The sequence below is a fragment of the Flavobacterium limi genome, from assembly GCF_010645075.1.
GTDB classification, from domain to species: domain Bacteria; phylum Bacteroidota; class Bacteroidia; order Flavobacteriales; family Flavobacteriaceae; genus Flavobacterium; species Flavobacterium limi.
Genome location: NZ_JAADZV010000005.1, coordinates 57,672 through 173,014 on the forward strand (window position 1 = coordinate 57,672; position 115,343 = coordinate 173,014).

General features: G+C 36.2%; 104 protein-coding genes and 1 pseudogene (2 of these 105 cut by a window edge). 41 read left to right on the forward strand and 64 right to left on the reverse strand.

The window, feature by feature from the left end; genetic code table 11:
* Positions 1-1,008 carry the 3' portion of an alpha-ketoacid dehydrogenase subunit alpha/beta gene (locus GXM16_RS11655; protein ID WP_163394619.1) on the forward strand. The gene continues 969 nt to the left of window position 1, outside the view, so only the last 1,008 of its 1,977 coding nucleotides appear in the window; the start codon falls outside the window, past its left edge; it ends in the stop codon at positions 1,006-1,008.
* 48 nt (positions 1,009-1,056) lie between these two features.
* Complete coding sequence (locus GXM16_RS11660) at positions 1,057-2,799, forward strand: DUF885 domain-containing protein (RefSeq protein WP_163394620.1); 1,743 nt, start codon at positions 1,057-1,059, stop codon at positions 2,797-2,799.
* Positions 2,800-2,874: 75 nt separating this feature from the next.
* On the opposite strand, the gene GXM16_RS11665 is transcribed toward GXM16_RS11660, so the two are convergent.
* A complete protein-coding gene (locus GXM16_RS11665; RefSeq protein WP_163394621.1) occupies positions 2,875-3,276 on the reverse strand; it encodes a glyoxalase in 402 nt (133 codons plus the stop codon).
* A 252-nt stretch (positions 3,277-3,528) separates the two neighbouring features.
* Between GXM16_RS11665 and GXM16_RS11670 the strand changes: the two genes are divergently transcribed.
* Positions 3,529-3,912 carry an acyl-CoA thioesterase gene (locus GXM16_RS11670; protein ID WP_163394622.1) on the forward strand — a complete coding sequence of 128 codons (384 nt, stop codon included), beginning with the start codon at positions 3,529-3,531 and terminating at the stop codon, positions 3,910-3,912.
* Between the two features lie 91 nt (positions 3,913-4,003).
* A complete protein-coding gene (locus tag GXM16_RS11675) occupies positions 4,004-4,441 on the forward strand; it encodes a hypothetical protein (protein ID WP_167519867.1) in 438 nt (145 codons plus the stop codon).
* A 65-nt stretch (positions 4,442-4,506) separates the two neighbouring features.
* Here the strand turns inward: GXM16_RS11675 and GXM16_RS11680 are convergent, their stop codons facing one another.
* Positions 4,507-5,763 (reverse strand): mechanosensitive ion channel family protein, encoded by a 1,257-nt coding sequence (locus tag GXM16_RS11680; RefSeq protein ID WP_163394623.1) that lies wholly within the window; start codon positions 5,761-5,763, stop codon positions 4,507-4,509.
* Positions 5,756-6,043 carry a DUF3817 domain-containing protein gene (locus GXM16_RS11685; protein WP_163394624.1) on the reverse strand — a complete coding sequence of 96 codons (288 nt, stop codon included), beginning with the start codon at positions 6,041-6,043 and terminating at the stop codon, positions 5,756-5,758. The genes GXM16_RS11680 and GXM16_RS11685 overlap by 8 nt, the downstream gene beginning before the upstream one ends.
* A gap of 105 nt (positions 6,044-6,148) precedes the next feature.
* Here GXM16_RS11685 and GXM16_RS11690 point away from each other — a divergent pair, with 105 nt between their 5' ends.
* The 6 genes from GXM16_RS11690 (at position 6,149) to GXM16_RS11715 (ending at position 12,430) form a co-directional block, all read left to right on the forward strand.
* Positions 6,149-6,682, forward strand: a complete 534-nt coding sequence (locus tag GXM16_RS11690; RefSeq protein ID WP_163394625.1) for a DUF6155 family protein — start codon at positions 6,149-6,151, stop codon at positions 6,680-6,682.
* Between the two features lie 108 nt (positions 6,683-6,790).
* Positions 6,791-8,329 carry a DEAD/DEAH box helicase gene (locus GXM16_RS11695; RefSeq protein ID WP_163394626.1) on the forward strand — a complete coding sequence of 513 codons (1,539 nt, stop codon included), beginning with the start codon at positions 6,791-6,793 and terminating at the stop codon, positions 8,327-8,329.
* A 203-nt stretch (positions 8,330-8,532) separates the two neighbouring features.
* The gene (locus GXM16_RS11700; RefSeq protein WP_163394627.1) at positions 8,533-9,735 is read left to right on the forward strand and encodes a tetratricopeptide repeat protein; all 1,203 of its coding nucleotides are present in this window, start codon (positions 8,533-8,535) and stop codon (positions 9,733-9,735) included.
* Positions 9,736-9,840: 105 nt separating this feature from the next.
* A complete protein-coding gene (locus GXM16_RS11705; protein WP_163394628.1) occupies positions 9,841-10,887 on the forward strand; it encodes an o-succinylbenzoate synthase in 1,047 nt (348 codons plus the stop codon).
* A gap of 94 nt (positions 10,888-10,981) precedes the next feature.
* Positions 10,982-11,455 (forward strand): CYTH domain-containing protein, encoded by a 474-nt coding sequence (locus GXM16_RS11710; RefSeq protein ID WP_163394629.1) that lies wholly within the window; start codon positions 10,982-10,984, stop codon positions 11,453-11,455.
* Between the two features lie 6 nt (positions 11,456-11,461).
* Positions 11,462-12,430 (forward strand): YpdA family putative bacillithiol disulfide reductase, encoded by a 969-nt coding sequence (locus GXM16_RS11715; RefSeq protein WP_163394630.1) that lies wholly within the window; start codon positions 11,462-11,464, stop codon positions 12,428-12,430.
* A 105-nt stretch (positions 12,431-12,535) separates the two neighbouring features.
* Here the strand turns inward: GXM16_RS11715 and GXM16_RS11720 are convergent, their stop codons facing one another.
* Genes GXM16_RS11720 through msrA form a run of 3 tightly spaced genes read right to left on the reverse strand, consistent with a single transcriptional unit; the run spans position 12,536 to position 15,187 of the window.
* Positions 12,536-13,021, reverse strand: a complete 486-nt coding sequence (locus GXM16_RS11720; RefSeq protein WP_163394631.1) for a hypothetical protein — start codon at positions 13,019-13,021, stop codon at positions 12,536-12,538.
* Positions 13,022-13,075: 54 nt separating this feature from the next.
* Positions 13,076-14,644, reverse strand: coding sequence for a protein adenylyltransferase SelO (locus GXM16_RS11725; RefSeq protein ID WP_163394632.1), 1,569 nt, complete (start codon positions 14,642-14,644; stop codon positions 13,076-13,078).
* Between the two features lie 9 nt (positions 14,645-14,653).
* A complete protein-coding gene (gene msrA, locus GXM16_RS11730) occupies positions 14,654-15,187 on the reverse strand; it encodes a peptide-methionine (S)-S-oxide reductase MsrA (RefSeq protein WP_163394633.1) in 534 nt (177 codons plus the stop codon).
* 182 nt (positions 15,188-15,369) lie between these two features.
* On the opposite strand from msrA, the gene GXM16_RS11735 reads away from it, so the two are divergent.
* The 3 genes from GXM16_RS11735 (at position 15,370) to GXM16_RS11745 (ending at position 21,844) form a co-directional block, all read left to right on the forward strand.
* Positions 15,370-16,863 (forward strand): aminotransferase class V-fold PLP-dependent enzyme, encoded by a 1,494-nt coding sequence (locus tag GXM16_RS11735; protein ID WP_163394634.1) that lies wholly within the window; start codon positions 15,370-15,372, stop codon positions 16,861-16,863.
* A 371-nt stretch (positions 16,864-17,234) separates the two neighbouring features.
* Positions 17,235-19,010 (forward strand): 30S ribosomal protein S1, encoded by a 1,776-nt coding sequence (gene rpsA / locus GXM16_RS11740; protein WP_163394635.1) that lies wholly within the window; start codon positions 17,235-17,237, stop codon positions 19,008-19,010.
* Between the two features lie 128 nt (positions 19,011-19,138).
* Positions 19,139-21,844: a DUF7619 domain-containing protein gene (locus GXM16_RS11745; protein ID WP_163394636.1), complete on the forward strand. Its 2,706-nt coding sequence runs from the start codon at positions 19,139-19,141 to the stop codon at positions 21,842-21,844.
* Between the two features lie 66 nt (positions 21,845-21,910).
* Here GXM16_RS11745 and GXM16_RS11750 read toward each other — a convergent pair whose 3' ends face one another.
* From GXM16_RS11750 to GXM16_RS11780, 7 genes are all read right to left on the reverse strand, one after another.
* Positions 21,911-22,429 carry an ExbD/TolR family protein gene (locus GXM16_RS11750; protein WP_262892354.1) on the reverse strand — a complete coding sequence of 173 codons (519 nt, stop codon included), beginning with the start codon at positions 22,427-22,429 and terminating at the stop codon, positions 21,911-21,913.
* A 12-nt stretch (positions 22,430-22,441) separates the two neighbouring features.
* Positions 22,442-22,966: a biopolymer transporter ExbD gene (locus tag GXM16_RS11755; RefSeq protein WP_163394637.1), complete on the reverse strand. Its 525-nt coding sequence runs from the start codon at positions 22,964-22,966 to the stop codon at positions 22,442-22,444.
* A 195-nt stretch (positions 22,967-23,161) separates the two neighbouring features.
* On the reverse strand, positions 23,162-23,740 hold the full coding sequence (locus GXM16_RS11760; RefSeq protein ID WP_163394638.1) for a PhnA domain-containing protein: 579 nt from the start codon (positions 23,738-23,740) through the stop codon (positions 23,162-23,164).
* Between the two features lie 248 nt (positions 23,741-23,988).
* A complete protein-coding gene (gene coaD, locus GXM16_RS11765) occupies positions 23,989-24,453 on the reverse strand; it encodes a pantetheine-phosphate adenylyltransferase (RefSeq protein ID WP_163394639.1) in 465 nt (154 codons plus the stop codon).
* Positions 24,454-24,602: 149 nt separating this feature from the next.
* Positions 24,603-25,295, reverse strand: a complete 693-nt coding sequence (locus tag GXM16_RS11770; RefSeq protein WP_163394640.1) for a DUF421 domain-containing protein — start codon at positions 25,293-25,295, stop codon at positions 24,603-24,605.
* Positions 25,296-25,359: 64 nt separating this feature from the next.
* Positions 25,360-25,962, reverse strand: a complete 603-nt coding sequence (locus tag GXM16_RS11775; protein WP_163394641.1) for a hypothetical protein — start codon at positions 25,960-25,962, stop codon at positions 25,360-25,362.
* Between the two features lie 77 nt (positions 25,963-26,039).
* Positions 26,040-27,011 carry a D-alanine--D-alanine ligase gene (locus GXM16_RS11780; protein WP_163394642.1) on the reverse strand — a complete coding sequence of 324 codons (972 nt, stop codon included), beginning with the start codon at positions 27,009-27,011 and terminating at the stop codon, positions 26,040-26,042.
* 253 nt (positions 27,012-27,264) lie between these two features.
* Here GXM16_RS11780 and GXM16_RS11785 point away from each other — a divergent pair, with 253 nt between their 5' ends.
* The 5 genes from GXM16_RS11785 to GXM16_RS11805 all read left to right on the forward strand — a co-directional run bounded on the left by GXM16_RS11785 (position 27,265) and on the right by GXM16_RS11805 (position 31,473).
* Positions 27,265-27,888, forward strand: a complete 624-nt coding sequence (locus GXM16_RS11785) for a PASTA domain-containing protein (protein ID WP_163394643.1) — start codon at positions 27,265-27,267, stop codon at positions 27,886-27,888.
* The gene (locus tag GXM16_RS11790) at positions 27,878-28,924 is read left to right on the forward strand and encodes an RluA family pseudouridine synthase (RefSeq protein WP_163394644.1); all 1,047 of its coding nucleotides are present in this window, start codon (positions 27,878-27,880) and stop codon (positions 28,922-28,924) included. Before GXM16_RS11785 ends, GXM16_RS11790 begins: the two co-directional genes overlap by 11 nt.
* A gap of 188 nt (positions 28,925-29,112) precedes the next feature.
* Entirely contained in the window at positions 29,113-29,895 is a 783-nt protein-coding gene (locus GXM16_RS11795) for a HipA family kinase (protein ID WP_163394645.1), read from the forward strand.
* On the forward strand, positions 29,885-30,268 hold the full coding sequence (locus tag GXM16_RS11800) for a DUF3037 domain-containing protein (RefSeq protein ID WP_163394646.1): 384 nt from the start codon (positions 29,885-29,887) through the stop codon (positions 30,266-30,268). Before GXM16_RS11795 ends, GXM16_RS11800 begins: the two co-directional genes overlap by 11 nt.
* Positions 30,269-30,603: 335 nt before the next feature.
* On the forward strand, positions 30,604-31,473 hold the full coding sequence (locus tag GXM16_RS11805) for a phospholipase A (protein WP_244307518.1): 870 nt from the start codon (positions 30,604-30,606) through the stop codon (positions 31,471-31,473).
* A 295-nt stretch (positions 31,474-31,768) separates the two neighbouring features.
* Here the strand turns inward: GXM16_RS11805 and GXM16_RS11810 are convergent, their stop codons facing one another.
* A complete protein-coding gene (locus GXM16_RS11810) occupies positions 31,769-32,275 on the reverse strand; it encodes a GNAT family N-acetyltransferase (RefSeq protein WP_163394647.1) in 507 nt (168 codons plus the stop codon).
* 21 nt (positions 32,276-32,296) lie between these two features.
* Positions 32,297-32,884: a hypothetical protein gene (locus tag GXM16_RS11815; protein ID WP_163394648.1), complete on the reverse strand. Its 588-nt coding sequence runs from the start codon at positions 32,882-32,884 to the stop codon at positions 32,297-32,299.
* A gap of 121 nt (positions 32,885-33,005) precedes the next feature.
* Here GXM16_RS11815 and GXM16_RS11820 point away from each other — a divergent pair, with 121 nt between their 5' ends.
* The 3 genes from GXM16_RS11820 to GXM16_RS11830 all read left to right on the forward strand — a co-directional run bounded on the left by GXM16_RS11820 (position 33,006) and on the right by GXM16_RS11830 (position 37,759).
* Positions 33,006-33,776: a class I SAM-dependent methyltransferase gene (locus tag GXM16_RS11820; RefSeq protein WP_163394649.1), complete on the forward strand. Its 771-nt coding sequence runs from the start codon at positions 33,006-33,008 to the stop codon at positions 33,774-33,776.
* Between the two features lie 487 nt (positions 33,777-34,263).
* A complete protein-coding gene (locus tag GXM16_RS11825; RefSeq protein ID WP_163394650.1) occupies positions 34,264-35,646 on the forward strand; it encodes an MFS transporter in 1,383 nt (460 codons plus the stop codon).
* Positions 35,647-35,965: 319 nt separating this feature from the next.
* Positions 35,966-37,759, forward strand: coding sequence for an RDD family protein (locus GXM16_RS11830; RefSeq protein ID WP_163394651.1), 1,794 nt, complete (start codon positions 35,966-35,968; stop codon positions 37,757-37,759).
* 86 nt (positions 37,760-37,845) lie between these two features.
* Here GXM16_RS11830 and thrC read toward each other — a convergent pair whose 3' ends face one another.
* The 3 genes from thrC to thrA all read right to left on the reverse strand — a co-directional run bounded on the left by thrC (position 37,846) and on the right by thrA (position 42,877).
* Complete coding sequence (gene thrC / locus GXM16_RS11835; protein WP_163394652.1) at positions 37,846-39,135, reverse strand: threonine synthase; 1,290 nt, start codon at positions 39,133-39,135, stop codon at positions 37,846-37,848.
* 279 nt (positions 39,136-39,414) lie between these two features.
* A complete protein-coding gene (locus GXM16_RS11840) occupies positions 39,415-40,338 on the reverse strand; it encodes a homoserine kinase (protein ID WP_163394653.1) in 924 nt (307 codons plus the stop codon).
* Positions 40,339-40,429: 91 nt separating this feature from the next.
* Positions 40,430-42,877 carry a bifunctional aspartate kinase/homoserine dehydrogenase I gene (gene thrA, locus GXM16_RS11845; RefSeq protein WP_163394654.1) on the reverse strand — a complete coding sequence of 816 codons (2,448 nt, stop codon included), beginning with the start codon at positions 42,875-42,877 and terminating at the stop codon, positions 40,430-40,432.
* Positions 42,878-43,436: 559 nt separating this feature from the next.
* Here thrA and hutH point away from each other — a divergent pair.
* Genes hutH through GXM16_RS11860 form a run of 3 tightly spaced genes read left to right on the forward strand, consistent with a single transcriptional unit; the run spans position 43,437 to position 47,018 of the window.
* Entirely contained in the window at positions 43,437-44,951 is a 1,515-nt protein-coding gene (hutH, locus tag GXM16_RS11850) for a histidine ammonia-lyase (protein WP_163394655.1), read from the forward strand.
* A gap of 48 nt (positions 44,952-44,999) precedes the next feature.
* On the forward strand, positions 45,000-45,644 hold the full coding sequence (locus GXM16_RS11855; protein ID WP_163394656.1) for a DUF47 domain-containing protein: 645 nt from the start codon (positions 45,000-45,002) through the stop codon (positions 45,642-45,644).
* Positions 45,645-45,677: 33 nt separating this feature from the next.
* Entirely contained in the window at positions 45,678-47,018 is a 1,341-nt protein-coding gene (locus GXM16_RS11860; protein WP_163394657.1) for an inorganic phosphate transporter, read from the forward strand.
* A gap of 102 nt (positions 47,019-47,120) precedes the next feature.
* Here the strand turns inward: GXM16_RS11860 and GXM16_RS11865 are convergent, their stop codons facing one another.
* From GXM16_RS11865 to GXM16_RS11900, 8 genes are all read right to left on the reverse strand, one after another.
* Positions 47,121-47,864 (reverse strand): acyl-[acyl-carrier-protein] thioesterase, encoded by a 744-nt coding sequence (locus GXM16_RS11865; protein WP_163394658.1) that lies wholly within the window; start codon positions 47,862-47,864, stop codon positions 47,121-47,123.
* Between the two features lie 74 nt (positions 47,865-47,938).
* Positions 47,939-48,859, reverse strand: a complete 921-nt coding sequence (gene miaA, locus GXM16_RS11870; protein ID WP_163394659.1) for a tRNA (adenosine(37)-N6)-dimethylallyltransferase MiaA — start codon at positions 48,857-48,859, stop codon at positions 47,939-47,941.
* A 152-nt stretch (positions 48,860-49,011) separates the two neighbouring features.
* Positions 49,012-49,848, reverse strand: a complete 837-nt coding sequence (locus tag GXM16_RS11875) for an ion transporter (protein ID WP_163394660.1) — start codon at positions 49,846-49,848, stop codon at positions 49,012-49,014.
* A 30-nt stretch (positions 49,849-49,878) separates the two neighbouring features.
* Complete coding sequence (locus GXM16_RS11880; RefSeq protein ID WP_163394661.1) at positions 49,879-51,240, reverse strand: exonuclease domain-containing protein; 1,362 nt, start codon at positions 51,238-51,240, stop codon at positions 49,879-49,881.
* A 124-nt stretch (positions 51,241-51,364) separates the two neighbouring features.
* A complete protein-coding gene (locus tag GXM16_RS11885) occupies positions 51,365-51,658 on the reverse strand; it encodes a four helix bundle protein (protein WP_262892356.1) in 294 nt (97 codons plus the stop codon).
* A gap of 129 nt (positions 51,659-51,787) precedes the next feature.
* Complete coding sequence (locus GXM16_RS11890; protein WP_163394662.1) at positions 51,788-52,477, reverse strand: YggS family pyridoxal phosphate-dependent enzyme; 690 nt, start codon at positions 52,475-52,477, stop codon at positions 51,788-51,790.
* A gap of 11 nt (positions 52,478-52,488) precedes the next feature.
* Positions 52,489-53,382, reverse strand: coding sequence for a 3-hydroxyacyl-CoA dehydrogenase family protein (locus tag GXM16_RS11895; protein ID WP_163394663.1), 894 nt, complete (start codon positions 53,380-53,382; stop codon positions 52,489-52,491).
* 88 nt (positions 53,383-53,470) lie between these two features.
* Entirely contained in the window at positions 53,471-54,436 is a 966-nt protein-coding gene (locus GXM16_RS11900) for a Gfo/Idh/MocA family protein (RefSeq protein ID WP_163394664.1), read from the reverse strand.
* A gap of 183 nt (positions 54,437-54,619) precedes the next feature.
* Between GXM16_RS11900 and GXM16_RS11905 the strand changes: the two genes are divergently transcribed.
* Positions 54,620-55,261 carry a protein-L-isoaspartate(D-aspartate) O-methyltransferase gene (locus GXM16_RS11905; protein WP_163394665.1) on the forward strand — a complete coding sequence of 214 codons (642 nt, stop codon included), beginning with the start codon at positions 54,620-54,622 and terminating at the stop codon, positions 55,259-55,261.
* Positions 55,262-55,426: 165 nt separating this feature from the next.
* Here GXM16_RS11905 and GXM16_RS11910 read toward each other — a convergent pair whose 3' ends face one another.
* From GXM16_RS11910 to GXM16_RS11925, 4 genes are read right to left on the reverse strand one after another with little or no spacing between them, the layout of a single operon-like run.
* Positions 55,427-56,659, reverse strand: coding sequence for an ATP-binding cassette domain-containing protein (locus GXM16_RS11910; RefSeq protein ID WP_163394666.1), 1,233 nt, complete (start codon positions 56,657-56,659; stop codon positions 55,427-55,429).
* 21 nt (positions 56,660-56,680) lie between these two features.
* Positions 56,681-57,532, reverse strand: coding sequence for a sulfurtransferase (locus GXM16_RS11915; protein WP_163394667.1), 852 nt, complete (start codon positions 57,530-57,532; stop codon positions 56,681-56,683).
* Positions 57,533-57,552: 20 nt separating this feature from the next.
* A complete protein-coding gene (locus GXM16_RS11920) occupies positions 57,553-57,942 on the reverse strand; it encodes a DUF1398 domain-containing protein (RefSeq protein WP_163394668.1) in 390 nt (129 codons plus the stop codon).
* 22 nt (positions 57,943-57,964) lie between these two features.
* A complete protein-coding gene (locus GXM16_RS11925) occupies positions 57,965-58,957 on the reverse strand; it encodes an alpha/beta fold hydrolase (RefSeq protein ID WP_163394669.1) in 993 nt (330 codons plus the stop codon).
* A 229-nt stretch (positions 58,958-59,186) separates the two neighbouring features.
* Between GXM16_RS11925 and GXM16_RS11930 the strand changes: the two genes are divergently transcribed.
* Positions 59,187-62,198, forward strand: coding sequence for a LamG-like jellyroll fold domain-containing protein (locus GXM16_RS11930; RefSeq protein WP_229684344.1), 3,012 nt, complete (start codon positions 59,187-59,189; stop codon positions 62,196-62,198).
* Positions 62,199-62,271: 73 nt separating this feature from the next.
* Here the strand turns inward: GXM16_RS11930 and GXM16_RS11935 are convergent, their stop codons facing one another.
* The 4 genes from GXM16_RS11935 to GXM16_RS11950 all read right to left on the reverse strand — a co-directional run bounded on the left by GXM16_RS11935 (position 62,272) and on the right by GXM16_RS11950 (position 65,524).
* Complete coding sequence (locus tag GXM16_RS11935; protein ID WP_163394670.1) at positions 62,272-62,709, reverse strand: acyl-CoA thioesterase; 438 nt, start codon at positions 62,707-62,709, stop codon at positions 62,272-62,274.
* A 117-nt stretch (positions 62,710-62,826) separates the two neighbouring features.
* Positions 62,827-63,444, reverse strand: coding sequence for a hypothetical protein (locus GXM16_RS11940; protein ID WP_163394671.1), 618 nt, complete (start codon positions 63,442-63,444; stop codon positions 62,827-62,829).
* A gap of 63 nt (positions 63,445-63,507) precedes the next feature.
* Positions 63,508-63,975 (reverse strand): hypothetical protein, encoded by a 468-nt coding sequence (locus GXM16_RS11945; RefSeq protein WP_163394672.1) that lies wholly within the window; start codon positions 63,973-63,975, stop codon positions 63,508-63,510.
* A gap of 55 nt (positions 63,976-64,030) precedes the next feature.
* Complete coding sequence (locus GXM16_RS11950; protein WP_163394673.1) at positions 64,031-65,524, reverse strand: TlpA family protein disulfide reductase; 1,494 nt, start codon at positions 65,522-65,524, stop codon at positions 64,031-64,033.
* Between the two features lie 52 nt (positions 65,525-65,576).
* Here GXM16_RS11950 and GXM16_RS23005 point away from each other — a divergent pair, with 52 nt between their 5' ends.
* The 6 genes from GXM16_RS23005 (at position 65,577) to GXM16_RS11975 (ending at position 70,993) form a co-directional block, all read left to right on the forward strand.
* On the forward strand, positions 65,577-65,711 hold the full coding sequence (locus GXM16_RS23005; RefSeq protein ID WP_262892353.1) for a hypothetical protein: 135 nt from the start codon (positions 65,577-65,579) through the stop codon (positions 65,709-65,711).
* Positions 65,712-65,905: 194 nt separating this feature from the next.
* On the forward strand, positions 65,906-67,789 hold the full coding sequence (gene dnaK / locus GXM16_RS11955; RefSeq protein ID WP_163394674.1) for a molecular chaperone DnaK: 1,884 nt from the start codon (positions 65,906-65,908) through the stop codon (positions 67,787-67,789).
* Between the two features lie 204 nt (positions 67,790-67,993).
* Complete coding sequence (locus GXM16_RS11960) at positions 67,994-68,548, forward strand: helix-turn-helix domain-containing protein (protein WP_163394675.1); 555 nt, start codon at positions 67,994-67,996, stop codon at positions 68,546-68,548.
* On the forward strand, positions 68,545-69,795 hold the full coding sequence (locus GXM16_RS11965) for a site-specific integrase (protein ID WP_163394676.1): 1,251 nt from the start codon (positions 68,545-68,547) through the stop codon (positions 69,793-69,795). Before GXM16_RS11960 ends, GXM16_RS11965 begins: the two co-directional genes overlap by 4 nt.
* 5 nt (positions 69,796-69,800) lie before the next feature.
* Positions 69,801-70,550: a hypothetical protein gene (locus GXM16_RS11970; RefSeq protein WP_163394677.1), complete on the forward strand. Its 750-nt coding sequence runs from the start codon at positions 69,801-69,803 to the stop codon at positions 70,548-70,550.
* A gap of 107 nt (positions 70,551-70,657) precedes the next feature.
* Positions 70,658-70,993: a helix-turn-helix domain-containing protein gene (locus GXM16_RS11975; RefSeq protein ID WP_163394678.1), complete on the forward strand. Its 336-nt coding sequence runs from the start codon at positions 70,658-70,660 to the stop codon at positions 70,991-70,993.
* A gap of 105 nt (positions 70,994-71,098) precedes the next feature.
* Here the strand turns inward: GXM16_RS11975 and GXM16_RS11980 are convergent, their stop codons facing one another.
* The 12 genes from GXM16_RS11980 to GXM16_RS12035 form a co-directional block, all read right to left on the reverse strand.
* Positions 71,099-71,833 carry a metallophosphoesterase family protein gene (locus tag GXM16_RS11980; protein ID WP_163394679.1) on the reverse strand — a complete coding sequence of 245 codons (735 nt, stop codon included), beginning with the start codon at positions 71,831-71,833 and terminating at the stop codon, positions 71,099-71,101.
* Between the two features lie 23 nt (positions 71,834-71,856).
* Positions 71,857-72,927 carry an ACR3 family arsenite efflux transporter gene (gene arsB / locus GXM16_RS11985; RefSeq protein WP_163394680.1) on the reverse strand — a complete coding sequence of 357 codons (1,071 nt, stop codon included), beginning with the start codon at positions 72,925-72,927 and terminating at the stop codon, positions 71,857-71,859.
* A gap of 2 nt (positions 72,928-72,929) precedes the next feature.
* A complete protein-coding gene (locus tag GXM16_RS11990) occupies positions 72,930-73,544 on the reverse strand; it encodes an arsenate-mycothiol transferase ArsC (protein ID WP_163394880.1) in 615 nt (204 codons plus the stop codon).
* Positions 73,545-73,590: 46 nt separating this feature from the next.
* Positions 73,591-74,064: a DUF6428 family protein gene (locus GXM16_RS11995; protein ID WP_163394681.1), complete on the reverse strand. Its 474-nt coding sequence runs from the start codon at positions 74,062-74,064 to the stop codon at positions 73,591-73,593.
* Positions 74,065-74,149: 85 nt separating this feature from the next.
* Positions 74,150-74,635, reverse strand: a complete 486-nt coding sequence (locus GXM16_RS12000) for a GNAT family N-acetyltransferase (RefSeq protein WP_163394682.1) — start codon at positions 74,633-74,635, stop codon at positions 74,150-74,152.
* A gap of 10 nt (positions 74,636-74,645) precedes the next feature.
* Complete coding sequence (locus tag GXM16_RS12005) at positions 74,646-74,978, reverse strand: ArsR/SmtB family transcription factor (protein ID WP_163394683.1); 333 nt, start codon at positions 74,976-74,978, stop codon at positions 74,646-74,648.
* 197 nt (positions 74,979-75,175) lie between these two features.
* The gene (locus GXM16_RS12010; RefSeq protein WP_163394684.1) at positions 75,176-75,967 is read right to left on the reverse strand and encodes a cation diffusion facilitator family transporter; all 792 of its coding nucleotides are present in this window, start codon (positions 75,965-75,967) and stop codon (positions 75,176-75,178) included.
* A 4-nt stretch (positions 75,968-75,971) separates the two neighbouring features.
* Entirely contained in the window at positions 75,972-78,140 is a 2,169-nt protein-coding gene (locus GXM16_RS12015; RefSeq protein ID WP_163394685.1) for a TonB-dependent receptor, read from the reverse strand.
* A gap of 785 nt (positions 78,141-78,925) precedes the next feature.
* On the reverse strand, positions 78,926-80,158 hold the full coding sequence (locus GXM16_RS12020; RefSeq protein ID WP_163394686.1) for a hypothetical protein: 1,233 nt from the start codon (positions 80,156-80,158) through the stop codon (positions 78,926-78,928).
* Positions 80,155-80,595 carry a Rieske (2Fe-2S) protein gene (locus GXM16_RS12025; RefSeq protein ID WP_163394687.1) on the reverse strand — a complete coding sequence of 147 codons (441 nt, stop codon included), beginning with the start codon at positions 80,593-80,595 and terminating at the stop codon, positions 80,155-80,157. The genes GXM16_RS12020 and GXM16_RS12025 overlap by 4 nt, the downstream gene beginning before the upstream one ends.
* 2 nt (positions 80,596-80,597) lie before the next feature.
* Positions 80,598-81,803, reverse strand: a complete 1,206-nt coding sequence (locus tag GXM16_RS12030; RefSeq protein WP_163394688.1) for a di-heme oxidoredictase family protein — start codon at positions 81,801-81,803, stop codon at positions 80,598-80,600.
* Positions 81,804-82,280: 477 nt separating this feature from the next.
* Positions 82,281-83,039 (reverse strand): phosphatase PAP2 family protein, encoded by a 759-nt coding sequence (locus GXM16_RS12035; protein WP_163394689.1) that lies wholly within the window; start codon positions 83,037-83,039, stop codon positions 82,281-82,283.
* A gap of 318 nt (positions 83,040-83,357) precedes the next feature.
* Between GXM16_RS12035 and GXM16_RS12040 the strand changes: the two genes are divergently transcribed.
* The 4 genes from GXM16_RS12040 to GXM16_RS12055 all read left to right on the forward strand — a co-directional run bounded on the left by GXM16_RS12040 (position 83,358) and on the right by GXM16_RS12055 (position 85,897).
* Positions 83,358-83,543 carry a hypothetical protein gene (locus tag GXM16_RS12040; RefSeq protein WP_163394690.1) on the forward strand — a complete coding sequence of 62 codons (186 nt, stop codon included), beginning with the start codon at positions 83,358-83,360 and terminating at the stop codon, positions 83,541-83,543.
* A gap of 173 nt (positions 83,544-83,716) precedes the next feature.
* Positions 83,717-84,055 carry a hypothetical protein gene (locus GXM16_RS12045; RefSeq protein WP_163394691.1) on the forward strand — a complete coding sequence of 113 codons (339 nt, stop codon included), beginning with the start codon at positions 83,717-83,719 and terminating at the stop codon, positions 84,053-84,055.
* Between the two features lie 286 nt (positions 84,056-84,341).
* Complete coding sequence (locus GXM16_RS12050; RefSeq protein WP_163394692.1) at positions 84,342-85,013, forward strand: response regulator transcription factor; 672 nt, start codon at positions 84,342-84,344, stop codon at positions 85,011-85,013.
* Between the two features lie 203 nt (positions 85,014-85,216).
* Positions 85,217-85,897 carry a DUF1345 domain-containing protein gene (locus tag GXM16_RS12055; RefSeq protein ID WP_188726545.1) on the forward strand — a complete coding sequence of 227 codons (681 nt, stop codon included), beginning with the start codon at positions 85,217-85,219 and terminating at the stop codon, positions 85,895-85,897.
* Positions 85,898-86,413: 516 nt separating this feature from the next.
* On the opposite strand, the gene GXM16_RS12060 is transcribed toward GXM16_RS12055, so the two are convergent.
* The 7 genes from GXM16_RS12060 to GXM16_RS12090 all read right to left on the reverse strand — a co-directional run bounded on the left by GXM16_RS12060 (position 86,414) and on the right by GXM16_RS12090 (position 96,653).
* Positions 86,414-88,114 carry a heavy metal translocating P-type ATPase gene (locus GXM16_RS12060; protein ID WP_229684343.1) on the reverse strand — a complete coding sequence of 567 codons (1,701 nt, stop codon included), beginning with the start codon at positions 88,112-88,114 and terminating at the stop codon, positions 86,414-86,416.
* 351 nt (positions 88,115-88,465) lie between these two features.
* The gene (locus tag GXM16_RS12065) at positions 88,466-89,443 is read right to left on the reverse strand and encodes a bestrophin family protein (protein WP_341874176.1); all 978 of its coding nucleotides are present in this window, start codon (positions 89,441-89,443) and stop codon (positions 88,466-88,468) included.
* Positions 89,415-89,912, reverse strand: coding sequence for an MgtC/SapB family protein (locus GXM16_RS12070; RefSeq protein ID WP_341874177.1), 498 nt, complete (start codon positions 89,910-89,912; stop codon positions 89,415-89,417). Before GXM16_RS12070 ends, GXM16_RS12065 begins: the two co-directional genes overlap by 29 nt.
* A gap of 95 nt (positions 89,913-90,007) precedes the next feature.
* Positions 90,008-90,295, reverse strand: a complete 288-nt coding sequence (locus GXM16_RS12075; protein WP_163394694.1) for a heavy metal-binding domain-containing protein — start codon at positions 90,293-90,295, stop codon at positions 90,008-90,010.
* 22 nt (positions 90,296-90,317) lie between these two features.
* Positions 90,318-91,577: an efflux RND transporter periplasmic adaptor subunit gene (locus GXM16_RS12080; protein WP_163394695.1), complete on the reverse strand. Its 1,260-nt coding sequence runs from the start codon at positions 91,575-91,577 to the stop codon at positions 90,318-90,320.
* Positions 91,578-91,588: 11 nt separating this feature from the next.
* Positions 91,589-95,938, reverse strand: coding sequence for a CusA/CzcA family heavy metal efflux RND transporter (locus GXM16_RS12085; RefSeq protein ID WP_163394696.1), 4,350 nt, complete (start codon positions 95,936-95,938; stop codon positions 91,589-91,591).
* A gap of 379 nt (positions 95,939-96,317) precedes the next feature.
* Positions 96,318-96,653, reverse strand: coding sequence for a DUF6660 family protein (locus GXM16_RS12090; RefSeq protein ID WP_163394697.1), 336 nt, complete (start codon positions 96,651-96,653; stop codon positions 96,318-96,320).
* 308 nt (positions 96,654-96,961) lie between these two features.
* Here GXM16_RS12090 and GXM16_RS12095 point away from each other — a divergent pair, with 308 nt between their 5' ends.
* The 5 genes and pseudogenes from GXM16_RS12095 to GXM16_RS12115 form a co-directional block, all read left to right on the forward strand.
* On the forward strand, positions 96,962-97,648 hold the full coding sequence (locus GXM16_RS12095; RefSeq protein WP_163394698.1) for a response regulator transcription factor: 687 nt from the start codon (positions 96,962-96,964) through the stop codon (positions 97,646-97,648).
* Positions 97,641-98,909 (forward strand): sensor histidine kinase, encoded by a 1,269-nt coding sequence (locus GXM16_RS12100; protein WP_163394699.1) that lies wholly within the window; start codon positions 97,641-97,643, stop codon positions 98,907-98,909. The genes GXM16_RS12095 and GXM16_RS12100 overlap by 8 nt, the downstream gene beginning before the upstream one ends.
* A gap of 54 nt (positions 98,910-98,963) precedes the next feature.
* A complete protein-coding gene (locus GXM16_RS12105) occupies positions 98,964-100,925 on the forward strand; it encodes an LTA synthase family protein (protein ID WP_163394700.1) in 1,962 nt (653 codons plus the stop codon).
* Positions 100,926-100,929: 4 nt separating this feature from the next.
* Positions 100,930-101,808: a diacylglycerol/lipid kinase family protein gene (locus tag GXM16_RS12110; protein ID WP_163394701.1), complete on the forward strand. Its 879-nt coding sequence runs from the start codon at positions 100,930-100,932 to the stop codon at positions 101,806-101,808.
* Positions 101,809-101,896: 88 nt separating this feature from the next.
* Positions 101,897-102,463, forward strand: a pseudogene (locus GXM16_RS12115) (HAD-IC family P-type ATPase); the annotation flags it as partial.
* Positions 102,464-102,662: 199 nt separating this feature from the next.
* On the opposite strand, the gene GXM16_RS12120 reads toward GXM16_RS12115, so the two are convergent.
* The 11 genes from GXM16_RS12120 to GXM16_RS12170 all read right to left on the reverse strand — a co-directional run.
* Positions 102,663-103,277: a DUF305 domain-containing protein gene (locus tag GXM16_RS12120; RefSeq protein WP_163394702.1), complete on the reverse strand. Its 615-nt coding sequence runs from the start codon at positions 103,275-103,277 to the stop codon at positions 102,663-102,665.
* Between the two features lie 17 nt (positions 103,278-103,294).
* A complete protein-coding gene (locus GXM16_RS23090; RefSeq protein ID WP_163394703.1) occupies positions 103,295-103,633 on the reverse strand; it encodes a four-helix bundle copper-binding protein in 339 nt (112 codons plus the stop codon).
* 18 nt (positions 103,634-103,651) lie between these two features.
* Positions 103,652-104,233 carry a DUF305 domain-containing protein gene (locus GXM16_RS12130; RefSeq protein ID WP_163394704.1) on the reverse strand — a complete coding sequence of 194 codons (582 nt, stop codon included), beginning with the start codon at positions 104,231-104,233 and terminating at the stop codon, positions 103,652-103,654.
* A gap of 312 nt (positions 104,234-104,545) precedes the next feature.
* Positions 104,546-107,161 carry a multicopper oxidase domain-containing protein gene (locus tag GXM16_RS12135; RefSeq protein WP_163394705.1) on the reverse strand — a complete coding sequence of 872 codons (2,616 nt, stop codon included), beginning with the start codon at positions 107,159-107,161 and terminating at the stop codon, positions 104,546-104,548.
* A 27-nt stretch (positions 107,162-107,188) separates the two neighbouring features.
* Positions 107,189-107,677 (reverse strand): DUF305 domain-containing protein, encoded by a 489-nt coding sequence (locus GXM16_RS12140; RefSeq protein WP_229684341.1) that lies wholly within the window; start codon positions 107,675-107,677, stop codon positions 107,189-107,191.
* 147 nt (positions 107,678-107,824) lie between these two features.
* Positions 107,825-108,697 carry a DUF2911 domain-containing protein gene (locus GXM16_RS12145; protein WP_163394707.1) on the reverse strand — a complete coding sequence of 291 codons (873 nt, stop codon included), beginning with the start codon at positions 108,695-108,697 and terminating at the stop codon, positions 107,825-107,827.
* A gap of 11 nt (positions 108,698-108,708) precedes the next feature.
* A complete protein-coding gene (locus tag GXM16_RS12150) occupies positions 108,709-109,953 on the reverse strand; it encodes a hypothetical protein (protein WP_163394708.1) in 1,245 nt (414 codons plus the stop codon).
* Between the two features lie 26 nt (positions 109,954-109,979).
* The gene (locus GXM16_RS12155; RefSeq protein ID WP_163394709.1) at positions 109,980-112,517 is read right to left on the reverse strand and encodes a heavy metal translocating P-type ATPase; all 2,538 of its coding nucleotides are present in this window, start codon (positions 112,515-112,517) and stop codon (positions 109,980-109,982) included.
* A 177-nt stretch (positions 112,518-112,694) separates the two neighbouring features.
* Complete coding sequence (locus tag GXM16_RS12160) at positions 112,695-113,234, reverse strand: DUF3347 domain-containing protein (protein ID WP_163394710.1); 540 nt, start codon at positions 113,232-113,234, stop codon at positions 112,695-112,697.
* Between the two features lie 18 nt (positions 113,235-113,252).
* On the reverse strand, positions 113,253-114,470 hold the full coding sequence (locus tag GXM16_RS12165) for an efflux RND transporter periplasmic adaptor subunit (RefSeq protein WP_163394711.1): 1,218 nt from the start codon (positions 114,468-114,470) through the stop codon (positions 113,253-113,255).
* Positions 114,471-114,473: 3 nt separating this feature from the next.
* A protein-coding gene (locus tag GXM16_RS12170) for a heavy metal-binding domain-containing protein (RefSeq protein WP_163394712.1) crosses the window boundary here: on the reverse strand, positions 114,474-115,343 show its 3' portion. 471 nt of this gene lie beyond the right edge of the window; only the last 870 of its 1,341 coding nucleotides appear in the window; its start codon lies beyond the right edge, outside the window — the gene reads right to left on this strand; its stop codon occupies positions 114,474-114,476.

Below are 115,343 nucleotides of genomic sequence, written 5' to 3' on the forward strand. Positions count from 1 at the left end.
TATAAGCCTTATCAATATCATGAATTCAGTCATTCATCAGAATCTCAAAATATTCGTTTTATTGATGCTATTAGGAAAAGTTTAGAACAATCTATGAAGAAGCATGATAACCTTGTTATTATGGGGCAGGATATTGCAGAATATGGCGGAGCTTTTAAAATAACAGATGGTTTTGTTGAGTTTTTCGGAAAAGCCCGCGTTCGAAATACTCCAATCTGTGAAAGTGCAGTGGTTTCAACCGGAATGGGATTGTCAATTAACGGCTATAAAGCGATTGTTGAAATGCAGTTTGCCGATTTTGTTTCAACCGGTTTTAATCCGATTGTGAATTTATTAGCCAAATCACATTACCGCTGGGGTGAAAAAGCCGATGTCGTAATACGTATGCCTTGCGGTGGCGGAACTCAGGCAGGACCTTTTCATTCGCAGACAAATGAAGCCTGGTTTACCAAAACCCCGGGATTAAAAGTGGTTTACCCGGCCTTTCCTTATGATGCGAAAGGATTATTAAATACCTCAATAAATGATCCGAATCCGGTTTTATTTTTTGAACATAAACTGTTGTACAGAAGCGTTTACCAGGATGTTCCAAATGATTATTATACCATCCCGTTAGGAAAAGCAGCTCTCATAAAAGAAGGAAAAAAGATAACGATTATTGCTTTTGGAGCTACGGTTCACTGGGCTTTAGAAACTTTGGAAAAGAATCCTGAAATAGAAGCAGATTTGATTGATTTAAGAACTTTGCAGCCTTTGGATACCGAAACTATTTTTGCATCGGTTAAAAAAACAGGAAAAGTAATTATTTATCAGGAAGATACTTTGTTCGGTGGAATTGCAAGCGATATTTCGGCTTTAATTATGGAGCAATGTTTTGAATATCTGGACGGTCCTGTAAAAAGAGTTGCGAGTTTAGATTCTCCGATTCCGTTTACAAAAGCTTTGGAAGATCAGTTTTTACCAAAGAACCGATTTGAAAATGAGCTTATGGATCTACTGGCCTATTAACAAAAAAGGCATTTTAAATTATTTAAACTTTCATTTAAAATTTTGAATATGAAAAAAAGATTCGTTTTAGTCATTACGTTTTCTATTCTTTTTTCCTGCAATAAGAGTAATAAATCCAATGATAATAATGCTTTGGATGAAAAATTCAATAAATACAAGGATGGTTTTGTTATCGCTTTATGGGAAATTAATCCGGGTTGGGCTTCATCAGTCGGTTATCACAAATTAGATAGCATTTTGGTGATTCCGGATGCTGCTGCAGATAAAAAACAACTCGATTTTGCTAATGCACAGTTAGATTCTTTAAAACAATATGATATTGAAGATTTATCGGATAATAATAAAACGGATTATCACATGATAAAAAATCAGTTGCAATCAACTATTTTCAATGTTAAAGAATTGAAATCATCACAATGGGATCCATCCGGGTATAATGTTTGTGGGGCTTTCGCTGAAATTTTAAATGGTAATTACGACAGTTTAGAAATTCGTTTGCATGCTTTTAATGCTAAAATGAATAATATTCCGGCATATTATGAGACGGCTAAAAAGAATATCAAAAATCCTACTGTAGAACATACTGAATTAGCGATTGGTCAAAACTTAGGTGGTTCGTCTGTTTTTGATGCTGATTTAAATACTGCTTTGGAAAAAAGTAAATTGACTTCTGCGGAGAAAAAACAAATTCAGGACAAAGCAAAAGTTTCTGTAAAAGCAATTAACGATTATGCGAACTGGCTGAAAAATCTGTCAAACAAAACACCCCGTTCTTTTAGATTAGGAGCTGATTTATATGCTAAAAAATTCAATTTTGATATTCAGTCCGGTTATTCAACTGATGAAATTTATAAAATTGCTCTTGATCATAAAAAAGACCTTCATGATAAAATGTTTGCTCTCGCCAATAAACTTTGGGCAAAATACAAAGGAAATACTCCTAAACCGACAGATAAACTGGATGTAATCAAACAGGTAATTGATCAGATTTCGTTAAAACACACTACTCCGGAGAAATTTCAGTCTGAAATCGAAAAACAAATTCCTGAACTGACAGCTTACGTAAAGAAGAAAGATTTATTATACATAGATCCGTCAAAACCTTTGGTTGTTCGTAAAGAACCTGCTTATATGGCGGGAGTTGCCGGCGCTTCTATATCTGCTCCCGGACCTTACGATAAAAATGCAAATACATATTATAATGTAGGAAGCATGTCTGGCTGGACGGCTGAAAATTCAGAAAGTTACTTACGAGAATACAATGATTACATTTTGCAGATTTTAAATATTCATGAAGCCATTCCCGGACATTATACGCAATTGGTTTACAGTAACCAGTCCCCAAGTATAATCAAATCTATTTTTGGAAATGGCGCCATGGTTGAAGGCTGGGCCGTTTATGCAGAAAAGATGATGCTGGAAAGCGGTTATAAAAACTCTGATGAAATGTGGCTGATGTATTATAAATGGAATTTAAGAGCAACCTGCAATACGATTTTAGATATTAGTGTTCACACAAAAAATATGTCTAAAGAGGCTGCTTTGGATTTGCTTATCAAAGAAGCTTTTCAGCAGCAGGCAGAAGCAGAAGGAAAATGGAAGCGCGTAACGTTGTCACAAGTTCAATTATGTTCTTATTTTACAGGATATACAGAAATTTATAATTTGAGGGAAGAGTTTAAAAAGAAAGAAGGACAGAATTTTGACCTAAAAAAATTCCATGAGAAATTCTTAAGCTTTGGAAGTGCCCCAGTTAAATATATTAGGGAGTTAATGCTTACTAAAGATTAAAAAATAATAAAAAAAAAGCACATTAATTTTTTTTAATGTGCTTTTTTTATTGCCATAAATAAGGTCAATTATATTCTATTTCGATTCCAATTCAAACAACTGCACCTGACTTTTCAATCGGTCAATCAATAAATTCATCATGCGTTTATTTAAGTCGGAAGAATTTTTAATATAAGTTTCATATTCTTCAACGGTAAAAAGTGCCATCACAATTCCTTTTAATGAATTTCTGAATTTAATATCTTTTTGAATGGAGTTTTCAATAGTCTGCAGTTTCTTTTCGACTGTATAAGAATAAAAATCAGCTTTGTTTTTATTCACATAATTGATAAAAACAGCGATGAATAAATCATTCTGAAGTTTTAAAATGGGTCTAATGGTTTGATTTTGAAACAACTCGTCTGCTGATGACTGAGCGCTTACGGTTCCTAAAGTTTCGCCTCTGAATTCTTTTAAAAAAGTGTCTCTGTCGCTCATGGTTTTTATTTAAAGTTATAAAAATATCTTCTATAAAAATATTTTCCCCGGATTTAGTTACTGACAAATTCTGCAAAAAATAAGTTCATAAATTAAAACATTTCGTTGAGTTTAATTTTTGGAGTTATAAAAATGATTTTTGAAATAATTCAGCAGCAAATTTTCGAATTATTGAAATCGTAAGGATTAATAAAAAAACATAATTCGATTATGAGAGTAAAAAACTATTTTTACCCTTATAAAATAAAAAATATGAGATTCCATACCAGAAAATGGGTTAAGCCCCAGGATTTAAATCCGAACGGAACTTTATTTGGCGGACAGCTTTTAGCCTGGATTGATGAAGAGCTGGCTTTGTATTCGATTGTACAATTAGAAAATCCGAAAGTAGTAACCAAACATATGTCTGAAATCAATTTTAAAAGTTCTGCCAGACAAGGTGATATCGTAGAAATTGGGATTGATGTAGTGAAATTCGGAACAACTTCTCTGGTACTTAAATGCGCTGTAAGAAACATGATGACCCGCGAAATTATTATTACTATTGATCATACAACAATGGTTAATTTAGGTGAAGACGGAAAACCAAAACCACACGGTAAAACTAAGATTGAATTTGTGAAAGACCGTTTGTAAAATAAACTTTCACCATATAAGTGATATAAGTAAATGTAACGGAAATTTACATGAAGATATATCAATTATAAGGTAAAAAAACTTTTAAAACATGCTGAAAAAAAAAAATGCGATTGTTTCTTTGTCGCTTGCTTTTTTAATATCCTGCAATTCCAAAGAAGAAAAGGATAAATACAATCATGTTGTCTACAGGGCTGTAAACAATAAAGACACAGCGATTATAGCACTTAATATAAGTGATAAACGTTTTTATGGGCGGTATGAAATAGCATATTATAAAATCGGTAAAGATTCAGGTGATGTTAGGGGAGATTTGAGAGGAGACACTTTAAGAGGCGACTTTCATTATATTTCAAACGGCGGGGGCTGGAAAAGAATCCCGATTGCTTTATTGAAAAAAGATAACAAATTGCTTTTAGGAAACGGAGTAACAGGAACGTATATGAGTCTTCCGTGTTTTCTACCCGGAACTCTTAATTACAAAGACCCGAAGTTTATTTTTGAAGAAGTAAAATCCATTGAAAAATAAATAGCCATATAAGTAACATAAGTAAAACTTAAATGAACTTATATCACTTATATGGTTTGAAAAGTTTAATCCAAAGGGCTTTTATTTGAAGGTAATTCGAATATTTGTAAATCAAAATAAATTACCGAGGCCATAATGTGGTCAAAAATATCCGCCATTATATACTCATAATTCGCCCAGCGTTTATCACTTGAAAAAGCATAAATTTCCAAAGGAACGCCATACTCTGTAGATTGCAGCTGACGGCAAACCATATGCATGTCTTTGTTTAACCCCGGATGGTTGACCAGATATTGAATAATGTATTTTCTAAATAATCCAAGGTTAGTCATATTCCTGCCATTTAAAGAAAAAGTTTTATCGATACCGCGCAAATCATTGTATTTGTCAATTTCAGCTTGTCTGGATTCAATATATGAACTGATTAATTGGATCTTTTTCATTTGTTCCAGATCTTCATTGTTCAGAAAACGAATACTGCTGCTTTTGATTAAAATATGTCTTTTGATGCGTCTTCCTTCAGATTTTTGCATTCCTCTCCAGTTCTGAAATGAATCCGAACTCAAAGAGTACGTTGGAATAGTAGTGATGGTATTGTCAAAGTTCCGGACTTTTACAGTTGTCAGATTGATTTCGATTACATCACCATCGGCTCCAAATTTATCCATGGTAATCCAGTCACCAATACGAACCATATCATTAATGGCTACCTGAACACTCGAAACAAATCCTAAGATTGTATCTCTGAATATAAGGATAATGATAGCCGAAAGTGTTCCTAGAATAGTCAGCAATTCACCTCTTTTCATACCAAACAATGTTGATACTATAAGTGCGATACCAAAAATCCAAAGCACAATCATAATAACCTGAACAAAGCTGTCTATAGGTTTGTCGCTGTATTCAGGTTTGCTTTTTAAATAATCACGCAAGGCATTAAAAATGGTTCTGATAATCCATAAACTAATCAGAACAATATAAACGCCGACTATTTTTCCGAACATCAGTTCCCAATATTCATATCTGTCCAAAATAACGGGAACAGCTTTGTAAATAAAGAAAAACGGGATTAAATAGGCGGTGTATTTTGTTGTTTTATTGTGAATTAAATAATCGTCAAACTTGGTTTTGGTACGCTGTGCAAAAATGGCTGTCAACGTTACCAAAACAAACTTGGCTACATAATAAATAGCATAAGCCAAGGCCAGCATGATGGCAATATTAAAGATCAGACTGATGTAGGACGCAAAGTTGCGGCTCATTCCCCAATCTCTAAAAAGTGGATATAAAAAGTTGAATATTTTATCCAAAAGCTTATGCATTATTTTTCAGATACTTTCTTTCAACATAAAATGTTCCAAATGGTATAAGTGAGGCAAGAAGAATGATTCCGAAGGTTTTTAAATCCCAGTTTTGAGATTTTTTTAATAAAGCAGCCAGTACAATGTAAGCTATAAAGAGTAGTCCGTGTCCCATTCCAAACGGCTGTAATAGAGTGTGGTAAAGTTCAGGATTATTAGTTTTGATAAAAAGCATATTTGCGAACAATACTAAATATGAGATTCCTTCTAAAATAGCTGTAACTTTAAAAATCTTGAGCATGTGTTTCTTTTTTTTAATTTATAAACCGCAAAATTAAGTATTATCCCCCATTATTAGAGTATGTATAATAAAAGTAATTTACTTTTGTAATCCTAAACTTTGAGTATGAGCAAGCGTGATTTAAAAAAATATTTAGCAGAACTGGATAAAGAACAGCTCGAAGAACAGATTATTGAGCTGTATGAGAAATTTAGTGCTGTAAAGGTCTTTTATGACTTTGTTTTTAATCCAAAAGAAGACAAGCTTTTGCAGGAAAGCAAAACTAAAATTTCTCATGAATATTTTCCTGTAAAAAAGCCGGGGGCTAAATGGCGTCCAAAAGCAAAAATGCGCCGTTCTGTAGCTCAAAAAATCATTAAGCATTTTATTCTTTTGGGAGTTGACCCATTTGTAATTGCAGATATTATGCTCTATAATATTGAAATAGCCCAAACATATTCATCCGGAAACTTCATAAAACAGGAATTGTTTTATAAAAGCATTCTCAATTCTTTTGAGCAGGCTGTAAATTTTGTGATTTCTAATGGCGTTTTAAGCGAATTTAAAGCAAGAATTATTGCAATTCAACAAGAAACTATTCAGCAAAAATGGAAAAACAAATATGAATTTGAAGCTATTTTAGACAAAATAGACGTATAAATGCGTTTCTTATAAAAAAATCTTATTTAAAAAAAACATTTATTTTAGGTTAAAATAAGATGAAAAACTGTTTTTTAGGTGTATTTTTGCAAAAATCCAAAAATCACAATGTCCCATAACACTTTAGAAATAGAAAGAGAAGAGAAAAAAGAACTTTACGCATACCAAAAAGGCGATATTGATGCCATTTTTGACCGTTTAGACAATGCTCCTGCTCAACATCATTTATTATATCAATTACCTACGGGTGGTGGAAAAACAGTGATTTTTTCCGAAATAGTTCGTCGTTATTTAGCCAATAATGATAAAAAAGTAGTGGTTCTTACACACCGTATCGAACTTTGTAAGCAGACTTCAAAAATGCTGAAGGGCTTTGGTGTTTCCAATAAAATCATTAACAGTAAGGTAAAGGAACTGCCGGATCAAAACGATTATTCATGTTTTGTGGCAATGGTTGAGACTTTAAAAAACCGTATTAACGATGAGAAATTACATCTTGATAATATTGGTTTGGTAATTATCGATGAGGCGCATTACAATTCATTTAGAAAACTATTAAACTCATTCAAAAAAGCTTTTATTCTTGGAGTAACCGCAACGCCTTTGAGTTCGAATATAAAATTACCGATGCACCAGAGTTATGATGAACTTATTGTGGGTGATACCATTAGTTCATTAATTGACAAAGGATTCCTTGCAAGGGCTACAACATATAGTTATGATGTTGGTTTGACTTCTTTAAAGGTAGGTATCAACGGAGATTATACTGTAAAATCTTCTGATGATTTATATACCAATACCATGATGCAGGAAAAATTACTGCATGCGTACACTGAGCGTTCTTTAGGTAAAAAGACTTTAATTTTTAATAACGGTATTCATACTTCATTATACGTATATGATACCTTTAGAGAAGCAGGTTACGACATCAGGCATCTTGATAATACAAGCAGTTCAGAAGAACGCAAAGAGATTTTGGCATGGTTCAAAAAAACTCCGGATGCTATTTTGACTTCTGTAGGAATCTTAACTACAGGATTTGATGAGCCTACTGTTGAAACAATTATTTTAAACAGAGCCACAAAGTCATTAACATTGTATTACCAGATGATTGGGCGCGGATCCCGAAAGTTGCCTGGTAAGGATGAATTTACAGTTATTGATTTAGGTAACAATGCAGCCCGTTTTGGTTTATGGAGCGAGCCGGTAAACTGGCAGCACATCTTTAAATCTCCTGAATTTTATTTGGAGAACTTACGTGATGATACTGAAATCGAAATGTTTTTCAAATACAGCATGCCACCTGAATTGCGTGCCAAATTCAGTAAAACTGCTGATGTTACGTTTGATGTTGATGAAGAACACAAACTCGCGATTAAGCAAAATTTGCGTTCCAAAATTGTATTAGATAAATCGTTAGACCAGCATGCTGCAATGTGTGTCGACAATACAGAAACACTGCAGGAAGCAAAAGCATTAGCAAAGGAGCTTGATGATGATATTGAATGTCGTATCAAGCGTTATGCAAAATGCCTGAGTCAGTGTAGTAAAAACTACCGTGAATGGCTGGTTGATGATTATAAGAAAAACATGACCCTGTTAATTGGTAAAAAGTATCGTGAAAAAATCATGAACGAGCCTGATTGATAAATGTTACTTTCAGGCTGTTTTTCAGGCTAAAATAAATTCAGGCTTTTTATTAGAGATTTAACATTTAAACTGAAATTAATTTTGGCATTGAAATTGTTTTTTAGAAGCTATTTCCTGCTGTACACTGTATCTTTTGTGGCGAACCCCGCCACAAAAGGATGCCGTTTCCATCAGGGCTAAAACATATTAAATCATAAAAGATGAATTTGAAGAAGATTTTAGTTTTGTTTTTAATTAGTTCTTTTTATAATGTTACCGCCCAAAAAGATGGATATTGGGATAAAGAGCGCGCGACTACAAAGGAAATAATAGTATCTGCTGGCGACAGGATAACTGTAAAAACAGAAGATTTACCTGTCGGAACCACCGAAGTAGTTTACCGGGTGACGCTTCTTGATGAAAATCAGCAAATGACAAACAGTCTTGTTTCGGTACTAAAAGCAATTCCGGATCCTTACGGGATAGGACAGGGATCGGCAGGAGCAGTATTACTGATGTCGAAAATTTCAGGTGATGACAAATGCACTTATGCACTTTTTACTTCAGATTCAAATGCTAAAAAATATATTGATAACGGAAAAGTCAGCGATGCCTGTCATGCCCAGACAGAACCTGTAAGTAAAGATGCCAAACGTTTATCACTTGATAAATCTTCCTGCCTTAATTCAAATACTACTACAATCTGGTTTGGCTTCGAAAGCAAAAACTGGTTACTGAAACAAAAAATAGTGTTAGAAGTAGTGCCGTGGGTTGATACGAAATTAAACCGTGGCTGGAATGTCGATAATAAGAATGAAATCGTCAGTTTGTGCAAAACTTCTACAATGGCACAAAAAATGGCAAATTCAGATGATTTTTGTGTTTGTATTTTAGATAAAATCATGAAACAATACCGTTATGGTGAATTCCAAAAATTGCTGGCGATAGAAAAAACAAAGGTTTATAAAGATTTTGGAAATACCTGTTATAATGATGCCTCTATTTCTAAAAACGTTTACAATGATTTGCGTACTCAGGCAAATACTTTAATTAGACTTCAAAAATATAACGAAGCAATTCCGAAGCTAAATACAATTATAGCAGCAGGAAAAGCTACAGCTTTTGATTACAGTTCTATTGGATATAGTTATATTTTGACCAAACAATATGCAAAAGCCATTAAGTTTTTAAAAGAAGGCGAAAAACTGGACGATACCGAATTATTAGTAAAATTAAATTTGGCTCATGCATATTTAGTTAGCGATGATTACGGTCAGGCAAAAGCAATTTATAAAAAATACCAGTCTCAAAACGTTACTGATAGTCTAAGCTGGATAGAAAAAACAAAACAGGATTTTGCTCTTTTCAAAAAAGCAGGCCTTCCTTCATCCGACTTCGATCGCATTTTGAAGCTTTATAATTAAAATATTTTCAATATATAAGTGATTATAGGTTTATTTAAATTTGCCCGCAAAGCTGACTTAAATTTTCTTATAATCACTTTATTGTTTAAAAAACATACACACTATATGAAAGCTACTTACCACAAATACATGCTCGAATTTAAGCGTCCTTCGGGAACGTCAAGAGGTATTATGACCGAAAAAGAAACCTGGTTTATTGTACTGGAAGAAAACGGTAAAAAAGGAATAGGAGAGTGTGGTATTTTAAGAGGACTGAGCGCTGATGACAGAGAAGATTATGAAGAGAAATTAAATTGGGTTTGCCAGAATATTCATTTAGGAGAAACTGTTCTTTGGGAAAAATTACTTGAATTTCCTTCTATTCAATTCGGTATTGAGATGGCTTTTTTGTCTCTGAAAAATGAAAATCCATATGTGTTATTTCCTTCAGATTTTACCAATAATTCTAAATCAATTGTTATAAATGGTTTAGTCTGGATGGGAGAAGAAGCTTTTATGAAAGAACAAATTGAGGAAAAACTTGAACAGGGATTTACGTGTATAAAACTCAAGATTGGGGCAATAGATTTTCAAAAAGAACTCGATTTATTACGCTTTATCCGTACTCATTTTACTGCTGAACAAATAGAAATAAGGGTAGATGCGAATGGTGCTTTTTCTTCAAATGAAGCTTTAGATAAATTAAATCAATTGTCTGGTTTTGAATTGCATAGTATAGAACAACCTATTAAAAAAAACAATACTGACAGTATGGCAGAGTTGTGCAAAAACACTCCTTTTCCTATTGCTTTGGATGAAGAGCTGATTGGAGTATTTTCATTTGAAGAAAAAGAAGCACTTTTGCAAAAAATCAAACCACAATACATTATTTTGAAGCCAAGTTTTGTAGGCGGCTTCAGAGGAACTCATGAGTGGATTGCGCTCGCTGAAAAATACAATATCGGCTGGTGGATTACCTCGGCACTGGAAAGCAACATTGGTTTAAATGCAATTGCGCAATGGACATTTCTGCAAAATTCTGATATGCCTCAGGGATTAGGTACCGGAGCGCTTTATACTAATAACATTGATTGCCCGCTGGAAGTTTTAAACGGACAATTGTGGTACAGTAAAACTAAAAACTGGGATTCCGCTTTTTTTGAAAAGGCCTGATAAAATCACTTTTTTGTCTTCTCAAAATCCGAATAAACGAATTCAGTTTAGCGCTAAATTAAGTAACTTGCATAAAATTTAATTAGCAGAACTAATGGTTGAGATTGAAAGAAAGTTTCTTGTGAAATCTGACGAATTCAAAGCACAGGCTTTCGTCCAAAATAAAATAGCGCAGGGGTATTTAAGCTCACTTCCTGAAAGAACAGTGCGTATTCGTATCAAAGGTGAAAAAGGATTCATTACAATAAAAGGAATTGGCCATCATGGCGGAATGAGGCGTTTTGAATGGGAGAATGAAATTCCGCTGGACGAAGCACAGGAATTGCTTAAATTATGTGAAAAGGGGAAGATTGAAAAAACACGTTTTGAGATAAAATCAGGTAATCATGTGTTTGAAGTCGATGAATTTTATGGAGAAAATGAAGGCTTGGTAATGGCAGAAATCGAACTGGAATCTGAAACGGAATCTTTTGAAAAACCGGACTGGCTAGGAGATGAAGTTACAAATGATAAGCGCTACTACAATGCTTATTTGAGCAAAAATCCTTTTAAAGACTGGGAAAAATAACAATTTATGACACATTCATACGATCTGATTATTGTGGGAGGAGGTCCAATTGGGCTTGCCTGCGCAATTGAAGCTCAAAAGAAAAACCTGAATTATCTGATTATCGAAAAAGGGGCAATTGTGAACAGTATTTTCAATTATCCTTTGTATATGACCTTTTTTTCAACGGCGGAAAGACTCGAAATAGGTAATATTCCATTTAATTGTCTGGCTCCCAAGCCGGGTCGTCAGGAAGCTTTGGAATACTACAGAAATATTCATCGTTATTTTAATTTCAATATGAATCTGTTTGAAAATGTAAATCAGGTTCAAAAACTTGAAAATTCACTTTTCAAAGTAATAACCGATAAAAGTATTTACGAAGCTAAAAATGTAATTATAGCAACAGGTTTCTATGATATTCCGATTGAAATGAATGTAAAAGGTGAAGAGCTGCCAAAAGTTCGCCATTATTACAAAGAAGCTCACGAATATGCTTTTAGAGATGTTTTAGTTGTTGGAGCGAATAACTCATCAGTAGATGCAGCTTTGGAATGTTGGAGAAAAGGAGCAAATGTAACGATGGTAATTCGTAAAACCGAAATCAATAACCGGGTAAAATATTGGGTAAAACCGGATATTGAAAACAGAATCGCCGAAGAAAGCATAAAAGCTTATTTTGAATCGAATATTACTGAAATTCGGGAGAATGAAGTAGAAATAGAAACTCCGGAAGGCAAAATAACAATCAAAAATGATTTTGTCCTGGCGCTAACGGGCTACAAACCTGATTTGTCTTTCCTTGAAAAAATGGGGATTGATTTGTCAGATGATGAATTAAAAATTCCAACTTATAATGCTGAAACGATGGAAACGAATGTGGAAGGATTGTTTTTAGCAGGAGTAGTTTGTGGAGGTATGCAGACACACAAATGGTTTATTGAAAACTCACGTATTCATGCTAATATGATTATGGATTATATTACTTTGAAATAGAATTGTAATTACGATTGTCACATCGAGCGGAGTCGAGAACATTTTGTTGTTAAAGCATCTCGACTCCGCTCGATGTTATATTAAAGGTTTTTAAATAGGTGTGTTTTATTTATTTGTTTTTTCTATTTCGAATATTTCAATGAATTTTTGTTCCAAGTTTTTCTTTTTCCTTTTTATGTCCCATCTCGAAAATAATATTATAAATACTATAAATGAATTAAAAATTATACTTATTTCATTTGGTATGTTTTTTAAATTAAAAAAGAAAAAGCAATTAAAACCAATCAGAGCTACAAAAGGAAAGTATTTTATCCAAATAAGCCCAATTCTACTTATAGGTTCAATAATATAATTTAGTTTTAGTTTGTGGTCAATGTTTTGATATTTGCCTTTGAGGATATAAAATCCTGAAGTGAAATTATAATTTATTGTGAGTCGAAAAGTTGAATCATCAAAATTTCCATAAAAATTTTTTGAACTTAGAAAAAAAATCGAAAATACTCCTAGAGATAATTGTGTATCAGGTCTGCCAATTTTTGTATTATCTTTTAATCTATTTCTAAATTCAGTGATATTAAGTTTTGACTTCATTAAAATTGCTTTACATTCTTTTAATTCTCTATTTCTGTGATGATATTGACTCAATTATGAACTACAAGAAAGCATAGAACAGCCCACTTTTGAACGTGCCCAATCCGGTCTTTTGGCAAACCATTTTTCAGATTCAGGCTGTTCGTCGTAAGGTTTTTTTAATAGTTCATATAATTCAATTACCAAAGAATAATCCTCCTTGTCTGCCGCATCAATAGCCAATTGCGCCATATAGTTTCGCAATACATATTTTGGATTAACTGAATTTTGAAGTTTAATTCTTTCTTCATCAGACGTATTTTCCTGATTCAGTCGCTCTAAATAATCGGTAAACCATAATAACCAGTTGTCTTTAATCGTGTCTTTGATTTCTTCAGGTTTGTAAAAAGCATCTTCAATAGCTTGTAATGCTTTTTCTGCCGAATCGCTTTTTCTAATTTTGTTCAGATTGCGATAGAAAATAGTCATATCGGTTTCTGATAATTGCAGATTTGATTCTAAATAGGTTATAAATTCAGCATCATTTTCCGCCGAAGTACATAATCCTAGTTTGGATAAAATCATTTTTGTGTAATCTGAATTGAAATCAGTAATGAATGATTCTAATATTTTCTCTAAAGGCTCCGCTTCATTGATTAAAGGATAAAGCGAATTAGCTAATTGAAACAAATTCCATTGTGCAACCTGAGGCTGGTTTCCAAAACGATATCTTCTGTTTTGACTGTCGGTTGTATTTGGAGTCCAGTTTGGATCATAATTTTCCAGCCAGCCATAAGGTCCATAATCAATCGTGATTCCGTGTACCGACATATTATCGGTATTCATAACGCCATGAACAAAGCCTACACGCTGCCAGTGCAGAATCATTTCACGTGTTTTGTCGGCTACAGTTTTAAAAAACTGTAAATATTTTTCTTTTGGTTCGCCTTTGATTTCAGGAAAATAATGTTTGATATTATATTCAACAAACTGTTTCAGGTTTTTAAGTTCGTTTCGGGCAGTCAGCATTTCAAAACTTCCAAAACGGATAAAAGAAGGAGCGACGCGGCATACAATAGCTCCTTTTTCGTAAGCAGGGTTTCCATTATATAAAATATCCCGAAGCACCTGATCACCTGACAATATTAATGAAAGAGATCGTGTAGTGGGAACGCCCAGATAATACATAGCTTCTGCACACAAATATTCACGTATTGAAGAACGTAAAACCGCTAATCCATCAGCAGTTCTGGAATAAGGCGTTTTACCGGCACCCTTTAATTGTAAAGTAAAATATTGATTATTATGTTCAACTTCCGTTAAATTAATCGCACGGCCATCACCTAATTGCCCAGCCCAGTTGCCAAATTGATGTCCGGCGTAGCACATGGCGTAAGGTTTTGTTTCCGGCAGGATTTCTTTTCCCGAAAAAACATTTACAAATTCTTCTGACTTAATTTCATCTGCTGAAATTCCAACTAATTCAGCGACTTCTTTGGAGGCATGAATTAATTTCGGATCAGACGGTGTTGTTGGTTTTACGTAAGAGAAAAGCGTATTAAGAACCTGACGGGTTTCATTAGTTTCGTTAGGATCTGCAGGTAATTCGGTTGTAAAACGATTATGTATTTTTAAGTGTTTCATTTTTAATTTTCAGTCTTTTAATTTATCAGCATACATTTTTTTCAATTTATATACTTTCGGATCAATCACCATTCGGCAATAACCGGCTTCGGAATTGTCATTGTAATAATTCTGATGTTCTTGTTCGGCTTCGTAAAATATCTGAAATGGTTTTAGCTGTGTTACGATTGGATCCGGAAATACAGATTTGAGTTCGTTAAAAACCTCTTCAGCAATTGTTTTTTGTGTTTCATCATGATACAAAATGATTGAGCGGTATTGTGTTCCGCTGTCAGCACCCTGGCGGTTTAGAGTTGTCGGATCATGGCTTGTCATGAAAATGGTAATTAAGTCATGATATGAAATTATGTCAGGATTAAAAACAACCTGAATTACTTCTGCGTGTCCTGTACGGCCTGTACATACTTCCCTGTAGGCCGGATTTTTAATTTGTCCGTCAGAATACCCGGATTTCACGGTTTCGATTCCGTTTAAACGCTGAATTACAGCTTCTACACACCAAAAACAGCCACCGCCAAAGGTTGCTACTGATAGATTTTTCATTTGATATTATTTTAGTTTACCGATTTCCCCTATTAGTTATGTAGGATATTGTGATAAATTGTTTGTAAAAAGACTATTTGATTAAAGATAATAAAAAGTAATTTTAAAATTTAAGTTTCTAATTGATAATTCTGCAATTTTATTTAAAAATAATATATTTGCCGTCAAACAGAAGTGCATCTATGAATAGCAAAAATAATACCACGGGTTTAGAAGCTTATTTTAATGATTTTAGGCAGAATATTGTTGGAATTGATCAGGAGTTTGATTCTCCTTATGGCAAAAAGAAAATCATTTATACAGACTGGACAGCAAGTGGAAGACTGTATCGCCCAATCGAAGAAAAGCTTTTAAATGAATTTGGTCCTTTTGTTGCTAATACCCATACTGAAACCACAGTTTCGGGTACTGCCATGACCAAAGCGTATCATCATGCCCGTCATATTATTAAGCGTCATACAAATGCTAATTCTGATGATGTTTTAATTACAGATGGAACCGGAATGACAGGTGTAATTAATAAATTTCAGCGAATTTTAGGTTTGAAAATACCTGAAAATCTAAAAGCTTTTACCACTATTCCGACTGAGAAAAAACCGGTCGTTTTTATTTCACATATGGAACATCATTCCAATCAGACTTCCTGGCTCGAAACGATTGCAGATGTTGAAATTATTCCGTGTTCTGAAACGGAAAAAGGGCTTTTTAGTCTGGATAATTTAAAAGAGTTATTAGAGAAATATAAAGACAGAACGATAAAAATTGCTTCAATAACAGCTTGTTCAAACGTAACAGGCTTGAAAACACCTTATCATGAAATTGCAAAAGTAATGCATCAGCATAATGGGGTTTGTTTTGTTGATTTTGCCTGTTCAGGACCTTATGTGCAAATCGATATGCATCCCGAAGATCCGGAAGCGTATCTGGATGCGATTTTCTTTTCACCACATAAATTTTTAGGAGGTCCCGGAACGTCTGGAGTATTGATTTTTAATAAAAAGTTATACAACAACATGATTCCGGATTGTCCGGGTGGAGGAACTGTTAGCTGGACAAATCCGTGGGGGGAACATAAATACATTGATAATATCGAAGACCGCGAAGATGGCGGAACTCCGGGGTTTTTACAAGTTATCAAAACCGCTCTTGCCATTGAGCTGAAAGAAGAAATGGGTATTGAAAATATCCTGCAGCGGGAGCATGAAATTGTAGAATATGTTTTTAGAGAACTGAATCCGGTTTCGAATATTAAAATCCTGGCGGGACATCATCAGGAAAGGTTAGGAGTGATTTCGTTTTTTATAGAAGATCTGCATTTTAACTTAGGAGTAAAACTGCTGAATGACAGATTTGGAATCCAAACTCGTGGCGGCTGCAGCTGTGCGGGAACATACGGGCATTTTTTACTGCATGTAGATCAGGAAACTTCAAATAAATTGGTAAGTGAAATTACGATTGGCGATTTGATTAAAAAACCGGGATGGATCAGAATGTCTATTCATCCTACGACTACAAATGAAGAAATTGCTTTTGTTTGTGAGAGTATAAAAGATTTGGCTGAAAGCCATGAAAGCTGGAAACTGGATTATGAGTATGATAAGAATACTAATGAGTTTATTCATAAAAAGGCTAATTCGTTTGAGGATGAGTTGGTGGCTGGGTGGTTTAATTCTTAAATTCTGAAAATAAAAAAGTATTAGAACCCGACAAATTTTGAAAGTTTGCCGGGTTTGCTGTTCTTATGAATGATAAACTTCTAATCTAGCCCCGATAGAGCGGTTATCCTTTTATGGCAGGGTTTGCCATAAAAGATAAGAGCGAAAGCGGGACTTTTGGTCTTGAAAACACGAAAAAGGCCTGCTTCTAAGCAAATAACTGATAATCATGTGTGTTTTTGTTGGCTATTACAAATAAATGTATTAATTTTGCAGACCTTTTGGCAAAGAAGAGTTTCCATTAGGTATCAACCATTTATGTAAAACAACTTCTGTTTTTTCTACTGCTTTATGAAACTCGAGGAAAACAGAATACAAATTTTTTTATCAGCATGTCTGAACAATTAAAATCACAAGAAGAGTTTTTAGCAAATTTTAACTGGCATAACTTCCAAGAAGGAATCGACGCAGTAGATGAGAAAAACTTACAAGAGTTTGAAGAACTAGTATCAAAAACTTTCATCGCTACAGATCAGGAAGAAGTAGTTGAAGGTGTTGTTGTTAGAATTACAGATAGAGACGTTATCGTTGATATCAATGCTAAATCTGAAGGTGTTATTTCTTTAAACGAATTCCGTTACAACCCAAACTTAAAAGTAGGTGACAAAGTAGAAGTATTAATCGACATCCGTGAGGACAAAACAGGTCAGTTAGTATTATCTCACAGAAAAGCACGTACTATCAAATCTTGGGATAGAGTTATTGCGGCTAATGAAACTGGAGAAATCGTTAACGGTTTTGTTAAATGCAGAACTAAAGGAGGTATGATCGTTGACGTATTCGGTATCGAGGCGTTCTTACCAGGATCTCAAATTGACGTTAAGCCAATTAGAGACTACGATGTATATGTAAACAAAATGATGGAATTCAAAGTGGTAAAAATCAACCACGAATTCAAAAACGTTGTTGTATCTCACAAAGCTCTTATCGAGGCTGATATTGAAGTACAGAAAAAAGAGATCATCGGTCAATTACAAAAGGGACAAGTATTAGAAGGTGTTGTTAAAAACATTACTTCTTATGGTGTGTTCATTGACTTAGGTGGTGTTGACGGATTAATTCACATTACTGACCTTTCTTGGAGCAGAATCAACCACCCAAGTGAAGTTCTTGAATTAGACCAAAAATTAAACGTTGTAATCCTTGATTTCGATGATGAGAAAACAAGAATTCAATTAGGATTGAAACAATTAAACGCTCACCCATGGGATGCTTTAGATGCTAATTTAACAATTGGTGATAAAGTAAAAGGTAAAGTAGTTGTAATCGCTGATTACGGTGCATTTATCGAAGTTGCAGAAGGTGTTGAAGGTTTAATCCACGTTTCTGAAATGTCATGGTCAACTCACTTACGTTCTGCTCAGGACTTCGTGAAAGTTGGAGATGTTGTTGAGGCTGTTATCTTAACTCTTGACAGAGATGATCGTAAGATGTCATTAGGTATCAAACAATTGACTCAGGATCCATGGACTGACATTACTGCTAAATACCCAGTAGGTTCTAAACATACAGGTATCGTTAGAAACTTTACAAACTTTGGTATTTTCGTAGAATTAGAAGAAGGAATTGATGGATTAATTTACATTTCTGACCTTTCCTGGACTAAGAAAATTAAACACCCATCTGAGTTTGTAAACGTTGGTGAAAAACTTGATGTTGTTGTATTAGAATTAGATGTTGAAGGACGTAAATTATCTTTAGGTCACAAACAAACTACTGCTAATCCTTGGGATCAATACGAAGATTCTTTCGCTGTAGGAACTATCCACAACGGTGAGATTTCTGAAATCGTTGACAAAGGAGCTACTGTAGAATTCGGAGATGATATCGTTGCTTTCATTCCAACTCGTCACCTTGAAAAAGAAGACGGAAAGAAATTGAAAAAAGGTGATTCAGCTGATTTCAAAGTAATTGAATTCAATAAAGAATTCAAAAGAGTAGTTGCTTCTCACACTGCTATCTTCAGAGAAGAAGAAGAGAAAAACGTGAAAGCTGCTGCTGAAACTACTGCATCTGCATCTACAAACGCACCAGCTGCGACTTTAGGTGACAACAATGATGTATTAGCTGCTTTAAAAGCTAAAATGGAAAAAACTGAGAAAAAATAATTCTTAGATTTTTTATAAATAGAAAGTCCCACAGGAATGTGGGACTTTTTTTGTTTCATAATTTTTTTTTAACAAATAAAGTTGTGTTATAGTTATGAAAAGTTACTTTTGTATGAAAATTTATATATATGAAGAAAATCTACTTTTTATTCCTTTTACTATGTTTTGGAAATGCTGTAACAGGTCAAAAAATAACTTTTGGAAGTGCTACTTTTAAAAAACGTCTCCTTGCAACTAATGTAGAAAATGGTTTTGCAAAAGATAAAAATGGTAATAATATTAAAATCGACAGTAACGGGGATAAAGAAGTTGATGCTTCTGAAGCACTTGAAGTTTATTATTTAGATGTTAGCAGTGTCATGGGCAATACTGATCCTGAGATGTATAATATAATTGGGATTGAATATTTTACAAATTTAAGAACCTTAAAATATCGTTCAAATAGAGTATCTGGAGCAGATTTAAGACCTTTAATTCATTTAGAAGATTTAGATTGTAGTTATAATTCAGATTTTCCAATAGGTATTAATCTTGAAGGACTTGATCTAAAAAGACTTGATGCATCGGGTACTGGTTTGATGAAACCTTATTTAACAGGAGAAGGAAATGTTGGACTTTCACAGTTTCCTAACTTAGAAACTTTAATTTGTAATGGTACTACTATAAAATCTATGAATTTCTCAGGTTTGAAAAAACTTAAAACTTTAAATATTAGTCATAATATGTTGGAAACCATAAATTTGACTGATTTAATTAGTTTAGAAAAATTAGATTGTGTTAGTAATGTATTGATTGAATTAGATTTATCAGCTTGTAAAAAACTAATTAGTGTAGATGCTTCGCAAAACAAAATCTCTAATTTAACAATAAAAGATATGCCCAAATTAGAGAATATTGTTATGTATGAAAACAAGCTTCTTAAGGAAGCAAATCTGGAAAATATCCCTTATTTGAAAAATCTGACTATAAATAATTGTATTTTAAATGGGTTAAAACTTTCAGGCCTTGGTGCATTACAATCCTTAAATTGCAGTAATAATAAATTATTAAATTTAGATTTAAAAAAATGCTCAGGTTTAAAAAATGTAAGTTGTAATTTAAATTCTTTATTAACTTCTCTGGATGTTTCGGGATCAGAAAATTTAGAGACATTAAATTGTTCAAATACTTCATTATCAGCTTTAGATTTAAAAAAGAACCTGCATTTAGAGATTCTAACCGCTTCTACAACTAAAGTTGAATTTTTAGATTTGTCGCCATTGAAAAAATTACTTGATGTAAGCTTGACAGGTAATAATTCATTGCTTTATTTGTTGCTGAAAAATGGAAGAACATACAAAAATTATTTTTTAAGTGCACCAAAACTAAAGTATTTATGTGTAGATGAGGAGAATATTAATTATTACAAAGGGGTATTAGCCCAAAGTGGGATTAACAATTGCGAAATAAATACCTATTGCAATTTTTTTCCAGGTAATGCGTATTATGTTATTAGTGGAGTAAATAAATATGATTTTGATAATAAAGGATGCAAAGCAAACAATTCAATATTTCCGAATTTAAAATATACAATTACCAATGGAGTTAATTCGGGCATTTTTTATTCTGCAAATAATTCTTCGTATGCAATTCCAGTTGAGGCAGGCGTGATTTCTATTAGTCCATTTGTAGAAAATCCTAATTACTTTACAGTTTCGCCAGCATCTGTAACTGTAAATTTCCCAACTCAGGCAAGTCCTTATACACAAGATTTTTGTATTTCATCCAATGAAAATCAGCCAGATTTAGAAGTCGTTTTAATTCCTACAGAAGCCGCACGTCCGGGTTTTGATGTGAAATATAAATTAGTATATAGAAACAAAGGAAATATTACACAGTCAGGTAGTGTTAATTTAACTTTTAATGATGTTGTTTTACATTTAAAAACTTCAAATCCTGTATTAGATAATCAAACAGGCAATACTTTTTCATGGAATTTTTCAAATTTAGAGCCATTTGAAACTAAAGAAATAACTTTAACTTTTAAATTAAATAGACCGACAGATATTCCTGCTGTTAATAATGGTGACATATTGAAATATAAATCGACTATTACTTCGCAATATACAGACAAATCGCCCCTTGATAATACTTTTGACTTAAATCAAACCGTTGTAGGTTCTTACGATCCAAATGATAAAACCTGCTTAGAAGGTTCTGTTATCACCCCAAATTTAATTGGTGAATATGTACATTACATGATCCGTTTTGAAAATACAGGAACGTATGCGGCTCAAAATATCGTAGTAAAAGATATGATAGATTTATCAAAATTTGATATTTCGACTTTAATCCCGACCAGTTCAAGTCATTCTTTTGTAACTAAAATTTCAGAAGGCAATAAAGTAGAATTTATATTCGAAAATATCAATCTTCCGTTTGATGATGCTAATAATGATGGGTATGTTGCTTTTAAAATCAAAACAAAACCAACATTAAAAGTTGGAGATTCGTTTACAAACGAGGCTAATATTTATTTTGATTATAATTTCCCGATACTTACCAATAAAGCCACGTCAAAATTCCAAAATACTTTAGCGAATCCTGATTTTGAGTTTTCGAATTATTTTACGCTATATCCAAATCCTGCGAACAATGTTTTAAATATTAATAATAAGCAGGCTATTGAAATAGAATCACTGGCAATTTATGATATTTTAGGGCAATTGGTTATTGCTGTTCCAAATGCAAAATCAATTTCTACTATTGATGTTTCAAAACTTAGAACTGGTACTTACTTTTTAAAGGTAAAATCAGATAAAGGAAGTTCAGGTGTGAAGTTTATTAAAAACTAAATATCATTAAAATAGAAAGTCCCGCATTGCTGTGGGACTTTTTATTTTATTGTTGTTCGTAATCTATTATTTAGAAGCCAGTAATTTAGTTTCTTCAGGAGTATAATAATCTACAATTGCATAAGAATTGATTCCTGTAATGTTCATTTCGTCAAGTATATCTATCAGATTACCATAGTTGGATTTTTTGCTTGGTTTAATGATTACTATTATACCTTTTCTGTAATCACCTGTATATTCCTGAACTTGTTGATTTTTATCTAATAAATCTTTTCGAATTTCCTGACCATATTTTATTTTTTTCGGTACATCATCAGGAAATTCCAATAAGCCTGAGTAAGTTATAATTTTATCATTGTCACCAAGTAATATAGTAGTAACACGATGATAATTGATACAGCAAATAATATCATGCCGCCCCTCACCATAACATTTGTCTGGTAAACCTAAATCCATCATTTTAGGTTTTCTCAATTCACCTGCCACCATAAAAAATATAATCAGTAAAAAAGAAATACTGACCATTGCGGTTAAATCGACTCTTGTGTTTCGTTTTCTGCTTCTGACTTTTTTATTGATTTCCAAAGCTTTGAAAATTTAGTTAGCTGCTAATAGTTTTGATTCTTCAGAAGAGAAATCATTTACAATAACGTAAGTGTCAATTTTTGAAATTGCCATTTCATCTAAAATATCGACCAAATTTTTAAAGTTACATTTTTTACTTGGTTTTATTATTACAATTGCTCCTTTGTCGGTATTTCCTGTATATTTCTGAACGTTCTTTTTCTTGTTTAAGAGCACCTTACGAATACCCTTAGCTCCATATTCAACCTTTTTAGGTAATTTGTCTGAATATCCAAGTAATCCTGAATAGGTAATAATCTTATTATTATCATCAAGCAAAACTGTCATAACACGATAATCTATACCGGCACCACAGTTAATAACCCCATCCCAGATAGGATCTTTATCTGGTAGACCTAAAGCCATAATTTTTGGTTTAGCTAATTCAATCGTTACCATAAAAAATATAATCAGCAAAAAAGAAATACTGACCATGGCGGTTAAATCGACTCTTGTATTTAGTTTTCTGCTTCTGACTTTTTCAGGTAAGTTTTTCATAGCGGCATATTTATTTTTAAAGTTAACGATAAAATAAATATAAAATGCTATATGTTTTAAAAATTAAGAAAAAAGAAGAATATTTCTTAATAGATTTTTTGGAGTTTTAGAAAAGTACTAAAAATTTTGGCTACAGAAAAGAAAGCCACCGTTTTTTAGCCTGTAAAATCTAAAAAACGGTGGCCCCTTAAAAACTTATATTTTCTTAACGTATTGCGTAATAATAACAATTTGCTGACCATCAACCTTTCCTTCAATATATTCAGCGTTTTCATGGTCCAGACGGATATTACGAACAGCAGTTCCTTGTTTGGCAACCATGCTTGATCCTTTTACTTTTAAGTTTTTGATCAAAACTACCGAATCTCCGTGCTGTAAAACAACGCCATTGCTATCACGGTGAACCAGTTTGTTTTCATCATCTTCGCCTTCACCAGTAGCTTGTGCCCATGCAAGCGTATCTTCGTCTAAATACATCATATCTAGTAATTCCTGAGGCCAGCCGGCAGCACTCATACGGCTCAACATTCTCCATGCAACTACCTGCACAGCAACGTTTTCATTCCACATGCTGTCGTTCAGGCATCTCCAGTGATTTAAATCTACATTGTCCGGGTTTTCAATTTGGTCAATGCAGGTAGGGCAGGCCAGAATGCTTTCATCAAGACCACCTTTTTGAGTGGGTAAAACGGTATATACTTTTAGGTTTTCTTCAGCGCCGCAAAGTTCACATTTAGATCCGCTGCGTTTATTTAATTCTCTTTCGATACTCATGGTTTGGTGATTATTTGAGGAGGCGAAATTAGTTTTAATTTGATTCGCTTACAAATTTATATTTGGGTTTATAAATCCTGAAAATTGAAAATGCTTTTATTTGTTTTTTGAAGCAGAAATTCCATTATTTCAAGACCACTTGTCCCGCTATCCGCTTATATCTTTTACTGGCTAAAGGAGCCAGAAAAAGGATACCGCTTCTATTGGGGCTAAATTAGAAATTTTGACTTTCATAAGGTATTGAGATGCTATAAATCTTTCTTCACCCTCACTGCATCCGGAACCAGCATTTCATATTCACCTCCGTGACGTAATACATCACGAACAATACTCGAACTGATAAATGAAGTACCTGCTGCAGTTAGTAAAAACACAGTTTCAATTTTAGAAAGCTTTCTGTTGGTATGTGCGATGGCTTTTTCGAATTCAAAATCGGCAGGATTGCGTAAACCTCTTAGAATAAAATTGGCTTTTAGTTTTTTTGCCAGATCTATCGTTAAACCTTCGTAAGTAATAACGGAAACTTTGGGTTCGTCTTTGAAAGTTTCTTCAATAAAACGCTTTCTTTCTTCCAGTGAAAACATGTATTTTTTTTCAGCATTGACACCAATGGCAATTACGATTTCATCAAAAAGCGGAACTCCTCTTTTGATAATATCTTCATGTCCAAGTGTAATCGGGTCAAATGATCCCGGAAATATGGCTTTTCGCATTTTTTTTAAGTTTCTAAGGTTTGTAAATTCAAAATTACTAATGAACTAAGCTTTTACCATTTTTTATTATTTTATTTTGAAATTAAAATTGACATTGCAATTGCCATTGATTTTTGAAATTGACATTGTCATTGATTTTTAAAATTGAATCAGGTTATCCTTTTTGTATTTATTGACTCAACCCATTCGTCTTTCTGACAAACCTTGCATTTTGCAGTTCCTGCTTTTTGCTTTTCGGTATGGCCACAGAAGCTGCAGGAATAGGTTCCGTCAGTTGGAATAATTTTACTTTTTTCAATAAACAGAGCAGGTAGAATCGGCAATCCGTATCCGACTTCTTCATCTGGATAGTAAAAAACGCTTACTTCACCACTCGGTTCAATAAAAGCATGTTTCACCTGACCTAAGTGCTCGATAGATTTTACACGAAGCTCTGAGAAAAATTCATCCTGTGCTAAAGTTTCCTTTTTAAATGATGATAAAGAAAATTTTCCGTCCTGAATTAGGCATTCGGTTTTGCCTTCAATAAATTCTTCAAATTTTTTGCTTTTTCCGGTCAGCCAGGTGACAGTCCGGTACAAAATCATAATAACGGCAAAAACGATAATAGCTGGTACAATCCCTACATCTTCATAAAACATAGGATCTCCGGCGGCAGATCCCAGTGCAATGATTATTACAGTTTCGAAAATCGATAATTGTTTTACACCTCTTTTTCCTGCCAGTTTTAAAGTAAGAAGTAAAATAATAAACATTACCGTAGAACGGAAAATTACTTCCAGAAGAAAAACTTCCGGTAATTCGTTAAATAACAATCTGTCCCATTCAAATATTTCTTTCATTTTTTTAGAGTTGCTAAGATTATGAGGAACTAAGTTACTGAGTTTTTATTGGATATTTGAACTATTATTTTCTACTTATTTTTATTATTTCATCTTCCTGATAAAGTTTTAAAAGATCTTTCCTGGAATAATGAACTTTTTGATTTGAAAAATTTTCGGATTTATCCAAATCATCAACTTCGTATGGCATATAGGCGTCAAAATCGTTATGGGTAGTATAGACACTGTCTCTGGTTACTTTGTCAATTCTCATGTTCGAATAATAACCGTTTGAAAACTTTAAATTATAAACATCTCCCTCAATTGGATTTTTTATAAGAATACCGGTTTCATCCTTTTCTTCAAAATAATTACTGATTGAAAAAATAATAAATCCAGCTAAAATAATTGAACCTAAAAACATCCAGGGTGTAGCATCTAATTTTTTATTTCTTAGTTTTAGTTGAATACTTTCAGATAAATCTTCGTAATCAAAATTTTCATCGCAATGATTGCAATTAATAAAAACCGTCTTACCAACCGGAAACAAAGGAACTAAAGTAAGATGGGTATATCTTCTGTAAATGCTAAAATGCAATGTGTTTTCTTCGTTACATTTTGGACATTTTTCATTTAAAATTATTCCGTTTTTTATGTTTGAATCACGGGTTCCAACTAAAACCATCATAGATTAATGTGTGCATTATATTAAAAAAATAAGGTGCTGAAATCTTAGAATTTCAGCACCTTAGTATCTTTAGTTATTTATGCTAAAGCCAGCTCAATAGCATTTGTAAATAAATCTTCAAGAGTTATTCCGGCTGCTTTGGCTTGTTGCGGAATCAGACTTTCTGTGGTTAATCCCGGGATGGTGTTCATTTCGAGCATGTGCGGTTCGTTGTTTACGATAATGAATTCGCTTCTTGAGAATCCTTTCATTTTCAATACTTCGTAAGCACGTTTGGCTGTTTCGCCAATTTTATGTGTCAGTTCGTCTGAAATTCTCGCAGGTGTAATTTCCTGTGATTTTCCTTCATATTTGGCTTCATAATCGAAGAAATCATTGTCTGATACAATTTCGGTGATCGGTAAAACGATGATTTCGCCTTTGTAATTGATAACACCAACAGAAACTTCTGTTCCGTCAAGGAAACTTTCGATGATGATTTCGTTGTCTTCTTTGTAGGCTACTTCAATAGCGATTGGTAATTCGGCTTCGGTTTTTACTTTTGAGATTCCGAAACTTGAACCGGCTTTGTTTGGTTTTACGAAACATGGCAACCCTACTTTTTTAACGATTTCGGCAGTATTAATTTCGTCTCCTTTGTTCAGGTAATAAGAAATCGCAGTTTTGATTCCGTATGGTTTTAAAACTGATAACAAATCACGTTTGTTGAAGGTTACGGCAGCCTGATAATAATCGCATGAAGTCTGCGGGATTCCCAGTAATTCAAAATACGCCTGCATCAGTCCATCTTCGCCCGGTGATCCGTGAATGGCATTGAAAACACAGTCAAATTTGATTTTCTCACCGTTTACGGTTACAGAAAAATCGTTTCTGTCAATCGGGAATTCAGCATCATTTTCGTCAACGTAAACCCATTTTTCTTTGAAAATATGAATTCGGAATCCGTTGTATTTTGTTTTGTCAAGGTATTGTTTTACTACGTTTCCGCTGATTAGAGAGATTTTATATTCGCTTGAATATCCGCCCATGATGATGGCTATGTTTTTCATTTTGTGTTGGTTATGTGTTTAATCGTTATTTGTTAATCGGAATTTTATTTTGAAAGCGAGTGCCCTAGCCCCGATAGAGCCGGTATCTCCCGATTTAGAAAAACAAGGCTTTTTAGCCGTAGTTTTTGTTAAACGGGAATATAGGCGAAAGCGGGAAAAAGCTCCTAATTATTCGCTTTACTGTTTTAAACAAAATTATCATTTTTTTTGAAACGAAATAGCTTTATCTTTGCGTTCATCTAAAAATAAATTTATGAGTTTACGTAAGTATTTAACGAGCCGTGTGTTTTTTTTACAAGTGTTGGGTGCAGCTGCTATTATTGCTGTTATAGGCTATTTGTTTATGCACTGGCTGACGTTTACAACAGATCACGGACACGAAATTGCGGTTCCGGATTTATCGAAACTGACTGAAGAACAGGTAGAAGAAAAACTGGATGAACTGGATTTGGATTATGTGCTTTTGGATAGTGTTGATTACAGAAGCGAATATCCTAAATTTAGTGTGGTAGAGCAGGATCCGCTGCCGGGAACAAAGGTAAAAGTTGGAAGAAAAATATATATTAAAATTAATGCATCAGGATTTTCGTCTGTTCGAATTCCGGATTTAATTGAAAAAACGTATCGTGAAGCGGTTCCAACGCTGAAAGCTTTAGGACTTCAGGAAGGAACGATTACCTATATTCCGAATCTTGGAAAAGACATGGTTTTGGAGATGCGTTACAAAGGAAGAAACCTGAAGGTAGGTGACCGTGTGCTGAAAGCGTCTAAAATCGACCTGGTTTTAGGAGACGGAAAAGCAAGTTATGTAGATGAAAGTGAGGCTGTAGACAGTACTGCTGCGCCAATTGAAGAAACCCCGGCTGATGAACAATAATAGTGAAGAAAATTTAGATCTGGAAGACGAGTTATTCGAACATTACAGATTTGAAGTCCCAAAAGGTCAGGCATTTTTGCGTATTGACAAATATTTGATGTATTTGATTCCGAACGCCACACGAAATAAAATTCAGAATGCGGCAACTAACGGAAACATTTTTGTGAATGATATTCCGGTTAAGTCAAATTACAAAGTAAAACCTTTTGATGTGATTACAGTAATGTTGTCGCATCCGCCATTTGAGAACAGAGTAGATCCGGAAGATATTCCACTGGATATCGTTTATGAAGATGAGGCGCTTTTACTGATCAATAAACCACCCGGATTGGTAGTGCATCCGGGACATGGTAATTATACCGGAACTTTGGTGAATGCCCTGGCTTTTCATTTTGAAAATCTGCCAATGAACAGCAGCGAACGTCCAGGTTTGGTTCACAGAATCGATAAGGATACGTCCGGACTTTTGATCATAGCCAAAACGGAAGCTGCAATGACGCATTTAGCAAAACAATTTGAGGCTAAAACCACAGAGCGTGAGTATGTCGCTCTTGTCTGGGGAAATGTCACTGCAGACAGCGGTACCATCGAAGGAAATCTTGCAAGACACTTAAAAGACCGTATGCAAATGGCTGTTTTTGCGGATCCTGAAATCGGGAAACCTGCTATTACGCATTATAAAGTTCTGGAACGTTTTGGTTATGTGACTTTGATTTCATGCAGACTGGAAACAGGAAGGACACACCAGATTCGGGCACATATGAAACATATTGGTCATCCGTTGTTTAATGATGAACGTTACGGAGGTCATTTGATTTTAAAAGGAACGACTTTTACTAAATACAAACAGTTTATTGAAAATTGTTTTAAAGCTTTGCCACGTCAGGCACTGCATGCTAAAACACTTGGTTTTGTGCATCCGAATTCGGGTGAAATGATGCGTTTTGATACCGAATTGCCTCAGGATTTCCAGGACTGTATTGAAAAATGGCGTAATTATTCGAAATCACATCATGTTGAGGATGAAGAGAATTAATTAGATAATGTGGCAATTTGTCAATTAGATAATTCTACTAAATATTTTTAAAGCTCCTGATGGAGCTTTTCTTTTTATAATTGTGGGAATTTTGAAATTCAAAAATTAGCGAAGTATAAAAATCTAATTTCCTAAATGAGTAAGTTTGTAAGATAGTAAAGACTGCTTATGAAATATATTTTACCTGTATGAAAAACAATTTCGATCTTAGAACGGTAAATGTTACGCGTTATATCACGCCTTTGCGCGAGGGAGGATCTTTACCCGCTTTGGCAGAAGCCGATGACGATTTTAAATATGTCCTGAAATTTAGAGGTGCCGGACACGGCGTAAAAGCTTTGATTGCCGAATTGGTAGGCGGACAGATTGCAAAAGCCCTAAAATTACAACTTCCGGAATTGGTTTTCGCTAATCTCGATGAAGCTTTTGGCCGTACGGAAGCCGATGAGGAAATTCAGGATTTACTACAGGGAAGTCAGGGACTCAATTTGGCGCTTCATTTTTTATCAGGCGCTATTACGTTTGATCCCGTTGTAACAACCGTTGACGATAAACAAGCTTCGCAGATTGTCTGGCTGGACGCTTATATTACCAATGTTGACCGAACTTTTAAAAACACCAATATGCTGATCTGGCATAAGGAATTATGGCTGATTGATCACGGTGCGTGTTTATATTTTCACCATTCCTGGAACAACTGGGAGGAGCATGCCAAAAGTCCGTTTGCTTTGATTAAAGATCACGTTTTACTGCCTCAGGCTTCATTGTTGAAAGAAGTCGATGCTGAGTTTAGATCGATTTTGACTCCTGAAATATTAGAAGAAATTGTCAATACGATTCCGCTGGAATGGCTGCAATGGGAAGATACAGATGAAACCCCTGAAGCCTTGCGAAACGTGTATTTGAAGTTTTTACAGACCCGATTAAACCATTCCGAAATTTTCGTAAATCAGGCTCAAAATGCAAGATAATCACTTATATGAGTACGCCGTAATTCGTGTGGTGCCAAGGGTAGAGCGCGAAGAATTTCTGAATATCGGAATCATTTTGTTTTGCAAAAAAGCCAAATTTATAAAAGTATTGTCGCATATCGATGATGCCAAAATACAAGCCCTTTCCAATGATTTTGATATCGAGCAGCTGCATTGCAATATAACCGCACTCAAGAAAATTGCAAGTGGCGACAAAGATGGCGGGCCAATCGGAGAAATGGATATCCCTTCCCGTTTTCGATGGCTAACAGCGATTAGGAGTTCTGCCATTCAGACTTCAAGACCTCATCCGGGTTTGTGCGCGGATTTGGAAGAGACAATTCAGAGGTTGTTTGAAGAACTTGTCTTGTAACCTTTTTTTACCATATAAGTTATATAAGATAATTTAAGTTTTGTTTTAATGAATCTCGCAAAGACCAGAAGGCTCAAAGTTTTTTGTTTCACGCCGATTCTGCAGATTATAAACAGATAATCTTGCGTGCATCTGCTTAAATCTTTTTAAATCTGCGTGAAAACTTTGCGAATCTCTGTATTGCCTTTAGTGCATCTCTGTGGTACTACACTTAAGCTTTTCTTTAAAATAGCAGAAGTGTTTTATCGTCTTAAAACCGCACATTTTTCATAATTTATTTATTTGGGTTAATTCTTGTTTTTTTGAGTTAATATTTTGTGTTGAAATACTATAACTTGTATCAAAACAATAATCCAAATTTAGATTACAGAATGCGCTCAAAATACCTATTGATTTTTATTATTTTATTTTCTATTACAGTAAATTCTCAAATTTTAGAACCTATTATAGAATCTAAAAAAGATTTCCGGGCTGCAGATTCACTGTTGAAAGAACCTAGTTTTTCGGTTCACAGGGATAATTATTTTTTGACAGGAATACCAATCAATAAGCATGTCACCAGTGATAATGCAGATGTTAAATATCAGGTGAGTTTTAAGCTGAGATTGAATTCAGAGCCATTATGGGGAGGTTTTTTTCCGTATTTGATGTACACCCAAAAAGCTTTTTGGGATATTTATGCAAGTTCTAAGCCATTTGAAGAAATTAATTTTAATCCGGGTGTAGCTATTGTTCGTCCGTTTTATTTAAAAGGAGGAAGACTTACCTATGGGGCAATATCACTAGAGCATGAATCAAATGGCAGGGATTCCATTTATTCACGAACCTGGAACATGCTGGCTTTCTCTTTAAAATCACAGATTTCACCACGCTGGATAGTGGGTTTGAGAGGATGGTTTCCTCTTGTGGATAAGGACGATAATCCCGGACTAACCAAATACGTAGGTTATGGCGAAGCGAGTGCCACTTATCAGATACAACCCGGACGATGGAGTGCAGATATTCTTTTCAGAAAGGGAAGCGGCCTTATTAATTATGGGTCTTTGCAGACACAGTTAAACTGGAGGCCATACAAAAACGAAAATTATTATCTCACGCTTCAATGGTTTGTAGGCTACACAGAAAGTTTAATATACTATCAGGAGCATAGAAGCATGATACGTTTGGGATTTACAATTAAACCTGAGAATATGGGGATTTTCTAAGGTTAAAAGCCATTTTTTTTATAAAAGGATATTTTCTAAATTGACTTTGCGTCTTCGCGACTTTGCGAGATTGAAAGAAAATGTTACGAATCTCTGTATAACCCGTAACGAATTGAAAATAGCTATTTAAGGATTAAAAAAAAATTTCACGCAGATTCTAAAGATTTGAGCAGATTTAAAAATGATAATCTGCGTATATCTGCTTAAATCTTTTTAAAATCTGCGTGAAAGACTTTGCGAAGTAAAAAAACTTAGTGAATCTCTGCGTAACACTTTGCGAATCTTCGGCAAAACTCTAAAGTTTCTTCTCCAAATAAATAAACTCCAAAGGCTCATCAGAAACCGTAACATGAATACCACTCTCAGGAAAAGCCTCACGCTCGCCTGTATCCACATAACCATGACGTTTATACCACGCAATAAGTTCCTCACGAACCGAAATAACCGTCATAATTATACTAGACAATCCCAAAGCTTTCGCCTGATTTTCTGCTTCAGCCAACAGCTTTTTCCCGATGCCCCTGTTTTGAAGTTCAGGCGAAACCGTCAGCATTCCGAGATACAATTGATTTCCTTTTTCAACTAATAAAACCGAACCAGTAATTTCCTCATTTTCAGTAAATTTAAGAATCGTGTTTTTTGGATCCATAAAGATTTCGGTCATTTCTTGTTCGTCGGTTCTTTTACCTTCGAGTAAATGCGCTTCGGTTGTCCAGCCTTTTTTGGAGGATTCTCCTCTGTAAGCGGAGTTGATTAATTTTGCTAATGCGGGAATATCCTCTAAAGTTGCTTTTGTAATCATGTGTTGTAACTTTAATCCAAATTAATATTTTGGAGTATTCTGTTTTACCTTTTGAATTAATTCATTTTCTTTTTCAATCATTTTTACAAAAGGGTCATTTTTAGGCAAATGTTCTTTTTGATATTTTTCAATAAGAGGAAGAGTTAATACGATTTTCAGTGTATTATGATAATCGTATATACTGTTTCGCTTTTGGTTAATAGTTTTTATTAAGACTTTCAAATCAGTTTTTTCAGAAACATATTTTTCTTCACTTTTTTTAATCAGATTTAGAATCTTTTGCTTCATTATACTATCAGTAATTAAATCTGCCTGATTTCTTGCAGAAAGGTAGTAATCATTTGATTTCTGATCATAGCCATAGTAGCTATTTAAAGTATCTTGAGGATTAAATTCATTTAATTCACTTTCTAAAGCTTTTAATTTGGGAGATTTATTCACAAGCTCTGAATACAAATCATTTACTAAATCATTAGGAGATCGAAATCTTCCAAAATCAATACTTTTTCCCTGTAATGCTTTTGGTTCTTCATTACTTCTGTTAACGGTTTCATTTTCCTTACAGGATGTCAAAAGTATTAATGATAATAACGCGCAAATTCGGATCATAGTTCTATTGTTTGTTTGAGTGAAAACGAAGCTACAAAAAAAGTGTTCATTTCTTATTTAAAATTGTACGGAAATATCTGAAAAAATATTGAAATTTGTATAAAACCCAAATCAGTAAAGTATGAGCAGAAAACACTTATTCGAATTTGAAGATCAGCAATGGCTTCCGGAGTTTATTAGAAATTACATGACTGACTTTCTACAGTTTCTTTCTAATAAAACTGCGATGTACAAAGGCATAGTTCCGATAATCGAAAAAGGACTAAAACAAAGTCAGACCAATCAGATTATTGATCTCGCCTCTGGCGGCGGCGGCGGACTCATCTGGCTCAACACCGAATTGAGGAAACACAATCCCGATTTAAAAATCCTGCTCACGGATTATTTTCCCAATATTCCCGCATTCGAACACACACAAAAACAAGCCGATAATTTCGATTTTGTAAAAACTCAGGTTGATGCCAGAAATGTTCCTGAAAACTTAAAAGGACTTCGAACGCAATTTTTGTCCTTTCATCATTTTAAACCCAAAGACGCACAGCAGATTCTGCAGAATGCGATTGACAGCAACAGTTCAATCGCCATTTTTGAAGGGCAGGAAAGAAGTTTTCAGAGTATTATGGCAATGATTTTTTCTCCGTTTAGCGTTTTGGTGACAGCACCGTTTATAAGACCATTTCATATTGGTCGAATCATTTTTACTTATCTGATTCCGATTGTGCCGCTTTTAATAGTATGGGATGGCGTAGTTTCTTCTTTACGAACGTATTCTGTTGAAGAAATGGACGAATTGGTTTCTAAATTAGATAATAAAGAAAATTTCAATTGGGAAGTTGGAAGGGTAAAATCCGGACCGACTAAAATTTTGTATTTATTAGGAACGAGGAAATAAAATTTACAATTACGTCTTAAGGGTAATCTCTGCAAGCATTTTCGCCATCAAAATCCTCAATCTTTTTCGACTTCGAACGGAGATTGTTTCTCCAATTCACTTAGTTGGCGTTCTCCTTCTCCTTTGTCGGGATAGCAATAGTCAGTGTAGGTCTGTAATTCACCTAAAACTTCTTGAAAGCCATTTTATATTACTTTACGTAAAGGCTGCTGAATTCAATTCAGGTTTTTGTACACATGAGCGTGATTCCGCGCTGACAGGGAGAATTTAATTTAAATTTTTTTATTACGTACTTGCGCGGTTAATTTGTTGAGAATAGAAATGAAGTACTTAAGTATAAATACTTATTTTTTTTCAAAAAACTGCGTTTTGGCAGTTTTTATTCCAAGTTAAGCTTTTAATTTTGCTGTACAAATAAGTAAAATACTTAGACGTAAGTTGGATACTTATAAAAATAAACAGTACTAAACGATTAAATTTTTTTGATATGAGTTCAATTTCAACAAATCAACCGCTTTCAAGTTTAAATATTTTTAGTGGCAAGGGAGTTCAGATGCGTACCTTCCATATTACATGGTTAACATTTTTCTTTTGCTTTTTTGCATGGTTTGGTATGGCATCACTTATGCCAATCGCCAAAGAGCAATTGCACCTGACAAAAGACCAATTGGGTAACATTCAGATTGCGTCGGTATCGGCAACCATTATCGCCAGATTATTAATAGGCCGATTGGTTGATAAATTTGGGCCAAGAATTATTTATACCTGGTTATTAGTGATTTGCTCCGTACCGGTCTTACTGATTGGTATTTCACAATCGTATGAAAGTTTCCTGTTTTTTAGATTGGCTATCGGAGTTATTGGTGCTTCTTTTGTAATCACACAGTTTCATACTTCAGTAATGTTTGCCCCATCCATTAAAGGAACTGCCAATGCTACAGCAGGAGGATTTGGTAATGCAGGTGCCGGTCTGGCTAATATTACCATGCCTCTTATTGCAGCCGGATTTGTGGGATTAGGAGTGTGTACTAAGGAAGACAGCTGGAGATATGCCATGATTGTTCCCGGAGTACTATTATTGGTTTTTGCTTTTTTATATTTACGATTTACCAAAGATTTGCCAAATGGTAACTATAAAGAACTTGGAATAGAAACAGCCAATAAAGAAAACACCTTTATGCTGGCTGTAAAAGACTACCGTACCTGGGTTTTGACCATTGCTTATGCAGCTTGTTTTGGTGTTGAGATCACTATTGATAATTTTGCTCCGATTTATTTTACAGATACTTTTGGTGCCAGTTTGAAAACGGCAGGAATCTGCGCAGGTATTTTTGGATTAATCAATCTTTTTGCAAGACCATTAGGCGGAATCGTTGCCGACAAAGTAGGTAAGAGATATGGTTTTTCCGGAAAAAATTTATTGCTTGCCTTACTGCTTCTTATAGAAGGTGTAGGTGTTATCTTCTTTGGTATGACAAATCAATTAGGGCTTGCTATCTTTTTAATGTTCTTGTTTGGAATGAGTTTAAAAATGGCAAATGGAGCAACTTATAGTCTTGTGCCTTTCGTGAATCCAAAAGCGGTAGGCAGTGTTGCCGGAATTGTAGGAGCAGGCGGAAATATAGGAGCGATGCTGATTGCTTTTCTGTTCAAAGCTAAAGCGGTTAAATTTACGAAAGACGTGATTGACGAAAGCGGCGTATCACAAACCAAGGATTTGATTGATTACACAAGTGCTTTTTATGTATTGGGAATCATTATTTTGGTAACAGGATTTGTAGTTTTGGCTATAAAACTTTTAGTTAAAGATAAAGAAGAAGAGAAATTACCTGCAGCTGTGAATTTAGCGTACCAAACAATAAAATCTTAAATTTACAAAAACGAAATAGTATCTGTTTTTTGTTTAAAAAGAAAGGCTTTCCGGATAAAGAGAGCCTTTCTTTTTTGGAATATTTTGTAGTAAGTTCAATTAGATTACTTTGCGTCACGAGCGGGATGCTTGCGCCAGCCTTGGGAATTTTGTATTTAAAGTTTGTCTTTCTTTGTGTTCACGAGCGGGACGCTCGTGCTAGCCTTTGGGAAAATGTCTTTGATTTTGGAACAAATTTATTAAATCATACAAATCAGATAAGGCTCTTTATAGATTGTTTATTTAGGCAATTTTAGTTAGTTTTATAAAAAACTTCCTTATGAAAAAAGCAATTGCAATTATTTCAGTCATATTATCTTTTTTGGGATTGATGAGTGTTTTTCTGTATTCATTCGAATACCGTGAATTAATACCATTTTTTTCTGTTCTTCCGTTTAGTAAATCGGAATTATTAAGAGAATATTTTCATGATTTTGGAATCGTAGACTTGTTTTTTTACGTGATTTTTATAGTTGGTATAATTGTTTATTTAGTTTCAAAATATAAGGAAACAAGGCTTTTACGATTTATATATTCAGTGATTTTAATTTCAAAATTTGTATTTGTTCCTATTTGGATTTACAACTTTTATCTTTCTGCTAAATTAAGAACATTACATCCTGAGTTAGATACCAATTTTAGTTGGATTTATTCGATTCTATATTATATATTTCATATTTTGATAATTGTTATTTCTTTTAGAATTATTAAATATTTAAATTCCCAGCGAGAGTTGGATTTTTCTGAAAAAGTTTATGGAGAACATATTTCAAAAGTATATACTGTTGCAACAAAAGGACAACGATTTTTTAATTATTTGATTGATAGTTTTGTATGGTTAATTATTTATTCATCAATATTTAGTGTTGTCAAAAATTTGGTATATATGTATTCACAAATAGATAGTGCTGCATTTAATAATACTTCAATAGAACATCGATTTGAAAGTGATTCATCTAAAGATTTTATTGTTTTTTTGTATTTGTTATCATTCCGATTTGTTTATTATTTATTTTTTGAATTAGTTTTTAAAGCAAGTCCAGCGAAGTTTTTAACCGAGACAAAAGTGATGGATTATGAAGGGAAACCAACTAATTTTAAAGGGATTTTTCTAAGAAATTTTTGCCGTAATATTCCTCTTAATCCTATTACCTTTTTGTTTGGTTATAATTTACATGATAACTGGTCAGCTACTGAGGTATTTCAGGAGAAAAGAATTGGAGTTTCGGGAAATAAATATCTACGCTGTCTTTTTACAATAATAGGTGTCTTGGTTGTACTATGTTTAGGACAAACTTTTTATAGCAAGCATCAAAAAGAAAGCTATCAACGGCAAGTTTATGAGCAAAAAATAATACATAATAAGCTCGCTGTTTCAAATCTTGTAATTGGGGATATTATAATAATTCATCATTATGGTTCTAACGATTATGGACAGTATATATTAAAAGTTATTAAAATAATAGGAGATAAGATATATTTTAATAAGATTGATTCTAATGATTATAATTATCCAGATGACGAATCAATTATTAGAAATAAAGAAAAGTACTTTTTCAATGAATTGGACAGTTTTTCGGTAAATAAAAAAGATTTATCGAAAGCAATAATTTCAGCAGAAGAATGGTTGAAAATTGAAAATCATGAAGTTAATAATCCTGATGGATTCGGTTTTAAATTATTAAAAGATAATAAAAATTATTTTATATTAAATGTAATTGCATTAGGGAAACCTATCCTTAAAATTGAAAAAGGAGTATCATCAGAGCTGAATTACAAAGTTACGGAATTGAATCTTAGAATTAGTAATTTAGGAATTTCATCAAAATTAATTGCAGTAAAAAGTAATCAGGATGATGTTTCGTGGACTGTTGATAACACAATAATTCCAGTACAAATCCCTGTTTTTAGAGGCAATTATTCGAATGATTCCGTATTGAATTTAAAAGGAAAAGGGGATAATATTAAGAATTCCGATTTTACTATTTCGGTGCAAGATTCTTTAGGGAAAAAATATAAGTATCAAATATTATCTAATAATGGTGATTCCGATGTTATTATTAAGCCATTATGATTTTTGTAATTTAAATTAAATAAAAAAACCGCAGCACAAATTATAAAATCTGTGAATCTGCGGTTTAATTTTTAAATGGATTTATTTTACACCAAGAAATTCTTCAACTCCTCATAACTAGAAATCTTCACACTCACTTTCTCCTCATTAATAACACTCTCAATCTGTGTTGGAATCGGAAGCGTAATTCCTAATGCAGGTTCAACCACATCAAGGAATTTAATTGGATGCGCCGTTTCTAAGAAAATACCAATGGCGTTAGGATATTTTTCAAGTTCTTTTTTCAAACCTAAATAACCAACAGCACCGTGTGGTTCTGCGATATAGCCGTCTGTGTTATAAATTTTCTTTAGAGCTTCAAGAGTTTGTTCATCAGTATAGCTATAAGAAGAGAAGTCTTTTTCGAAAGCTTTTAAGTCATTATTGTACAATTCCTGAATCCTGATAAAGTTACTTGGGTTTCCAACGTCCATGGCGTTAGAAATTGTTGCTTTAGAAGGTTTCGGGTCGTAATTTCCGTTTTCTAAGAATCTTGGCACCGTGTCGTTTACGTTGGTAGAAGCTACGAAATGTTCAATTGGCAAACCTAATTTTTTTGCCATAATTCCTGCACAGATATTCCCGAAATTTCCGCTTGGGCAGGAGAAAACCAATGGTTTGTTTTGGCTCTTTAACGCTTTGTAAGCAAAGAAGAAATAAAACATCTGTGGTAACCAGCGCGCAATATTAATAGAATTCGCCGAAGTCAGGTTTTTATGCGCTAAAGTTTCGTCTAAAAATGCTTTTTTCACCATATCCTGACAATCGTCAAAAACACCGTCAACTTCCAAAGCCTTGATATTCTGTCCTAAAGTCGTCAATTGTTTTTCCTGAATATCGCTCACTTTTCCGGATGGGTATAAAATCACAACATCTACACCATCAACACCAAGGAATCCGCTCGCCACAGCTCCGCCTGTATCTCCCGAAGTTGCTACTAAAACAGTGTTTTTAGAATCTTTTTTGTCTTTATTGAAATAACCCAGACAACGTGACATAAATCGTGCTCCAACGTCTTTAAACGCCATTGTAGGTCCGTGGAATAACTCTAATGAATAGATTCCGTCTTCAACTTTCACTACCGGAAAATCAAAAACAAGTGTTTCAGCAATGATTTCTTTTAGTTTTGCTTCTGGTATTTCGTCGCCTACGAATTGTTTAATCGCTTCAAAAGCAATTTCTTCGTGGCTTAAACTTTCGATTGTATCAAAAAAAGAAGGATCTAAAGGCGTGATGTTCTCAGGGAAATATAATCCTTTGTCACTCGCTAATCCTTGTATTACCGCTTCCTGAAACGAAACTTTTGGGGCATTATGGTTTAAACTGTAGTATTTCATTTTATTTTAGATTTTTGAAAATGCAAATTCCAATATTTTGAAAATGCAAATTCCAACAATTATATTCGGTTTTCTTGTCATTTCGACGGAGGAGAAATCACACCAGAAACTCGACAACAGTAGGTTGCTCTCCCTCAGTGATTTCTCCTTACGTCGAAATGACAAACTGTGTGTATTTACGTTGTGTCTTTACTTTTCGGGGCTTCGACTTCGCTCAGCCTGACAAACTTTGTCTTAATTCTTCGTACTTAATACATTTTACAATTCACATTTCACATTTTACAAAATCCTAACTCCATCCGGATTAATCTTCGAAACGTGAATTTCATACGGCAAATTCATTTTTTCGTAAACCTCGCTCATGGCTTTTGCGATTTGGTCTGCAGTGTTTTTTCCTCGGCTTAAAGCGAAAATAGATGGGCCAGAACCTGAAATTCCCGAACCTAAAGCACCATTTTCATAAGCCGTTTGTTTGATTAGATCAAATCCCGGAATCAAAACGCTTCTTAATGGTTCCACGATTTCATCATGAAGTGAACGTCCGATCAATTCGTAATCTTTGGTATATAATCCTGCGACTAATCCGCCTACATTTCCCCATTGCATAATGGCGCTTTTTAGGGAAACGGTTTGTTTCAATACCGAACGAGCGTCAGAAGTTTTCAATTCGATCTGCGGATGAACCACCGTTGCGAATAATTCTTCCGGACTGTCGATTCTGATGATATCAAGCGGTGCGTAGCTTCTTACCAAAGTAAATCCGCCTAAAAGGGCAGGAGCAACGTTGTCAGCGTGCGCGTTTCCGCTGGCTAATTTCTCACCCTGCATCGCAAACTGAACCAAATCTTTTCTGGAATAGGGTTTGCCAAGCAATTCATTGATTCCGAAAACCGCTCCGGCAGAACTGGCAGCACTGCTTCCGATTCCGCTTCCGGCTTTGATGTTTTTATAAATTTCAATTTCGAAACCAAAATCCAGTTCGTCTAAAGTTGCTAACATTGCCAATGCTGCCACACCCGAAACATTTTTTTCTGTTTCCAAAGGCAGATCAGCCCCCACAATTTTAGTAATCCGAACGCCTTTCTGATCTGATTTTCGAACGATCATTTCGTCACCCGCATTGTCTAAGCAAAGTCCAAGCACGTCAAATCCGCACGAAAGATTCGCAATTGTAGCCGGGCAAAAAAGTTTAATCTGAGTCATAAAGTTTTAAAGTCTTAAAGTCGAAAGTCTTGTTGAATGTCATAAAAGTCTTTTTCTTTCCGACTTTATGACATTCGACTTTCAGACTAAATTATACGTTTCCAATTCTAATAACATCCGCAAAAATTCCAGAAGCCGTAACAGCTGCACCGGCTCCGGCACCTTTGATCAATAAAGGCTGATCTACGTAACGATCGGTGTAGAACAAAACGATATTGTCTTTTCCTTCCAGATTATAAAAAGGATGATCTTTTGGAATGAATTGCAACCCTACGCTTGCTTTTCCGTTTTCGAATTGTGCTACATATTTCAATCTTGAATCTTTCGCTAAAGCTTCTTCGTAAATTCCGTTAAAATGAGCAGCATGTTTGATTAACGAAGCAAAAAAGTCTTCATTATTGGTTGTCGCTAAACATTCGGCAGGTAAAAACGATTCGTTGGCGATGGCGTCAATATCCATTTCGTAACCGCTTTCGCGAATTAAGATTAAGATTTTACGGGCAACGTCGATTCCGCTTAAATCAATTTTTGGATCCGGTTCTGTGAATCCCTGAACTCCGGCTTCTTTTACCACATCGTGAAAAGAATTGTTTTTATCGAAATTGTTGAAAATGAAATTCAGACTTCCGGATAAAACCGCCTGAATTTTATGCACTTTATCGCCTGAAGCAATTAGATTTTTCACCGTATCGATAATTGGCAATCCCGCACCTACATTCGTTTCAAATAAAAACGGAGCGTTGTACTGGCGAGATAAGCTTTTTAGTTTTTTATAATTGTTATAAGCAGAAGAACACGCAATTTTGTTGCAGGTTACAACAGCAATACTTTCTTTTAAGAATTTCTCATACATTTCAGAAACGCTTGCATTTGCTGTAATGTCTACAAAAATGCTGTTACGCAGGTTCAATTCTCTTGCTCTTGCGATGAATTCTGTTGCAATAGCAGGTTCGCCTTTGTCTAAAGTCGACTGCCAGTCTTTAAGGGAAATTCCATCTTCGTCAAAAATCATTTTTCTGGAGTTTGACAAAGCAATCACGCGAACATTGATTTTTAAAACATCTTTTAAGAATTTCTTCTGGCTGTGAATCTGCTCGATGAATTTCTCACCTACATTTCCAACACCCATTACAAATAAATTCAGCTGTTTGGTGTTTTCCTCAAAGAAGTTTTCGTGTAAAGTATTCAGTGCTTTTTTGACATCTCTTTCGTTGATTACAGCAGAGATATTTCTTTCTGAAGCTCCCTGTGCAATGGCACGGATATTCACATTGTTTTTTCCTAAAGTACTAAACATTCTTCCGCTCAGCCCCTGATGGTTTTTCATGTTTTCACCTACCAAAGCTATAATGCAAAGGTCTTTTTCTACGATACACGGATCGATTTTATTTTGTAAAATCTCAACGTCAAACGCTTTGTTGATCGCTTCTTCTGCATTATCAGCATCCGAATTCAGGATTCCGATACAAATAGAATGCTCAGAAGACGCCTGAGTGATGAAAATAACATTGATTTTTTCGTGAGACAATACTTCAAACAAACGTTTTGATGAACCAGAAACCCCAATCATTCCCGGGCCTTCAAGTGTTAGTAATGAAATATGTTCGATATGGCTGATTCCTTTTACAGGAGTTGTCTGTTCTGAAATTTTGTTTGAAATCAAAGTACCTTCCGCTTCCGGCTCAAAAGTATTTTTGATAAGAATTGGAATGTTTTTTCTCAAAACCGGCTGGATAGTTGGCGGATACAACACTTTTGCACCAAAATGCGATAATTCCATTGCTTCCTGATACGAAATAGTCGCAATTGGCTGAGCCTGTTTTACAATTTTTGGATTAGCAGTAAACATTCCGTTTACGTCAGTCCAGATTTCCAGCTGTTCTGCATCAAGTGCTCCTGCGATAATAGCAGCCGTATAATCAGAACCTCCACGGCCTAAAGTAGAAGTGATTCCGTCAAGGGTCTGGGCAATGAATCCTGGTAAAATAGTAATTTTTGAATCATTTTCTGTGAAATATTCCTGAATCAAAACATTTGAAATTTCAAAATTCACAACCGCTTTACCAAAATCAGCATTTGTTTTAATCAATTCGCGGCTGTCTTTATAAACAGCATTTTTATCAATTTGCTGATATGCCTGCGCAATGATGAAAGAAGAAAGCAATTCGCCGAAACTCAAAACAGTATCAGCCGTTCTTGGTGATAATTCCCCCAATAAAAAGCATCCGTCCAATAAGGTTTCCAGATGGTTGATGATTCTTTTGATATGGCTTAACAAACTGCTTTGCTCGCTAACCGGAATTAATTCTTTTAACGTGTCAAGGTGTTTTTTCTCGATTTCAGCAACGACTTCACGGAAACTTTCGTCATTTTCAGCTGCTTTTGCTGCTGCTAACTGAAGCATATCGGTTACTTTGCTTAGGGCAGAAACCACAACAACCAGTTTGCCATCTTTAGCTTTTTGATTAACAATTTCGAGAACGAGTTTTATATTTTGCGCATTGGCTACAGAAGTTCCGCCAAATTTTAATACTTTCATTTTGATGTTTTTTTCTTTTATGCAAATATTTTTATGTATCCAAAGTCTTTCTTCTTTCAGAAAAAAGTATAGATAAACAGGATTATATGTGAAAATGTATACCCCTAAGGGGTTGTAGTTGTTGTAGTAGAAATAATGGTAGCAGCAATTGCAACTTCTGATAGAGTTGTCATTGTAGAGTGATATTTTACGCTGTTACTTTTCATTTTTGATTTTTCAAAAGTACAGTTTTTTGTAAAAGTTAAAAAGTTAAAATGCCTTTTTGCGAATATTTTAATAATTCAGATGATATAAAATCAATATTGAGTATTTGTTAAAATTAGATATGTTAAGTTGTGGTTTTGATATATTTCAATTGGTTTTAAAGGGTTGTTTACTTTATAGCTGAATTTGTTTTTAATTGGAAAATAAGCCCCAAATCATTATTGTTGGTCTCAATTTATTATTATGAAATAAATAATTTTCAAAAAATGCTTCTCTTTAAATTTTAATTATTGTGATAAAAAATTGCTTTTTAATGTTGATTTGTTGAATTTTGATGTTTTAATTTGAAATCACCATGAGGGAAATCCATTATATTAGTACTGAAACCATAACTTTAGAGACTTTACAGGAAATTTTAAGTCACGACAAGGCATTAGAATTGTCTGAAGAAGCAAAAGTAAATGTTCAGAAGTGCAGGGATTATCTGGATAAAAAAATGGCTTCACATCCTGAGCCTATTTATGGTATCAATACAGGTTTTGGATCGCTTTACAGTGTAAAAATTTCAGATGAAAACTTATCTAAACTTCAGGAAAATCTAGTGAAGTCCCATGCCTGCGGAACTGGCGACGAAGTTCCTGCCGAAATTGTAAAATTGATGCTGCTTCTTAAAATTCAGTCTTTAAGTTACGGACATTCGGGAATACAGTTACCGACATTAAACCGTCTGGTTGATTTTTATAATAATGATATTCTTCCTGTAATATTTACTCAGGGTTCGCTTGGAGCTTCAGGGGATTTAGCGCCTTTGGCACATTTATCTTTGCCATTATTAGGAGAAGGCGAAGTGTATCTTGAAGGAGAAAGAAAAGATGCTGCAGAAGTTTTAAAGCATTTTAACTGGGAACCAATTGTTTTGCAGTCAAAAGAAGGACTGGCATTGCTGAACGGAACACAGTTTATGGGCGCTTACGGTGTTCATATTTTGATGAAAGCTTACAAATATTCGTATCTGGCAGATTTGATTGGAACCATTTCATTGGAAGCTTTTGATGGCAGAATTGAACCTTTTAACGAATTGATACATTTTATACGTCCTCACAAAGGTCAGATTATAACGGCTCAAAGAATTAATGAGTTTCTGGAAGGAAGTGAAATCATTACGCAGCAAAAAAAACATGTTCAGGATCCGTATTCTTTCCGCTGTATGCCTCAGGTTCATGGTGCTTCAAAAGATGCGATTGATTATGTTAGAAAGGTATTCAAGACCGAAATCAATTCGGTTACCGATAATCCTAATATATTTATCGAATCCGATCACATTATTTCAGGAGGGAATTTCCATGGACAGCCATTGGCTTTAGCGTTGGATTTTATGGCAATTGCACTCGCCGAATTAGGAAGTATTTCTGAAAGGAGAACGTATCAGTTAATTTCAGGATTGCGAAATCTTCCGGCGTTTTTGGTTGATAATCCGGGACTAAATTCAGGATTTATGATTCCGCAATATACAGCTGCCAGTATTGCCAGTCAGAACAAACAACTGGCAACACCGTCAAGTGTAGATAGCATTGTTTCGAGTAACGGGCAGGAAGATCACGTAAGTATGGGGGCAAACGGAGCAACAAAAGCCTTGAAGGTTATGGATAACTTAGAGCGTATCCTGGCAATCGAATTATTAAATGCTTCACAGGCAATTGCATACAGAGAGCCTTTAAAATCAAGTGATTTCATCGAAATGTTTTTGAGTAGTTACAGAGAAATTGTGCCTTTGGTCAAAGAAGACAGAATTTTACATTATGATATTGAGAAGACTATTTTGTTTCTCAATAGTTTCCAAATTGAAAACGATTTGTTAACAATGGCTTAACATTGTAAAATATTATTGAAGTAATTTTGCACTATCAAAAATATAAAAATGTCAATAAACAGTATTTTCCAATTTTTAGTGCCGAAAGACAAGAAATTCTTTCCACTTTTTGAAGAAGCTTCAAGCAATTTAATTGAATTAGCTTCTAACTTACACGAAGCTGTAAATCTTCCATTAAAAGAAAGAGAAGTTCTTTTTCAGAAAATTGATGAATTAGAGCAAAAAGGAGAAGACATTACACGTCAAACCAATCTGGAGCTGAGCAGAAACTTTATCACTCCTTTTGACAGAGAAGATATTCATACCTTGATTACTTCAATTGATAACGTTGCCGATTACCTGCACGGAGCATCAAGCAGAATGAAATTGTATCAGGTTGATAAGATTACAAAATCAATCAGAAAAATGACCGAGATCAATCTTGAGGCCTGTCAAAACATTGACAGTGCAGTAAAAGAATTGAGAAATTTAAAGAATTTCAAAGTTATCAAAGATGCCTGTACCAGAATCAACAAACTGGAAAACAAATCTGATAACGTTTATAACAAAGCAGTTTTTGAAATTTTTGAAAACGAAACAGACGCTAAAAATATTATTAAATATAAAGAGGTGTTGTCTGTTTTAGAATCAGCAACTGACAAATGTAAGAGTGTTGCCAACATACTGGAATCTATTTCTGTAAAACATTCTTAATTCAATTTATTTCAATTCTGAAGTTATAATTTTATGACTATACTTATAATTATTATAGTATTAGCTTTAATTTTTGATTACATCAATGGTTTTCATGATGCGGCAAATGCTATAGCTACTGTTGTTGCTACAAAGGTACTGACACCTTTTCAGGCTGTAGTCTGGGCAGCATTTTTTAACTTTCTGGCTTATTGGGTTTTCGGATTTGGTGTTGCAGATACTGTTGCTAAAACTGCAGATACTATGCAAATAGATTTGGTGGTAATTTTAGCTGGAGTAATAGCTGCAATCTGTTGGAATTTACTGACCTGGTGGTTAGGAATCCCTTCTAGTTCTTCACACACATTAATTGGAGGTTTTGCCGGTGCTGCTGTGGCACATGCCATTGCGGTTCATGGTTTTTCTGGTTATGTTGGCGAAGATGGGACCACACATTACTGGTACGAAATTGTAAGCTGGTACAAAGCTGGTAAAGATGGAGGAATGCCCTCTGGGGTCATTATTATTATTGCTTTTATAGTACTGGCACCGTTAGTAGGGGCTTTGGCATCATACTTAATTTCTATTTGGCTTTTAAATGCTTCAAGAAAAAATATCTGGCCAAAAATATTTACAGTTCTTTTAATGATTGCAACTATTTGGTTTGTTTATACGCAAATGGTTCCTTATGAGGAAATTATAAAAGACGGACATAAGCCTCGTTTTGAATCTTCTGTTTTTTGGAGTGTTGCTTTTGAACCGCATAATATTAAATGGCTTTTAGTAGCGTTTATAGTATTGACTGTGAGTGCTTTTTGTTTGATATTTAGTAGTCTGAATCTTCATCAGGCAGATGGAGCATTAAAGAAAATGCAGTTATTGTCTTCTGCAGCTTTCAGTTTAGGTCACGGAGGAAATGATTCCCAAAAAGTAATGGGAATAATTGCAGCGGCAGTTGTAGTTTATATTAATACAAATCCTGGTGTTCATATGGATCCTTGGCTGGATGTTGCTCTTCCTTCAGAAGATGGTGCTTTTAGAATGCCGCCCTGGATTCCTCTGGCATGTTATTCTGCAATTGCTGCGGGAACTTTGAGCGGAGGATGGAAAATTGTAAAAACAATGGGTTCCAAAATCACAAAAGTAAGTTCGTTTGAAGGTGTTGCTGCCGAAACTGCAGGTGCTTTGACGCTTTATTTTACAGAGCATTTAAAAATTCCGGTAAGTACAACGCATACCATTACAGGATCTATCATCGGGGTTGGATTAACGAAACGTGTATCTGCTGTTAGATGGGGGGTAACCGTAAGTTTGATCTGGGCTTGGGTATTGACGATTCCTATTTCAGCTTTATTAGCAGGATTGGTTTACTTTGTATTGAGTGTATTTATCTAAGTGTGAAATGGTTTTTGTGAAATGTGAGTTGTAAATATCACATTGATATATCATAATAAAAAGCTGGTTTCTTAATTTGAAACCAGCTTTTTTTTGTTTTTTCTATTGTTTCCAGTTTAACTGCAATGCAAAACAGGTTTTTTCTCCTTTTGTAATGCTGAATCTGGAGTTTTCTTTATCATCGTTTTCGTGAATTTCAACCGTGTCTTTTAAAGACAGTTCTTTCATGAAATTCATTTCAAAACTTTGTACTTGTTGTTTCAGGATTTTTTTAGGTTCAACATGATCTAAACACCATTCGAGGTATTTGACATTATTAACGTGATTGACAATATCCAGATCCGATAAATAGACGGTTTTTTCAAACACAAATTCTTTTTCGTGGTTGATGTTTATTTTTGAAAAACCTTCTGTTGTGGCTCTTTTATCCGGAAATAGCTCAAAATGTTCAAACGGTAAGGCCAAAGCTTCAGGACGGCGTAATTGGGTGTTAAAAACAGCCCAATATGTTTCTGATCCTACTATTTTTTTTCCGTTGACATGCATTTCCAAAGCACGTACTGAGCGTGAATTTTCCAGACTGTTGATCCAGGTAGTTACCGTTACAATATCTCCTGATTTTGGCAAAGCGTCGACTTCTACACGCATTCGGCTTAAAACCCATGCCTGGTGAAATTCCTGCATATCATAAAAGCTGATACCGCCAATTTCAGAATGTGCTGCAGCTGTCAATTGTAAAATATTACAGAGATCTGTATATTTTAGGTAACCGCTAGGGGTACATTGTGTAAAATTGATTTCCCAGTCTTTGCTTAGAATGGATGTGAAGTTTGGTGATATTGGCATTTTGATTAAGACTTCTTAGATTGTTAGAATTTTAGATTTTTTGAAAATAGAATAAAGAGTAAAGAAGAAAGATTTTATTTTACAATTTTGTCAATATAGTTTATGATTTCTTTTCTATCTTTTGCGTAATCAAACCATTTGGTGTTTTCGTTTCGTTTGAACCATGTTAATTGCCTTTTCGAAAAACGTCTGGTATTTTTTTTGATTTCCTCTATAGCGAAAGGCACAGTGAATTCTCCATCAAAATAACTGAATAATTCTCTATAACCAACCGTTTGAAGCGCATTTAACGCTTTATTAGGATATAAGGCTTTGGCTTCTTCCAACAGACCTTCGTTTATCATAATATCGACTCTCTGGTTGATTCGGTTGTAAATTACTTCCCTGTCGGCTTCTAAACCAATTAAAATCGGTGTGAAGTTTCGGTTGTTTTTCTTCTGGTTTAAAAAGGATGAATAGGGCTTTCCTGTTCCGATGCAAACTTCTGTAAAGCGCATCATTCTCTGTGGATTTTGCAACGTCTGCGGATTTTCTAAAGTGATTTTCTGAAAGTATTCAGGGTCTAAAGTTTGTAATTGCTCCTGTAAATATTCGATTCCGAGTTTTTCGTAATTTGAATTCACTTCTATACGTACTTTGGGGTCAATTTCAGGAAACTCATCGAAGCCTTTTAAAACGGCATCAACATACAATCCGGAACCACCAATCAGAATTACAAAGTCATTATTTTGAAATAATTCTTCGATTTTTGCCAAAGCTTCTTTTTCGTAATCGCCAACGGTGTAATTTTCAAAAATGGATTTATTCTGGATGAAATGGTGTGTTGCAGCTGCGAGTTCTTTCTGACTCGGAACAGCTGTGCCAATGGTCATTTCTTTAAAAAACTGACGGCTGTCACACGATATTATTTCGCATTTGAAATGTTGTGCCAAAGCAATACTGAGGGCTGTTTTGCCAATAGCTGTTGGTCCGACGATGGTAATTAAGTATTTCATATTTTTTAGCCCGGATGGAAATGAAAACCCCGGACTTATATTTGTTAGTTTTTGTGGCATAAAAAAGCGACTTTAGAAGCTGCTTTTATGACTTAAAAAAACAACAAAGATAAGGAGGAGTTGTAATGTACAGCCGGAATAGCTTCTAAAAATTAATGATGTAATTCACTTCCGCATTCGTGACAGAATTTAGCATTGTCAAAATGAAGCTGTGAACCGCATATCTGACAGGAGTTTTTTGTGCTGACAGTATTACCTCTAAGGCTTTTCTTAGCAAATTCGGCTGTTACGATTCCGGTTGGAACTGCAATAATGCCGTAACCCAAAATCATGACCAGTGCGGCAATAAACTGTCCTAAAGGAGTTTGCGGGGAAATATCTCCGTAACCAACCGTTGTGAGCGTTACAATTGTCCAGTAAATTCCCATTGGGATGCTTGTAAATCCGGACTCTTTGCCTTCGACGAGATACATTACAGAGCCAATGATTACAGTACTAATAAGTACAAAATAGATAAAAACCAGGATTTTTTCTTTACTGGCATCAATAGCTTCTTTTAGCTGAAATGATTGATGAGAAATCTGTGGCAGCTGAAGAATTTTGAATAATCGAAGGAAACGCAATGCCCTTACAATGGATAAAATGCTGGCTCCCGGAAAAAATATCGATAAATACATGGGTAAAACGGCTAATAAGTCGATAATACCGTAGAAACTGAAAATGTATCTCACTGGTTTTTGGATGGAAATAATTCTTAAGACATATTCAATGGTGAAAAAGATGGTGATTACCCATTCGCAGATCCATAGCTGGTAATGATATTTAGAACTGATGCCCTGAACGGTGTCGAGCATTATTAATAAAACGCTCAGTAAAATCAGGCCTAAAAGAACCAAATCGAACATTCGCCCTAGCATGGTATTGGTGCCGTAAAGAACGATTTTGACTTTCTCCCTGAAGATTTCGTATTGTGATTTTTTCTTTTTCATATCCTTAAAGATAATGAAAGTTTTGTTTTACTAAAAATGAAGAATTTTTAAAGACTTGCTTTTTCGGATGTATTGCTGAATAATGTTTTTTACGTCGCGATTGTGCTGCATAGGAATCAGGATTTTTTTCAGGATTTCGATATTGGTAATCTGATAGTTTAAGTCATAATAAGCATATCCTTTGTAGATTCCGTTTTCGATTAAAATAGCGCTTCTTTCGTTTACGTTTCGGCCTCTGTCGAGCAGAATCATACTTTTATTTTCGAAACTGTTTTCAGATATAAACTGCTGTACTCTTAAATTGTAAATTTCAGGAGTGATTTCGCCAATGCAGGCGCCATCACATTCCTTAATTTTATATTGAAAACATTCTTTTTTGGACTGATATAAACCGGTTAGTTTCTGGCATAAATGATACTTTGCCGTGAATTTGAAAAGCGCATTTTTGCCTTCCTGCAAAGAAACAAATGACGTAATTTCTTTTTTGCGTCCATCAGCTTTTCCGAGGTTTACATTCAGATAACCGTTTGAATCTTTTTCCACATAAATGGCGAATGGAAAAACACTCTTTTTTTGTGAGCGGTTATATCTCGGGCGGTTTATTTTTACTTCCTGACTTTCTTTTAGTAAAGCAATTAATTCGCTTCCTGTTTCTTCATAGGTGATGGTAAAAACTTCTGCCTGTATTCTTTTGCTTTTGGTCGTAATTCCGGTAAAATGCTGATTGACCCTTTTTCGGATATTTTGGCTTTTGCCAATGTAAATTAAATTCCCACCTTCGTTATGAATATAATAAACACCGGTTTTTGAAGGCATTTGATTGACAAGGTCCTGAAGTTTTGGCGAAATTCCTTTTTCGATTTCGAATTTTACAAAATCTTTGACGATGGTTTTTTCAAGATCTTTTTCGAGTAATATTTTGAATAGTTTAGTTGTAGCGATAGCATCTCCGCTTGCGCGATGTCTGTCGGCTATTGGAATCCCGAGGGAACGGACTAATTTTCCTAAGCTGTATGAAGGCTGTTCCGGAATTAATTTTTGAGCCAATTCAACGGTACACAATGTTTTAGATTCGAAATTATAGCCCAAACGTCTGAATTCGGTACGCAGGATTCTATAGTCAAATGAAGCATTGTGTGCTACAATAATACAATCTGAAGTGATTTCGATAATTCGTTTGGCAACTTCATAAAACTTAGGAGCAGAGCTTAGCATAGCATTATTGATTCCGGTTAATTTAGCCACAAAAGGCTGAATCGGAATTTCAGGATTGACAAGACTTATGAATTGGTCCACTACTTCATGGCCATCAAATTTATAGATGGCGATTTCGGTAATTCCTTCTTCGTTGAATTGTCCTCCGGTGGTTTCTATGTCTAATATTGCGTACATGTTCAAATTCAAAAATCAATGTCAATGGCAAAAAATCAATTTCAAAAATCAAACTCAATATCAAAAATCAATGTTTTAAAATTGAAATTTAGGTATTGTGATTGTCATTGTAATTACCATTGAATCACTTTTTGTTTATTATCATTTTTGATGATATTGCTATTAATTGTTCTACTTCTGTCAGGAGCAATTTTCTTTTTTCTTCGTCTCCCTCTTTTATGTAATCCAGAATTTTTAATGAATTTCTGGATTCTTTCAATTCCTTTACTACAAGAGAAAGCTTAAATATAAAATCTCTATCACTTATTGTTCCCTGGGCTTCACCAAAATTTAAAGAAGCACTTCCAGATGACCGGATTAATTGGTTTTTATAATATTCATTTTCAAAAATCCTTTCTAATTGTCTTGTAAAGAAAATACATTCTCATGCAAAACGAATCAGCCGATCATCAAAATTGAATATTTTCTCCATTTATAGTTTAAATTTTAAAATTGCCATTGATTTTTGCCATTGCCATTGTCATTGATTTTTGATATTGCTATTGAATCATCGTCCTCCAAAAATACTGCTTCCAATTCTAACCATGGTGCTGCCGCATTCAATGGCAAGCTGATAATCGCCGGACATTCCCATTGAAATCGTAGAAAAATGTGCTGCTGTAGAAATACATGGTTGTGTATCCCGGCATTGTGCATCTTTGTTTTGGAGCGAATCAAAAATAGATTTCAAATGCAGAAACTCTTTTTTAATCTGCTTTTCGTTTTCTGTAAAAGTTGCCATTCCCATCAATCCTAAGATACGAATGTTTTTCATCTCTTTAAATTCGGAAGATGATAATAACTGAGTCAGCTCTTTTTCATCCAGGCCAAATTTTGTTTCTTCTTCGGCAATGTATATCTGAAGCAGGCAATCAATAACGCGATTGTTCTTTAAAGCCTGTTTGTTGATTTCCTGTAATAATTTCAAACTGTCAACACCATGAATCAAATTCACAAACGGTGCCATAAATTTCACCTTATTCGACTGAACATGACCAATCATGTGCCATTGAATGTCCTTTGGCATTTGCTCATATTTATCGGCCATTTCCTGAATTTTATTTTCTCCAAAAATACGCTGACCGGCTTCGTAAGCCTGCATCAGATCTGAAACCGGTTTTGTTTTTGAAACAGCAACTAATGTTACGTGTTCAGGCAAACTTTCTTTGATTGTATTTAGATTTGATGCTATTGACATTGTTAACTTTTTTATGCTGAAAGAAATTGTTTAGAAATTTTATCAGCCTTTTTACTTTCGCTATAATCATAAAAACCTTCTCCGGATTTTACACCTAGTTTTCCAGCTCTAACCATATTAACCAATAACGGGCAAGGAGCATATTTAGGATTTTTAAAGCCTTCGTACATTACATTCAGAATCGCAAGACAAACATCAAGCCCAATGAAATCAGCTAATTGAAGTGGACCCATTGGGTGTCCCATTCCTAATTTCATTACCGTATCGATTTCGTAAACTCCCGCAACTTTGTTATATAACGTTTCAATTGCTTCGTTTAGCATAGGCATCAAAATTCTGTTGGCCACAAAACCAGGATAATCGTTTACTTCAACTGGTGTTTTGCCTAGTTTTTCAGATAGGTTCATTATTATTTTGGTGACTTCATCGCTGGTATTGTATCCGCGAATGATTTCGACCAATTTCATAATCGGAACCGGATTCATAAAATGCATTCCGATAACGCGTTCGGGATGTGCGACTACAGCTCCAATTTGTGTAATTGAAATAGAAGATGTATTCGTTGCTAAGATTGTATTGTGTGAGCAGGATTCGTTTAATTGTTTGAAGATATTCAGCTTTAGTTCAACGTTTTCAGTTGCAGCTTCTACTACTAAATCTACTCCTACAACCCCGTCTTTAATATCAGTATAGGTAATGATATTGGTGATTGTTCTTGCAACTTCTTCCTGCGTAATTGTTCCTTTAGCCAGCATTCTGTCAAGGTTTGAGGCAATTGTTGCCATTCCTTTGTCCAATGATTTTTCAGAAACATCAATCAGTTTTACAATAAAACCGCTTTGCGCAAAAGTATGGGCAATTCCGTTTCCCATTGTTCCTGCACCAATTACAGCTATAGTTTTCATTTAATTTAGTATTTATATTTTAAAAGTTAAGGTTTAAAGTTACTTTTCAGTAAGCTTTAAACCTTAAAAATACGATTAATATTTTGTCTTATTTTTTAAAACAGTCAATTATTTGGTATGCTACACGTAAAGCGTCAGTTGCCTGTTCTAATGTTACAACCGGAGTTGTATTATTATTGATGGCATCAGCAAATGAATTTAATTCGTCTAAAATAGCGTTGTTCTGTTCTACCTCCGGATTGGTAAAATAGATTTGTTTTTTTACGCCTTCAGCATTTTGCAGTATCATATCAAAATCTCCGGGAACTTCAGGAGCATCTTTCATACGGACGACTTCACATTTTTTCTCTAAGAAGTCAACCGAAATGTAGGCATCTTTTTGGAAAAAACGAGTTTTACGCATGTTTTTCATCGAAATTCGGCTTGCAGTTAAATTTGCTACGCATCCATTTTCAAATTCGATTCGGGCATTGGCAATATCTGGTGTTTCGCTGATTACTGAAACACCGCTTGCATTGATATTTTTTACTTTTGAATTTACAACGCTTAAAATCGCATCAATATCATGAATCATTAAATCAAGAACCACAGGAACATCAGTACCGCGAGGATTAAACTCTGCCAGACGATGTGTTTCTATAAACATTGGATTTTCGATCATGTTTTTGGTAGCGATAAAAGCAGGATTAAAACGTTCTACATGACCGACCTGACCTTTTACATTGTACTCTTTTGCCAAAGCAATTATTTCTTCGGCCTCTTCAACAGTGTTGGCAATTGGTTTTTCTATGAAGATGTGTTTTCCTGATTTGATGGCTACTTTCGCGCATTTGTAGTGCGAAAGGGTTGGGGTTACAATATCGATTACATCCACAGCGTGGATTAATTTTGCAATTGTGTTGAAGTTTTTATAGCCGAACTCTTTTGAAATCCTTTCGGCATTTTCCTGATTTTCGTCGTAAAATCCAACTAATTCGTATTTGTCAGATTGTTGTAATAAGCGTAAATGTATTTTACCTAAGTGCCCGGCACCTAAAACTCCTACTTTTAACATTTGAATGTATTTTAAACAAAAATAGAATTTATTTGTCGAAAGTGAAAATGAATTTAGCTAATTATGAGTAATGGCTTTCGACTTTTGACTTTTGACCTTCAACTTTATTAATTTAATAATTAAAAATCAATATTTGATTTACTGTTTTGTTTCTTATTTTTGCGAAAATAAAACCTACCCATTTTGAAAGATACTGCCAAACATCAAGGACTTCGTAATCAGTTAGTAAGCACTTTAGAACAAAAAGGTATTACTGATAAAGCAGTTTTAGATGCGATAAAAAAAATCCCGAGACACCTTTTTTTAAATTCGAGTTTTGAAGATTACGCTTATCAGGACAAGGCTTTTCCTATAGGAGCAGGACAGACTATTTCGCAGCCTTATACAGTTGCTTTTCAATCACAGTTATTGGAAGTTAAAAAAGATCATAAAATTCTTGAAATTGGAACGGGTTCGGGCTATCAAACCGCAGTTTTGTTTATGCTTGGTGCAAAAGTGTACAGTGTTGAAAGGCAGAAAGAGTTGTTTAAAACGACTTCTAATTTATTTCCAAAATTAAACATCAGGCCTAAACATCTTTCGTTTGGTGATGGGTATAAAGGACTTCCGAATTATGCTCCGTTCGACAGCATTATTGTTACGGCTGGTGCTCCTTTTATTCCACAGCCCTTAATGGCACAGTTAAAAATAGGAGGAAGGCTTGTTATTCCGCTAGGGGAAGATGTTCAGATTATGACTTTATTAATCCGAAAAAACGAAACTCAATTTGAAAAACATGAGTTTGGAGAGTTTCGGTTTGTTCCTTTACTCGAAGATAAAAACTAAAAAATGCCCCATAAATAATTTAATATTTATGGGGCATTAATGATTTTAAGAGCTGGATTCTAATCAGAACAGTTGTCAGGCTGAGAGGAGTTGAAGCCCTTTTACCTGAACAAGCCTTCGACTCCGCTCAGGATGACATTTCTTTTCAATAGTAAGAAAAAAATGTTATTTAATTTTACCAATCGACCCCGTTTCTGAAGGAATAAGTTCAAAAATTGATGTAGGTGCAAGACCTTGTTCGATTCTGTGTGAAACATACAAAATCGAAACATTCGTTTCCTGCTTGATTGTATTGATCAGCTGAATTACCAAATCGACATTCTCATCGTCCAGACCTTCAACAGGTTCATCCAAAATCAATAAAGGCGGATGTTTTAAAACCGCACGAACAATCAGCGCGACCCTTTGCTGACCGATTGAAAGGTCGATAAAACGTTTTTTGCGTAATGAAGTCATTTCAATTACTTCCAGCCATTGCGAAACAATCTGTTTTTGTAAAGTTGTGGGTTCAATATATAATCCGATAGAATCGAAAAAACCGGATAAAATCATTTCTTCAAGCGTATGGCTTTTCTGAAACAGGTCCATCATAGCGGTAGTGTAAATTCCGATTTGTTTTTTAATTTCCCAGACACTTTCGCCGCTTCCTTTTTTTCTTCCGAATAAAAATAGATCCTGACCGTATCCTTTTGGGTTATCGCCTGTAATTAAGGACAAAATAGTGCTTTTTCCAGAACCGTTTGGACCAATTAACTGCCAGAATTCGCCTTGTTTGATTGTCCATGAAATGTTATTCAGAATTTTTCGGTCTTCATAACTTACCGAAACATCATTCATTCTTATTAATTCACTTTCGTTAAAAATAACCGGTTCATGAGCCTTTGGAATTGCAGCCGTATTCAAGGTTTTAAAATGACTTACCTCTTTTGAAATAGGGTATAATGTAAAAGTATTATCCTTAATTAGAACTTTATTCAAAACAAAATCCATTAAATCAACTGTTCGGTTTACAAGCTGGATAATAGATATTGTATCTGTAAGTTTTTCTAAAGAAAGAGCCAAAGCCAGACGCGAAGCCTGATCTAAATGATCGAAAGGATTATCGAAAATGATAAAATCCGGATTTTGGCTGATACAGTATTTTAAGAACTCTTTTTTGCGTTCGCCTGAAGAAAAAGTCCGCAATTGCCTGTGGGATTCCGGAGAAGCTTCAACAGATTCGTATTGATATTCTCTTTCAATAAATTTTTCAATTGAAATATCAGAGAATAAAATTCCTTTTTGGTTGTTAAAAACGGCTAATTCTTCTTTTGCTTCGCCGGAAAGCAGGTTGTCTATGAACTTTTTTTTATTGACCTGATTGGTTAAAAGAATGTCCCAATGTTGTTTTTGATGCATTATGTATTTCTTGAAAGGATATTATTGTCTAGTGTTCATTGGTAAATTATTTCGGGACCATTCGCTCCAGGAACCTATATAAAGTTGTGGAATTTCAATACCAGCATAATCCATTGCTAATAGAGTGTGGCAGGCAGTAACACCGGAACCGCAATGAACGATTACATTCTCCGGTTTTATGGTTCCTAAAATATCAGCATATTTTTGCGCGAGTTTTTCAGCAGAAAGATAAAACCCGTTTTCGTCTAAATTTTCACTAAACGGAACATTAATAGTCCCGGGAATATGTCCTGCAATTAAATCAAGCGGCTCTGTAAGACCGTCAAAACGATTTTTGTCTCTTACATCAATGACGATATTTTCAGGGTTTTTGCGGGCTTTATCTACCTCTTTAATGTTCGCTAAAAGAAGCTGCCAGTCTGAAACCGGATATTTTTCAGTTTTATCAAAATTTTCTGTTCCGGAACTTAAAGGGAAACCTTCATGAATTGCTGCCTGATAGCCTCCATTTAAAACCTGTACTTTTTCGTGGCCAACAGCTTTTAGCATCCACCAAAATCTGGAAGCAGCATTCGAGCCGTTTTTATCATCATAAACAATAACATGATTTTGTGATGTAATGCCAAGTTTAGACAGAACTTCTGAAAATTTTTCTAAAGAAGGCAAAGGGTGTCTTCCTCCGTTTGCAGGATTGCAGTCCGCGGTAGCTAAATCACGGTTTAAATCTACATAACGGGCACCTTGTAAATGTACTTTTTTATAATTTTCCTCCATATTGAGCCCGGCTCTCGCATCAACCAAAATAATATTACCTGAATTTTGTAATTCAAGTAATTCTTCGGGATTAATTATTGGAGACCAGTTTTGCGACATGTCAATTTGTTGTGAAATGATTAACCCGGAATTTTTTCGATCAAAATTTCGTTGCCTGATTTGTCAAAATACGTACAGGTCATTTCCATAATATCAACACGCCATTTCGCAATCCCGCATTGTCCCGAATGATTGCAAAAAGTAATGTAATCCGTCTGTCCATCCTGATGTGCTACTAAAAATTCTATAAAACGCTCTTTGTTTGCAACGTCTTCAACTTTTATTTCAGGATATTTCTCTTCTGAAATAACAGAATAATTATTTACACCATAATATTCAACATGACCATCATTTACAAAGGTATCGTAACCTTTTACACCCAAAATAATTAAATCCTGTATATAATTTGGAAAATCGGCACCGCTTTTTACTTTGGCATGCGCTTCTTTTATTTGTTCGATTGTAAACATAAAATAGGGTTTAAGGTTAATTTTATTGCTTCAAAAATACGATTAATGGTTTTATAAATTGATCAAAAGATTCAATATGCGGCAAATGTCCGGTATTTGGAATTTCTACAAGTTTAGAATTCGGAATTGCTTTTTGCGTTTTTTTGCCCAATCCGGCATAATTTCCCAATGTTTTTTTTACTTCTTCAGAAACTAATTGTTTTCCTAAAGCCGTTTTATCACGGGTTCCTATGATTAGAAGTGTCGGGCTTTTAATATTTTTAAATTCATACAAAACCGGCTGGGTAAATATCATATCGTACATCAAAGCCGAATTCCATGCAACAATTTTATAATAGGGATCAGTAGTCCATCCCGCACCAAGTTCAGCCCATTTTTGGAAATCTGCATTCCATTTCCCGTCATAATAATTCGTTATTTGGTATTTTTTGATGGCTTCGTAGTTTTGTTTTAGTTCGCTTTCGTACCACCAATCCACAGGTTTGTATGGCACGACTAATTTCCAGTCTTCCAATCCAATTGGGTTTTCAAGTATTAATTTCTCAGCAGTTTCAGGATACATCAGGGTAAATCTTGTCGCTAACATTCCGCCCATAGAATGTCCTAAAACAGCTGTTTTTTCAATTCCCAAATCCGTTAACAGTTTTTTGGTATTCTCAGCAAACTGCTGAAATGTATATTGAAAGTTATCCGGTTTTGATGATTTTCCAAAACCAATCTGATCCGGTACAATGACCCTGAAACCTTCTTTTAAGAGAGCTTTAACTGTAGTTTCCCAATAGGCTCCATTAAAGTTTTTACCATGAAACAAGACGATATTTTTATTATTATAATTATCCGGTTTGATATCCATATACGCCATTTTTAAAAGCTGGCGCTGAATGTTTATTTCGAAAAACTTAACCGGAAAAGGATATTCGTAGTTGGTTAAATTAATATCGAGGGCTTTTATTTTTTCCTGCTGCGAGAAGCAAAGAAAAGGGAGCAGAAGTATAATTAGTTTTATTTTTTTCATTTCAGAATGGTGTTGGTTTGCTATACTCATAAAATTAAAGCTTACCATTTTAAAAGCAAAACATAAAATCTTAAAGTTATCAGAAAATTAATTGTAAGAAAGGTTTTTCTTTTTAAACGAAAATGTGATAAGTAGTGAGCAGTTAAGCAGTATACAGGATGGAACAGGACAGACTCTCAGTAGCTTCTAACTAAATTAGGTATAACTATTTAACCAATTTTAACCAATTATGAAAAAAATTACTTTAACGTTTAAGCGTGTGCTTAAAGTTTTTATGGTCTGCGGATTAATTACCACCGTCACTGATTTAAAAGCTCAGACGCTGGCATTTCCTGAAGCTACAGGTTTTGGACGATTTACAACAGGAGCAAGGGGTGTTGCTAATCCGCAAATTTATTTAGTAACCAATTTAAATGATAGCGGACCGGGTTCATTTCGTGATGCAGTAAGTCAGGAAGGAAGGTTTGTTATATTCAAAGTAGGCGGAATCGTTAATTTACAATCACAAATTGTTGTAGCAGCTAATACTACCATTGCCGGACAGACAGCACCGGGCGAAGGAATTGTGTTTTTAGGGCCAAGAGTTACATTTACAGGTTCTAATAATACCATTGCCAGATATCTTCGAATTCGTTATGGCGGGACTGCTCAAAATCAGGATGCATCAGGACTGGCTAACGGTGCTAATATGATTTTTGATCATATGACTTTTACCTGGGGTACAGATGAAGTGTTTTCGATTAACTCTGATGGTAAAGGGGTTAGTCCTGATAATATTACAATTCAGAATTGTATTATTGGTCAGGCGCTACACCGCCATAATCACTCTGCAGGAGGTTTAATTCAGCCTCCGGCCGGTGGGAAAGTAAGTTTGATAGGTAATTTATACATCTGTAATAAAACCCGTAACAATAAAATTAAAGGGATCAATGAGTTCGTAAACAATGTTGTTTACAATTGGGGTAATTACGGAAATACGTACGGTCACACCGAATCAGGAGAAGCTTACATTATGGGAGGTGATTCTGCCGGAAGTTCTGATGTAAATATCATCAATAATTATTTTATAGGAGGTCCAAATACGGGTAGTTCAACAACTACGCCTTTTAACAGAGGAAATGCTAATTTCAATTTGTACGGTTCAGGGAACTATTTTGATAATAATAAAAACGGTATTTTGGACGGTAACCTGGTTCCTGCAGATTTAACAGGATATCCTACAGGTGACGCAGCAACTATTCTGTCAACGCCTTATGATTATCCAATGAAAAACACAGCATTGTCTGCTGAGGATGCTTATAACAAAATTATATCAAGTGTGGGAGCTTCATACCCAAGACGCGATCAGGTAGAAAATTTAATGATTTCAGATTTGATGTCCAAAGGAACAACAGCAACTTATGTATATGTTCAAAGTGATTTAACAAGTAAATTTGGTTTTATCAACGGAGGAGCAGGGCATGTTTACGGTGCTCCGGCTCCTTTGGATACTGATAATGACGGTATGCCTGATACATGGGAAGATGCTAACGGATTAGATAAAAATACGGCTGATGCATTGGCAGTAAGCACAACAAATGCACCTTATCTGAATATTGAAGTGTATATTAACGGGTTGACAAATACAACACCTTCAGATTTTGTTATTCCACCATCTAATGTGAATTTTACCAATGTAGCTTCTACTGAGGTTCCGCCATCAAGTTCATTGACCATTAACTGGATTGATGGAGCTACCAATGAAGTTAATTATATTGTAGAGCGCTCAGAGAATGGTACTGATTATAATGTAATTGCTACTCTTGGAGCAAATGTTACAAGTTATAACGATTCAGGTTTGCTTCCAAATACGCAATATTATTATCGTATTAAAGCAAAAAACAGCACAGAATCATCGGTATATGAAACAGCATCAGTAACTACACCGCCAATTCCGTCAGCTCCTGTTAAAGCATCTGCACCAAATCCGGGAACAGGACTTGCTAATATTCAGCTTTCAGGTGGCAACTTAACGTTGAAATGGAGTGGCAGCACAAACACAACAACTTATGCTGTGTATTTTGGTACAGATCCTTTAAACTTAACTAAGCAGGCAGATCTTGCTTATGTTGCCGCTCCATCTTATCAGCTTACAGGATTAAGTCCGGCAATAACTTATTATTGGAGAATTGATGCTTCTAATGCTAAAGGAACAATAGCCGGCGATGTATGGAATTTCCGTGCCCTGACACCAGAACTTGTGGGCCATTGGCCGTTTAAGGAATCTGCCGGAGACGGTCAGCAGATTGAGGATGTTTCAGGTTATGCAAATAATGGACAATTGGATGCAGCTTATGATAATGCTTCAGTCAGAGTAGCAGGAAAAACTGATAAAGCGATAGATTTTGCAACTTTATTACCTAACAAGCTGATGGTAAGTATTCCAAATGATGATCAGATATTGTTTGATAAAAATTCATTTACGGTTTCATTCTGGATGAAAGCAGATGCCAGTTTAATTCCTGCCGGTTCAACATTGAGTTCTTATATTTTGTGTAAAGGCTCGATGACAAAAAATACAACGACAGGGGCAACAGGAAGAAGATTTAATTTAGAAGTTAAAAGCAATCAATTGCGATTTGCTATAGATGATGATAAGAACAAAACAGAAATTAATACAGGAACAAATTCAGCACCTAACTATTTTAATGGAAGCTGGGTCAATGTGGTTATCATGAGAGACCTTTCCACTTCAAAATTGAGGATATATACCAATGGTGTTCTTACTAAGGAGGGAGCTGACGGAACAGGAACATCGGTGGGGATTGGCGAGCCAACTGATTTAGTAATCGGCAACATTGGAGCACTTGAACTGTTTGCTAACACTACTCCGGCACCTTATAAAGGATTGTTTGATGAACTTAAAATGTTTAATTACGCCTTAACAGCATCAGAAATAACACAGTTGTACAATCAGGCATTATTAAGTAATGATAAGTTTACCCAAAATAAAGTTAGCGGTACTGTTTATCCTAATCCGGCTAAAGAACAGATTTTTATCAGTATTCCAAATTATAACGGATCTTATGTTACAGCAACTTTAAGCGATGTTACCGGGAAAATTATTCTTAAAGAAAAAGTTTCATCTGATGGTAATGGCGTCTTTAATTTAAACATTGCAAATAAAAAAGTATCAGGGCTTTATATCTTAAATGTTTCCGGAGAAAATTTAAACAGCAATTATAAAATTGTAACAGAGTAAAAACAAATATTCATCATAAAAAAAACCGTTACAGTATTGTAACGGTTTTTTAATTTTTAAAAAATCCAGTTATTTATAACCCGACAAAATCATCACTTTTTGGAAAAATGCTCAATGCCTCGACAGCAATTTCAGGTGTTGGAGAAGCCAGTTTTCGAAGTTTGGTATCCATCCATGCGCCATCAACAGTAATGGTAGCACAAAGTGTATCGTCTTCTCTGCGGAATTCGTGAATGATAGACCAACGCGAAGCATCTGCTTTCATTTTGGATGTTTTTGTATGAATGAAAATCTTATCAGAAAGTTTTAATTCTTTTCTAAAAACACATTCTTCCCTAAATAAAACCGGTCCAAAACTCTGTTCCTGCATTACTCTTAAAGTCAAACCAAGTTCATTGAGGATTTCGATACGATGCTGCGCACCAAAATCGTAATAAGCACTGTGACGGACATGAAAATTGGGATCAAGATCTGACCAGCGGAAAGATATTTCTTTTATAAATGAAGCCATTTTTGTTTATAGTTTTAAATAATTTTAAAAATCGAAATTACGAATAAAAATAAAGGCTCGTGCAGATTTTTGGAAAGTAAGTTTAATTGTGTATTCATAAATCAGTTTCTGGTTTTATTACTTTCCAATCAGTACATTATATTCTGCTGGGGTTTTTACACCCTGAAAATGATTTGTTAATCCAAAAAAGATTAATAATGTCAAACAAAATCCGAAAACTATAATGATTTTTGATTGCTGAGCCGGAGTCAGATTCAAAACCGTATGTTTCATTTTTTTGTTGTGAATGCCTGCAATATGAACAAAGAAGGAAACGATCGCAAGTCCGTAATAAGGTATAAAAAACAAACTGAGCGGAAATGTATTTAACCCGGCTACTCCAAAATAAAAATTAGTATCCAGATGTAAATAAAACCGACCACTTAAAACCGCGCTTACATGAATAATTAAAAAAATCGCGAGGTAAATTCCTGTCCAGATGTGCAGTTTATCGAAAGCTGAAATTGCTGTTTTTCTGCTCGTTTTCAAAAGTTTCAATCCGGAAATAATTTGCACAAAAACAGCTGCTAATAAAATAGTTTCAATGAAGAAATTACGATAAAAAATTCGCAAGGTGTTCATTATTGAAATATGTGTTTCGGCACCGAAAATACTGCAGATATGGTTGAACAAATGGAGGATTATAAAAATTGTAATTGTTAATCCTGAAATATAATGGATTTTCTTAGTTGTCATGCTTTCGTCTAAAATAGAATCTTTTTTCTTTTTCTAACAGTATTAAAGATTTTTATACTCAGTTTATAAACTTTCCTGATTGTCCCATTCGTATTCTATTTTATTCAGTTTTAAATAATATGGAATTAATAATGCAAGTTCCAGCCTAATATCAAAATTAGAATTTTCAGAGATAAATGGAATGGCAAACATCGCAGTTATGCAAATTACAATCCCTAAAATAGCATCTATTTTGGCTATTGTTATGGCATTATTTTTTTCAAACCAAAGAGAATAAGCCGTAAACGCTTTGTATATCATAATTGTAATGATAAAGACTCCTGTGGCCGAATAGGCTGTGTTGCTTGTAAAACCGTAGATTGATAAATTAACATTTTCAGTAAAAGCGCTTCCAATGATAGTACCGGCTCCACAAACTCCTAGAATCATAAAAATCCAGCAGAAAGTTTTAATCCACCATGGTAAAAGTTTTCTTCTGATAATTAATGGTTTATCGAACTCGTCAAATTGATTTTCTAGTGATTGATTCATGATTTTGTTTTTGACGAATATACTATTTTAACACATATGTACAGTGCTATTTTTATTACGGATTAGCTTCATTAAGTTGTTTTTCTAAATTCTCAATTTCAGAAGGACCACTAAGTCTTTTTTTAATAATAGCTCCATTTTCATCAGTCAGAAAATGCCACGGAATTCCCATGGATTGATTCCCGTATAATGTTCTTAAATCTGCATCTAATTTTTCATTGGCTCTGATATGATATCCTTCTAAATTGTAAAACTGGGCCATTTCTTTCCATTGTTTGTCCCTGTTTTCTTTGTCGATAGAAATATAAACCATCGTAATGCCTTTTGATTTTAGGAGTTCATATAATTTGGTATTGTGTTTAAATTCTTCTTTGCACGGGCCACACCAGGTTGCCCATATATCAACGTAATATTGTTTTCCATTCAGGTCTTTCATAACATCTTTAACCAAATTAGCAGAGTCAGTTTTGTCTATGAATTTAATTTTTTCGTTTAAAGGCTCTTCTTTCTTTTTATGGAAAGCAATAATCGGTATAATTACAGGTTCCAGAAAATGAGTGTAAGAACTGTTAGGATATTCTTTTTTAAATTGTTCAAAGAGCGTAATCAATTCTTTTTCGTAGTTTTTATTGATGGATTCATAATACAGGTAAGCTGCATAATAATATTCTAATTGCAGACCAGCTAAGTGTTTTTTGGCATTGTTGATATTATGAGTATGAATCAGTCCTTGTTTATGATACTCTGAGATTGCTGTCGAAGTAGTTCCTTCGATAATTAATTCCTGATAGCGCAGATAATTTTCTGTGTAATAATAAAACCATGGAGAAGTTAATAAGTCAGGGCTATTAACGGGATTGGACTGGAAAATTTCTTTCCACAGTTCTTTATATTGTTCCGGTGAAAGTGTGTTTTTATTTTGTGCCGATAGTAAAAAGTTTATAAAGGCAAGGCTTCCCTGTGCACCTTTGTAAAAATAATTACGGTCTGACTGAACCAGATTATAAAAGTTTTTAGAAATGTTTTTGTCTTTTAATAATTTTTGAAATTCAGCAATTTCCGTTTCTTTTTTCTGTTCTAATTTTTGTTTTATTTGAGAAACAACGCTGTCTTTCATTAAGGTTTTAGTTTCTATTTCAAAGTGTCCGCCCACAATCATATTTCTGTTTGGAATTTGATTGTATAAGGCCTGACCTTCCCGGTTTTTAGATTCAACTTTGAATTTACCTTCTTTTGCTTCTGTATTGATAGCTACTTTATACGTCATTCCAGGTTCTGCAATTATGACTCCATAGGAATGAAAGTTGGTCAATAAATCTATAAAGCAGGTTTTGTCTGAAGAAATTTTTATTTGAAAGTTTCCGGCAGCATCTGTTTGTGCTGAATTTGTAAATCCAAAATAATCAATCCCGTTTATGGGTAAAGTATATTCGATTGTTTCCGGAATTTTCCCGGTGATTGTTCCGGAAATGATTATTTCGCTTTTTTTTCCCTGGCAGACTGCAAAAAAGGGAAGGAGTATTATCAAAATGAATTGAGATAGTCTCATGATTTTTGGTTTAGTAAATGATGTTTGATTATTTCAAATATATAGTATTTATATGGTTAACAGAAAGCATGATGAAAAAAATATTGTTTTTAATTTGAAAGTTTTGTTTTTGAAAATGAGTGTTTTAGCCCTGATAGAAGCGGCATCCTTTTATGGCGGGGTTCGCCATAAAAGATACAGCGGATAGCAGGAATTAGCTCCTGATAATGACATTTATAGTTATTATGCCATTGCTGTCAGGTGTGAAAAATGTCATGTTGGCAGACTTTTTTTAGCATACCAATACCAAACTGACAATTTATATTGGTTTTTTATCTTGGCACAAAGATTGACTTATGCCACATGAGTTTAAAATTAAATCAAAAATTAAATATATAAAAAATGGGTAAAATAATCGGAATTGACTTAGGTACGACGAACTCTTGTGTTTCTGTAATGGAAGGTAACGAAGCAGTTGTTATCCCTAACGCAGAAGGAAAAAGAACTACTCCTTCTATCATCGCTTTTGTTGAAGGTGGAGAAATTAAAGTAGGGGATCCTGCAAAAAGACAAGCAGTAACGAATCCTACAAAAACGATTGCTTCTATTAAACGTTTTATGGGACATACTTTTGCTGAAACAGCTGAAGAAGCAAAAAGAGTTCCTTACAGTGTTGTAAAAGGTGACAACAATACGCCACGTGTGGATATTGACGGTCGTTTATACACTGCTCAGGAGTTGTCTGCAATGACACTTCAAAAAATGAAAAAAACTGCTGAAGACTATTTAGGTCAAACAGTAACTGAGGCAGTTATTACAGTTCCTGCTTACTTTAACGATGCTCAGCGTCAGGCTACAAAAGAAGCTGGTGAAATCGCTGGTCTTAAAGTTATGCGTATCATCAACGAGCCAACTGCTGCTGCACTTGCTTACGGATTAGATAAAAAAGGAAATGATCAAAAAATTGCTGTTTACGATTTAGGTGGAGGTACTTTTGATATCTCTGTTCTTGAATTAGGAGACGGTGTATTCGAAGTATTGTCTACAAATGGTGATACTCACTTAGGTGGTGATGATTTTGACCAGGTTATTATTGACTGGTTAGCTGACGAATTCAAATCTGAAGAAGGTATTGACTTACGTTTAGATCCAATGTCATTACAGCGTTTGAAAGAAGCTGCTGAGAAAGCTAAGATTGAATTATCTTCTTCTGCTGAAACTGAAATCAACTTACCTTACGTAACGGCTACTGCTTCAGGACCAAAACACTTAGTGAAAAAATTATCAAGAGCTAAATTTGAGCAATTATCTGATACTTTAGTAAAACGTTCTATGGAACCAGTTGCTAAAGCATTAAAAGATGCAGGTTTATCTACATCTGATATCGACGAAGTAATCCTTGTTGGAGGTTCTACCCGTATGCCAAGAATCGCTGACGAAGTGGAGAAATTCTTCGGTAAAAAAGCATCTAAAGGTGTTAACCCTGATGAGGTTGTTGCTATTGGAGCTGCTATTCAAGGTGGAGTTTTATCCGGAGATGTAAAAGATGTATTGTTACTTGACGTAACACCTCTTTCTTTAGGTATCGAAACTATGGGTGGTGTATTGACTAAATTAATCGAGTCTAACACAACTATCCCAACTAAAAAATCTCAGGTATTCTCTACTGCTGCTGATTCTCAACCATCTGTTGAAATCCACGTATTACAAGGAGAAAGAGCAATGGCTGCTGATAACAAAACTATCGGTCGTTTCCACTTAGATGGTATTCCACCTGCACCAAGAGGAGTTCCTCAAATCGAAGTAACTTTCGATATTGATGCTAACGGTATCATCAAAGTTTCTGCAACTGACAAAGGAACTGGAAAATCTCACGATATCCGTATCGAAGCTTCTTCTGGATTAACAGCTGAAGAAATCGAAAAAATGAAAAAAGACGCTGAAGCTAACGCTGATGCTGACAGAATTGCAAAAGAAAGAGCTGAGAAATTGAACGAAGCTGATAGTACTATCTTCCAAACTGAATCTCAATTGAAAGAGTTAGGAGATAAATTAACAGACGATCAAAAAACAGCGATCGAATATGCTTTAACAGAATTGAGAATGGCTCACCAATCTCAAGACCTTGATGCTATCCAAAAAGGATTAGACAATGTAAATGCAGCCTGGAAAACAGCTACAGAAGCAATGTACGCTCAAGGTGGTGAAGGACAGCAAGCTGCTCCACAACAAGAGCAGTCTTCTGGAGACAATGTTGAAGACGTTGAATTCGAAGAAGTCAAATAATTACTGATTAACATCAGTTAATAATAAGTATTAAACCGCTGTAAACGAAATGTTTACAGCGGTTTTTCTTTTTTATTCTTTTTTGTTTCTGCTGTTTTTTAATCATTTTTTGTCATATATTTGTACCATATTTGTACCGGCACTTAAAAGGCGATAATGTGGCACTTATGTATACTTATGGCACTTAAATTGGGGATAAAGGCGATGAAAAGAATAAATAAACAATGTCTTGTCTGTGGGGAAGTGTTTCTGCCCAAGACCGTAACTTCTGTCTACTGCTCACAAAAATGCAGTAAAAAAGCATACAAGCAGAAGATGAAGCAGCTTAAAAATGAAGCAGAAATCAAAGCGGTGATAGAGAAAATACCGCAGGACAGGGCCTTTCTTTCCGTCTCTGAGGCTGGCATGCTTTTTGGCATTGCCAAAAGAACCCTCTATAGGCTTGTCGGCCAGGGAAAAGTTCCGTCAGTTAATCTTGGAACCCGCCTTGTAAGGATAGACCGCAGCGTCATGGAAGGGATGTTCGGCCCTGAGCGCAGCCTGCCGCAGGCTGAGAGTATACCGAAGAAAAAATTATACAGCCTTGAAAAAGAAGACTGCTATTCCATCGGTGAAATAGCTCAGAGATTTCAGATATCAGAAGGTTCTGTCTACAGCCATATTAGGAAATATTCAATCCCAACCAGACAGATCGGAAAGCATGTATATGCCCCCAAAACGGAAATTGATAATTTGTATAACGGAAATGATTTTATATGAAGCAATTAGCAAAAACCAAGGTGACTGTGCGTCTTCGAAAGGCAGAAGACCGAAAGGAATGGTATGTTTACATAGAAAGCTATCCTGTAGAGGTTTCCGGAAAGAAAGCGCCCCAGAGAATCCGTGAATATTTAAACAGATCCGTAACAACAGTGGAGTGGGACAAGAAAAGAACTGCCCGCACAGATGCAGAGGGTATAAAATCCTATAAACCCAGACGCAGCGATAACGGAATAATAATCTGCAGCAGCGAAAGCGACCGTGAGATAATGCTATATGCGGACGCAGTGCGTAATATCCGGCAGAAAGAATACGATAAAACAGATCTGTACAGTGATGCTGAGAACCTATTGGTTGAACATAAAGAAAAAGCAAAAGAGGATTTTATTAAATACATTGCTGCGGTGGCGGCTAAAAGGCACGCCCGAGGTTCAAAATCCATTCAGATCACTTGGGAGCGCACCAAAGAATTTTTAAAAAGCTATTCATCTGGCAGCCTAATGTTTTCCCAAATTGACAGCAGAATGGCGGAAGATTTTAAACTTTTTTTATTATCAGCTCCGCGCGGAGGAGGTAAAAAAGGAATCCTTTCCCGCAACACTGCGGGAACGTATTTTTCGATATTTAAAGCCGCTTTGAAACAGGCTTTTATTGATGGATATTTAACCGTTGATTTATCTTCAAAAATAAAAGGCATCCCTGAGCAGGAGTCAAGACGTGAATATCTCACTATTGAAGAATTGAATGCATTGGCCCAAACGCCCTGCGAAAAAGACGTCCTTAAAAGAGCGGCGCTTTTCTCAGTGCTTACAGGTTTGAGGCATTCCGACATTCAGAAGCTCCGCTGGAAAGAGATAAGTCTGGAAGACGGCAGAGCCAAACTGCATTTTACGCAGAAAAAGACAAAGGGTGTCGAATACATGCCTATTTCTGAGCAGGCTTTAGATCTCTGCGGAGAACCGAGGCTTCCCGGACAGCTTGTCTTTGAGGATCTGCCCGACCCGTCGTGGATTTCACGCCCTCTGAAAAAATGGATTGAATCTGCAGGCATTAAAAAAAATATTACCTTCCACTGCTTCCGCCATACATTTGCAACACTACAGCTATCAAGCGGCACAGACATTTATACGGTCAGTAAAATGCTAGGGCATACCAATGTAAAAACTACTGAAATCTATGCCAAAGTAATAGATGAGAAGAAAAACAGTGCTTCGCAGGCAATACAATTGGAATCTTTAAAGAAATAAGCGCAATGAAAATTAAATACTTTGAATATATCACAGTTTACCTGTCTGTTTTTCTAGTCTGTGTCTTTGTGGGCATAATCGGGAGACTGGTGCTGCTGGAAAAAGGTGCGGATGAATATACGGCCGGCGTTTTCTTTTGGATCAGCACTGGATTTGGTGTTTTAATGTTTGCAATTCTAAGTTTATTTCTAAACGATTTGGCTGAGAGATTACTGAATCGTTTTTTGAGGGCAAAAAAAAATGAATCTCCTGAAAGCGGCATTCCAGGTGAAGACCTTGAAAAAATAGAAGAGGTGCGGCAGGATGTTTTAATTAAAACCGAATTATCTGCGAATAAAAATGCAGCCAGAGATATTGAACAGATAAGGGAGGAGCGGCAAAATGCAGTCAAAAATCAAAAACAGGCCAGAATTGATGCTGCCATCCGTTATTCACAGCAGGAGTTCGCGCTTTATGCGTCGGATGATGATCTGAAACAATTAGGCAAGAATATAATCATATATGCTGAAGAAATAAATTTCGAGAAGATTAGACCGGTAAAAGTAAAGGATCTGTCCAATCTCGATCTGTATCATTTCGGCTGGAATATCTGGAATTGTTTTAAAGTCAGCAGACAGGACAGAGCCGCACAGTTTTTAAAACTGACTTTTGCTGACGCTTTAAAAGATGTTGAAGTCAAGAGTATTAAAACGCATTTGAAAGATGATGAACAGAAAGGGCTTATAAAGATAATAGAAGATTTTACAGATTTTTAATTGCCAATACTCATAAAGCACTGTGTTTTTCAAGTGTTTTTGTTGTGAAGAAGGACACAGCAGAAACACTTTTTTCATTTGCACCATAACTATTAAAAACGATGGCTATGGATATAAATGAAATCTCTTTTGAAAACCTGCCCAAAGCAGTAGCACACTTAGTGAAAGAAATTGCCGAGATTAAACTTATGATTCAGAATGTGCAGGTATTTGAGTCTAAAGAAAAAAGTATTCCTATTGGAATTGAAGAAGCCAGCCGGTTAATAGGGAAAGCAAAGCCTACAATTTACGCTCTTGTAAGGCAAAGAAAAATTCCGTGCTATAAATATGGTAAAAAGCTGTACTTTTTTGAAGAAGAACTTTTAGAATGGATCTCTAAAGGGAAAAAGAAAACAATTCAGGAAATCGAATCAGAAGCATTGAAATATAATCATAATAAGTAGATGGATAATTTCCTGCAAGAATACAAGGGGCCTAGGTTCGAATCCTTCTGGAATCACTTAAACTGATTTTTATAAAATTTTCAATTGAATATTTACTTTACTTAATTAATATGCTTTCCTTAGCATTTGCGCTAAATCATTAGGAAGGATACTCTCTTCTATAGCTTGTGCAGCTTTTTCAATATCATAGTCCACTCTTACGAATTCTACCCCTATACCTTCTTTTTTACAAAACTTGCTGCTTTGGCTAATCGTTATCACAGCATAGCAGCATTTTGGATTTCCGTCTTTAGGTTTCCCTACTGATCCGGCATTAATGGCATGGAAATAATTTCCTTTTTTAGTCGGATTTTCTAAAACTCTGTGATATGGCTTGTGGGAGTGTCCGCAGATAAGAATATCCGCATTGCAATCAAGAAAAATATCCGTGAAATCTTTTTCTATTTTATCTTCAAGCAAATATTCCTTATTGCTATATGGACTACCGTGTACCATTAAGATCCTGATTAATTTATCAGCTGTTTGGAATTCCAATTTAATATGGGCAGGAAGAGAAGAAAGGTATTTAATCTGCTCTTTACCCACAATTTGATAGGCATAACTCTCAGAGTCGTTAGAACCTTCATTATGTATTTGTACAGCTTTAACATCATGATTTCCTGCCAGGGTAGGAATATGTCTTTTACGAATTTCGTTTATCACGGCGTTAGGACATACATTGTAGCCTACCAAATCTCCCAAGCAGTAAACAGCATCAATATTCTGCTGTTCAATACTTTTTAAGGTTTGTTCCAGTGCTGGGAAATTAGCATGTATATCCGACAGTATTGCAATTCTCATTTTCAGGAAATTAGTATAGAAAACTATACTGTTTTTAAATAATACGTCTTTCTGAACCAGAACGCAACATTAACCAGTGCTATAAGCGCCGGTACTTCTACCAAAGGCCCTATAACTCCTGCAAATGCCTGACCGCTGTTTATGCCAAACACACCAATTGCCACTGCAATTGCAAGTTCGAAATTGTTTCCTGTGGCCGTAAAAGCTATTGCCGTTGCTTTTGAATAGTCAGCACCAAAATATTTTCCAACAAAAAAGCTAATCAGAAACATGATGGTAAAGTATATTACAAGTGGAACTGCAATACGAACAACATCCATAGGGATCTGAACAATTAGTTCGCCTTTAAGGCTGAACATCACTATAATGGTAAAAAGCAGTGATATAAGTGTAATGGGAGAAATAAAAGGTACATATTTAGTTTCAAACCATTCTGAACCTTTTAGTGCAATAAGCGTGTAACGGCTTATGATTCCAAGTGCAAAAGGAATTCCCAAATATATCCCTACACTCTCGGCGATCTGCCCGATACTGATGTTAACTTCAAATCCGTTGTAACCAAAGTAGGGAGGAAGAACAGTTATGAAGATATAAGCATACACGCTGTAAAGTAATACCTGAAAAATACTGTTAAGTGCAATAAGGCCCGCAGCATATTCCCTGTTCCCATCTGCCAGGTCATTCCAAACTACAACCATGGCAATACAACGTGCCAAACCAATCAAAATGACACCGATCATATATTCTGGATAGTCGCTTAAAAAAAGCAGGGCCAGTAAAAACATTAAAATTGGACCGACAATCCAGTTCAGGAATAGGGAAGCACCAAGAATTTTAGTGTTTCTAAAAACCTGCCCCATCTGTTCGTATTTCACTTTTGCCAAAGGCGGATACATCATCAGAATCAGCCCAATTGCCAAAGGGATATTGGTTGTCCCGCTGGAAAAAGAGTTGATAAAATTTCCGCTGGAAGGAATGAAATATCCTATCGCAACCCCAAGGGCCATTGCAAGGAAAATCCAAAGGGTTAAAAATCTATCAAGGAAACCTAATTGTTTGCGTCCCTCGGCAGGCGCACAGTTATTTGCTGACATTTTTATTGTTTGATTTGTGAGAATGCATAAAACATTTCAGTTCCAATTTGAAGGCTTCGCTCCAGATATATTTCTTTTTGCTGCGGTGTGCCGTCTGATACCTTTGGATCTTCAAAGGTTATTGGAATACGTTTTTCGGCGCCGGCAATAAAAGGACAGCCACCATCTGCCTGTGAGCAGGTCATGATCGCGACAAATTCACTTTCAGGATTGAAATCATCATCATAAGTTTTAGAAAAACCGATAACGGGAAGTTCATTAGCCCCAAATTTTATGGAATAAACAGGGTTTTGCCCTTCTGAAATAGTTTTTATTTTAAACCCGGAATTTTGCAGGGTTTCGGCCACCTTTGGGAATAGGGCAGTAGCTTCAGTGCCTCCCGAATAACAGGAAACATTCTGTACACTAAAATGTGTAGCAGCAGTCTGCGCCCAAATCTGAGACAAATGGCTTCTTCTGGAATTATGTGTACAGATCATATTAAGCCGAATCGGCAGTTTGCTGTCAACTTTATTTTGAATATAATCCACTAATGGCTGCAGGATAGTTTTACGCTCCTCTGAAATCTGGTTAAAATCAAATGAACTAATGGTGTTTTTTATTTCAGTAAATAACATAGTTTTTGTCTGGTATGATAGTAAATTTTTAATAGTTATTTTGAAATTAACAACAGCCTGAGCCGGGAGCACATGAATTTGTACTTTCGCCATTGAGCTGTGATAATTTTACTTTCGATTTATCTGAAGGGATTCCGCACTGGTCCTGAGCCAGACAGGCAGTTTGTTTATTTAATAACACAAAATTTTTGCCATTAAAATCAAGATCATACTTACCAATTGTAGTATCCTGATATTCAACTTCAATTTCATGATCTTCAATACCCAGAACCTTTTCTGAAAGTTCGATAATATGAACCAGTTTTTGTGGTTTTAGCCTATGCTCATAATCATTGGCATCCCAAAGCTGAAAATTTACAACTGTTTCTTTTCTTACTGTTCCGCCACAGTCGATGAAGTTTTTTGTGATCAGGCCCACTTCTGTTACATGGAAATATTCCGGAACAAAATTTCCGTTTGGCAATTCAAAATTTACAGCCTCTACGGTTTTTAATACCTCTTTAATTTGTGAAAGTTTCATAATGTATGTTTTTAAAGTTTATAATTTTATTTGAAAGAAATAACTATGATTAAATTAATCTCTTTTGATGCACTTCTAATACTATTTATTTGATCAGTGCACTTCTTCTTTCTAGAAGAACGGTGTCTCTCCAAAGGCCATTTTGCTTCCCAATTTTTTCGCGGACACCTAAAATCCTGAATCCGGCTTTTTCATGAATACGCAGGCTAGCAATGTTTTCCGGAAATATACCGGCCTGAAGTGTCCATATACCTTCAGCTTCGCTTAAATGAACAAGCTCATTTAAAAGCGCAAGACCAATTCCTTTGCCGGAATGCTCCGGGTCAACATAAACACTTACTTCTGCTACGCCCGCATAAACGCACCGTGAGGAAATAGGTGTAAGGGCTGCCCAGCCTATGATCTGGTCATTACTTTGGGCAACAATCCTGCAGGAAGCGAGATGCGATTCATTCCATTCTTCCCATGAAGGGGCGCTTGTCTGAAAAGTAGCGTTTCCGGTTTTAATGCCTTTCTCGTAAATTACTTGAACCTGCGGCCAATCTGTATCCAATAGTTTTCTGATTTCCATAGTACTTAATTTAGCAACACTCGTTTCTCTTTTTTTCTAAATGAGCACTAATGTGTTCAAAAAATCCTTTTATTTTTTCCAGTCCAGGCTCATTAATACAGTAACAAATAGAGTTGCCATCAATGCTGCCTTTTATGAGACCCGCATTTTTAAGTTCCTTAAGATGCTGCGATACTGTAGGCTGTGATAGCGGTAGTTCGTTAACTATATCTCCGCAGATACAGGTATCTACTTTTAGCAGGTATTCCATAATTGCAATTCGGGCAGGATGCCCTAATGCTTTAGCCAAAATCGCAAGCTGGTTTTGATTGTCTGTAAAATGATCTGTTTTTGTAGCTCCCATTGCTTTATGTTTATATTGCAATATTACGATATAAAATTTATTATAAAAAGATTTTTACTATTTTTTTAGATAATTAAATAGATAAGCCTTTAAACATCAATGTTTAAAGGCCTATGAAACTTTTGTGGCAGGAGCCAGGCGGAACTATTTAAGTTTATAAAAGCAGCAAACAGCTTAATATCGTCTGGCAAATAGTATTATTTCAGTTTTAATATTTTAAAAGCGCCTCTGCCTACTATCGCAAAAACACAAATGCCAATTAACAGGTCAGGTATCATGGAGTTGGTATAGTGAACCAAAATACCGGCAATTACTACCCCGATATTAATGATAACATCGTTGGAAGTAAAAATCATGCTTGCTTCCATATGTGCCTCCTTGCTTTTTGATTTTTGGAGTAAATAAAGGCAAAGTGAATTACCCAACAGCGCAAACACGGAGACTATGATCATGGTTTGGAAATTTGGGATATTTTCCTGATGTAGATATCTTCGAATCACTTCAATAAGGCCTAAAATCGCCAAAACAATTTGAAAGTATCCACTTATCTGTGCAACGCTCACTTTCCTTGACACGGTGCTTCCAACTGCTAATAGTGCCAAACCATAAACGATGCTATCAGCCAGCATATCCAGGCTATCGGCCACTAATCCCATAGAATTGGAAATAAATCCGGTGATAATTTCTATAAGAAAGAATGAGAGATTTATAATCAAAACCTGCCATAACAATTTTCTTTGCCCGGAATCATCTGTTGGAGTTAAAATATCCAGTGTTTCTTCAGAGGTCAATAAAGTGCTGTCAAAATTAAGACTGTCAATAGCACTAGTGATACTATTGGCGTCATCTGAATGATAAATGCTTAATTTTCTGTTTGGAATATCAAAATCCAGACGTTCTATTTGATTTATACTGCTAAGCTTCATTCTGATAAGCTGCTCTTCACTAGGGCAATCCATCTTTTTAATGTTATAGGTGCTTTTTTTCATAACACTATAGCTTAATTTTTAAACCAGCATTTATTACAAATCCATCAAGGGGGGCATAAATATCCTTAAAGACAGGATTTGAAATTGGGCCGGTATAAATACTTCCAAATTTCGTTTGTCTGGTGTCGGTAAAGTTTTCAAAATTAGCAAAAACAGAAAAATTCTCCCATAATTTTTCGACCATAAAACCAAAAATCCAGTATTCTCTTCCAGTTGTCCCATCATTTAATTTTTGAGGACTGTAATAATAAGCCTCCAAACCAGCTTTCCATTTATCTTCTACTTCATACATCAAAACATTGTTCAATCGATGTTTGGCTGTTAAAGGATTTTCAGATTTAATACCATTGTCATCTATCGATGCATCAGTATAGGTATACCCTAGAAATAGCTTGAAATCTTTATAGCCTAATTTTAGATTTGTTTCAGTGCCCTTCGTATCTAAATAACCATCTACATTTACAAACTGATAAATATTGTCAGGAAGCGAAGTTAGGATCAGGGGATTATCTACATTGGTATAAAAGAATAACTGATTGATCGACAAAGATATATCTTCAGTAATATTAGTTTTGTAATTTACATCAAAATTAACGCCATAGCTTTTTTCAAGTTTGTTAAAATCACTATTGATTGGCAATACATTCTGGTACTGAATACGCTCGCTTTCCTCGGTAAATATAGTCGGTGTTTTATAACCCAATCCACCGCCAAGTCTTGAGGTAAGTTTAGGAGTGATTTTAAACAAAGCGGAAATTCTTGGCAATAGTGAAAACCCGTAATCAATAACATAATCACCTCTAAGACCGGTTTCAATATCCAGCCATTCCTTCGCTTTTAAGGTATTTTGAACAAAAGCCCCATATGTTATCTGATTATAATCTCTTAAAGGAAAAGCAGTAGTACTATTTTCTGTAAATTTATCAGTATATAAATTGGCTCCCGCAGCCCATTCGGATTTTTCGCCATTAAACGAATAGGTAATTTCAGAAAAAGTACTATTCTGAAGACCGTCAAAAGTATAATCAGGAATCGTGATGACACGGCTAAAATTATTAAAACTATTTTTGAATGTCAGTAATTCCTTTTCACTTAACCTATGTGTAAGTGTAAATTGAGTGCTGATACGCTTTGTTTTATTTTTTTCAAAATAACTGTCTGGGAAATTGCTCTGGTCTTTTATGTAATCTATGTTTCCGCCAATACGATTTTCGAAAACGGTATTTATGCCAAAATTAAGCTTAGTATTTTCATTAAAATAAACAAATAATTTCGGGTTGAAATTAAAGCGCTCAAACTTTGGAATAGCCGTAAGCTGGATATCGGCAGGATCATAAGGTGCATTTCGATCATGTGAGGCAAAAACGGTCAATCCAATTTTACTAAATCGCTGTGAATAAAACCCATTGACATTCAAACCAAGGGCAGAAGTTCCATTTAATAAAAATCGAAGTTCTCTTTCCTCGGTCGGTGTTTTGGAAATTAGGTTAACCAAACCTGCAATTGCGCCACCCCCATAAAGTGTAGAGGCGGATCCTTTGATTATCTCTACCTGCTTTAAGTCCAATGGAGGTGTCTGAAGTAATCCCAGGCCACTTGAAGCTCCGGAATAAACAGGGAAACCATCTTTTAATATTTGTGTATATCTTCCGTCTAATCCCTGAATTCTGATAGAGGAGTTTCCGGAAGTTGCGGAGGTCTGCTGGGTTTGGATACCGGTACTTTCATTAAGCATCATTCTGATATCCCCGGGTTTCATATTGGCTTTTTCCTCAAGTTCCTCTCCGGCAATAAGTTCAACGCGGGTTGGAATATTGCTTATAGTTCGTGTACCCCTGGTAGAAGTGACTATAATTTCATCCATCTCTTCAGCCTCGCTCTCTAATGAAATTTCTAAGAATTCATTTTTAAAGGGTACTGTAACCGGTACAATTTGCGATTTATAACCTTCCATGGAAAATGAAACATTATAAACTCCTTGCTGCAGATTTTCAAAAATAACCAGTCCTTCCGCGTTTGAAACAGATGATAGATTAGTTTGCCCAATACTGGCAGTTACACCGGGCATTGCCTCACTTGTTTCAGCATTTTTAAGGAGGAATTTAACTGTATTTTGTGCATGCGCTGTGCCAATAGTTACTATTGCCAAAGTCAATATAATATATTTAAACATTTATTATTTCTTAATATTAATACATAAATAGATTCATTATCTAGAATCATGAAGTTAGAACTATTTAAAATATTAAGATATTTTAGGCGGCTGCCAAATTTTGCAAGTGAATGAGGAATCAACAAACTTATTGTAAAAGATAGGCTGAGGTATCTCATTTGTTATAAATTCAAGCTTTTCAGAAATTTTGATTATAGAAGTATGTGTAATTGTAAAACCTGTACAGCTTCCACAGGAATAAAAAGGAGAACAGCTTCCGTTGCAGTTGTTTCCACAATTATGCGACTCATTTTTGCAATTTTTCTCTGTATCACATTTTGAATGCTTAGAGAATGCGGAACAGGGTACTGTTGAAAGAATCAGTACAATTATTGATAAGAATGTTAGAAAGAATTTCACATCCCAAATTTAGATATATTTTGACAATTATTTAAACTTATTAATAATTTCTTGTGTGAAGCTTCATTGATTTCAAATAATTATTTTAAGCAGATTGGTCATTAGACATCATACATCTGTAAAATTTAGCCCCAATCTCTCGAAAGGGGCTTGTGGATGATTTGAAGTCAATTTTTAGAATTTTAAAAATTATTGAACTATAATGAAGTTTTAATATTGTGAAAAAAAGGAAAGAAATCCCATTATGCCGGTAAGTACTATCACACATTTCCAGCAGTTTAGCCTGTTATTCATATTGAATTATTTTAGTGTTAAGATTGAATCTAAGACAATTTTCATGCCACGTTTAATGTATAGGCTATCTAAATGCAGGAGTACTTAAAATATTAGAAATAGGTTGAAATCCCTAAATTAAAGCCATCAGTAACAGACGGAGGATTGGAAAAAATATCCCTTTGTTTTAAATAACGGTAGTTCAGACGAATTACTGTTTGAGAACTGGGCCTAAAACTAATAGCAGGCATAATGCTCCATAGGTCTTCCCCAATATTGGTACCTGTCTCTTTGAATTTCCCAACATTCCAGTCCACGTACTCCAATCTGCAGGCGACATTTAGGGTTGCTTTTTCCCATCCCAGAATTGATCTTCTCAGGATTGGCTGGACAATATCTATGAAGCCTCCTTTTTGTTTATTGCCGAACTGCTGGGAATAGGTTTCAGGAACATCAACATAAATCCAGGCAAATTCTGTAGTGATAAAGGTTTTTATTTTTGGAAGCGTAGTGTTAAAATCCAAAGCAAATACGGCGACGTGTCTTTTTTTGTCAATTATAATTCCGTCATCCTGAAATTTGTTATATATCCCACCCATATATGAAATTCCCAGTTCACCAATTTTGTTATTTCTAAGGGCTATTTTTCCTGTAAATAAAGGTTCACCGCTATTTATTTCTTCAAATCGTTCAGGGTTATTTTTCGCAGCGGGCAGAAAAGTTTTATTTTCTGTGTTCTCAATTATAGAGTTGTCAAAACTGCCCGACAAATAAGCTTCATACCCAAACATCCAGTTTTTTGTATATTTTTTTCCAAAAAGCCCTGCACCGGCATTGCTAAATGTAGCGGGCAGCATTTGAGTTGAAGAAATTGGACGATCGGTAAATTCCCATTTGGGTCCGTCATGATTTTGATTGAAAGAGCCTATTGGGTTTAGAATTATTCCGGCCCTCAGGTTAATCAAAGGGTCAAATTCAATATCTACCGATGCAAATTCAATTGCAATTTCTTTTCCTCCGTCTTCAAATTCAATTTCGCTTAAAAACTTCACTCTTTTACTAATAGCTGATGACATGAATATGGAGAGCCTTCGCGCCTGAAATTGATGGCCTTCCGATACTCCGTCTGTAGTCAGTTTTTGCCAGTTCATTTCAAGGTAACCGCCTATGGATATTGGGGTCTTGCTGATGTTTAATGCTGGTCTGTTGTAAAGAGCATCCATATTCAGGATGTTTTGCACAGTATCTTTAGGCAGCCTTTTTAACAGCGTGGGGTCAATTTGTGCACAGCAATTTGCATAAGAGAAAAAAGCGATCGCCAGAAATGAAAGTAGTTTTAATCTCATTTTAAAGATATTTTTAGCATGTTGTTTTCTATTGCCACTGGAAACCTTCTAAGGTCTTCATTGGCGGGACCGTTTTCTAAAATTCCGCGGCTACTGAATTCACTTCCGTGCGCCGGGCACTGCAGCTTATCTCCAAAAACCTGTAATTCCGCGCCCTGATGGGTACATAACATAAACATGGCGCAATAATCATTTGCATTAAAGCGATACACACAAATTGGCGCTTTTAATATTTCATTTTGGATGATTATGTATTTTTTAAATGCTGTTTCTGTTCCTTTTTTTAAAATAAAATCAGAAACAGGAACTAAAAGATCCGTGTCTTTAATTTCCCTTGAAAGAATTTGTGAAGAAGTACAGCTTTGTAATAAAGTAGCCCCGGCTACTGCTGCCAAACATCCAAAACCACATGTTTTTAAAAATTGTTTTCTATCCATTATTATAATGATTTTATAAATTTCAGTAAAGCTTCTTTATCTTCTTTAGAAAGTTTTTCAAATGCATTTCTGCTTTGTTGGGCCTCGCCGCCATGTAATGTTATGGCTTGTTCAATAGTTTTTGCACGACCGTCATGCATCAAAAATAAGGTTCCTCCTTGTGAATTTTCTGAAAGACCTATCCCCCAAAGCGCAGCAGTTCTCCATTCATAGGTTTTGGCACTTCCCTCGGTATAGCCATCATCTAATGCACTTCCCATATCATGTAGAAGCAAATCAGTATATGGGGCAAAAGTTTTATAAGAAAGTGCATTTATGGGAGAATAACTTGTTGTAAGGTTACTTTTATGACAAGCCACACAATTAATTTGAGTAAATATATTTTTACCGCGAATAACATCGGCATCATTTTGATTTCGTTGAATTGGAGCTTTTAAGGTGCTTAAGTAAAAAATAACATCATTGACTTTAGCAGTTGAGATTTCAGGGTTAATTTCTAAATTAGAATAATGATCAATTGGATTAAATACAGATGTAATTCCGATATCCTGATTGTAGGCATTAACGGTTTGATGCAATAAATCAAAAGCAGATGCTTTTTTGCCATATCGTCCAATATGTTTGCTGTTTTGGGATACTGCATTGGAAGTTGGAATTGAATAACCAGGAATAATAATCCAGTTTACAGTACCTGAGATACCATCACCATTACTATCGTCGGGATCGGCCATTTGGATTAGATCAGCATCGGAAACATATTGTAAAAAGCCCAGGCCTGTAAATGCTGGCGGTGTAAATTTAGAGAATGTTGCCCCGGCTGGGATTTGTTCGGGCAAGTAACCTGGTAAAGCTCTGTTTTGAAGTTGTGGGCCTCCTTGATTTAAAAATTGATTTCCTGCCTGATCAATTTGTCCAAAACGGGTAAGTGTTGTAAATAAATGCCCTTTTCCGTCTCCCACGTGGCAATTGATGCAGCTCGTCCCAACAAATGTTGGTCCCAGACCTGTTTCTCTGGTAAAAACTTCATTTACTGCTGCATCACCTCTTAGGAATTGTGCAGATTCAGAATTCGACAAACCGTCAACCGGACCGTCCAGTAGTTCATTATCGGCTGGTATTTCAACATAACTTGTATCACATGACAATAGTGTAAAACAATAGAGCAGCAGCAAGAAAGGTAGTCTTAAAAAAATATTTAAATGATACATGATTTTATTTTTAGACAAATCTAAATATTTTTTTAAATACTTCTTAATTTTTTATTTTGTTTTTTAGTGCAAAACGTTACAGATATACTTTAAAATTAGATCACGTGGCAAAATTATTGATCCAGCAAACAGTTTTATGCAATAGGCCTCTATGTAAGGCCCTATTTTCTACATCAGATATGTATCATTTCCATTACATGAAAGTGATTTTTGTTATGGTTCTGCATTTACAATTGCGATGGAATTCAGGTACTGAGCTATTCCTGCAAATAGTATTGCACAGAAGATCAGCTCAATTTTAAATGAATACTATATTTAAAGGGTTTATTTACAAGCGTAGGTAAGAAAAGGTGCATTCATAATCAGTGATTTATTTAATGGTATATATCCGGAAATTTTAAACTTCCAGAGAAATAACAGCTATCCGCATCCATAGTGCTACTAATTTTATCAGGTATAAATTCGTATTGGTATATGTTAAAATGATTTTACAAATGTGATTCTAAACTGTCTTCCGTCGTACGATGGGACCAGAAAAGAAGTAGGATCGCCTTCTTTGTTTCCAAATATTTTTCTGGTCATATAGGGATTGAGCCAATATGCTGCTTTGGTACTTAATATTCCAATTCCGGTTCCAGCTGCTACATCGGTAAGCCAGTGCCTGTTGTTGTACATTCTAAATAATCCTGTTCCTGTAGCAATGGCATAGCCAGCCACTCCATACCATACGGATTGATCTTTATATTCCTGATAAAGGAACTCAGCTCCTGCAAAAGCTATAGCGGCGTGACCAGAAGGAAAAGAATTATTAGTGGTTCCATCCGGACGTTCAATATTGGTTATGGATTTTAATGCCATAACACTTCCTATAGTAAAAATAGTGGAAGTGGCTAAAATCACCGATCGGTCTCTGATATTATTTTTTCCTTTCACACCAAATGCATTAAGCGCATAAACTGAAACAGCGGGAACGTACCGTGAAAAATCGTCAAGGGTTACTTTTTTGTCTATGTTTTCTGTAATTTTATTGCGAATCTGAAAATTAAAACTTTTAATCTGTCCGCTATCAATTCCCCAGAATCCATATCCTACCAGTACACCTGGAATTATAAGCTGTTTATAATTGAATTGTATATTTTTAACCGAATCTGTAAAAATGCTGTCTCTTGCTTTGAATCCTTGGGCGAAGGCTGTAAAAGATATTAGCAAAAGCAATGAAATGATACTTCTTCTCATATATAAATTATTGAAATATATTTTAGATATAAAGCGATCCAGTTAGATCAGCAAAATGCTTTATTTTGAGACTCTTAAATAAAGATATTAATTTTTCTCCAGGCAGAATTTTTTCTACAATCTGAAATCTTGTACAACCACCAAAGGTTGAAAATTAATCAGGTATAAATTCTTAATATTTTGTTATTCATTTAATCTTAAGTAAATCCTAAGAATTCACCTGAGTGATTAAAGTAATTTAGTATAAACATATCGCTGAGCAATCATTAAGATTGCTCAAAACAGGTTATTAAGATTATTAATTAAAAATTATTTATTATGAGCACAAAGGAAAAAGAGGGACATGACCACCCTGAACACGACAAGCATAAGGAGCATCATACACATCCTGAGCACCACGAAGGGGAAGCAGGAAAAAATCATCCTGAGCATCATGATGAGCAGGAGCATCACACAGAGAAAGAGCACCATCTAGAAGGTGAACACCACAAAAAAAACAAATAATCCCAAAGATGTTTTAACGCTCCCTTAGTCTATTGATAAGGGGGCGTTTTTTATTGTTATAGCGGTTTTATTATCAATAAAAACACTTTTTCAATCGCTATGCTCTCTGGAAAAATTGGTATTAAATAATATTTACTTTTCAATCTGTCTGTTTTTTTTGTAGATTTACACTGATGAGCTGTCAAAGATCCATTTTTGTAATTTTACTGGCAATACGTCTACTGACATTGCTGTTGATTCCATGTGGGGATATGGAGCTTCCCTCTACTGTTGAGAAGGATAGTATTTCTCTTCAAAAAAGCAGCGATAATCATGACCACAAAGCTGTTTGCTGCTCGTTTTGCCAGTGTGCAAGCTGTAAAGGAGCTGTTGCTCTTACTGAGGTAAATCAACTTTCTTTTTATTTTACTTTTCAGTTTAAGACAGGTACTTCCAGGCTGTACGAATCCTTTCCTTCCCATTATCTTAGTTGCATATGGCAGCCTCCCCAGATAGGTTACGCCCAAGCATAGCCAAAATTTCCTTTCATTTTTTCGCAGGTGCCTCAGAAGGCATTTGTCAAATTTCAGTATGGTTTAAATGCTGCAATCCATATTGACCTAAGGCAGGGGAAATTTTATTTTCTGCATTGCGTCTGTAAGTATTATATCAGTAATTAAAATGAATTTCTAATTAAAAAGGCTGGGCTTAGTTTTAGATCTGCAGACTAATTGCATATGCATTGAGACTGCCTTTCGAAATAAATCTTACAATTTAGGATTGTAATCAAATCTCTAACCATTAATTACCTAGTTGAAAATGAATATTCTTATAATTGATGACCAGCCAAAAAGTGTAGATTTCCTGCGCCTTGGGCTGGAGGACGAGGGACACTTTGTCCATACTGCCGAAGATGGACAGGAGGGAGTCCTGCGGGCAACAACACGAAACTATGACCTTATACTGGTAAGCTGGATACTGCCATCAGCATCAGGCATGGAAGTATGCCAGGCGATAAGAGTGTATGATATCCATACTCCTATAATTTTTCTCACAGTTAAGGATTACCTCGAAGATACCATTATAGGGTTGGAGTGCGGTGCTAACGATTACATAAAAAAGCCATTTGGTCGAGCCGAGCTGCTATCAAGGATCATGGTGTATGAAAAAAAAGGACAGAACAAGTCAGAACGTGAATATAGACTCTCGGATATTATTATAAAAATGAGCAGTTACAAAGTATTTAAAGCCGACAGGGAGGTGGTGCTGACCCGCAAAGAATTTCTTCTGCTGGCTTACCTGGTGCGGCATAAAGGAGAGGTCTGTTCACGAGTGGATATTATACGGGAAGTCTGGGGAATAGATTATGAATATGACGCAAGTATCATCGATGTTTTTATGAGTAACATACGAAAAAAACTCCGTATCAATGCCGATGATAAAAGACTGCGAACCATAAGGGGTATTGGCTTTATGGCAGACGAAATCTGAAAAGCCCACATCTGAATTCTAATCATGACGATTTACAGAATATAGTCATAAACAGAATCAGATGTAGCTATTAACCGTATGATATAGTACTGTTTCTTTTAAGTCAGTAAATTTAACATGATGCAGTGGTAGAAATTTTTGGCTTTAAAAAGCGATCACGCAAAGTATTTCAACGTAAATTATAAATTATAAAATAGTAAGTTTTGAAGTTAAGAAAGAACTGGATTACCAAAATTGACAGCCACATAAGGCTGTATATTGCAATAGGCACTGGAATTGGCACTTTTTTTATTTTGGGAGATCTTCAAAAAGCCTCTATTCACTGGATGGCCTCCTGGCTGGCGTTCTCAGGGATGTTTCTTTTTTTATCCTGGATGTCCATTTTTACATGTCATCCCAAAGAGCTTCACAAAATAGCTGAAAAGCAGGATTCGGGAAGATCACTAATTATGATTTTAATCTTACTGGCCTCGCTGATCAGCATGATTGGCATAGTTTTATTTTACAAAACTTCAGAAGAAATGAAAGGCGCAGAACTCACTACCCATATTTTATTGACAATCTTCTCAGCCATATTTGCGTGGTGGCTGGTACATACCACCTTTACTTTTAAATATGCTCATCTATACTATGCCGTTGGGAAGCAGAAAGAAGGCAGACAGGTATACGGAGGTCTTGATTTTCCTGATGAAAATACTCCTGACTATCTGGATTTTTGTTATTTTTCATTTGTGCTTGGAACTACCTTTCAGGTATCAGATGTTAATATTACAGCCCGGCACATACGAAGGATAGCGCTGCTGCATGGACTGCTTTCTTTCTTCTTTAATACCATTATTTTGGCTCTTAGCATTAACATAATTGCTGGACTGATTCAAAAATAACTTCGGCCTAGATCTAAAAGGCATAACGCAAATCACAAAAGCCTGATAAGGAGGTATGCTGCCTAATAAAGCATTTCAGCTGATCCTCCGGTATCACCTGGAGCACAGGATCTTTTCGAGCTGCTGTGCAGCTAAACGCAGCGGCTTAACAAACAGTTTAACTCATCAGCTGGGAGAAACTGCCCTGCCGGGTATGTCTTTATTTACCTATGATCCTCTTTTTAATTGAAATGAAATAAGCAATCTTATGTGAATTAAAGCGAGTATAGAAAAGCTTTAAATATTTCAATATTCCAACTGGAAAAGGATGTCGCAGCCGGTATACATTTTTTATGCCAATAAAATCTGGAATTTTTCTATCGGCTGTAGTATGAAATACAAAAAAAAAACAAGGGAGCGATCGAATGACGATTGCTCCCTTGTTCTATAATATAGATGCTACTTCTATAGATATAATGATAACTTTCCGGCACTTTAATTATGCAAAATATTGGTTTTGTGCTGCCGGTGCTATTGTTACATTTTTAATCTCTGGATCCTTACAGCGTTTAAGATAGCTAAAAGGGATACCCCGACATCAGCGATTACCGCTTCCCAAAGTGTGGCCACACCTCCGGCTCCCAATGCCAGAACTATTACCTTCACGACCATTGCAAGGATTATATTCTGCCATACGATTTTCTTTGTCAGTTTTCCAATTTTTATGGCTGTAACAATTTTAGAAGGCTGATCATTTTGTATCACGATATCCGCTGTTTCAATTGTAGCGTCGCTGCCAAGTCCTCCCATAGCGATACCTGCATCTGCCAGCGCTACGACAGGTGCATCATTGACACCGTCGCCGACAAAGGCAATTTTCTTACCGTCGTTTTTCAGTGCCGTTACTTTTTCCACTTTTCCTTCCGGGAGTAAATCCCCGTAAGCGTTGTCGATTCCCAGACTTTTGGAAACTTCATCCACAACGGTCTGCTTGTCTCCCGAGAGCATCACAGTTTTTATTTTTAAATCATGCAGATCTTTGATCGCTTTTGGCGCATCCTCTTTTATTTTATCAGCAATTGTAATGTGTCCCTTATATTGTTTGTCAATAGCAAGAACTACAATAGTATATACTATAGTATCAACTTCAGCTGGATATTCGATGTTGAATTTTTTCATCAGCTTGGTATTTCCTGCAAGAACTTCTTTTCCGTCGATAATTCCTTTAAGACCATGTCCGGAAATTTCCTCTACATTGGAAATTGCAATGCTCTTAATACTGTCCTTACCTGCATGTTCGACCACTGCAAGCCCGATCGGATGGGTGGACTGGCTTTCAATAGCCGCAGCATATTTAAGGAGTTCCTCCTTTTCTATATCTTTTGAATTGATTTCCTGTACTTTAAAAATGCCTTCGGTCAGTGTTCCGGTTTTGTCCATTACCACTACATTGATTTCAGTCATTACATCAAGAAAATTCGATCCTTTAAATAAAATACCATTTCGGGAGGCAAGTCCTATTCCGCCAAAATAACCCAGAGGGATTGAAACCACAAGGGCACAAGGACAGCTGATCACAAGAAATACCAAAGCCCTGTAGAACCATACATTAAACTCGTAAGGGTCTACAAAGAAGTAAGGAGCGAAGCAGACTGCAACAGCCAGGGCAAAAACAATAGGGGTGTATATTTTTGCAAATCTGCTTATAAAGAGCTGTGTCTGTGATTTACGGGAGGTGGCATCCTGAACCATCTCAAGAATCTTACTGAGCTTGCTGTCCTGAAAAAGCGAAGTTACTTTTATTTCGGCAACCGTATTTAGATTAATCATTCCGGCATAAATCTGTTCTCCCTTGTTTTTTGTATCGGGCTTGCTTTCTCCTGTCAGGGCTGCTGTATTGAAGGACGCTTTTTCAGAAATCAGTTCACCATCCAAGGCTACTTTCTCTCCAGGCTTTATTTGGATGATTTCACCGGGTTTTACTTCTTTCGGGTCTACAACTACAAAGCCGCCGTCCCTCTGCACCGCGACCTGATCGGGTCTAATGTCTAAAAGTGCCTTAATGCTTCTTTTCGCACGGTTGACAGCTGCGTCCTGAAACCATTCCCCTATTGAATAAAATGCCATCACGGCAACACCTTCACTGTAGGAACCAATGGCAAAGGCGCCAATTGTGGCAACGCTCATTAGGAAAAATTCATTAAAGAAGTCAAATCTTATGGCCTTTCTGTAAGCCATGTATAAGACATTGTATCCGGCAAGGAGATAGGCTGCCGTAAATATTATAAGGTCAGCTGGAAACGGCGGTACAAATTTAAAACCAAATTCAAGCACCAGCATGATCACAAGTATGACTATGGCTAGCAGAAGCTGCCAGTGACTTTTCCATCCCGAATCAGTATCTTCAGCCCCGTGGTCGTGTCCGTCACTGTCCGAGTGCTGCTCTTCTTGCTGGACAGTTGTTACTTTGTTGTTTTCTTCTAGATCTCCAACAGGAGTTCTATTTGGAGTATCCGTATTTTGGGTGTTTTCACTCATAATGTAGTTTTTTAAGGCGGTATTGGAAAATACCGCAAGGTTATTATATAACTAGTTAATGTAATAGTAAGAGTCTGTTTGAATCGCCGGTATGACTGTATCGCTGCAAATTTCCTTTATGTTGTTTTCTATAACAGTGCAGAGTGCAGTCATGGGTATATCGGTGGGACTGTTCTCAAAAGGGTCCTGCATAATGATGGCGGTTTTTTCCACTGCTATAAACGTAGAGGATATAACAATGGTCAAAACAATTTCAATTGCCGGAAAACTGTCTTCAAGTCCAAAGGGAAGGATAGAGGTAAGAAGATAAATCAGAAAGTGGATCAGTAAGCTGTAGGATTTTGGAAATACGGTGTTTTTAATTCTTTCGCATTTTCCCATAGCGTCGTTCAGCCGGGCAATAGTAGTATCGATCTGCACCTGTTTATTGTCATTTAGTCCGAATTTTTTTGTTACAAGTGCCAGCTGATCCGCATGTCTGTTCAAAAGCTCTGCGGGAACATTATTTGCCTTTATATAGTGCTGCTCAAGATAAGATCCGACCCGCTTGGAGAATGGAATCTTTCTCAGGCTTTCCGATAGAGCAAAACACCAGATAACCTGTCTCTGGGCAAATTCTTTTAATTCAGAATCTGAATCAGGCAGGAACTGTTTGGTCTGCCTGATTAATGTTCTGGAATCATTGACAATTTCTCCCCACACTTTTCTTGCCTCCCACCAGCGGTCATAGGACTGTGCGGTACGAAAAGCAAGAAGCAATCCTACTATTGTCCCCATTATACTGGTAATGGGAAGAGGTATTGCAATTTCACGCAATATGGTATTATGGTCAAGGGTACCGATTACCAAAGCATAGGTTATGATAGCTGCGATATCAACCCAGATCGATTTAATGAAAAACACTATGGAACTTTTGTTGTTTTTAACTAGCATGGTAGTCGCTTTTAGGGTTTTTATAAAATTAATTATTAGGAAAGCCAGATCACTAATCCCCAATAATTTATAGTTCCTTATGACTTGAATGGTCATATTTTATCTTTTTTTTCCACCTGATATACCATTTCTGGTGATGTAGGGAAAGTAAAAAATACAATGCACCAGCACTTGCCACGGCAATTATATACATGTTCAGACCAACGGCTACCCCGACGGCCGATGTGCACCAGATTGTAGCAGCAGTTGTAAGGCCATGTGAAGATTCCCCGTGATTGTTTCGGTAAATAATGCCTGCCCCAAGAAAACCTACTCCTGTTATAATATTGGCTATTACCCTTGATGCAGCACCTGGGTCTGCTGCGAGATGAACTGTAATGGAGGTAAACAGTGTTGCACCTATAGATACAGCTGCGTATGTCCGTACCCCGGCATCATGGCCGTGTCGTTCCCTGTCCAAGCCTATGAAGAATCCTAAAATTAAGGAAACCAGCAGTTTTAGAAGTATAAACAGCTCTGTATTAATATCCATATCTATGTAAATTACGAATTTATTGCCAAACATGGCTTTTTTAATCTTTAAAACCAGGCCATTATATGCCGTACCTGGTGTCTTAGATTTATTCCAGCACTGGTTCATCAATTTTAGGTCCCTAAAACCTAATGCTCATGACCTTGATGGTTTTTTGGATCATGCTTATGTCCCTGATGGTTTTCCTGGTTCACTTTGATAAGTTTCATTTGGCATACCGGACATTTCCCTTTCGTTTTATATACTTTTCCTTTTTCACAATTCGTTGGGCATTCATAAGCCAGTGTGTGCAGGTCTGAATCCTTATGCTCATGTTTTTGGTCATCGTGGGCAGAAATTTTTCGGTCATTGTTCCTGCAGGATAAAGCTGTTAATGCGCTTAGTATCAAAATAATAAATATAATTTTGGTTTTCATAATGAAGGTCTTTATGATCTTATTAGTGGTCATGACCTCCGCCGCCTTCACTTTTTAATAAATGACTTTGGATATAATACGCGCCTTTGGTCACTATTTTGGAGCCGGCATCGATTTTCTGAAGAAGGGTAGCTTGTATGAATCCCAGTTGTGAGGTTCCTGTTTTTACTTCAATACGCTGGAAATGATAGGTTTTGCCTTCATTCTCTTCGTGTTTGTCTCCATCGTCGTGAGCGTGCCCCTGCTTTTCATCGTGGGCTTCTTCTTCTTTATGACCCTCTTCCAGAACAAATATAAATTCGCGGCCGTCAGCTTTAACTATAGCTTCCACAGGAAGAGCGCTCACAGATTTTATGCCGATGTCGATAAGGGCATTGATATACATTCCAGGAATTAACTGTTGCTTGTCATTGATGATATCCGCGTGCACGGCAACTGATTTGGTCTCATTTTCAAATGATTTGCCCACACTGAAAATTTTTCCTTTAATTTCCGTATTATCCTGATTGGTCAAAATAAACCGTACATCTTGGCCCGGTTTTACCTTGCGAAGGTCTTTTTCGTAAACCAGCAGATCGACATGCAATTTTGAATTATCTACAATGCCAAGCAGTGGTTTTCCGGCTTCAACGTTGCTCCCCAATTTGATATTAATTTCAGTTATAAATCCTGCAATAGGCGCCTTTACGGCTACAGTGGAGGTTGCAGGACCATTTGGGTTAATATTTAACGTTGATAGCTGCTTTTGAAGAGAATTGAATCTTGCCTTTTCAGTTTCATAATTGGATTTTGTCTGCTGGAATACTTTTTTAGAGTTAACTTCCTCAGCGCTCAGAATTTTTTGTCTTTCAAATTCAAGTTTAAGGTACTCTAAATTGCTTTTGGAGGTAAGGTAAGCTTCCTGCATTTTAGAGAATTCAGGACTTTCGATAGTGGCAACGACTTGTCCTTTATTCACATGCTGGCCCTCGATAACAGAAATGCTTTTGACGATTCCTGTAGTAAACACTGATACATCTGCCTGATTCTGTGGAGGCAGTTTTGTATAACCATTAGCGTTGATAACATCGCTTAAGTTTTTCTGGGAAAAGCCACCAAGCTCTATTTGTGAACCTTTAAACTGAGCTTCATTGAGTTCCACTTCCTTGATTCCGGCCAGCTTTTCTTCGGTTTTATCTGCTTCTTTTGGAATTTCCGCATCATCCTTGCCAAGTATGAAATAAAGAATTATTGCAATTACTACAGCAGCTGCTATTGAATATATTATGTTTGATTTTCTCATTATAACTTAAATTATTGATTTATTAAATATTGAATTGCAATCACTGTCTGATTGTATTTGCTGATAGCATCATTATAGTTTAATTGTATCGTTGAGGCTGTTTCAATACTTTGAACATATTCTACATAGGAAATATCACCGTTTTGATATCCCTTTGTTGCATTTCGAATTATTGAATTAGCATTTTCAATTGCAGTATTCTGATAAAAGTCAATCAGCGACTGATACGTCTGCAATTGTTTGGCTAATTGTTCAAATTGAGTTTTTACCTGAGCATAAAGATACTCCGAATTCTTTTTTTCTACCTCTATGGTAGTTTTGGCTGCTTTTGCTTTGGCAGCGCCGCTTCCGGCAAAAACAGGTAGGGAAACTCCCACTGAGAAACCTTGGAACTGCAATGAATTGTCTGCTATGGCAGTGCTGTAAGGGTCCTGGCTTCCACTAATGGATTGTATGAAATATCCGGCTGAAAAATCGGGAAGCAATACTGACTTTTGAACTTTATAATTGGCTTGTGCGACTCTTACCTGATTCTCCGAAAGCTGAAGTCCGGGATTTTGTTTCACAAGGGTAGTGTCTGCCGAAATAGCAAAAGGTATGGGAACAAAAGTGGTATCGGAGACTGTAAAATCACCGTCAAGGTTCATCAGCGTTTTTAAATTGGAGATTTCAACCTGCAGCTGTGTGCTGTTTTCCTTTATACGCTGCTCGAGTTCCTGCTGCTTGGCAATGGCAATAGATTTTTCAAGCGAGTTAGTTTCCCCGGTCTGGAATTTCAGAGCTGCGGATTTTACGAACTTCTGCAGAATCACATTCTGCTTTTCAAGAATACGGTTTTGCTTTTGAAAATACAGCATGGTGTTCCAGGATTGGCGAATGCTGTATTTTACTTCCTGTTTGGTGATGCCCAATCTTGTCTGGCTTGCCTTGCTGTATTCGGTCAGCAATCTTTTGCGGGCAGCAATTTGAAAAGGGCTTATGCCTTGGGTTATTGTAATATTTTTGTCGTTTGCCTGTGAGTTAATTTTTCCAAAAGTTCCCAGGAACTCGGTTTTTGGAAGATCCCACGCGGACCCCAGCAATTGCGATTGTGCTTGTGTATCTAGCTGGGACGCCTGTATGCTTTTGTTGTTTTTCAAACCCAGGTCAAGGGCTGTACCTAAAGTAATAGGCTGTACAGGTCCCTGTGCATTTGCTGCTATAGAAAACAAACCTACAACTGCAATAGTAAGGGCAGTTTTTCCAGGACCTTTGATCTTACCTATGCCTTTTTCAAAGTACAGATAAAGGATCGGCAGTACGATCAATGTAAGCAATGTTGCAGTGAGAAGTCCGCCAATAACAACAGTCGCAAGTGGTTTCTGAACTTCTGCCCCGGCATTGGTGCTAATGGCCATTGGAAGGAATCCCAGTGACGCTACTGCCGCTGTCATAATCACAGGACGCAGTCTGACTTTGGTTCCCTCTCTAATTCTATCATGTATATCCTGCATTCCTTCTGCTTTTAATTGGTTAAAATATCCTATAAGTACAATACCGTTAAGTACTGCTACACCGAATAGCGCTATAAATCCTACACCGGCAGATATACTAAAGGGCATATCGCGGATCCATAGGGCAAAAATGCCACCAATAGCCGATAAGGGAATGGCTGTAAAAATTAGCAGGGACTGCTTAATAGAATTGAAGGTAAAGTAAAGCAAAATTAAAATTAGTCCCAGAGCGATCGGAACTGCTATGGAAAGACGCTTGCTTGCATCGATAAGGTTCTCAAAAGACCCTCCGTAGGTAGTGTAATAGCCGTCCGGCAGTTTTAATTTAGTATCCAGTTTGGCCTGAATTTCCTTTACAATACTTTCCACATCACCTCCGCGCACATTAAAACCGACAACAATTCTTCTCTTGCCGTTTTCACGTGAGATCTGCATTGGACCATCTTCATAATTTACATCGGCAATCTGCTCTAAGGGAATCTGGCTTCCAGAAGGCAGTGTAATAAATAGCGTTCTTAAGTTTTCAATATCCTTGCGGCTTTCATTGTCGAGTCTCACAACCATGTCAAAACGCTTTTCGCCTTCATAGACAACACCTGCAGCTTCACCTGCGAATCCCATGCGAACAACCCTATTGAGGTCGCCTATTTTTAAGCCATAAAGGGCTAATTTATCTTTATTATAACGGATTGTAATTTGTGGCAGACCTGCAACACGTTCTGCTTTTGCATCTGCAACACCTTTCACGCCTTTTATAAGCTGTACAACTTCTTCACCTTTGCTTACCAGCATATCGATATCTTCACCAAATATTTTAATGGCAACATCGCTTCTTACTCCGGTCATCAGCTCATTGAAACGCATTTGAATCGGTTGCGAAAACTCGGTTGAAGCGCCTGGAATCTCCTCAAGGGCCTCTTCCATTTTTTCCATTAGTTCCTCTTTGGTTTCAGCAGAAGTCCATTCACTCTTATCTTTAAGGGTAATGATCATATCACCCGCTTCAATCGGCATAGGATCTGTTGGTATCTCGGCACTACCGATCTTGGTAACGATCATTTTGATTTCAGGAAATTTAGCCTTTAGTATTTTTTCTGCCTTTGTGGTCGCTTCTATTTCCTGTGTAAGTGAACTTCCTGATGCTATAATAAGATGTGTTGCGATGTCTCCTTCATCAAGTTGTGGTATAAATTCACCTCCCAGTGAATTAAAAACAAACAGGGCAACTACAAAAAGAGCCAGCGCAACGCCTATAACGGCTGCTTTTACTTTCAGGGCTTTTTCCAACAAAGGGCTGTAGAAGCGGTAAATGGAATCGATTATTTTGTCACTGATGTTTTTCTTATGTCCGGTTTCTTTTTTAAGAGCAAGGGCAGACATCATCGGAACATAGGTCAGTGAGAGTATGAAAGCACCCAATATCGCAAAAGAAACGGTTTGGGCCATTGGTCCAAACATTTTTCCCTCAATTCCTACAAGGGCAAGAATTGGCAGATAAACAATAAGAATTATGATTTCTCCAAAGGCGGCGCTGCTTCTGATTTTAGAAGAGGCCTGATACACTTCTTCGTTCATTTCTGCTGTATTGAGCTTGCCTTTATTGCTGACCTGAAGTCGATGTATAATAGCTTCTACGATGATAACCGCACCATCTACAATAAGACCAAAATCTATAGCTCCAAGGCTCATCAGGTTACCGCTAACACCAAATAGTTTCATCATCGTGATGGCAAATAACAATGCCAGAGGAATAACAGAAGCTACTACAAGTCCGGCCCTCCAGTTGCCAAGCAATAGCACAAGAATGAATATTACAATAAGGGCGCCTTCAATCAGATTTTTTTCAACAGTTGAAATGGCTTTATTAACCAGAACAGTTCTGTCCATGAACGGCTCAATTTCTACGCCTTCAGGGAGTGATTTTTTGATCTGTTCCATTTTTTCTTTTACGATCTTTACGATCTCACCGCTGTTTTCACCCTTAAGCATCATTACCATCCCTGAAACCTCTTCGCCTTTGCCATCCTTGGTAACAGCTCCGTAACGAATTCCTGCCCCAATTTGCACCTTTGCTACATCGCGGATAAGGATAGGGATTCCATTTTGGTTTTTGACTACGATTTTATTAATGTCATCGATATTATTAACCATACCAATACCTCTGATGAAGTAGGCGTAAGGCTTTTTATCGATATAAGCACCGCCGGTATTTTCGTTGTTGTTCTCCAGTGCATCGAAAATTTCCGTTATGGTGGTATTCATGCTTTTGAGCTTATCCGGCTGAACAGCTATTTCGTACTGTTTAAGTATACCGCCCAGCGTGTTTACCTCGGCAACTCCTTTTGTTCCGATAAGCTGGGGCTTGATAATCCAATCCTGAATTGTTTTTAATTCCGTAGCATTGAATTTGTTTTCATACCCTTTTTTGGGGAATACCACATATTGGTAAATTTCTCCCAACCCAGTACTAAGGGGAGCCATTTCGGGAACTCCTACGCCTTTTGGTATTGTGTTTTCTGCTTCTTTTATTCTTTCGGCAATTTGGGCGCGTGCCCAGTAGATATCAACGTTTTCCTCAAAAACCACTGTTACGACACTCAGTCCGAAACGGCTGATTGAACGAAGTTCAACCATCCTGGGAATTGATTTTACAGACTGTTCTATAGGATAGGTGATGAATTGTTCTACCTCCTGAGTGGCAAGTGTAGGGGAGCTGGTGATAATCTGCACCTGATTGTTGGTTATGTCCGGTAAGGCGTCGATAGGGAGCGTGTAAAGCGAATAGCTTCCTACAGCTATAAGTACCAAGGTGAATAATCCAATAATAAACTTATTATTGATACTAAAATGAATTATTTTATCTAACATTATCTTATTGTAAATTAAATGTATAAAAGCGGTTTTGATGATCTCTCCCTGTTTGATCTGCATTATTGATGGCATGCCAAATGAGGGGCACTGCTAAAAAAAATGGAAATGGAGGTGACTGCGATCTAAGTACAGTATACTGATCAATTTGCCTGTTCTTCTAAGGACGGTGTACAGTGAAAAAGTGATAAATTCTTGCACCGACTCCCAATAGCAGTAATAGGCAAATCAGAACTGTGATAATTGTTCGCAGAACAGCATAGGGTTTTTTAGGCTGTACAGCCTTTTTTTTTGATTTTATCATTTTGGCATAATTAATTGATACTATTATGAGACGACAATACAACACAATTGTGAAGCTGCCTGGGTCGCTATAATATTATGAATTGATCTGAGGGGGCTGCCAAATGCTTCCAGTGAAGCTTGATATTAAAGTAGATTGGTATTGTGATACCTTAGGAGAAATTTCCTGAATGGTAACGGGGAAATCAAAGGAAACAGTATTCACATTATTGACCACCTGAATTCCACAGCAGGCGCAGCTGCAAAAAGGGGAACATAAGTCTCTTTCTCCTTTGTGTGAATTACTGTCATTATGATGGGATTGTGATATCTCGGCAGCTTTTAATACAGCACTATACGCTTCGGTATCAGCGCAGGTAATCCCTGAGAGGCTTAGCAGATAGATAGTTAGTATAAAGCTTAGTATTTTCACGCAATAAAAGTAAATAATTATTTTTAACCTTCCAATAAAATTATGGAAAATTTATATTTCATGCTTTACAATATCGTATAGTGCAGTATTCAGAAGCCATACTATTATCTTTTTCAATAGTGCTGTTTTACAGTATGTTAGTTTGATATCTTACAATAGCATATGTACGCTTATTTATGTCGGGACATGCTATATTTAAGGTATTGGTATTTTTTACGTAGATAAATACAAATAATATTTGCAAGTATATCTTATCTTTGCGGTAATGAGCTGTAATGTAGGATTTTTTAAAGCAGCTTAGTGATAGTATGAAAATTTTATTAGTCGAGGATGAGCACTTTTTGTCCGAAAGCATCAAAGATTATCTCTCGGGCAATGGAATTTTGTGCCAATGCGTAGACAAAGTAGCCTCTGCACTTGAAAAAATTGCGGACTATCAGTACGATTGTGTTGTGCTTGATCTGGGGCTTCCTGATGGCAACGGGTTAGAGCTTCTTTTGACACTCAGAGAACAGAATAGAAATGAGGGCGTGATTATTATTACCGCTAACGGTATCACACTTGAAAATAAGATCGAAGGATTTAACAGCGGAGCCGATGACTATCTTACCAAACCTTTTGAACTGGCAGAATTAATGGTTCGTATCAAAGCGCTGGTACGCAGAAAGCAGTTTAACGGCAATAACATTGTCCTTTACAATGAAATCGCCATAGACATGCTTGCCAGAACAGTTAAAGTTGGAAACATCTTTATAGACATTACCAAAACGGAAATAGATTTGCTGCTTTATCTGGTTGCCAATGAAAATAAGGTACTCTCCAAGAGTACGATCGCTGAGCATATTTCAGGCGACATGGCAGATATGCTGGATAACCATCATTTCGTATATGCCCATATAAAAAACCTAAAGAAGAAGCTTGTTGATGCAGGTTATGATGATTACATCAAGACCATGTATGGGATGGGCTATAAATGGACGATGAAAAATGAGTAAAAAGCTGCTGGCCAAGACCCTTAAATACTATATGGTATTTTCAATTACAATGCTAATTATTGCGGGCATCGCTTTTTACTTTTTCGGGACTTTGCTGTATGTCAATAATGCAGACCGCGAACTTTTAATTCTCAAAAAAGAATTTGTCAGTCTTTCTCTCCCTGCGCTCAAGCCAGATAAAATTGCTGCCTGGAATGAATTTAACCGTGATCTTAAGATTAGGGACAACGATAAGCAGCTTGCCGGGGATATTTTTTTTTACCACAGTTATTACAACTGCCTGAGCGAAACATACGAACGCTACAGGGTGTTGCATTCTCCTGTAAGTATCCAAGGTAAAAATTATATTTTTTCAGCCAAGATCAATCTGATTAAAGATGAAGCTTTGATAATAGGAATAGTCCGTCTCTTTGCTATTATCGGCTTTTTGCTGCTGACGGGTTTATTTCTGATCACCAGATTTCTCTCGATCCGTTTATGGAAGCCCTTTTACACCACACTCCAGCAAATGGAGCGTTTCGAAATTGATAAAGTAATCAAGCCTGAACTCCCCAATGTGGATATAGAAGAATTCGAAAGGCTTAATGCGGCAATTTCCAGGCTGATGGACAAAAATACAAGTATCTATGCAAGTCAAAGTGAATTTATTGAAAATGCTTCACACGAACTCCAGACCCCTCTTGCCATATTTAAGGGAATGCTTCAGACACTGCAGCAGCGTGATGATATAACCAAGGGTCAGTTTGAAATTCTGGAAAATATAAATGTAGCGGCTTGCAGGCTCGGTAAAATCAATAAGAACCTTTTGCTTCTTTCAAGGCTTGAGAGCAGGCAGTTCGATATAACCCAAGGTATGACAGTCAATGCTGTTGTGGAACACCAGCTGCCTTTTTTTACAGAACAGGCCCAGGCCAGAAACCTGGTGATACGATATACTTCCCAGGCAGTCCTATATGTTTCAGCCAATGGCGTTTTGCTTGAAATTGTAATCAACAATCTCTTTAACAATGCTATTAGGCATAATAATAGGGAGGGGGAAATCAATATAGTAGTCAAAGAAGACTCATTGTGCTTCAGTAATTCAAGTGGATCAGGACCACTGGATGAGGTGCGTCTTTTTAATCGTTTTACCAAAGCGAGCACCAGCTCTCAGGGAAGCGGACTAGGCCTGGCTATCATCAGCAGGATCGCTACCCTTAATGGATGGAGGTTCTCCTACAGATTCGAAGAAAAACAGCATTTTTTCCGCGTGGATTTCTAATCTTCTAAATATCTTCTAAATTGATACTGAAGTTTGTTGAAAATTTCAGTATCTATGTTTACAAGTTTCAAATCCGCAGGCAGGTTTGACCTGTTGCTTCATTTTACGCTTTGGTTTATTCTCAGTTCTCTGTTGCTTCGTATTGTTTTTATTCTCCTTCAATTTCAAGAGGTATCCATCGGATTCTCTGACTTGCTTCAAACACTGCTTACAGGACTGTTCTATGATTTGGGGACGGTAAGTTTTATTATTCTGCCTGCATCTTTTTATTATCTGATTATGCCCTCCCGATGGGTGGGAAGTTTAGCTGACACGACAATCATACTTTTTTTTACTGCACTTTCTATATTCATTCTGGTGCTTACCTTTTTTGCAGAGATTATATTCTGGGACGAGTTCAAATCTAAATTCAATTTTATAGCCGTGGATTACCTGATTTATACACATGAGGTAGTGGCCAATATCCAGGAATCTTATCCGCTGCCCATATTAATTGGAAGCATGCTTTTGATCACAGGACTTTTTATTTTTATTTTCTTCAAAAGGGGTGCCGTCATAAATACGCTTTTGGTCACTGCTTCAACGTTATCCCGTCTTGTTGTGTTTTTATTAGTACTTTCAATATCTGTAACATATACCTGTTTTGTCCGCAATGACATGGCTGAATGGTCTGCCAACCGCTATAATTCTGAGATTTCCAAGTCAGGGATTTATTCTTTTTTTGCTGCCTTTCGTAATAACCAGATGGAATTTAAGCAATTTTACAGCTCCATTGATGACGATAAGGCATTTGCTCTGGTAAGAAGCAGGCTTCAGGGAAGCGGAAATACCGGTGGAAAAACCCTGCGCACTGTCCGCCGTAAAATTATTGACAGTTGCGGGCTGCAAGAACAGCGAAAGAATGTTGTTTTTATACTGGTAGAGAGTTTTAGCGCAGGATTTATGAAAGAATTCGGCAATAAGGAAAACATTACACCTTTTTTGGACAGTCTGGCCCAGCAAAGTATTTTTTTCAGTGATATGTACGCTACTGGAACGCGCACGGTAAGGGGAATGGAGGCTGTTACGCTCTGTATCCCTCCAACACCGGGCCAGAGCATTGTTAAACGGCCGGAAAACAGTGACCTTTTTACTATTGGATCAGTATTCAGAAAAAAGAAATACGCTACAGATTTCTTTTATGGAGGGGACGGATACTTTGATAATATGAATGCCTTTTTTGGAGGGAACGGCTTTACCATTTATGACCGTGGCCGGGGAAGTGTGCTGAGTGATAAGATTAAAACAGTCAGAAACAACATTCAGGACAAAGAAGTAACCTTTGAAAATGCATGGGGCATATGTGATGGCGATATCTATGCCAAGATGCTTACAACGGCTGATTCGCATTACAGTAAAAAAGAGCTTTTTTTTAATTTTGTCATGACCACTTCCAATCACAGGCCCTATACCTATCCTGATAATGCCATTGATATACCTTCTGGAACAGGGAGAAACGGGGCGGTGAAATACACCGATTATGCATTGGGTGAATTTTTCCGAAAGGCCAAGGAGAAACTATGGTTCAAAAACACCGTTTTTGTAGTGATCGCTGACCATTGTGCAAGCAGTGCGGGTAAGGATGAAATTGATATAGCCAACTATCATATTCCGGCGTTTATTGTCAATATGCCTCACGATCAAAACCGAAAAGTGCTGAAACAGTGCTCACAGATTGATTTTTTTCCCACTTTTTTTTCCCTTATGCATTGGAGTTACAACTCCAATTTTTTTGGGAATGATATATTAAATTCCAATTATGAACAGCGTGCCCTTGTGGGTACCTACAGAAAACTGACCTTAATGAAGAAAAACAGGGTAATGATCCTCTCTGACCAGAAAAAGCAGTCTGCTTATTTATGGAATAAGAAAGACAACAGCCTTTCGCCAGTAGCTATTGACCCAAATATGCTGGAAGAAACTATTGCCTGGTACCAGACCGCGGATTATCTATTTACCAATAAATTATTACATTAAAATCATGGCTTCACACTATATTCATTTTATCGTCAATCCAATTTCGGGCGGCGGTACCCATAATATAAATGCTCAGATGATCAGAAATTTTTTCCCCAGCTATGTTGTGGTAGTCGAATATACTCAGTATAAGGGGCACGCCATGGCTCTGGCCACCGCAGCTATGGAAAATGACCCGTACTGTATTGTGGCCTGCGGCGGAGACGGCACAGTAAATGAGGTTGCCTCGTGTCTGGTGAAATCTAAAATCATTCTGGGGATTATCCCGGTGGGTTCAGGCAACGGACTGGCTTCGCACCTGAAGATTCCCAAGCAGATTGATAGGGCTATGGACATTATTTCCAAAGGCAGGACCATACGAATTGATGCAGGAAAGGCCAATAATTATTATTTTTTCAGCAATATGGGTATTGCCATTGACGGTATGATTATAAAAAAATATGAAAAGGCAAAAAGAAAAAAGCTGATGGCTTATGCATGGGCATCTTTTGTTGCTGCCTTTGAATACCGTACCGCAGAAACTCTCTTGAATATCAACGGGCAGAACATGTGGATCGAACCAATGCTACTGTTCATTTCCAATTCCAATGAAATGGGCTACGGTATGAGCCTTACTCCTAGGGCCAGTCTTACCGATGGAAAACTGGATATTTTTATGGTTCCAAAAATTAATTTTTTTGAAAAACTGCAGCTTGCTTTCAGCATTCTTAAAGGAACTACAGAAAGTTTTAAGAAAGCTAGAATGATAAAATGTGATACAATGAATATTGTTGTGCCAAAGAAAATATTCATTGATGCGCAGATTGACGGTGAATACCACTACTTGAAAACCAATAAGGTTTATGTAACTATACTAAAAGAGAGTCTTAGTGTTGCATTCTAATAAAGTTCCGGTCCCATAATTTACGTTATATAAATATTATTCTCTTTGGCAGCAATTTTTTTGAAAATGCGATTTGGATTGGCGGGGTTTTGCAGGTTATCTAACCATTGCCGATACAATAAAAGAAGATGCGCAGTTGACTGTTTACAAACTAAAATCCATTGGAGTTAAGACAACAATGCTGAGCGGCGATAAAACAAATGTTGTTCAATTTGTAGCCGATAAGCTTGGGATTGCGAGTGCTTTTGGAGATTTATTGCCGGAAGACAAAGTAAATAAGGAAAACGAAATCAAGGACAGGAATGAAACAGTTGCTTTTGTCGGTGACGGGGTCAATGATGCGCCGGTTGTGGCTTTGAGTACTGTCTGAATAGCGATGGGAGGCTTGGGAAGTGATGCCACAATTGAAACAGCCGATGTAGTGATCCAGGATGACAGGCCAAGCAAAATTTCGATGGCAATTAACATAGGCAAACAGACCCAAAAAATCGTGTGGCAAAATATTACATTGGCTTTCGTTGTTAAGGGAATTGTTCTGATTTTGGGAGCAGCCGGTCTTGCAACAATGTGGGAAGCTGTCTTTGCAGATGTCGGGGTTGCATTATTGGCAATTTTAAATGCGCTCAGAATTACTAAGCATTATACTATGCAATAAATAAACTGATAGAGTCCATTGTTTCGTGCAAATGTGATTTTTGTAAGTTAGCCTTTCAGAAGTTTACTTATAATTATGAATTTCTGCTATTTTTACTTCTTTATGACCTAAAGTATTAATATAATGCTAATTCGAAAATTCACCAAAGATACACAGGTTTTATCCCTCAAAGATATTCTGAAAAGTAAGTTCTTTTTGCTTATCTGCGATTTTCAATGAGCCACTGAGCCAACTCGATGATTTCCTTTGTTTGGAGGTCAACCATCATTTTTGCCATTGTGTTTAATTCCACATTGCTACCGTGATGTATGTATGCCGAAGCATTATCCAGAGCAGCCTGATGATGAACTATCATCATTGTAGCAAAATCGTTGTCAATATCCCCTGTAATTAATTGGGTATCGGCATCAGTACCCATCTTTTTCATCGACATCATCAACTCGGTGGAAAAATTTGCATCGGTGTTATCTAATATCAGACCTGAAAGAATGGATTGCAGCTGCTGTATCTCCTTTTGCTGCGCATCAATAATAGTTTTTGCTTTGGCTTTCATTTCTGTATTGGTGCCTTCCTGCAGCTCAAGGTTTGCCATATCAATTGCTCCCTGATGGTGCATGATCATCATCGTGGCAAAATCGATATCCGGATCGTCTTTCATTGTCATGCCATCCATTTCTGTCATCATGGTGTGCATTTTTTGCATCATTTTATTGCTGTCATGAGACTGCAGCTGGATCGCCTTGTTATCGTCATCATTGGAGCATGAACAAAGCCCAACAATGGTCATTGCCAGCAGTACAATAGTCTTTTTCATAATATTATATATTTAAATTAATTCATCATTGCCAAACAAGCTTCAGCGCATTTTCTGCACGCTACAGCGCATTTACGGCAATGTTCCATACCCATCTCTGCATGTTTATCGCACTCATTAGCACATTGATTGCATGCATCGGCACACAGTCTGCATAGTTCTGCACTTCGGATACTTCCCAGGCTCATAATAGAGGCGGCTGCACGGCAAAATGCTGCACATTCTAAATCAGTTTGGATGCATTTCGCTAAATGGTTTACATCCTTTTCTTTTAAACATTCTGTTGCACAGTGGTCGCAAGCTATGGCACAATCGAGGCATTCCTCGATACACTGTTGGTATACTTGGTGTGACATAATATTCTGATCTTAAAATTATTGATTTGCTGACAGCCATTTTTCCAGGTCTTCTATTTCCTTTTTCTGGTCAGCTATCATTTTCATTGTCATCGTTTTAAACTCTGCGCTTTTTGAATACTGAAGAATGTGTTCACCCATCTTTATCCCATCCTTATGATGCTTGATCATCATTGTTGCAAAATCCTTATCCACTGTACCTGTAGCTTCTGGTAGTCGCATCATTTCCTGCATGTTGTCCATAATAGCCTTGCCTAATCCGTTATCGGTTTTCGAAGGGTCGTAATTACTTGTCTGGCCATTGAATTTTGAAATCATTTTGTCAAGACTCGTTATTTCCTTTTGCTGGGCCTCTTTCATTTTGCCGGCCATCGCTTTTAGCTTTTCATCAGTTCCAGAATTGAGCTCTGCAGTTGCCATATCGATAGCTCCTTTATGATGCTCTTTCATGTTCATGGCCAAGTCGTAATCTATATTTCCTTTTTTTTGCATCTGGTGCATCCTGTCCATCATGCTCTTCATTGCCTCCATTATTGTGTTATTTGCTACGCCTGCACTTGCACTTTCAACTGAAGTGTCGTTAGAATCGGATGCCGGCATTTCAGTTTTAGTTGTTTGGGTAGCTGTTTCTTTTTTGCATCCTGCCAATGAAAAAAGGATGACAAATGCGATTATTGCATATTTTTTCATAATTGTTATTTATAAGTTAATATTATTGTAATTTTTTATGACAATGTACAAGTATATTAGACTTTTTAGTTACAAAATTTCCATTTGGATTTTCAAAATTTTAAGAACTAGATGAACCCTCATGCTAATAGTAACTGCCACACCCCATAATGGCTGGACAGCGGACTGTCATATCATTGTAAGGCTGCACCTGAATTAAAAATTTTAACGGCCAGCCAAAATTTAGTAATTGAGAATAAATCCGGCACCAAAGCCCATATCGCTATCGTAATGAGAGGAAAGGGAACCCCATCGGGTTATTATATAGCGTAGACCGGCCATATATTCCTTGTCTGTATTCCACATCAAATTCATTCTAAGCCTCTTAGAGACCGGGATGTCCTTGCGTTCAAACTGTAATCTGACTTTACCATCCGTGAAAACTTCGGCTTGTGCTACTATTAACATAGGAAGGGTATAGTTGACCCCTAGACTCGCCACTGCACGTTTATCTTTAGTATTTTTTTGTCCAAAGAGATTTCTTTCCTGTTCATCTTCTCCCATTTTTCTATATCTCCAGTCAAATCCTATAAATGGCATTAGCCATTGCATTTTTCCAATATAGCGTCCAATATGTGTTTCAGTTTCATAGCCATGCATATCATTGTAGCCTAATCTCCATTCGGTCCCTATACTCCAGCGTGTCCCCTGATACATTGCTTCGCCATCGTTTCCATTAGTAGCAAAATCGTTTTCAGCCATGAAATGGAATTCTCTATCATCAGCAAACAATTTTCGCTGAGCCAGTTTAGGGTCTGGTATTTCTGGATTTGGAGGTGAATCTTCATAAGAAAAAATTCTGCCCATACCAGCCATCATATGGTAGAGAATGTGACAGTGGAAAAACCAGTCGCCACCATCTTCGCTTGCGGCGAATTCAATAATATCTGTTTCCATTGGCATGATGTCGATGATGTTTTTCAATGGCGCAAAATCACCTTGCCCATTGATTACCCTGAAATCATGTCCATGCAAATGCATTGGATGCCGCATCATTGAATTATTATGCAGAATAATACGTAAAATTTCTCCCTTCTTGATCAGGATTTTATCAGCTTCGGAAACAACTTTGTTATCCAGGCTCCACACATAGCGGTTCATATTTCCCGTAAGCTCGAATTTGAGTTCCCTTACGGGCGCATCTTTTGACAATGCCGTGCTTGTAGGAGATTTTAGCATCGCATAATTTAATGTCACAATATCGGCAAGGGCATTGGCATTGTACTTATTTTCCATATTGTGCATGTCATGCATTTTATCAGGGGCATCCAATTTGGTTTCTTCTTTGTCCATATCCATTGGCATATCATTACTTCCTTTTGTTTGTGGGCCTGTAATTTCAGGATACATTACCGAGTTCATATCCATCTGATTCAGCGACATCTTCATCCCCATATCATTTAGGTCTCCATTCATTTTCATCATATCGTTCATCATTTGCATCCCTTCAAAGTATTTCAGTTTGGGTAAAGGGGAGGTGAGCTGTCTGATGCCATTTCCAATGTATAGTGATGCTGATTTTGTCCGGTCTTCCGGTGTGGCTAAAAACTCATAAGAGGTGTTTTCCGCCGGAATGGTTAAAACAAGGTCATAAGTTTCGGAAACTGCGATAAGCAAACGATCTACCTCAACCGGCTCAACATCATTGCCATCACTGGCCACTACTGTAATTTTGCCTCCGGCATACGTAAGCCAAAAATTACTGGATGCACCGCCATTAGAGACGCGTAATCTTACCTTATCACCGGTTTTGAACTGCGAAAGCTGGCTTTCGTTTTTCCCATTAATTAAAAATTTCTCATAATAGACATCGCTTACATCCATAGCGTTCATACGCTTCCACTCATTGCGGACCTTGGTTTTTAAATAGCCTTGTTTTATAGCTTCGCCATAACTTTGGGTCGTGCCTTTTTTTATCGCAAACCAATCCGAGGCATTATGGAGCATTCTATGAACGTTCTCCGGGTTGATATCGGTCCATTCGCTCAGCACAATCGGAATTGTGGGAAGATTGTCTATTCCCTGGCGAAAATTCGGATCGGAGTTTCGTTTGTTCATCACAAAAGATCCATACATTCCTATTTGTTCCTGCAATCCCGAGTGGCTATGATACCAATGGGTCCCATGCTGCCTGATGGGAAAAGAATATTTGTAGGTACTGTGCGCTTTTATAGGCATTTGGGTAAGGTTAGGCACTCCATCTTCTTTATTGGGTAGAAACAAACCATGCCAGTGTAATGAGGTTTCTTCGTCAAGTTCATTATGGACATAAATTTCTGCGGTATCACCTTCTGTAAAGGTTAATGTAGGCATTGGTATCTGGCCATTTACCGCTATTGCTCTTTTTGATTTCCCTGAAAAATTTACCACCGTATCGCGAACATATAAATCGTACCTTACAACTTTAGGTGGCTCATCATTTACCATCATTTTTTTTACTGGGGGATCTACTGTTTTCTTTTCCATGTTTGTCATATCATGCGCCTGGTGCATATCGATGTTATCCGCAGAGGAAGATTTAGCCTTTTTAGGCATTTCCTCTTTAACAGGAGTTGCAGCTTTAGGTTTTGCACCTGCCTTCGGCTTAGTGGTTTTAGACTTTTCTTTCACTAATGCCATGCCGCACTTTGGGCATTTTCCCGGTTTGGATTCATGGATATCGGGATGCATGGGACAAGTATAGGTAGTGGGATTCGACTCTTCTTTGACAGGCTTTTTATCTATTGCCATTTTCATATCCTGCGCCTGAATTAGGACAGGAAGCATAATAAATACGAGTATTGTCAGTATATTTTTCATATTGCTTTTTTAAAGAATAGTGTTCTATTATTTTTTTTTCATCTCTTTCAACTTTGCTTTCATTTGAGCAATTTCAGTTTGTTGTGCTTTTATAATGTCTTGGGCAAGTTGACTTATTTCCGGATCGTGAAGGGAAGCCTCTTTAGCCATTAGTATTGCTGCTGCATGATGTGGTATCATCGATTTTAAAAATTGTTTATCTCCAACAGCTGCTTGCTCTCTTATGCAGGAAAAAAAAATGATTGCGGCAAGGCTGCCTGTGGTAAGCAATACTATGTTCCATTTTTTATTCATGTACATACTATCCATTACTGTAATCTCAATAATCAGCATTGGCATAGTCATTAGTCCTGCCATGTAAAATTGGTTTACATTGGGAATGACATTAGCAAAAATATCGACCATCGAATACATTAGTATGTACATAGAAATAAATGATAATACTATCATAATGGCTAATTTTTTGTACATTTTGGAGTCTATCTCTTTTGAATGCTGCTGTGTTACGTGTTCCATTTTCATATTTTTAGCTTTAAAAGTTATTTATATTAATCGATTTCCCAAACCACAAGTCTAATGTTACTTTAACACAGCATTACCTTAAATGGCCGGGATTTTTTCCGTGATTGTATTTTTCAATGTGGTATTGTAATAACTTATTATTTATTTGCTTTTAAGTAATAATTGTAACTCTTCAATCTGGTTTTTTAATTTTTCTGTAACCTTCATTTTTTTTTGTTCTGCAATCACAAGAGCTTTTTTTGCAGCTTCAACAGCACCCCGGTAGTCCTTGAGTCCTATCGATAGTTTTTGTCTTAAGCTGGGGTAATAAAAATTTTGCGGATCTAAGTTTTCGGCTTCACGCAGCCAGGCTATGGCCTGATTACTATCTCGATTAGTAGAGGAATAATAATTTGCAGCCTGAAACAATAAATTAGCATCTTGGCTTTTCTCTTTGATGATATATTTGTCAATTAGGGTTAAAATTTCTCTGTCTGCTTTGCTTTTTATTGGTATTTTAACCATGGTATTTTCCCATTCTATTTTAAGGAAACCTTCCCCTTTATTATTGATGTCGTTTAATTCCATGGTAAAAGTTTCGTAGAAATTAGTCGTTTGTTCTGTGGGAACGCTAAAGCGCATAACGTCTTTTTTCTCATCATAACCAGTTTCACCATGTAAAGTGACATCACTATTTATAATGATAGTCCACTCATTTTCTGAGGGAATTGAAAAGATAGAGTAGGTACCAGTTTTTAAAACACTATTTCCAAAGGTGATATCCTCATTAGTACTGATGGTCGTACAGTCACTGGCACCTGTTCGCCAGAGTTTGCCAAAGGGCACCAATTCGCCAAATATTTTTCGTCCTCTTGCCAAGGGTCTGCTATAGGCTATTTTTATTGTTGAGCTTCCAATTTCTTGTTGAAACGAGGCTGAAGGGCTTGCAGGAGTAAGCTTAATTTGAACTTTTTCCTGTGCAGAAATTGATAACGATTGTATAATAATGAAGCTCAGTAGAATTATTTTTTTCATAATTTTTAATTTTAAATTGATTTTGATATTTTTTCCATAATAGAATGGTCGGTTCCAAACTTGCAAATCGCATCACAATTATCTCTTAGTTCAGAAAACAGGATATATTTTATATTCATTTTCGAGTTTTTTATAACGGGCCTATTTAGCTGAAGCACTACATCCTTTTCCCTGTTATTGGGAATAATAATATAAAAAACTTCCTGTCCGATTGAAATACTAAAGTATAGGTCAGACAAACGCAGTATGCCCGAATAGATACTAGTGCTCTTTTCTACTTCAAAGGCACCTACAATTTTGTTTGTGCCTTTTTCCAACCAGAGCACATCAATTAGCTTGATGGTATTTTGAGTGTCCTTGTCGGTAGGCAAATCAGGGAATTTTAGCATTGATATAAATGAGAAATTTTGTCCATTAAATGATTTGTTTTTATCATTGCTTGCCGGGGTAACATCGAAACCGAGAGAAATACCTATTTTTAGCAGATGGTATTGCATCTCACTATGCAGATTTTGCTCCAGTTTTTCTTCGAGTATTTCTTTTTGACGCTTGTGTACGTTTTTTTCGAATCTTGAGCGTTCTGCCTCGCTTAAATATTCATCGTTACCGATTAGCATTTTCTGAGTTCCAATTTCAAAACACAATCCTGCAATGGCACCCAAATCATTTGACAGCTGAGATTTATGCAAAGTGTTGGTTTCCATCAAGGTTTCTCTTATTTTAAGATATTCTGTCCAGCTTCCCAATTTTTTTTTGTCTTTAAAAAGAAAATTAAAACCATTGAGAATAGCAGTGTTGAATGGCGGGAACCAGGTTGGGTGTATGAAATATAAAATACTGGCAACCGCAGGTCCTAATCCTTTAATTTTTAATTCATCGAGTTTTATGATTTCTTTTACAACCTGTTCTTCAGACTTGGCATTGATACAATTTTCAAGGAATTGACCGAAAGCCAATTTATTGTTTTGATTTTCATAGATATCGGGAATGCGCAATTTGGGTTTCCAATAAAACGGATGGGAAACCCCTGCAAAGACTTGTTTTTGTTCAGCAATGCAACTCAGAACAAATTCTAAGCTGCTTTCTTTAAAATCATTAGGAAAGGTTTTCTTTTTAATATCCTCAATGACTTGTAAAACACCGCGTCTTATAGTCCGAAATGCCTTTAACCGCTGGTTGTTATCTATAAACCAGGTATTGTAGACACTTTCGTTATCGTTTTTATACTGCAGGATAATTTGTCCTAGATTGGTCATTTGTTTTTATAATAAATTATTATTCTTTAGAGTTTTAAGCTTCTCAATCGCAATGCATTGACAATAACAGATACCGAGCTAAAACTCATTGCCAGGGCAGCAATCATAGGAGAAAGTAATATTCCGAAAAACGGATATAAAACTCCCGCAGCAACTGGTACACCTAAGACATTATATATAAAAGCAAAGAATAGGTTTTGCTTGATATTGCTCATTACAGCGTGGCTCAGATTTTTTGCCTTTACAATTCCTTGCAAATCTCCTTTTACCAAAGTAATCTTGGCGCTTTCTATCGCAACATCTGTTCCTGTTCCCATCGCAATGCCAATGTCCGATTGTGCCAAAGCTGGCGCATCGTTTATACCATCTCCTGCCATAGCAACAACTTTTCCTTCAGCTTGTAATTTCTCTATTACTTTCAATTTGTCTTCCGGTAAACAACCTGCTTGGAAAGAGGATAAATGTAACTCCTCGGCAACCGCTTTGGCAGTATTTACATTATCTCCCGTAAGCATAATTACTTCAACTCCCTGACGCATTAATTCTTTTATAGCAGCAGCACTGGTTTGTTTTATAGCATCGGTTATCGTTACAAATCCCACTACGTTCTTATCTACAGCGATATAAGAAACTGTTTTTCCTAATTTTTGTTCGGCAATAATTTTCTCTTCGATTGTGGAAGAAATAGCTGCGCTTATTTGCTCCATTAATTTTTTATTCCCTAATGCGATCTTTTTATCAATAGCAGTTCCAATAACTCCCTTTCCTGCAATATTTTCAAAATCATCGACTTTCGTTAAAGAGACATTTTTAGCTTTTGCAAATTTTACTACTGCTTGCGCCAAAGGATGTTCGCTATACTGATTTAAGGACGCAATGTATTGCAGCAGTTCATCTTCTGAATATTGTAGTGCAACAATTTTTTCTACAGAAGGTTTCCCTTCTGTAATTGTCCCTGTTTTATCAGTAATCAGAACATTTACTTTGTCCATTTTTTCTAAAGCTTCTGCATTTTTTATCAGAATTCCCGATTGAGCGCCTTTTCCAACTCCTACCATCACAGACATGGGTGTTGCCAATCCTAAAGCACAAGGACAGGCAATAATTAATACCGCAATGGCATTTATGAACCCATAGACCAATGCCGGTTCGGGACCAAATTTTGCCCAAATGAAAAAGGTAACAATGGAAATTACAACAACAATTGGTACAAAATATTTAGCAATGCTATCGGCTAGTTTTTGAATTGGTGCTCTGGAGCGACTTGCATTGTTAACCATTTGTATAATTTGCGAAAGCAAGGTTTCCGAACCAACTTTTTCGGCAATCATTATAAATGATTTGTTTCCGTTTATAGTTCCTGAAGACACCATATCGCCTATTTTTTTATCGACAGGAATTGGTTCACCGCTAATCATCGATTCGTCTATTGTACTTTCACCATCGGTTATTTTCCCATCCACAGGAATTTTATCTCCGGGTTTTACCCGTAATAAATCACTTTTTTTTATATCATGGATTGAGATTACTTTATCACCGCCATCAATTACCAAAGTAGCTTCGGTAGGAGCCAATTTTAATAATTCCTTTATAGCACCACTGGTTTGACTGTGCGCCCTGGCTTCAAGCAATTGTCCTAACAAAACCAAAGTCAGGATAACTGTTGTGGCCTCGAAGTATAATAGTACTGTTCCGTGTTCGGTCTTAAATTCACTTGGAAAAATGTCTGGAAAAAACATTCCAACTAAACTAAATAAAAATGCCACTCCTGTACCAATTCCGATAAGGGTAAACATGTTTAAATTCCATGTGATTATTGATTTCCATGCTCGCACAAAAAATACCCAGCAGGCATAAAAGACAACAGGAAGTGATAAAATAAGCTGTACCCAATTCCATTTAGCCGCATCCATTAGTTGAAGTAGAGGATTGTTGTGTGCCATTTCTATCATGGCAATGGCGAAAATAGGAACTGTAAATACAACCGCTATTTTCATTTTCTTAACCAAGCCCTTATAAATCCTTTGGTCTTCGTTTTGGTTTGGTTCCATTGGTACCAGATCCATTCCGCAAATTGGGCATGAACCCGGCGCATTGGTTATAACTTCCGGATGCATTGGGCATGTGTATTGCTGAATCTGAGCAGCAGCTGGTTCTTGTACCAAATGCATTCCGCATACGGGACAATCTCCGGGTTTATCATACATTTTATCGCCTTCACAATGCATCGGGCAGTAGTATTTTCCACCCGCATCATTATGAGGCACAGCTGCCTTTTTATGATCGTGTTTGTGGTTATGATCGTCAACTGTACTACAGCATGATTTTTCAGCTTTTTTTTCGTTAGAATCAGTAGTGCGAGTCATTTCAATGGTGTACTTTCCAACCGCAGTCAATGCTTCTTGCAGCTGCTCAGTTGCGATATGCTTTTCCATTGTAATGGTTGCCAATGGAGGATCTAAGGTGACATTTGCCTTTATTCCCTCTACCGCATTTAATGTTTTTTCTACTTTGGTACGACATCCATCGCAAGTCATTCCTGATATTGTATAGGTGTGTGTCATGAGGTTGTTTTTTTTACAGTTTAGATGTGTTATTTGCTTTATATATAGAAAGTTAGCTTTTTTTTTAGTAAACCAGTAATTTTAATTAACTTAAAATGACTTGTTGTTCATCAGCTGTTACAGCTTATTGTTTAACACTGAAAATAATTACAAAAAGTAATTAAAGTTAGATTCTAATTATTTTATAATTTCTTTCACCTCACCACACTTGAGCATCTTTGCTCCAAAATAAGGATTACGCACTTCTTTGGTAGAACTAATCCATAGAGCCCCTTTATTGTCAAAAGCCATTGGACAATTTTCCACGTACAGCTCAGCCTCGGCCATTCCTGCTTTTTTTAGCAAGCCAACCATTTCATTACTCAGTTTAGAATAAGCAGCTCGCTGCTTTTCAATATCAGGAGCTGAAACGATTGCAGCAGCTCTTGCTGCAAGATTGCTGTTGTAGCTGATTTCCCGTGCCCCCACTTCAATAGCATTGGCCGCCAATTTTGCTTCCGTGACATTATCTTTGGTAAGGGCTACTGTTAAATGGGCATACTGGCTGTATATTGCATTTAAAATATCATCATTTATCCTGATTACCTTATCCTTTGGAATTGGGGCAGAAGTTTCACTATTCTGAGGATTCTCTTGCTTTTTGTTTTCATTATTACCGCAGGCAATAAGTAAGGAGATTGATAGTATTGGGATTCCATTTTTGATTATTTTTTTCATAGTCTGTTGTGAGATTGATCATTGTATTTTCATTCCTGACATTGGGTTTTTCCCTTTCTTTAATATAAATTCACTGTACAGCAGATAGGCGCCAGACGCAACAACTATGTCCCCTTTTTCAAGGCCATTGGTAATTTCGACCTCATCGAAGGTTTCCGAACCAATAGTCACCATTCTGGGCTGATATTTGCCTTTTCCAATTTCAATCCAGACATGTGTACCGTTACCGTCTCTTATGACAGCGTCCACAGGTATGGTCAATTTCATTTTCTGTTCTGATAAAGGCAGTAAAACAATTACCTGCTGACCTGCCTGCCATTGATTGTTTGGATTGGTTATAGTACCACGCAGCTGTATGATCTGCTTGCTTGTCTGCAGGGCAGGGTTTATAAAATCTACGGTCATTGTCTGGGGCTGGTCTTCATAACCCGTGACGATAACTTTTACTTTTTGGCCGGTTTTAATTTTACCGGCATCCGCAGGATAGACATCAGCTTCCACCCACAAACGATTGTAATCTTCAAGCTTCATAATAGATCCTCCTTCTGTTACATATTGGCCTTCTGTTATGGAAAGTTCAGCAACTGTCCCTGAATTTGGGGCATAATAAACAACATATGGTGATGCTTTTTGCTTTTTTATTAGTTCGGCAAGCTGGGCTTCTGACTGCCCATACAACAGTAGTTTTTGTTTTGCGGCATTTTTTATTTGGGCAAAGCGTTTATCCTCGGCAAAGCTTGCGGCCTGCGCTGTGGCAAGAAGATACTCCTGCTGCAGGGCTGAAAGCTGCTCTGAATATATTCTGTATAAGGCCTGGCCTTTAGCAATGCGAACACCAGTTTCTTTTACATACAATTCTTCAATCCTTCCTGCCACGCGGCTTGCAATATAAACAGTTTGTTCAGGGTCAGTAACCAAACGCCCGTTGAGACGCGAAGAATTTGAAAATTCATTTTCCCCGGCAGTTATAGTTGTCAAATTGGCCAGTGCCTGCTGGCTTGGTCCCAAGGTTAGAAAGTCCTGTGCATTGTTTTTTTCGAAGGGTACTAAATCCATCCCACAGATTGGGCAGGAGCCAGGACCATCTTTTACAATTTGCGGATGCATCGGACAGGTATAGGTCTGAGCTTTTTCCTGACTGGCTTTTTTTTCTTCTTTTCGGGCACATGCTGTAAATAGAAGTGGAAAAATCATTACAATGAGCAAAATAGCACGAATTATTGATTTATTGTTCATGGCTTAATTTTTTAATTTATTTTCGCGGGCTATCTTGATAAAACTCTCACTGTCTATCATATAGGACGCATTGCTGGCAATATCCCAATCACTGATGTCTTGATCTATAAGGACCATACCCTCTGCATTGTTTTTCGTTTTAACTTCTCTGGGAACAAATACGTCCTTTTCTCTTTTGAAAACTATGGATTTATTTCCTAGATTGAGAACGGCACTTTGCGGAAGCCACCAGCCTTTACTGACAATAGGAATGGTTGCGGTTACTAATTTTCCAGTCTGAAATTTAGTATCCTGCAAATAGATCCTTGCTATAGTAAAGTTTGTCCCCTCTTTAAAGACGGGCTGAATGAGTCCGATAATACCAGTAAATACGGTTTGCTTATCTGATGGTTCATAAAACAAGAGTTTTTGTCCTTTTTTAATCTGGGGTGATACTGACGGATCAAAAGCAAACTCAGCAATAAGGTTTTTATTGGTGTAGATTGTAAAGAGTGATTGTCCCGCGCCAACATATTGCCCTTCTCTTAGCATAACAGCAGATGCAGCAGCAGTAGATGCCCTACTATTTGATGCTGCATTGCCACTTGAACCCATCGCGCCCATGCCATCATCCGATACTGCGCTTTGAGGTGAAGCCGCAGGAGCTGCTGTAGAAGTATTTCCTACTGCAGTCTTGTCTAAGATGTATCCGTTGGCATTACTGTAAACAGGAATGCGGTAAGAAATTTTACCTGTTTTTAATACCTGCTGGATTTGAGCCTGCTGCATCCCCAAAAGGGAGAGTCTCTCCTTTGCTTTTTGCAGCATAGGATCGTTTTTATCGGACTGGTAGATAAACAACAATTCTCTTTGTGCGGCAGCCAGGTCAGGGGA

Coding starts and splice junctions, on each gene's coding strand:
- GXM16_RS11660 (WP_163394620.1), top strand. CDS start 1,057: ATGAAAAAAAGATTCGTTTTAGTCATTACGTTTTCTATTCTTTTTTCC.
- GXM16_RS11665 (WP_163394621.1), bottom strand. CDS start 3,276: ATGAGCGACAGAGACACTTTTTTAAAAGAATTCAGAGGCGAAACTTTA.
- GXM16_RS11670 (WP_163394622.1), top strand. CDS start 3,529: ATGAGATTCCATACCAGAAAATGGGTTAAGCCCCAGGATTTAAATCCG.
- GXM16_RS11675 (WP_167519867.1), top strand. CDS start 4,004: ATGCTGAAAAAAAAAAATGCGATTGTTTCTTTGTCGCTTGCTTTTTTA.
- GXM16_RS11680 (WP_163394623.1), bottom strand. CDS start 5,763: ATGCATAAGCTTTTGGATAAAATATTCAACTTTTTATATCCACTTTTT.
- GXM16_RS11685 (WP_163394624.1), bottom strand. CDS start 6,043: ATGCTCAAGATTTTTAAAGTTACAGCTATTTTAGAAGGAATCTCATAT.
- GXM16_RS11690 (WP_163394625.1), top strand. CDS start 6,149: ATGAGCAAGCGTGATTTAAAAAAATATTTAGCAGAACTGGATAAAGAA.
- GXM16_RS11695 (WP_163394626.1), top strand. CDS start 6,791: ATGTCCCATAACACTTTAGAAATAGAAAGAGAAGAGAAAAAAGAACTT.
- GXM16_RS11700 (WP_163394627.1), top strand. CDS start 8,533: ATGAATTTGAAGAAGATTTTAGTTTTGTTTTTAATTAGTTCTTTTTAT.
- GXM16_RS11705 (WP_163394628.1), top strand. CDS start 9,841: ATGAAAGCTACTTACCACAAATACATGCTCGAATTTAAGCGTCCTTCG.
- GXM16_RS11710 (WP_163394629.1), top strand. CDS start 10,982: ATGGTTGAGATTGAAAGAAAGTTTCTTGTGAAATCTGACGAATTCAAA.
- GXM16_RS11715 (WP_163394630.1), top strand. CDS start 11,462: ATGACACATTCATACGATCTGATTATTGTGGGAGGAGGTCCAATTGGG.
- GXM16_RS11720 (WP_163394631.1), bottom strand. CDS start 13,021: ATGAAGTCAAAACTTAATATCACTGAATTTAGAAATAGATTAAAAGAT.
- GXM16_RS11725 (WP_163394632.1), bottom strand. CDS start 14,644: ATGAAACACTTAAAAATACATAATCGTTTTACAACCGAATTACCTGCA.
- msrA (WP_163394633.1), bottom strand. CDS start 15,187: ATGAAAAATCTATCAGTAGCAACCTTTGGCGGTGGCTGTTTTTGGTGT.
- GXM16_RS11735 (WP_163394634.1), top strand. CDS start 15,370: ATGAATAGCAAAAATAATACCACGGGTTTAGAAGCTTATTTTAATGAT.
- rpsA (WP_163394635.1), top strand. CDS start 17,235: ATGTCTGAACAATTAAAATCACAAGAAGAGTTTTTAGCAAATTTTAAC.
- GXM16_RS11745 (WP_163394636.1), top strand. CDS start 19,139: ATGAAGAAAATCTACTTTTTATTCCTTTTACTATGTTTTGGAAATGCT.
- GXM16_RS11755 (WP_163394637.1), bottom strand. CDS start 22,966: ATGAAAAACTTACCTGAAAAAGTCAGAAGCAGAAAACTAAATACAAGA.
- GXM16_RS11760 (WP_163394638.1), bottom strand. CDS start 23,740: ATGAGTATCGAAAGAGAATTAAATAAACGCAGCGGATCTAAATGTGAA.
- coaD (WP_163394639.1), bottom strand. CDS start 24,453: ATGCGAAAAGCCATATTTCCGGGATCATTTGACCCGATTACACTTGGA.
- GXM16_RS11770 (WP_163394640.1), bottom strand. CDS start 25,295: ATGAAAGAAATATTTGAATGGGACAGATTGTTATTTAACGAATTACCG.
- GXM16_RS11775 (WP_163394641.1), bottom strand. CDS start 25,962: ATGATGGTTTTAGTTGGAACCCGTGATTCAAACATAAAAAACGGAATA.
- GXM16_RS11780 (WP_163394642.1), bottom strand. CDS start 27,011: ATGAAAAACATAGCCATCATCATGGGCGGATATTCAAGCGAATATAAA.
- GXM16_RS11785 (WP_163394643.1), top strand. CDS start 27,265: ATGAGTTTACGTAAGTATTTAACGAGCCGTGTGTTTTTTTTACAAGTG.
- GXM16_RS11790 (WP_163394644.1), top strand. CDS start 27,878: ATGAACAATAATAGTGAAGAAAATTTAGATCTGGAAGACGAGTTATTC.
- GXM16_RS11795 (WP_163394645.1), top strand. CDS start 29,113: ATGAAAAACAATTTCGATCTTAGAACGGTAAATGTTACGCGTTATATC.
- GXM16_RS11800 (WP_163394646.1), top strand. CDS start 29,885: ATGCAAGATAATCACTTATATGAGTACGCCGTAATTCGTGTGGTGCCA.
- GXM16_RS11810 (WP_163394647.1), bottom strand. CDS start 32,275: ATGATTACAAAAGCAACTTTAGAGGATATTCCCGCATTAGCAAAATTA.
- GXM16_RS11815 (WP_163394648.1), bottom strand. CDS start 32,884: ATGATCCGAATTTGCGCGTTATTATCATTAATACTTTTGACATCCTGT.
- GXM16_RS11820 (WP_163394649.1), top strand. CDS start 33,006: ATGAGCAGAAAACACTTATTCGAATTTGAAGATCAGCAATGGCTTCCG.
- GXM16_RS11825 (WP_163394650.1), top strand. CDS start 34,264: ATGAGTTCAATTTCAACAAATCAACCGCTTTCAAGTTTAAATATTTTT.
- GXM16_RS11830 (WP_163394651.1), top strand. CDS start 35,966: ATGAAAAAAGCAATTGCAATTATTTCAGTCATATTATCTTTTTTGGGA.
- thrC (WP_163394652.1), bottom strand. CDS start 39,135: ATGAAATACTACAGTTTAAACCATAATGCCCCAAAAGTTTCGTTTCAG.
- GXM16_RS11840 (WP_163394653.1), bottom strand. CDS start 40,338: ATGACTCAGATTAAACTTTTTTGCCCGGCTACAATTGCGAATCTTTCG.
- thrA (WP_163394654.1), bottom strand. CDS start 42,877: ATGAAAGTATTAAAATTTGGCGGAACTTCTGTAGCCAATGCGCAAAAT.
- hutH (WP_163394655.1), top strand. CDS start 43,437: ATGAGGGAAATCCATTATATTAGTACTGAAACCATAACTTTAGAGACT.
- GXM16_RS11855 (WP_163394656.1), top strand. CDS start 45,000: ATGTCAATAAACAGTATTTTCCAATTTTTAGTGCCGAAAGACAAGAAA.
- GXM16_RS11860 (WP_163394657.1), top strand. CDS start 45,678: ATGACTATACTTATAATTATTATAGTATTAGCTTTAATTTTTGATTAC.
- GXM16_RS11865 (WP_163394658.1), bottom strand. CDS start 47,864: ATGCCAATATCACCAAACTTCACATCCATTCTAAGCAAAGACTGGGAA.
- miaA (WP_163394659.1), bottom strand. CDS start 48,859: ATGAAATACTTAATTACCATCGTCGGACCAACAGCTATTGGCAAAACA.
- GXM16_RS11875 (WP_163394660.1), bottom strand. CDS start 49,848: ATGAAAAAGAAAAAATCACAATACGAAATCTTCAGGGAGAAAGTCAAA.
- GXM16_RS11880 (WP_163394661.1), bottom strand. CDS start 51,240: ATGTACGCAATATTAGACATAGAAACCACCGGAGGACAATTCAACGAA.
- GXM16_RS11890 (WP_163394662.1), bottom strand. CDS start 52,477: ATGTCAATAGCATCAAATCTAAATACAATCAAAGAAAGTTTGCCTGAA.
- GXM16_RS11895 (WP_163394663.1), bottom strand. CDS start 53,382: ATGAAAACTATAGCTGTAATTGGTGCAGGAACAATGGGAAACGGAATT.
- GXM16_RS11900 (WP_163394664.1), bottom strand. CDS start 54,436: ATGTTAAAAGTAGGAGTTTTAGGTGCCGGGCACTTAGGTAAAATACAT.
- GXM16_RS11910 (WP_163394666.1), bottom strand. CDS start 56,659: ATGCATCAAAAACAACATTGGGACATTCTTTTAACCAATCAGGTCAAT.
- GXM16_RS11915 (WP_163394667.1), bottom strand. CDS start 57,532: ATGTCGCAAAACTGGTCTCCAATAATTAATCCCGAAGAATTACTTGAA.
- GXM16_RS11920 (WP_163394668.1), bottom strand. CDS start 57,942: ATGTTTACAATCGAACAAATAAAAGAAGCGCATGCCAAAGTAAAAAGC.
- GXM16_RS11925 (WP_163394669.1), bottom strand. CDS start 58,957: ATGAAAAAAATAAAACTAATTATACTTCTGCTCCCTTTTCTTTGCTTC.
- GXM16_RS11930 (WP_229684344.1), top strand. CDS start 59,187: ATGAAAAAAATTACTTTAACGTTTAAGCGTGTGCTTAAAGTTTTTATG.
- GXM16_RS11935 (WP_163394670.1), bottom strand. CDS start 62,709: ATGGCTTCATTTATAAAAGAAATATCTTTCCGCTGGTCAGATCTTGAT.
- GXM16_RS11940 (WP_163394671.1), bottom strand. CDS start 63,444: ATGACAACTAAGAAAATCCATTATATTTCAGGATTAACAATTACAATT.
- GXM16_RS11945 (WP_163394672.1), bottom strand. CDS start 63,975: ATGAATCAATCACTAGAAAATCAATTTGACGAGTTCGATAAACCATTA.
- GXM16_RS11950 (WP_163394673.1), bottom strand. CDS start 65,524: ATGAGACTATCTCAATTCATTTTGATAATACTCCTTCCCTTTTTTGCA.
- GXM16_RS23005 (WP_262892353.1), top strand. CDS start 65,577: ATGGTTAACAGAAAGCATGATGAAAAAAATATTGTTTTTAATTTGAAA.
- dnaK (WP_163394674.1), top strand. CDS start 65,906: ATGGGTAAAATAATCGGAATTGACTTAGGTACGACGAACTCTTGTGTT.
- GXM16_RS11960 (WP_163394675.1), top strand. CDS start 67,994: ATGAAAAGAATAAATAAACAATGTCTTGTCTGTGGGGAAGTGTTTCTG.
- GXM16_RS11965 (WP_163394676.1), top strand. CDS start 68,545: ATGAAGCAATTAGCAAAAACCAAGGTGACTGTGCGTCTTCGAAAGGCA.
- GXM16_RS11970 (WP_163394677.1), top strand. CDS start 69,801: ATGAAAATTAAATACTTTGAATATATCACAGTTTACCTGTCTGTTTTT.
- GXM16_RS11975 (WP_163394678.1), top strand. CDS start 70,658: ATGGATATAAATGAAATCTCTTTTGAAAACCTGCCCAAAGCAGTAGCA.
- GXM16_RS11980 (WP_163394679.1), bottom strand. CDS start 71,833: ATGAGAATTGCAATACTGTCGGATATACATGCTAATTTCCCAGCACTG.
- arsB (WP_163394680.1), bottom strand. CDS start 72,927: ATGTCAGCAAATAACTGTGCGCCTGCCGAGGGACGCAAACAATTAGGT.
- GXM16_RS11990 (WP_163394880.1), bottom strand. CDS start 73,544: ATGTTATTTACTGAAATAAAAAACACCATTAGTTCATTTGATTTTAAC.
- GXM16_RS11995 (WP_163394681.1), bottom strand. CDS start 74,064: ATGAAACTTTCACAAATTAAAGAGGTATTAAAAACCGTAGAGGCTGTA.
- GXM16_RS12000 (WP_163394682.1), bottom strand. CDS start 74,635: ATGGAAATCAGAAAACTATTGGATACAGATTGGCCGCAGGTTCAAGTA.
- GXM16_RS12005 (WP_163394683.1), bottom strand. CDS start 74,978: ATGGGAGCTACAAAAACAGATCATTTTACAGACAATCAAAACCAGCTT.
- GXM16_RS12010 (WP_163394684.1), bottom strand. CDS start 75,967: ATGAAAAAAAGCACCTATAACATTAAAAAGATGGATTGCCCTAGTGAA.
- GXM16_RS12015 (WP_163394685.1), bottom strand. CDS start 78,140: ATGTTTAAATATATTATATTGACTTTGGCAATAGTAACTATTGGCACA.
- GXM16_RS12020 (WP_163394686.1), bottom strand. CDS start 80,158: ATGAGATTAAAACTACTTTCATTTCTGGCGATCGCTTTTTTCTCTTAT.
- GXM16_RS12025 (WP_163394687.1), bottom strand. CDS start 80,595: ATGGATAGAAAACAATTTTTAAAAACATGTGGTTTTGGATGTTTGGCA.
- GXM16_RS12030 (WP_163394688.1), bottom strand. CDS start 81,803: ATGTATCATTTAAATATTTTTTTAAGACTACCTTTCTTGCTGCTGCTC.
- GXM16_RS12035 (WP_163394689.1), bottom strand. CDS start 83,039: ATGAGAAGAAGTATCATTTCATTGCTTTTGCTAATATCTTTTACAGCC.
- GXM16_RS12040 (WP_163394690.1), top strand. CDS start 83,358: ATGAGCACAAAGGAAAAAGAGGGACATGACCACCCTGAACACGACAAG.
- GXM16_RS12045 (WP_163394691.1), top strand. CDS start 83,717: ATGAGCTGTCAAAGATCCATTTTTGTAATTTTACTGGCAATACGTCTA.
- GXM16_RS12050 (WP_163394692.1), top strand. CDS start 84,342: ATGAATATTCTTATAATTGATGACCAGCCAAAAAGTGTAGATTTCCTG.
- GXM16_RS12060 (WP_229684343.1), bottom strand. CDS start 88,114: ATGGCTTACAGAAAGGCCATAAGATTTGACTTCTTTAATGAATTTTTC.
- GXM16_RS12065 (WP_341874176.1), bottom strand. CDS start 89,443: ATGACCATTCAAGTCATAAGGAACTATAAATTATTGGGGATTAGTGAT.
- GXM16_RS12070 (WP_341874177.1), bottom strand. CDS start 89,912: ATGTTTGGCAATAAATTCGTAATTTACATAGATATGGATATTAATACA.
- GXM16_RS12075 (WP_163394694.1), bottom strand. CDS start 90,295: ATGAAAACCAAAATTATATTTATTATTTTGATACTAAGCGCATTAACA.
- GXM16_RS12080 (WP_163394695.1), bottom strand. CDS start 91,577: ATGAGAAAATCAAACATAATATATTCAATAGCAGCTGCTGTAGTAATT.
- GXM16_RS12085 (WP_163394696.1), bottom strand. CDS start 95,938: ATGTTAGATAAAATAATTCATTTTAGTATCAATAATAAGTTTATTATT.
- GXM16_RS12095 (WP_163394698.1), top strand. CDS start 96,962: ATGAAAATTTTATTAGTCGAGGATGAGCACTTTTTGTCCGAAAGCATC.
- GXM16_RS12100 (WP_163394699.1), top strand. CDS start 97,641: ATGAGTAAAAAGCTGCTGGCCAAGACCCTTAAATACTATATGGTATTT.
- GXM16_RS12105 (WP_163394700.1), top strand. CDS start 98,964: ATGTTTACAAGTTTCAAATCCGCAGGCAGGTTTGACCTGTTGCTTCAT.
- GXM16_RS12110 (WP_163394701.1), top strand. CDS start 100,930: ATGGCTTCACACTATATTCATTTTATCGTCAATCCAATTTCGGGCGGC.
- GXM16_RS12120 (WP_163394702.1), bottom strand. CDS start 103,277: ATGAAAAAGACTATTGTACTGCTGGCAATGACCATTGTTGGGCTTTGT.
- GXM16_RS23090 (WP_163394703.1), bottom strand. CDS start 103,633: ATGTCACACCAAGTATACCAACAGTGTATCGAGGAATGCCTCGATTGT.
- GXM16_RS12130 (WP_163394704.1), bottom strand. CDS start 104,233: ATGCCGGCATCCGATTCTAACGACACTTCAGTTGAAAGTGCAAGTGCA.
- GXM16_RS12135 (WP_163394705.1), bottom strand. CDS start 107,161: ATGAAAAATATACTGACAATACTCGTATTTATTATGCTTCCTGTCCTA.
- GXM16_RS12140 (WP_229684341.1), bottom strand. CDS start 107,677: ATGGAACACGTAACACAGCAGCATTCAAAAGAGATAGACTCCAAAATG.
- GXM16_RS12145 (WP_163394707.1), bottom strand. CDS start 108,697: ATGAAAAAAATAATTCTACTGAGCTTCATTATTATACAATCGTTATCA.
- GXM16_RS12150 (WP_163394708.1), bottom strand. CDS start 109,953: ATGACCAATCTAGGACAAATTATCCTGCAGTATAAAAACGATAACGAA.
- GXM16_RS12155 (WP_163394709.1), bottom strand. CDS start 112,517: ATGACACACACCTATACAATATCAGGAATGACTTGCGATGGATGTCGT.
- GXM16_RS12160 (WP_163394710.1), bottom strand. CDS start 113,234: ATGAAAAAAATAATCAAAAATGGAATCCCAATACTATCAATCTCCTTA.
- GXM16_RS12165 (WP_163394711.1), bottom strand. CDS start 114,470: ATGAACAATAAATCAATAATTCGTGCTATTTTGCTCATTGTAATGATT.